General features: G+C 68.0%; 92 protein-coding genes (2 of these 92 only partly in view). 35 read left to right on the top strand and 57 right to left on the bottom strand.

Going from position 1 to position 115,343, the window contains the following annotated elements; translation table 11 throughout:
- Positions 1-2,617 carry the 3' portion of a S8 family serine peptidase gene (locus EAX62_RS17370; protein ID WP_147454024.1) on the top strand. The gene continues 524 nt to the left of window position 1, outside the view, so 2,617 of the gene's 3,141 nt are visible here — the last part of the coding sequence; its start codon lies off the left edge, out of view; it ends in the stop codon at positions 2,615-2,617.
- A 143-nt stretch (positions 2,618-2,760) separates the two neighbouring features.
- Here the strand turns inward: EAX62_RS17370 and fbaA are convergent, their stop codons facing one another.
- The 3 genes from fbaA to EAX62_RS05395 all read right to left on the bottom strand — a co-directional run bounded on the left by fbaA (position 2,761) and on the right by EAX62_RS05395 (position 5,115).
- Entirely contained in the window at positions 2,761-3,786 is a 1,026-nt protein-coding gene (gene fbaA, locus EAX62_RS05405) for a class II fructose-bisphosphate aldolase (protein WP_121900570.1), read from the bottom strand.
- Positions 3,787-3,900: 114 nt separating this feature from the next.
- Positions 3,901-4,440, bottom strand: coding sequence for a hypothetical protein (locus tag EAX62_RS05400; protein WP_121900569.1), 540 nt, complete (start codon positions 4,438-4,440; stop codon positions 3,901-3,903).
- 51 nt (positions 4,441-4,491) lie between these two features.
- Positions 4,492-5,115: a TrmH family RNA methyltransferase gene (locus EAX62_RS05395; protein WP_121900568.1), complete on the bottom strand. Its 624-nt coding sequence runs from the start codon at positions 5,113-5,115 to the stop codon at positions 4,492-4,494.
- Between the two features lie 144 nt (positions 5,116-5,259).
- Between EAX62_RS05395 and EAX62_RS05390 the strand changes: the two genes are divergently transcribed.
- Positions 5,260-5,886 carry a DedA family protein gene (locus EAX62_RS05390; RefSeq protein WP_233557851.1) on the top strand — a complete coding sequence of 209 codons (627 nt, stop codon included), beginning with the start codon at positions 5,260-5,262 and terminating at the stop codon, positions 5,884-5,886.
- Positions 5,887-5,986: 100 nt separating this feature from the next.
- Here EAX62_RS05390 and EAX62_RS05385 read toward each other — a convergent pair whose 3' ends face one another.
- The 6 genes from EAX62_RS05385 to EAX62_RS05360 form a co-directional block, all read right to left on the bottom strand.
- Positions 5,987-6,754 carry a LemA family protein gene (locus EAX62_RS05385; protein ID WP_121900566.1) on the bottom strand — a complete coding sequence of 256 codons (768 nt, stop codon included), beginning with the start codon at positions 6,752-6,754 and terminating at the stop codon, positions 5,987-5,989.
- A gap of 56 nt (positions 6,755-6,810) precedes the next feature.
- Positions 6,811-7,350 (bottom strand): orotate phosphoribosyltransferase, encoded by a 540-nt coding sequence (pyrE, locus tag EAX62_RS05380; RefSeq protein WP_121900565.1) that lies wholly within the window; start codon positions 7,348-7,350, stop codon positions 6,811-6,813.
- Positions 7,347-8,081, bottom strand: a complete 735-nt coding sequence (locus EAX62_RS05375; RefSeq protein ID WP_233557815.1) for a class E sortase — start codon at positions 8,079-8,081, stop codon at positions 7,347-7,349. Before EAX62_RS05375 ends, pyrE begins: the two co-directional genes overlap by 4 nt.
- A 62-nt stretch (positions 8,082-8,143) precedes the next feature.
- Positions 8,144-9,397: an MFS transporter gene (locus tag EAX62_RS05370; RefSeq protein WP_199711122.1), complete on the bottom strand. Its 1,254-nt coding sequence runs from the start codon at positions 9,395-9,397 to the stop codon at positions 8,144-8,146.
- Between the two features lie 144 nt (positions 9,398-9,541).
- The gene (locus tag EAX62_RS05365) at positions 9,542-10,663 is read right to left on the bottom strand and encodes a glycoside hydrolase family 76 protein (RefSeq protein ID WP_121900564.1); all 1,122 of its coding nucleotides are present in this window, start codon (positions 10,661-10,663) and stop codon (positions 9,542-9,544) included.
- Positions 10,651-11,466, bottom strand: coding sequence for a spermidine synthase (locus EAX62_RS05360; protein ID WP_147454023.1), 816 nt, complete (start codon positions 11,464-11,466; stop codon positions 10,651-10,653). The genes EAX62_RS05365 and EAX62_RS05360 overlap by 13 nt, the downstream gene beginning before the upstream one ends.
- A 73-nt stretch (positions 11,467-11,539) precedes the next feature.
- Here EAX62_RS05360 and EAX62_RS05355 point away from each other — a divergent pair, with 73 nt between their 5' ends.
- The 9 genes from EAX62_RS05355 to clpB all read left to right on the top strand — a co-directional run bounded on the left by EAX62_RS05355 (position 11,540) and on the right by clpB (position 24,399).
- A complete protein-coding gene (locus EAX62_RS05355) occupies positions 11,540-12,859 on the top strand; it encodes an MATE family efflux transporter (RefSeq protein WP_121900562.1) in 1,320 nt (439 codons plus the stop codon).
- Positions 12,860-12,884: 25 nt separating this feature from the next.
- Entirely contained in the window at positions 12,885-13,217 is a 333-nt protein-coding gene (locus tag EAX62_RS05350) for a hypothetical protein (protein WP_121900561.1), read from the top strand.
- Between the two features lie 76 nt (positions 13,218-13,293).
- Positions 13,294-14,736: a hypothetical protein gene (locus EAX62_RS05345; RefSeq protein WP_121900560.1), complete on the top strand. Its 1,443-nt coding sequence runs from the start codon at positions 13,294-13,296 to the stop codon at positions 14,734-14,736.
- A 21-nt stretch (positions 14,737-14,757) separates the two neighbouring features.
- Complete coding sequence (locus EAX62_RS05340) at positions 14,758-16,206, top strand: hypothetical protein (RefSeq protein WP_121900559.1); 1,449 nt, start codon at positions 14,758-14,760, stop codon at positions 16,204-16,206.
- A gap of 176 nt (positions 16,207-16,382) precedes the next feature.
- Positions 16,383-17,405: a 3-oxoacyl-ACP synthase III gene (locus EAX62_RS05335; protein ID WP_121900558.1), complete on the top strand. Its 1,023-nt coding sequence runs from the start codon at positions 16,383-16,385 to the stop codon at positions 17,403-17,405.
- Positions 17,399-20,017 carry an alpha/beta fold hydrolase gene (locus EAX62_RS05330; RefSeq protein ID WP_121900557.1) on the top strand — a complete coding sequence of 873 codons (2,619 nt, stop codon included), beginning with the start codon at positions 17,399-17,401 and terminating at the stop codon, positions 20,015-20,017. Before EAX62_RS05335 ends, EAX62_RS05330 begins: the two co-directional genes overlap by 7 nt.
- Positions 20,014-21,009 carry an NAD-dependent epimerase/dehydratase family protein gene (locus EAX62_RS05325; RefSeq protein WP_121900556.1) on the top strand — a complete coding sequence of 332 codons (996 nt, stop codon included), beginning with the start codon at positions 20,014-20,016 and terminating at the stop codon, positions 21,007-21,009. The genes EAX62_RS05330 and EAX62_RS05325 overlap by 4 nt, the downstream gene beginning before the upstream one ends.
- Positions 21,010-21,113: 104 nt before the next feature.
- Positions 21,114-21,776, top strand: coding sequence for a hypothetical protein (locus EAX62_RS05320; protein WP_121900555.1), 663 nt, complete (start codon positions 21,114-21,116; stop codon positions 21,774-21,776).
- A 46-nt stretch (positions 21,777-21,822) separates the two neighbouring features.
- Entirely contained in the window at positions 21,823-24,399 is a 2,577-nt protein-coding gene (gene clpB, locus EAX62_RS05315; RefSeq protein ID WP_121901032.1) for an ATP-dependent chaperone ClpB, read from the top strand.
- Positions 24,400-24,472: 73 nt separating this feature from the next.
- Here the strand turns inward: clpB and EAX62_RS05310 are convergent, their stop codons facing one another.
- The 3 genes from EAX62_RS05310 to EAX62_RS05300 all read right to left on the bottom strand — a co-directional run bounded on the left by EAX62_RS05310 (position 24,473) and on the right by EAX62_RS05300 (position 27,965).
- Positions 24,473-25,645 carry a hypothetical protein gene (locus EAX62_RS05310; RefSeq protein WP_121900554.1) on the bottom strand — a complete coding sequence of 391 codons (1,173 nt, stop codon included), beginning with the start codon at positions 25,643-25,645 and terminating at the stop codon, positions 24,473-24,475.
- Positions 25,646-25,857: 212 nt separating this feature from the next.
- Positions 25,858-26,865, bottom strand: coding sequence for a hypothetical protein (locus EAX62_RS05305; protein WP_121900553.1), 1,008 nt, complete (start codon positions 26,863-26,865; stop codon positions 25,858-25,860).
- A gap of 98 nt (positions 26,866-26,963) precedes the next feature.
- Positions 26,964-27,965 (bottom strand): hypothetical protein, encoded by a 1,002-nt coding sequence (locus EAX62_RS05300; protein ID WP_121900552.1) that lies wholly within the window; start codon positions 27,963-27,965, stop codon positions 26,964-26,966.
- A gap of 228 nt (positions 27,966-28,193) precedes the next feature.
- Between EAX62_RS05300 and EAX62_RS05295 the strand changes: the two genes are divergently transcribed.
- Together EAX62_RS05295 and EAX62_RS05290 are read left to right on the top strand one after the other, a co-directional pair.
- Positions 28,194-30,059 (top strand): phosphoenolpyruvate carboxykinase (GTP), encoded by a 1,866-nt coding sequence (locus tag EAX62_RS05295; RefSeq protein ID WP_233557814.1) that lies wholly within the window; start codon positions 28,194-28,196, stop codon positions 30,057-30,059.
- 267 nt (positions 30,060-30,326) lie between these two features.
- Complete coding sequence (locus tag EAX62_RS05290; RefSeq protein WP_121900551.1) at positions 30,327-31,235, top strand: type IV toxin-antitoxin system AbiEi family antitoxin domain-containing protein; 909 nt, start codon at positions 30,327-30,329, stop codon at positions 31,233-31,235.
- A gap of 165 nt (positions 31,236-31,400) precedes the next feature.
- On the opposite strand, the gene EAX62_RS05285 is transcribed toward EAX62_RS05290, so the two are convergent.
- The 6 genes from EAX62_RS05285 to nadE all read right to left on the bottom strand — a co-directional run bounded on the left by EAX62_RS05285 (position 31,401) and on the right by nadE (position 37,159).
- Positions 31,401-31,823 (bottom strand): heat shock protein transcriptional repressor HspR, encoded by a 423-nt coding sequence (locus tag EAX62_RS05285; RefSeq protein WP_121900550.1) that lies wholly within the window; start codon positions 31,821-31,823, stop codon positions 31,401-31,403.
- Position 31,824: 1 nt separating this feature from the next.
- Entirely contained in the window at positions 31,825-32,988 is a 1,164-nt protein-coding gene (dnaJ, locus tag EAX62_RS05280) for a molecular chaperone DnaJ (RefSeq protein ID WP_121900549.1), read from the bottom strand.
- 94 nt (positions 32,989-33,082) lie between these two features.
- The gene (locus tag EAX62_RS05275) at positions 33,083-33,649 is read right to left on the bottom strand and encodes a nucleotide exchange factor GrpE (RefSeq protein ID WP_121900548.1); all 567 of its coding nucleotides are present in this window, start codon (positions 33,647-33,649) and stop codon (positions 33,083-33,085) included.
- Positions 33,646-35,511: a molecular chaperone DnaK gene (gene dnaK, locus EAX62_RS05270; protein ID WP_121900547.1), complete on the bottom strand. Its 1,866-nt coding sequence runs from the start codon at positions 35,509-35,511 to the stop codon at positions 33,646-33,648. Before dnaK ends, EAX62_RS05275 begins: the two co-directional genes overlap by 4 nt.
- A 170-nt stretch (positions 35,512-35,681) precedes the next feature.
- The gene (locus tag EAX62_RS05265; RefSeq protein WP_121900546.1) at positions 35,682-36,287 is read right to left on the bottom strand and encodes a DUF1707 SHOCT-like domain-containing protein; all 606 of its coding nucleotides are present in this window, start codon (positions 36,285-36,287) and stop codon (positions 35,682-35,684) included.
- A gap of 47 nt (positions 36,288-36,334) precedes the next feature.
- A complete protein-coding gene (gene nadE, locus EAX62_RS05260) occupies positions 36,335-37,159 on the bottom strand; it encodes an ammonia-dependent NAD(+) synthetase (RefSeq protein ID WP_121900545.1) in 825 nt (274 codons plus the stop codon).
- Positions 37,160-37,284: 125 nt separating this feature from the next.
- Between nadE and EAX62_RS05255 the strand changes: the two genes are divergently transcribed.
- Positions 37,285-37,653 carry an MscL family protein gene (locus tag EAX62_RS05255; RefSeq protein WP_121900544.1) on the top strand — a complete coding sequence of 123 codons (369 nt, stop codon included), beginning with the start codon at positions 37,285-37,287 and terminating at the stop codon, positions 37,651-37,653.
- A 13-nt stretch (positions 37,654-37,666) separates the two neighbouring features.
- Here the strand turns inward: EAX62_RS05255 and thrC are convergent, their stop codons facing one another.
- The 4 genes from thrC to mptB all read right to left on the bottom strand — a co-directional run bounded on the left by thrC (position 37,667) and on the right by mptB (position 42,610).
- The gene (thrC, locus tag EAX62_RS05250; protein WP_121900543.1) at positions 37,667-39,109 is read right to left on the bottom strand and encodes a threonine synthase; all 1,443 of its coding nucleotides are present in this window, start codon (positions 39,107-39,109) and stop codon (positions 37,667-37,669) included.
- Between the two features lie 81 nt (positions 39,110-39,190).
- On the bottom strand, positions 39,191-40,126 hold the full coding sequence (locus EAX62_RS05245) for a hypothetical protein (protein ID WP_121900542.1): 936 nt from the start codon (positions 40,124-40,126) through the stop codon (positions 39,191-39,193).
- A complete protein-coding gene (locus EAX62_RS05240) occupies positions 40,123-41,100 on the bottom strand; it encodes an ABC transporter ATP-binding protein (protein WP_233557813.1) in 978 nt (325 codons plus the stop codon). The genes EAX62_RS05245 and EAX62_RS05240 overlap by 4 nt, the downstream gene beginning before the upstream one ends.
- 58 nt (positions 41,101-41,158) lie before the next feature.
- Entirely contained in the window at positions 41,159-42,610 is a 1,452-nt protein-coding gene (gene mptB / locus EAX62_RS05235; protein ID WP_158600554.1) for a polyprenol phosphomannose-dependent alpha 1,6 mannosyltransferase MptB, read from the bottom strand.
- 105 nt (positions 42,611-42,715) lie between these two features.
- Here mptB and EAX62_RS05230 point away from each other — a divergent pair, with 105 nt between their 5' ends.
- The 5 genes from EAX62_RS05230 to EAX62_RS05210 all read left to right on the top strand — a co-directional run bounded on the left by EAX62_RS05230 (position 42,716) and on the right by EAX62_RS05210 (position 47,168).
- Complete coding sequence (locus EAX62_RS05230; protein ID WP_121900540.1) at positions 42,716-43,093, top strand: VOC family protein; 378 nt, start codon at positions 42,716-42,718, stop codon at positions 43,091-43,093.
- The gene (locus EAX62_RS05225; protein WP_121900539.1) at positions 43,090-44,481 is read left to right on the top strand and encodes an NAD(P)/FAD-dependent oxidoreductase; all 1,392 of its coding nucleotides are present in this window, start codon (positions 43,090-43,092) and stop codon (positions 44,479-44,481) included. Before EAX62_RS05230 ends, EAX62_RS05225 begins: the two co-directional genes overlap by 4 nt.
- Before the next feature lie 3 nt (positions 44,482-44,484).
- On the top strand, positions 44,485-44,961 hold the full coding sequence (locus tag EAX62_RS05220; RefSeq protein WP_121900538.1) for a DoxX family protein: 477 nt from the start codon (positions 44,485-44,487) through the stop codon (positions 44,959-44,961).
- Between the two features lie 66 nt (positions 44,962-45,027).
- Complete coding sequence (locus EAX62_RS05215; RefSeq protein ID WP_121900537.1) at positions 45,028-45,750, top strand: response regulator transcription factor; 723 nt, start codon at positions 45,028-45,030, stop codon at positions 45,748-45,750.
- Complete coding sequence (locus EAX62_RS05210; protein ID WP_121900536.1) at positions 45,747-47,168, top strand: sensor histidine kinase; 1,422 nt, start codon at positions 45,747-45,749, stop codon at positions 47,166-47,168. Before EAX62_RS05215 ends, EAX62_RS05210 begins: the two co-directional genes overlap by 4 nt.
- 90 nt (positions 47,169-47,258) lie before the next feature.
- Here the strand turns inward: EAX62_RS05210 and EAX62_RS05205 are convergent, their stop codons facing one another.
- Positions 47,259-52,610, bottom strand: coding sequence for an endo-alpha-N-acetylgalactosaminidase family protein (locus tag EAX62_RS05205; protein WP_147454021.1), 5,352 nt, complete (start codon positions 52,608-52,610; stop codon positions 47,259-47,261).
- Positions 52,611-52,844: 234 nt separating this feature from the next.
- Between EAX62_RS05205 and deoC the strand changes: the two genes are divergently transcribed.
- The gene (deoC, locus tag EAX62_RS05200) at positions 52,845-53,513 is read left to right on the top strand and encodes a deoxyribose-phosphate aldolase (protein WP_121901029.1); all 669 of its coding nucleotides are present in this window, start codon (positions 52,845-52,847) and stop codon (positions 53,511-53,513) included.
- Between the two features lie 18 nt (positions 53,514-53,531).
- Here the strand turns inward: deoC and EAX62_RS05195 are convergent, their stop codons facing one another.
- Together EAX62_RS05195 and EAX62_RS05190 are read right to left on the bottom strand one after the other, a co-directional pair.
- Positions 53,532-55,397 (bottom strand): ABC transporter ATP-binding protein, encoded by a 1,866-nt coding sequence (locus tag EAX62_RS05195; protein ID WP_325048781.1) that lies wholly within the window; start codon positions 55,395-55,397, stop codon positions 53,532-53,534.
- Complete coding sequence (locus EAX62_RS05190) at positions 55,394-56,818, bottom strand: threonine/serine exporter family protein (protein WP_121900533.1); 1,425 nt, start codon at positions 56,816-56,818, stop codon at positions 55,394-55,396. Before EAX62_RS05190 ends, EAX62_RS05195 begins: the two co-directional genes overlap by 4 nt.
- Before the next feature lie 114 nt (positions 56,819-56,932).
- Here EAX62_RS05190 and dcd point away from each other — a divergent pair, with 114 nt between their 5' ends.
- Positions 56,933-57,508, top strand: coding sequence for a dCTP deaminase (gene dcd / locus EAX62_RS05185; protein ID WP_121900532.1), 576 nt, complete (start codon positions 56,933-56,935; stop codon positions 57,506-57,508).
- 25 nt (positions 57,509-57,533) lie between these two features.
- Here the strand turns inward: dcd and EAX62_RS05180 are convergent, their stop codons facing one another.
- The 8 genes from EAX62_RS05180 to EAX62_RS05145 form a co-directional block, all read right to left on the bottom strand.
- On the bottom strand, positions 57,534-58,832 hold the full coding sequence (locus EAX62_RS05180) for an RDD family protein (protein ID WP_147454020.1): 1,299 nt from the start codon (positions 58,830-58,832) through the stop codon (positions 57,534-57,536).
- Between the two features lie 46 nt (positions 58,833-58,878).
- Positions 58,879-61,182, bottom strand: coding sequence for a transglutaminase-like domain-containing protein (locus EAX62_RS05175; RefSeq protein ID WP_121900530.1), 2,304 nt, complete (start codon positions 61,180-61,182; stop codon positions 58,879-58,881).
- Positions 61,179-62,417, bottom strand: coding sequence for a DUF58 domain-containing protein (locus EAX62_RS05170; RefSeq protein ID WP_121900529.1), 1,239 nt, complete (start codon positions 62,415-62,417; stop codon positions 61,179-61,181). The genes EAX62_RS05175 and EAX62_RS05170 overlap by 4 nt, the downstream gene beginning before the upstream one ends.
- Positions 62,417-63,382 carry an AAA family ATPase gene (locus EAX62_RS05165; RefSeq protein WP_121900528.1) on the bottom strand — a complete coding sequence of 322 codons (966 nt, stop codon included), beginning with the start codon at positions 63,380-63,382 and terminating at the stop codon, positions 62,417-62,419. The genes EAX62_RS05170 and EAX62_RS05165 overlap by 1 nt, the downstream gene beginning before the upstream one ends.
- A 33-nt stretch (positions 63,383-63,415) precedes the next feature.
- Complete coding sequence (locus EAX62_RS05160; protein ID WP_147454019.1) at positions 63,416-69,598, bottom strand: Ig-like domain-containing protein; 6,183 nt, start codon at positions 69,596-69,598, stop codon at positions 63,416-63,418.
- Between the two features lie 7 nt (positions 69,599-69,605).
- Positions 69,606-71,177, bottom strand: a complete 1,572-nt coding sequence (locus EAX62_RS05155; RefSeq protein WP_147454018.1) for an FHA domain-containing protein — start codon at positions 71,175-71,177, stop codon at positions 69,606-69,608.
- Positions 71,178-71,261: 84 nt separating this feature from the next.
- Positions 71,262-72,389, bottom strand: coding sequence for a MalY/PatB family protein (locus EAX62_RS05150; RefSeq protein ID WP_121900525.1), 1,128 nt, complete (start codon positions 72,387-72,389; stop codon positions 71,262-71,264).
- 61 nt (positions 72,390-72,450) lie between these two features.
- A complete protein-coding gene (locus EAX62_RS05145) occupies positions 72,451-73,215 on the bottom strand; it encodes a hypothetical protein (protein WP_121900524.1) in 765 nt (254 codons plus the stop codon).
- Positions 73,216-73,425: 210 nt separating this feature from the next.
- Here EAX62_RS05145 and efeU point away from each other — a divergent pair, with 210 nt between their 5' ends.
- From efeU to EAX62_RS05125, 4 genes are read left to right on the top strand one after another with little or no spacing between them, the layout of a single operon-like run.
- Positions 73,426-74,289, top strand: coding sequence for an iron uptake transporter permease EfeU (gene efeU, locus EAX62_RS05140; protein ID WP_121900523.1), 864 nt, complete (start codon positions 73,426-73,428; stop codon positions 74,287-74,289).
- 32 nt (positions 74,290-74,321) lie between these two features.
- On the top strand, positions 74,322-75,488 hold the full coding sequence (efeO, locus tag EAX62_RS05135; RefSeq protein ID WP_121900522.1) for an iron uptake system protein EfeO: 1,167 nt from the start codon (positions 74,322-74,324) through the stop codon (positions 75,486-75,488).
- Complete coding sequence (gene efeB, locus EAX62_RS05130; protein WP_121900521.1) at positions 75,485-76,771, top strand: iron uptake transporter deferrochelatase/peroxidase subunit; 1,287 nt, start codon at positions 75,485-75,487, stop codon at positions 76,769-76,771. Before efeO ends, efeB begins: the two co-directional genes overlap by 4 nt.
- Before the next feature lie 55 nt (positions 76,772-76,826).
- Positions 76,827-77,609 carry a phosphatase PAP2 family protein gene (locus EAX62_RS05125; RefSeq protein WP_158600553.1) on the top strand — a complete coding sequence of 261 codons (783 nt, stop codon included), beginning with the start codon at positions 76,827-76,829 and terminating at the stop codon, positions 77,607-77,609.
- Here the strand turns inward: EAX62_RS05125 and EAX62_RS05120 are convergent.
- The 9 genes from EAX62_RS05120 to EAX62_RS05080 form a co-directional block, all read right to left on the bottom strand.
- Entirely contained in the window at positions 77,581-77,910 is a 330-nt protein-coding gene (locus tag EAX62_RS05120) for a hypothetical protein (RefSeq protein ID WP_121900519.1), read from the bottom strand. The two genes, EAX62_RS05125 and EAX62_RS05120, sit on opposite strands and share 29 nt — an antisense overlap.
- 47 nt (positions 77,911-77,957) lie before the next feature.
- Positions 77,958-78,464 carry a universal stress protein gene (locus tag EAX62_RS05115; RefSeq protein WP_121900518.1) on the bottom strand — a complete coding sequence of 169 codons (507 nt, stop codon included), beginning with the start codon at positions 78,462-78,464 and terminating at the stop codon, positions 77,958-77,960.
- 3 nt (positions 78,465-78,467) lie between these two features.
- Positions 78,468-79,733 (bottom strand): SLC13 family permease, encoded by a 1,266-nt coding sequence (locus tag EAX62_RS05110; RefSeq protein WP_121900517.1) that lies wholly within the window; start codon positions 79,731-79,733, stop codon positions 78,468-78,470.
- A gap of 14 nt (positions 79,734-79,747) precedes the next feature.
- The gene (locus tag EAX62_RS05105; RefSeq protein WP_147454017.1) at positions 79,748-80,155 is read right to left on the bottom strand and encodes a hypothetical protein; all 408 of its coding nucleotides are present in this window, start codon (positions 80,153-80,155) and stop codon (positions 79,748-79,750) included.
- A gap of 84 nt (positions 80,156-80,239) precedes the next feature.
- Complete coding sequence (locus EAX62_RS05100) at positions 80,240-81,040, bottom strand: hypothetical protein (RefSeq protein ID WP_121900515.1); 801 nt, start codon at positions 81,038-81,040, stop codon at positions 80,240-80,242.
- Positions 81,041-81,065: 25 nt separating this feature from the next.
- Positions 81,066-82,802 carry a bifunctional lysylphosphatidylglycerol flippase/synthetase MprF gene (locus EAX62_RS05095; protein ID WP_121900514.1) on the bottom strand — a complete coding sequence of 579 codons (1,737 nt, stop codon included), beginning with the start codon at positions 82,800-82,802 and terminating at the stop codon, positions 81,066-81,068.
- Positions 82,793-83,890 (bottom strand): alpha/beta hydrolase, encoded by a 1,098-nt coding sequence (locus EAX62_RS05090; protein WP_121900513.1) that lies wholly within the window; start codon positions 83,888-83,890, stop codon positions 82,793-82,795. The genes EAX62_RS05095 and EAX62_RS05090 overlap by 10 nt, the downstream gene beginning before the upstream one ends.
- 28 nt (positions 83,891-83,918) lie before the next feature.
- Positions 83,919-84,680 (bottom strand): decaprenylphospho-beta-D-erythro-pentofuranosid-2-ulose 2-reductase, encoded by a 762-nt coding sequence (locus EAX62_RS05085; RefSeq protein ID WP_121900512.1) that lies wholly within the window; start codon positions 84,678-84,680, stop codon positions 83,919-83,921.
- Between the two features lie 28 nt (positions 84,681-84,708).
- Entirely contained in the window at positions 84,709-86,124 is a 1,416-nt protein-coding gene (locus EAX62_RS05080) for an FAD-binding oxidoreductase (RefSeq protein WP_121900511.1), read from the bottom strand.
- A gap of 218 nt (positions 86,125-86,342) precedes the next feature.
- Here EAX62_RS05080 and EAX62_RS05075 point away from each other — a divergent pair, with 218 nt between their 5' ends.
- A complete protein-coding gene (locus EAX62_RS05075; RefSeq protein ID WP_121900510.1) occupies positions 86,343-87,767 on the top strand; it encodes a sensor histidine kinase in 1,425 nt (474 codons plus the stop codon).
- Here the strand turns inward: EAX62_RS05075 and EAX62_RS05070 are convergent.
- The 6 genes from EAX62_RS05070 to EAX62_RS05045 all read right to left on the bottom strand — a co-directional run bounded on the left by EAX62_RS05070 (position 87,737) and on the right by EAX62_RS05045 (position 92,715).
- A complete protein-coding gene (locus tag EAX62_RS05070; protein ID WP_121900509.1) occupies positions 87,737-88,417 on the bottom strand; it encodes a response regulator transcription factor in 681 nt (226 codons plus the stop codon). The genes EAX62_RS05075 and EAX62_RS05070 overlap by 31 nt on opposite strands.
- A 29-nt stretch (positions 88,418-88,446) precedes the next feature.
- Complete coding sequence (locus EAX62_RS05065) at positions 88,447-88,917, bottom strand: GtrA family protein (RefSeq protein ID WP_158600548.1); 471 nt, start codon at positions 88,915-88,917, stop codon at positions 88,447-88,449.
- A gap of 5 nt (positions 88,918-88,922) precedes the next feature.
- On the bottom strand, positions 88,923-89,849 hold the full coding sequence (locus tag EAX62_RS05060; protein ID WP_121900507.1) for a decaprenyl-phosphate phosphoribosyltransferase: 927 nt from the start codon (positions 89,847-89,849) through the stop codon (positions 88,923-88,925).
- Positions 89,850-89,876: 27 nt separating this feature from the next.
- Positions 89,877-91,055, bottom strand: a complete 1,179-nt coding sequence (locus EAX62_RS05055) for a hypothetical protein (RefSeq protein ID WP_121900506.1) — start codon at positions 91,053-91,055, stop codon at positions 89,877-89,879.
- Between the two features lie 76 nt (positions 91,056-91,131).
- On the bottom strand, positions 91,132-91,803 hold the full coding sequence (locus tag EAX62_RS05050) for an alpha/beta hydrolase (protein WP_158600546.1): 672 nt from the start codon (positions 91,801-91,803) through the stop codon (positions 91,132-91,134).
- 273 nt (positions 91,804-92,076) lie between these two features.
- Entirely contained in the window at positions 92,077-92,715 is a 639-nt protein-coding gene (locus EAX62_RS05045; RefSeq protein ID WP_199711120.1) for a DUF1345 domain-containing protein, read from the bottom strand.
- 45 nt (positions 92,716-92,760) lie between these two features.
- Between EAX62_RS05045 and EAX62_RS05040 the strand changes: the two genes are divergently transcribed.
- The gene (locus EAX62_RS05040) at positions 92,761-94,695 is read left to right on the top strand and encodes a potassium transporter Kup (RefSeq protein ID WP_121900504.1); all 1,935 of its coding nucleotides are present in this window, start codon (positions 92,761-92,763) and stop codon (positions 94,693-94,695) included.
- On the opposite strand, the gene EAX62_RS05035 is transcribed toward EAX62_RS05040, so the two are convergent.
- Genes EAX62_RS05035 through EAX62_RS17310 form a run of 4 tightly spaced genes read right to left on the bottom strand, consistent with a single transcriptional unit; the run spans position 94,667 to position 97,012 of the window.
- Entirely contained in the window at positions 94,667-95,410 is a 744-nt protein-coding gene (locus EAX62_RS05035; protein WP_121900503.1) for a hypothetical protein, read from the bottom strand. The genes EAX62_RS05040 and EAX62_RS05035 overlap by 29 nt on opposite strands.
- Positions 95,401-96,204: a hypothetical protein gene (locus EAX62_RS05030; RefSeq protein ID WP_121900502.1), complete on the bottom strand. Its 804-nt coding sequence runs from the start codon at positions 96,202-96,204 to the stop codon at positions 95,401-95,403. Before EAX62_RS05030 ends, EAX62_RS05035 begins: the two co-directional genes overlap by 10 nt.
- Before the next feature lie 53 nt (positions 96,205-96,257).
- Positions 96,258-96,854, bottom strand: a complete 597-nt coding sequence (locus EAX62_RS05025; protein WP_158600544.1) for a DoxX family protein — start codon at positions 96,852-96,854, stop codon at positions 96,258-96,260.
- 23 nt (positions 96,855-96,877) lie between these two features.
- On the bottom strand, positions 96,878-97,012 hold the full coding sequence (locus EAX62_RS17310) for a hypothetical protein (RefSeq protein ID WP_267897964.1): 135 nt from the start codon (positions 97,010-97,012) through the stop codon (positions 96,878-96,880).
- 266 nt (positions 97,013-97,278) lie between these two features.
- Between EAX62_RS17310 and ileS the strand changes: the two genes are divergently transcribed.
- Both ileS and EAX62_RS05015 read left to right on the top strand, forming a co-directional pair.
- Positions 97,279-100,416 carry an isoleucine--tRNA ligase gene (gene ileS / locus EAX62_RS05020; protein ID WP_121900500.1) on the top strand — a complete coding sequence of 1,046 codons (3,138 nt, stop codon included), beginning with the start codon at positions 97,279-97,281 and terminating at the stop codon, positions 100,414-100,416.
- A gap of 101 nt (positions 100,417-100,517) precedes the next feature.
- Positions 100,518-102,431 (top strand): heavy metal translocating P-type ATPase, encoded by a 1,914-nt coding sequence (locus tag EAX62_RS05015; protein ID WP_121900499.1) that lies wholly within the window; start codon positions 100,518-100,520, stop codon positions 102,429-102,431.
- 45 nt (positions 102,432-102,476) lie between these two features.
- Here the strand turns inward: EAX62_RS05015 and EAX62_RS05010 are convergent, their stop codons facing one another.
- The 5 genes from EAX62_RS05010 to EAX62_RS04995 are packed head-to-tail and all read right to left on the bottom strand — an operon-like array spanning position 102,477 to position 107,584.
- Entirely contained in the window at positions 102,477-103,472 is a 996-nt protein-coding gene (locus EAX62_RS05010) for a Gfo/Idh/MocA family protein (RefSeq protein WP_121900498.1), read from the bottom strand.
- A gap of 53 nt (positions 103,473-103,525) precedes the next feature.
- Positions 103,526-105,061: a phytoene desaturase family protein gene (gene crtI / locus EAX62_RS05005; protein WP_199711119.1), complete on the bottom strand. Its 1,536-nt coding sequence runs from the start codon at positions 105,059-105,061 to the stop codon at positions 103,526-103,528.
- Entirely contained in the window at positions 105,058-105,948 is an 891-nt protein-coding gene (locus tag EAX62_RS16845) for a phytoene/squalene synthase family protein (RefSeq protein WP_199711118.1), read from the bottom strand. Before EAX62_RS16845 ends, crtI begins: the two co-directional genes overlap by 4 nt.
- The gene (locus tag EAX62_RS05000) at positions 105,945-107,021 is read right to left on the bottom strand and encodes a polyprenyl synthetase family protein (protein ID WP_158600542.1); all 1,077 of its coding nucleotides are present in this window, start codon (positions 107,019-107,021) and stop codon (positions 105,945-105,947) included. Before EAX62_RS05000 ends, EAX62_RS16845 begins: the two co-directional genes overlap by 4 nt.
- Positions 107,022-107,068: 47 nt before the next feature.
- Positions 107,069-107,584, bottom strand: a complete 516-nt coding sequence (locus EAX62_RS04995) for a MarR family winged helix-turn-helix transcriptional regulator (protein ID WP_121900496.1) — start codon at positions 107,582-107,584, stop codon at positions 107,069-107,071.
- A 102-nt stretch (positions 107,585-107,686) separates the two neighbouring features.
- Between EAX62_RS04995 and EAX62_RS04990 the strand changes: the two genes are divergently transcribed.
- The 6 genes from EAX62_RS04990 to EAX62_RS04965 form a co-directional block, all read left to right on the top strand.
- The gene (locus tag EAX62_RS04990) at positions 107,687-109,909 is read left to right on the top strand and encodes an ATP-binding protein (protein ID WP_147454016.1); all 2,223 of its coding nucleotides are present in this window, start codon (positions 107,687-107,689) and stop codon (positions 109,907-109,909) included.
- Entirely contained in the window at positions 109,906-110,559 is a 654-nt protein-coding gene (locus EAX62_RS04985; RefSeq protein WP_121900494.1) for a response regulator transcription factor, read from the top strand. Before EAX62_RS04990 ends, EAX62_RS04985 begins: the two co-directional genes overlap by 4 nt.
- 294 nt (positions 110,560-110,853) lie before the next feature.
- The gene (locus EAX62_RS04980; protein ID WP_121900493.1) at positions 110,854-112,128 is read left to right on the top strand and encodes an aspartate kinase; all 1,275 of its coding nucleotides are present in this window, start codon (positions 110,854-110,856) and stop codon (positions 112,126-112,128) included.
- A 277-nt stretch (positions 112,129-112,405) separates the two neighbouring features.
- Positions 112,406-113,824 carry an N-acetylglucosamine/diacetylchitobiose ABC transporter substrate-binding protein gene (gene ngcE / locus EAX62_RS04975; protein WP_121900492.1) on the top strand — a complete coding sequence of 473 codons (1,419 nt, stop codon included), beginning with the start codon at positions 112,406-112,408 and terminating at the stop codon, positions 113,822-113,824.
- 83 nt (positions 113,825-113,907) lie between these two features.
- On the top strand, positions 113,908-114,861 hold the full coding sequence (locus EAX62_RS04970; RefSeq protein WP_121900491.1) for a carbohydrate ABC transporter permease: 954 nt from the start codon (positions 113,908-113,910) through the stop codon (positions 114,859-114,861).
- Positions 114,861-115,343 carry the 5' portion of a carbohydrate ABC transporter permease gene (locus tag EAX62_RS04965; RefSeq protein WP_121900490.1) on the top strand. 456 nt of this gene lie beyond the right edge of the window, so 483 of the gene's 939 nt are visible here — the first part of the coding sequence; it begins with the start codon at positions 114,861-114,863; its stop codon lies beyond the right edge, outside the window. Before EAX62_RS04970 ends, EAX62_RS04965 begins: the two co-directional genes overlap by 1 nt.

Below are 115,343 nucleotides of genomic sequence, written 5' to 3'. Positions count from 1 at the left end.
CGGCATCGACTACGACCACCCCGACTTCGGTGGCAGCGGCACCAACGGCACCACTGCGTTCCCGACGGCACGCGTGGCGTATGGCCACGACTTCGTCGGCGATGACTACAACGCAGACCCCACGAGCCCCAAGTACGATCCCGTCGCCAAGGAGGACACGCAGCCCGACGACTGCAACGGCCACGGCACCCACGTGGCGGGCATCGTCGGGGCAGCGCCCTCGGCCCGCGCCACCGGTGTCGCCCCCGACGTCACGCTGGGCGCCTACCGCGTCTTCGGCTGCGACGGATCCACCGACACCGCCATCATCCTCTCAGCACTGGAACTCGCCGAGAAGGACGGCATGGACGTGGTCAACATGTCGCTGGGCTACGGTTTCCAGTCCTGGCCCACCTACCCCACCTCCACAGCCTCCGATCGCCTCGTGAGCAACGGCGTGGTCGTCGTGGCGGCTGCCGGAAATGACGGTGACGCCTTCACCCAGGCTGTCGGCTCGCCCTCCACAGGTGTGTCGGTCATTTCCGTGGCGTCCTACGACAACACGACCGTCATGCTCGACGAACTCATCGTCCACGACGGTGCTGACGACGTATCCGTGGGCTACTCCCCGTCCACCGGATCGCCGAAGCCCACGTCCGTTCTGAACGGCACCCCCATCATGGGGACCACCGACCCGCTCGGCTGTGAGGCGGAGACCGCCGACATGACCGGCAAGGTGGCCATCACGTCCCGCGGAACGTGCTCGTTCGCCGCCAAGGCAGTCAATGCGCAGGAGTCCGGCGCAAAGGCCCTCATCATCTACAACAACGCGGCCGGCTTCATCAGCGCCACCGTCGAGGGTGACACCGCGATCACGATCCCGGTGGTGACGGTCACCAAGACCAACGGGGAGACCATCGTGGCGCTCCTCACCGACGACGCCGATGTCCCCACCGTGGAGTTCACGGGCCAACTGACCTCGCAGCCCAACCCCACGGGCGGCCTCATCTCGGATTTCTCGTCCTGGGGCCTCGCCGCGGACCTGACCCTCAAGCCCGACCTCGGCGCCCCCGGCGGCTCCATCTACTCCACCTTCCCGCTGGAACTGGACGGCTACGCCACCCTCTCGGGCACGTCGATGGCGTCCCCGCACGTGGCGGGCGCCGTCGCACTGATGCTGCAGGCCAACCCCGGCCTGACACCTGCCCAGGTGCTGACCCGACTGCAGAACACGGCCGAGCCGTCCCAGTTCTCCTACGCACCCACTCTCGGCGTCCTCGACGCCGCCCATCACCAGGGTGCGGGACTCATCCAGGTGGACAAGGCCATCGTCGGCACCACCACGGTGTCACCCGGCAAGATCTCCACGGGTGAATCCGCAGACGGCCCGTACACGCAGACCCTGACCATCAACAATGGTGGGGCCGCTGCAGCCACCTGGACCCTCGAGGCCGAGGACGCCGTCTCCACCTACGTGGATCCGGCAGACCCGGAGGCCACGCAGAACACCGTCGAGTTCACCATCGACGCTGCCACGGTCCAGTTCTCCGCCACGACGGTCACCGTGCCTGCCGGAGGCAGCGCAACGGTGGACGTCACCATCTCCCCCGACGATCAGTCGGTGCCAGGAACGCAGTACAGCGGGTTCGTGCACCTGAGCTCTACCGAAGGAGCCGAGACCGTCTCGGTACCATTTGCCGGCATGGCCGGTGACTACGGCGCACTGACGATCTTCCCCGACCTCGACAACGGCCTCCCTGCGCTGGTCAGGCTCACCAAGTGTGATGTCTGGGAAGGCCAGCAGTGCATCGACCCCGAGTTCGACATCGCCGACGTCGACGCGGGCGCAGTCTTCAACCTGGGCAAGGACCTCCCGACCGTGATCGCCCACGTGGCGTACCCGGCGGCCCGCGTCACGGTGGAGGTGCTGCAGGCCTCGGCCAGCGGTGCGCCCATCGAGTCCAGCAAGAGGACGGCCTACGCCGTGGACAACGTCACCCGCGATGCGGGCTACAGCCTCTGGTCGTGGGACGGTCGGCTCACGGAGAAGTCGGGCCTCATGAAGGAGGTGGCGCCGGGCAACTACGTCCTGCGCCTCACCGCTCTCGAAGCAGATGGTGACGGCGGCACGCAGTCCTGGACGTCGCCGGCATTCGGTGTGAAGAACACCCCGGTGCCGACGCCCTCCCCGACGGTGACGGTCACGGCCATCCTGCCCCCGACGCCGCTGAACGACCTGTACTCAACGCCGGGCTACCACACGGTCAACGGGCGCAAGTGGTTCACCACCTGCGAGAAGTACTCGCAGACCACGCGGTGTCGCACCAGCATCTACGCCACGACCATCGCACAGGTGAACGGCAAGTTCGTCGTGAGCAACGGCTGGGTGTTCAACAACCTGACGTACCTTCCGTCGGCCCGCAGCCTGTGGAAGAACAACCCCCTGGGCAACACGGGGAGCTGGACCGCCGCGGACGGTCGTCAATGGCGCACCGAGTGCGACACTGCAGCAACCGGTCGCAATGGCTGCCGCAGCTTCGCGAAGACCAAGGTCATCGAGGCGGTCCCCCAGGGTGCCGGCTACACCTACCGCTGGACCACCAAGTGGGTCCTGAACAACATCGTGCGCTTCAGCTGAGCTGACAGCCACAACCCCGAAGGCCCGGTCACCCATTGCGGGTGACCGGGCCTTCGGCGTGTGTGTTCGGGCCGGGCATGCAACGAGGGCGCCCCCACAGGTGGGGACGCCCTCGTCGTCGATTCTTCAGCGAGCGGTCAGGCTCACTTGCCCATCGAGGTGCCGGCGGAGCGGAGCTGCTCGCAGGCCTCGACGACGCGCTTGGCCATGCCCGCCTCGGCGGCCTTGCCCCAGGCGCGGGGGTCGTACATCTTCTTGTTGCCGACTTCGCCGTCAATCTTCAGAACACCGTCGTAGTTGCGGAGCATGTGCTCGGCCACGGGGCGGGTGAAGGCGTACTGCGCATCGGTGTCGATGTTCATCTTGATGACGCCGAAGTCCACCGCGTCGGAGATCTCCTGCGCGGTCGAACCGGAGCCGCCGTGGAAGACCAGGTCGAAGGGGTTCTCCTTGCCGTACTTCTTGCCGACGGCGTCCTGGATCTCCTTGAGCACCGCGGGCCGCAGCTTGACGGCACCCGGCTTGTACACGCCGTGGACGTTGCCGAACGTGAGGGCCGTCATGTAGCGGCCCTTCTCGCCGAGGCCGAGGACCTCGATGGTGTGCATGCCGTCCTCGACGGTGGTGTAGAGCTTCTCGTTGATTTCGGCCATGACGCCGTCCTCTTCGCCGCCGACGACGCCGACCTCAATCTCAAGGATGATGTTGGCCTTGTGGCAGCGCTCGAGGAGTTCCTCGGCGATGGTCAGGTTCTCATCCATCGCGACAGCCGAGCCGTCCCACATGTGCGACTGGAACAGCGGCAGTTCGCCCCGTGCGACACGCTCTTCCGAGATTGCCAGCAGCGGACGCACGAAGCTGTCCAGCTTGTCCTTGGGGCAGTGGTCCGTGTGCAGCGCAACGTTGATGGGGTAGTTCTTGGCCACCTCCTGCGCGAACACGGCAAACGCGACGGCGCCGGTGACCTTGTCCTTGATGGTGGGGCCGGAGAAGTACTCGGAACCACCGGTGGAGACCTGCAGGATGCCGTCGGAGCCAGCCTCCGCGAAGCCCTGGAGTGCAGCGTGGAGCGTCTGCGAAGAGCTCACATTGATGGCCGGGTAAGCAAACTTGCCTGCCTTGGCCCGGTCAAGCATCTGGTTGTAGACCTCGGGAGTTGCGACTGCCATGGTGCCTCTTTCCATGTCGAAGATTTGACACCTCAACCCTATCGCCTCGCCCCGCGGACTCGCAGCCGGGCCCGCCATGGCAAGATCCGGTGCCACACCACTGCCCCCGACTGCTCAGAACATGCGGTCCATACCGCTGACATCCACCCGCACACGTCCCAGCGACCTGGCACTGGTGGCGGAGTCGATGGCTGAGGGCGTGGCGTCGACGAAGCTCAGGGGGATGGTGGCGGCGCGTTGTCCGCCCACCTCCATGACGAGGCTCGGACCGGCCCCCAGGCTGCCCCCGGCGATGCGCAGTGCGGTGATCTCGGACCAGGTGGCGTGCACCGTCGTGGGATGTACGAATTCGATGCCACGGCCGTCGATGTAGAACGCGTCACCGTGCCCGATGGAGGCCAGGTCACGCTTGGCGCGCTGCAGCCCCACGGTGGTCAGACCCAGCCAGATGGCCGACGTCGCCACCCAGATGGCGATGAATCCGATGACAAGTTCCCTGGACCAGCCCGGGTTCAGGAACACGAGGATGCCCACCAGTACCGCCAGGGAGATCAGGGCGGAGATGATGCGCATCCGCAGGGCGGAGCGTTGACGCGCCACCCGTGCCGCGGTGGGCAGGGGCGTCAGTCCGACGGCGAAACGCTCAGGCAGCATGCGCCCATGGTATCGACAACCCTGCTCCCCGACGACGGTGAGGAGGGAGCCTCACCGGTGTTGCAGCGACCAGTGGTACATGGCGATCGCTGCGGCGGCCCCCGCGTTCATGGACCGGGTGGAGCCGTACTGGGTGATGGCGACCAGCCGCTCGCAGCCCTCCACCATGGCATCGGTCAGTCCGGGCCCCTCGGAGCCGAACACCAGGCAGCACTGCTCCGGCAGGGCGGCCGACTCCAGTGGCACCGATCCGGGAAGGTTGTCGACGCCGACGGCAGCGACCCCCCTCTCCCCCAGCCATGCGAGCAGTGCCGCTTCGTCGTCGTGGTGGTGGACGTGGAGGTAGCGGTCGGTGACCATGGCGCCACGCCGGTTCCAGCGCCGCCGCCCGACGATGTGCACCCCGGCCACGTTGAAAGCGTTGGCGGTGCGCACCATGGAACCGATGTTGAAGTCGTGCTCCCAGTTCTGAATGGCGACGTGCAGAGTGGAGCGGTGCTGGTCCAGGTGGGCGACGATGGCCTCCAGCTTCCAGTACCGGTACCGGTCGAGGACGTTGCGGCGGTCACCGTCGCGGAGCAGGTCCTCATCGAGGTGGTCGCCGCTCGGCCACGGTTCCGGATGGGGGCCCACACCCACCTGCGGCGCCGTCGGGTCAGTGTGGTGCTCGTCCATGATGCACGTGTCTACTGCACGACGATGGGGGGATCCAAACGCGACGCAGGTAATCTGGTCCACGTGACGACACTTTTCGAGCTCGCCGTCCTCGTGCCCCTGCTCCTGCCGGACTGGCTGGACCCGGAGTACCTGATCACCGCCATGGGCAACTGGGCGCTGTGGGGGTGCGCGCTCATCATCTTCGCCGAGTGCGGGTTGTTCTCCCTGCTCCCCGGCGACTCGCTGCTGTTCACCATCGGGATGTTCGTGGCGCTCGGCACCGTGTCCCTGACGGACTCCAAGGCCTCCACCCTGGTGTGGGCCTGCGTGGTCCTCACGCTCGCGGCAGTCCTGGGGAACCTGTCCGGCTACTTCCTCGGGCGATGGGTGGGTCCGCCCCTGTTCAAGCCCCGGGACGGCTTCATGGGCAAGGTGTTCAACCAGAAGTACGTGGACCAGACCCACGAGTTCTTCGACAAGTACGGCTCCCGGGCCCTGATCCTGGCGCGGTTCGTGCCCATGGTGCGTACGTTCGTGACGCTGGTGGCCGGAGTGGCCCACATGAATCTCCGCCGCTTCATGACCTACTCGGCCATCGGTGGCGTGTTGTGGGCCTCGGGCGTGACGGTGCTGGGGTTCTTCCTGGGCCAGATACCGGTTGTCCACAACAACATCGAGGTGGCGTTCATCCTCATCGTGTTCATCTCCATCCTCCCGATGGTCGCCGAGGTGCTGCTCGCTCGTCGCCGCAGGGGTGGCCAGGTTTCCCCCGCCACCATCGGTGACTGACCGATCCCGTCGACGGGCAGATCCCACCCGACGCTGAACGGCCCGGCTCCCACGTGGGAGCCGGGCCGTTCAGCTGTGAGGGCGGCGAAGCCGCCCCCCTTCAGTTGGTGTTCCAGGGCGGCTGCTGGCCACCCTGCTGCGGCGGCGGCGTGTTCTGCTGCCACTGCGGCTGCTGCTGGGGGTTCGCCGAGGGTGCGGAGTAGGGCTGGTTGAACTGGCCCGGGTTGGGCAGGGCGCTGGGGTTCTGGCTGCCCTGGCCGACGCCCGGGCGCGAGGAGATCTCGCCGAAGTTCACCGAGGGTGCCTGACGCACCATGGCGTCGTTGACCTCGAAGTAGGTGGCCTTCTCGAACTTCGCGAAACCGGCCACAATGTTGCTGGGGACGGTTTCCAGCTTGGTGTTGTAGTCGCGCACGTTGGCGTTGTAGAACCGACGGCCGGCCGCGATCCGGTCCTCCGTGTCGGTGAGCTCCCGCTGCAGTTCCAGGAAGTTCACGTTCGACTTGAGCTGCGGGTACGCCTCCACGGACACGATCAGGTTGCGGACGGCCTGGCCGAGTTCGGCCTCCACGGCGGCGCGCTGCTCGTTGGGGGCCCCGTGGGACTGGGACGCCATCGCGGCGGCGGAGTTGCGCAGCCGGGTGACCTCTTCCAGCGTGTTGCGTTCGTGGGCGGCGAACCCGCGGACGGTCTCGATGAGGTTGGGGATGAGGTCGTAGCGACGGTTCAGTTCAACATCAATCTGCCGCCAGGACTCCTGGATGAGGTTGCGGCCCTTGATGAAACCGTTGTAAACACCCACTCCCCACAGCACGGCGATGAGACCGATGACGACGACGATTCCGATGAGGACGAGCAGAACTTCCATCAAAGACTCCTTGAGGTGGTGACGAAGACCGAATCAACCGTAGCGCGAGCCCCGGCTCAGAGACCCAGATCGGTGAGACCGAGCGCGTAGCGGTACTCCAGTCCCGCCTCGGCGACCCGCTCAGCGGAGCCGGTGCCACGGTCGACGACGACGGCCACGGCCACCACCTCACCGCCCGCGTCGCGCACGGCCTCGACTGCGGTGAGGGCGGAGCCACCCGTGGTGGACGTGTCCTCCACCACCAGCACGCGGCGGCCGGCGACGTCCGCGCCCTCGATGCGGCGTTGCAGTCCGTGGGCCTTCGCGTCCTTGCGCACCACGAAAGCGTCCAGGCGTCCGCCGGCGGCGGCACGGGCATGGAGCATGGCGGTGGCCACCGGGTCGGCGCCCAGTGTCAGTCCGCCGACGGCGTCGAAGTCGAGGTCACGGGTGAGCTCGTCCATGACCCTGCCCACCAGCGGCGAGGCGGCACCGTCGAGCGTGACGCGCCGCATGTCGACGTAGTAGTCGGCCTCCCTGCCGGAGGCCAGCGTCACCTTGCCGTGGACGATGGCCAGATCCTTGACATGCTGGATCAGTTCTTGTTTGTCAGTCACTTCGTCTCCGTCGTTGCGAGCTTGCCGAACGCCACGGAGCGGTCGGGGGAATGGAAAAGGTCTTCGCAGGTGGTGAGCGTGATGAGGGCCTCGGAGGGCGTCACGTCCTCATGGCCGGGGACGGGGTCCAGGACCCATGTCTCGGTGTCCTGCACCGTCAGTTGGCCGGGTGCCGACGTCAGTTCGTAGGTCAGCACGGCGTCGCGCGTCTCGATGATGATGGTGTCCCCGACGGTGAGTTCCAGCATGCGCCGGAACGGTTCACCGTGGGTGATGCGGTGGCCCGCCAGGGCAAAGTTGCCCACCTCCCCGGGCTGGGACGTCGTCGGGTACCAGCCGACGCCCCTCGAGAGGTCGTTGACGCCGACGCCGGCGACGATGGGCCACACGTAGTCGCTGCCGAAGGCAGGAATGCGGATCAGCCACTGGGCGCTGCCCGCCAGGGGTGTCCCGTCGCCGTCGACGGGTTCATCGGTCGCGGTGGGGGCGGCGGAAGGCCCACCCCACGACTCCTTGAGCGCGGCGATCTCCTTGCCCGCCTCCTGCCTGGAGACAATGTTGGTACCGAAGTACTGCCACCCCACCCACCCCAGGCACACCAGCCCCGCGGCCAGCAGCACCACACCCAGGAACGTCAGGGGCGACACCGGGCGGCGCTTCCGCGCGGGTGCGGGTGCGGCGCCCGACGCCATCGAGTCCGCCACGTCCGTGCCCCGCCTGCCCTGTTGCATGTGCGCCATTCTCGCGTACACCGCAGTTTCCTGCACGCGGGCCCCGGCAGGGTCGCGTGACGTCACAACGCAGGCACGCGCTCCATGGTCGTATCAGCGATCGTGATGGGCGCCGACGCCTTCATTCGCATCATCATGGTGCCGGTCAACGCGATGACGAGCGCCGCAGCGGCAGCGAGGAAGAATGCCCCGGTGGCACCCTCTGCAGCCGCCAACGCACCGCCGGCCGCCGCGCCCAGCGACACACCGATGGTGATGGCGGACTGCATGGCCGTCATGGCCACACCTGTCCCGCCTGAAGGGCTGCGGCGTTCCGCAACGCTGAAGGCCGTCACCATGGTGGGGCCCACGAAGAGCCCGGCTGCGAGGAGGGTCAGCGCGGTCAGCAGCAGCGATCCCTGGGTCCAGGTGACGAGGATGAACACGGTCATGCCCAGTCCGCCCACCAGTACCCGGGTGGACAGCCGTACAGCGGCGGGGATGACGACGGCCAGCAGCGCAGTGGCGGCTGACCCCACCCCCATGAGTGCGTACACCAGCCCTGCACGGGAGGCCAGACCAAGCTCCAGCGAGCGCTCGGTGACGGCCGCCTGGACGGAGCCGAAGAAGGTGCCGATGCACACCATGACGACGATGGCGGGCACGACGGCCCACAGCACCGTGCCGATGGACGGGCGCCTGGTGACCGTGGTGTTCGCCGACGGGATGTCGATGACTGCGGGGGCCGTGATCGCGAACGGCATCCCCGCCAGCAGCACGAGCGCCGCCGCGAGCGCCAGGGGTGCGGCAGGGACGGCTGCTGAGGCTGCGATGCCAACGAAGGCCGGTCCCAGCACGAAGACGAGTTCATCGACCGTCGACTCGTAGGAGAACGCCGTGGAGACGTCGCGTGGCTGCCGGGCGGCGACGATCCAGCGCGACCGAGTGAACGAGCCGATGGGGAGGGAGGTGAGGCCCACCCACAGGCAGGCCACCCACAACAACGGGCCGTCCCAGCCGGACAGCGCAGCCACCAGGAGCATCACCAGGGCCGCGGCGTTGAGTGGCGTGAGGAGGCGAAGGACGAACCGTTGTCCACGGCGGTCCGCCCAGCGCCCGATGAGGGGGGACGCGACGGCGGTGGCGACGGAGACCACACCTGTGGCGAGTCCACCGGAGGCGACCGACCCCGTGGATGCGGTGATCGCCGTCATGGTGCCGAGCGGGATCATGGCGTAGGGCGCGCGGGCAGCGACGGCGAGCGCCATGGACCTGCCCGATGAAATCGCGAAGAGGGACTTGTAGTGCGCGAGGGCGCTGAAAGGTGACGACGGCACGAGTGTGCTTTCTGAGCGGCGTCCCGCAAGGGTCCCTCGGCCAGAGATGGCCAGCGGGAGCAGGCGGGGGCCCACGGGCGAAACACGCAGGCATGCATCACTCTACCCGCCGCTCCGCGCACTGCCGAATCGGCAGGGGCGCCGTCAGTGGTCGAGACGGGCGGCAGCCTCCATCACGATCCAGGCCTGCAGTTGCGTCGCGAGCTCCACCCGGGCGCTGGGGTTGTGGTTCCCGCGGGCGGGGCGTGCTGTCGACGTGGGGAACAGCCCTGTGGCCGCGTCCCTCCCCTCCCACAACGCATCGCTGGTCGAGCGCACCAACCCTGCGGCGATGCCCCGCACATCATCACTCAGCCCGTGATGGCGGGCGGCGAGGGCGAGGTGGCGCACCAGTATCCCCGTGAACAGCCCCCCGTCACCCGTGCCGTGCGTGATGAGCACCTGACGTGGGCCCACGCGCTGCGTCAGGTGCTCCTGCGCGGTGCGCACCAGCGATGTGGCTCGCTCCAGGTCGCCCGGCTCCCCCAGCTCCAGCAGCGCCCCCAGCGCGGGCCCCTGGTTGTAGGTGTACACCTCGACGGCCAGCGTGCCGTCGGAGCGGAGGCCGTCGATGATGAGGCCCCTGTCATCCAGCAAGTGGCGGTGGAGCCAGTCCACGACCACACGCGCCTCTGCGACGCGTCCGGACCGGGCCAGGTACAGGGCTGCGGGACCGGCCGCCGCCGCGTTGAGGAAGTCCCTCTCCTTGTTCCAGAAGACGCCGCCACCGCCGTCGACACCGGAGCGCAGTTCCCGGGTCAGGGTGCGGTGGGCTCGCCGCACGAGGACGTCGGGACGCCCCGCGCCGAGATGCCGCTGCAGGATGTCCAGCCGTTGGAGCGCCAGCGCGAGCCATCCCATGTCGTCGAAGAAGTCGTTGCGCAGGGTGCCGCGGTTCCTCAGGATGATGGTCCACAGGAGGCGACGGGCGAGGCGGGCGGAGCGCCGGGCGCCCGACGCATCACCTACGCCCACCCGGCGCAGCCCGCCGTCGACGATGGCATCCAGCAGGTGGGCCTGCCACCAGTAGTGGAACGGGGTACCTCGGGTCACCACCACCCTGCGCTGTGCCACCACATCCGGGATGGACGCGACGGTCCTGCCCATCAGGGTGCCGGGCAGGTGGAGGAAGCGTCCGACGAAGCCCCCCAGCACGAGGGATTCGGCTGTGGCGGCACGCAGGTCCGGGCCGGTGCCCGCCACGGGGTGCCCGCTCAGGAGAACCACAATTTGCTGCCTGATGGATCGGGCGAGTGCCGGGTGTCGGCGTCGGTGAAGGGTTCTGCCCCGGCGCACCACCCGTCCAGCTCGGCACCATCCAGCCAGCGGTAGCCGAAGGGCAGCCGCATGGAGTCCCTGCGAATGGCCGCGAGGTCGGGCTTGAACCTGGACCCCACGAGCAGGAGGTTCCCGAAACGCTTGCCCTTGTGGACCGGAGCCTCGGCACCGACGATCACGTGCCGCCACCGCTCACGCATGCCGGCGACAACCCTTTTGGCCCAGGGGAAGGGTGCCCTGTCCGTGACGTTGAAGACGACCATCGACTCCTCACGACCGATGCGCTGCAGATCATCCATGAACTCGCCGCTGACGAGTTCCGCCGGCACACGGGCGCCGTCGAAGGCGTCCACCACCACAGCCTCCGCATAGCCGGCGGGCATCGCCGTCACTCCCGCTCGACCATCGATGTCGCGTACCTTGATCCCGGAGCGTGCCGGCAGCGGGATCTTGCGCCGCACCTCTTCGGTGAGCTCGGCGTCCGGCTCACACACGATCTGTGCCGTTTCCGGTCGCCGCCACGCCACCCACCGGGGCATGGTCATGCCCGCGCCGCCGATGTGGATGATGCGCAGACGCCGCTCCTGTGAAGCGTTCAGCACGGTGTGCTCCAGGACGATGGCCACGTGGTTGACGTACTCGAACAACAGGACATCGGGTCGCGACGGGTCCACCCACGACTGGGACGTGTGGCCGAACTTCACGTGGAAGGCGCCAGCGACGGCGTCGTCGGGGACAAGGCGATCGGGCATGGGCACGAGCATACAAAGCGGCGCGAGACGGGCCCTAGACTGCCCGTGTCCCACAGCCGAGCCGCGGAGGAAGATGTCCGAGCAGAGCATCAACCGGCGCGTCCTCGCGCTCGCGCTCCCTGCTTTTGCTGCGCTGGTGGCCCAGCCGCTGTTCCTGCTGGCCGATACCGCCATCGTCGCCCGGCTGGGCACGGAGCCGCTGGCCGGACTCGGGGCCGGCGCGACGGTGACGTCGACGCTGACGGGGCTCATGGTCTTCCTGGCCTACGGCTCAACGGCGGTGGTGGCACGTCAGTTGGGCGCCGGTCACCGGAGGCGCGCGCTCGAGCTGGGCGCGCAGGCCATGTGGCTGGCCGTCGGTCTCGGGGTGGTACTGGGCGCACTCACGTGGCTTGCCAGCCCCTTTCTGCTGACGTGGCTGGGGACCAGCGGTGAGGTCCACGCCCAGGCGCTGTCGTATGCGAGGTGGTCGCTGCCAGGCCTGCCGGGGATGCTGTTGGTACTGGCCGCCACGGGCACGCTGCGCGGGTTGGCCGACGCCCGGACCCCCATGGTGCTGGCCATCAGCGCATCGGTACTGAACGTCGTTCTGGACATCGTCCTGGTGTTCGGCCTGCGCATGGGCATCGGGGGCTCCGGTGCGGCCACGGCCATCGCCGAGACGGCCATGGGCCTGGCGGCTGCCTGGGTGGTGCGTCAGGGTGGCGCTCGCGCGGGGGCGGACCTGGCCCCGACGCTGCACGGCATGCGCTCCAGCCTCATCGTCGGCGGTCCACTTTTCCTGCGCACCCTCACGCTGCGGGCCGCGCTGGTCCTGACCACCTGGGTGGCAGCGGGCAAGGGTGCCGCCGCGTTGGCAGCCCACCAGGTGACGTGGAACATCTGGGGTTTCCTCAACTTCGCCCTCGACGCGCTCGGCATCGCGGGGCAGACGCTCATCGGGCTGGCGCTGGGGGCGGGGGCCATCCACGAGGTCCGGGCGCTGGTGCGGCGGATGCTGGGATGGTCGCTGGGTGCCGGGGTGGTGCTGGGCGGCGGCGTGATTCTCCTGCGGGGGCCACTGGCCTCGCTGTTCTCCCCTGATGCCGAGGTCCGCGCCGGTGTCACCTCCACCCTGCTGGTCATCGGCTGCACGCTGACGATCGCCGCCTACGTCTGCCTCGCCGACGGTGTCCTCATCGGGGCCGGCGACGGCCCCTACCTGGCGCGCGTCGGCGTCGTCAACCTCGTGGTCTACGTGCCGTTGGCACTGGCCGTCTCCCACTGGGGACCCCCCGGCACCCCGGGACTGGTGTGGCTGTGGGCGGCCTTCAGCATCGGCTTCATGGGTGTACGCGCCGCCACGCTGGCCTGGCGCCAGCGTGGCGAGGCATGGCTGAGGGCCGGTGCCTGATCCCGCCCACCGCCATACTCCTTGCATGCGCCGCCCACTCCGAATCACCCTGGCCGTCCTCCTGGCGCTCACTGCACTGTTCAGCTTCCTCATGGCGCTGCCCTCAGCCGTCGTGACGTTCTCCGTCCCCTCCGGGAAGCAGGATGGGGGCACGGTGCAGAGAACACACGTCGAGGAGTGGGGCGTGGCCGCTTCCGTCGGTGCGGGCATCACCCTCCTCGTGACACTCGCATGGGTGGTTCTGGCGGCCCGGCGTCCCCGACGTCGCGCCGCGTGGCTCGCCGTGCTGGGCCTGGTGACGGCGGTCCTGGTGATCGTCGTCCTCATCGTCAACGAGTTGGGCAGCAAGACCTTCTGACGAATCATGTCCCACCCCGCATGGTGTTGTTCACTACGGGTTACGCTGCTTGGACCACTCAGCGAAAGGCACAGCGATGCGCACACTGCTCGCGGTCGGGTCGGCAGCCGCCCTGATCGCAGGACTGGGGATCGCGACCACACCTACGGCCAATGCAGCACCGCCACCGTCGTACACCATCGAGCTGCTGCCTCCAGTCGCGGGATACTGGGGTGTTGAGCCGACGGGTCTCAACGATGCGGGGGATGTGGTCGGACTGCTGAGGGCCAACGGCACGAACAATGACGCAAGTGCCTTATGGCGATCCGGTGCCCGCGCACACCCGGTGAGGATCGCCCCCACAAGCACCGCGTACGGCATCTCGGGTACGGGCGTGGTGCCAGTCATTGCAGAGTCCGCACCGGGGGCCGGCGGCTGGAAGGCCTTGCTGTGGCGCAACGGCACCAGCAGCGTCGTTGCCACCGGCGCGGGCTCGCAGGGAGGCTGGAGCACCATCTCGGAGAACAGCATCGCCCTGACCTCCGGCGGTGCGCTGTGGACCAGCCCAACGGCCGCAACCCAACTGTCCCGCACGGTCGGCTCCAGGACCTACGCCGAACTTGAGACAGCCGACATCTCCTCCAACGGCAGGTTTGTCGTGGGAAAGGCGCGGGACTCCGGCGAGTACGGCGACGCCGTGAGATGGACCGACAAGGCGATGAAGGTGCTGGGCACCCCGTACGGGACTGAGGACCACGACGTCGCGGGTGTCAACGACGCGGGCGTGGCAGTGGGTTGGGGCTCGCCGCCGAGCCCCCTCGGTTTCCCCAATGCGACTCCGGTCATCTGGGACAGCAAGGGCACGCCATCGGCGCTGCCGATGCGCAAGAGTTTCGGGAGCGTCCAGGCGCTGGCCATCAACAACAGCGGCACAGTCGTGGGCAGTGTGGACGACCTGCGGCACGCGCTGGTCTGGCAGGACGGTGCGGTGTTCGACCTGAACGACGTGGTCCGCAAGCCCGAGGGGATGACGATCGAGACCGCCATCGACATCAACGCGTCCGGCCAGATCATCGGCGTCGCCTCACCCGCTGAGGGTCCCGAGGTGGGCTACATCGCCACCCCGAAGGCGTTCGACGTCTACACCACCCCCGGCACCCACCACTACAACGGCCGCGACTGGAGAACCACCTGCGAGCCCTACTCCCGGACCACCCGCTGCCGCACAGAAATCCAGGCCACCACCATCCAGGTGATCAACGGCAGATACGTCCACGCCAAGGGCTGGGCCTTCAACAACCTCACCTACCTCCCCTCAGCACGCACCCTCTGGAAGAGCAACCCCCTGGCCCAACCCGGCAACCACACCATCAACGGCCGCCAGTGGAAAACCGAGTGCGACAACGCACACACCGGACGCAACGGCTGCCGCAGCTACATGCTCGTCTCCGTCATCACAGCCACAGCCACCACCGGCGGCGGCTACACCTACGCCGTCAGAGACGCCTGGGTCTTCAACAACATCGTCAAGTTCAATTAGGTCCCAGAAAGGTCTGGACACGTGCGCACACTCCTTGCAGTCGCATCCTCCGCTGCACTCATCGCCGGTCTCGCCATCACCACGGCACCGCTGGCCCACGCAGCACCGCCGAGCTACACCATCGAGGTACTCCCGGCGCTTCCGGGGGATGAGTACGTCCGGGCGGCGTCCATCAACGACGCCGGCGACGTGGCGGGAACCTCCAGCGACGGGGTCCGCACCGACCTCGTCGTGTGGCGCGCCACCACCCGACAATCACCACAGGTGGTGGTCAAGGGAGCGGCGGAGGTGGCGGGCATCTCCGGCAACGGGGTGGTGGCCGGGAACACGACGGCGGAGACCACCTGGTGGCGCCCGTTCATCTGGCGCAACGGCTCGCTGAGCGTCCTGCAGAACGGAGCCTCCCAGGACAACCGCTTCATCGATGTGTCGGAGACCGGCACGGTTCTCGACATGGCCGGCAGCATCTGGTCCAGCATCGAATCCAGGACCGTGCTGCCCCACACGCTGGCGGGTACAACACTCACCGGTGTCCAGACGAACGGCATCTCCGGAAGCGGGAACTTCGTCGTCGGATCAAACCACAGCGGGGCAGGACAAACCCCCCTCCGCTGGGCTGGGAAGACGTTGCAGGCGCTGGGCAAGCCGTCGGGCTCCGTCGCCAGCGAAGGCGGCTCGGTCAACGATCGTGGTGTCGCAGTGGGCACGGCGACCATGAAGAACGGCTCGGACAGGTCCGTGATCTGGGACGCCTCCGGCAAGCCATCATGGCTTCCCACGGCCCCCGGCCTTGACGTGCAGGGGCCCACGGCCATCAACAACAGTGGCCTCATCGTCGGCGCGGGTCGCGCGTCCGCAGAAACCATGGCCGGCTACGACCGTGGCGTCCTCTGGGCGGAGGGCAAGGTCCATGACCTGAATGACCTGATCACGCTGCCCAAGGGTGTCACGGTGAAGGCAGCATTCGACGTCAACAACGCCGGCCAGATCACAGGCCTCGTCAACGTCGCGGACGGCTCCTACTACGGGGTCACCCGGGGCTTCGTCGCCACCCCGAAGGCGTTCGACGTCTACACCACCCCCGGCACCCACCACTACAACGGCCGCGACTGGAAAACCACCTGCGAGCCCTACTCCCGGACCACCCGCTGCCGCACAGAAATCCAGGCCACCACCATCCAGGTGATCAACGGCAGATACGTCCACGCCAAGGGCTGGGCCTTCAACAACCTCACCTACCTCCCCTCAGCACGCACCCTCTGGAAGAGCAACCCCCTGGCCCAACCCGGCAACCACACCATCAACGGCCGCCAGTGGAAAACCGAGTGCGACAACGCACACACCGGACGCAACGGCTGCCGCAGCTACATGCTCGTCTCCGTCATCACAGCCACAGCCACCACCGGCGGCGGCTACACCTACGCCGTCAGAGACGCCTGGGTCTTCAACAACATCGTCAGGTTCAGCTGACGCAGTCCTGACCAACATTGCCGGAGATTACCGATGAGGGGCTCTTTCGCGCCGCGGAGGGGTCCCTGCGTTCCCCCCGACGGGTACTCATTCGACGCCTGAAAGGTGTTCGGCGGCTGGTACGCTCGGCAACCGCGGACACGCTGGAGATCGCTGCCCGCCGGAAGGAATCACACATGTCTGGCAACGCCACTTTTCGTCTCGCGAACACCGCCATCCTTGCAGTGACGCGCGTGGAAGCACCCGAGGTCGTCACCTCGGACTCCCTCGACGACCGCCTGGAGGGAACCTACGCCCGCATCGGCATGGCCCGCGGCGGTCTCGCCGGTCTGGCCGGGGTGGAGGAGCGTCGGTGGTGGCCCGAGGGCACCAGCTACATCACCGGCGGCGTTGAAGCAGGTCGAATGGCGCTGGAGCAGGCGGGTGTGACGCCCGACCAGGTGGGGTTGCTCATCAACGCGTCGGTGTCGCGGCCACACCTCGAGCCGTCCGTGGCCACCCAGGTGCACGACGAACTCGGCATGCCCACCAGTTGCCTGAACTTCGACATCACCAACGCCTGCCTCGGCTTCGTCAACGCCATGCAGGTGGCCGGGTCCATGATCGACGCGGGGCAGGCGGACTACGCCCTCATCGTCGCCTCCGAAGGCACGCGGGAGCCCCAGGAACGCACCCTGGACCGGCTCGTGAACGGCGAGACCACCAAGGACGAACTGAAGGAAGCGTTCGCGACGTTGACGGTGGGTTCCGGTGCCGCCGCCATGGTGCTGGGACGCGTCGACCAGCACCCTGAGGGTCACCGCATCATCGGCGGCCTGAGCCGTGCGGGGACTTCACACCACGGCCTGTGCATCGGCACCATGGAGGAGATGCACACCGACAGCCGCGCCCTCTACGTCGAGGGCATGGCGCTGGTGACGACGGCATGGGAAGAGGCGAAGTCCGAGTTCGAATGGTCCGACATGGACGCCTACATCCCGCACCAGACGTCGACGTCCCACCTGCGCGGACTCAGCAGGGCTCTGAAGCTGGACAACTCCAAGCTGGCGGTCTCGCTGGTCCACCACGGCAACACCGCCGCGGCGTCCGTCCCGTTCACCCTTGCGCAGGAGGCGCCGTCGCTGAAGAGTGGCGACCGCGTCCTGCTCATGGGCATCGGATCGGGTTTGAACACGTCGTTCACGGAAGTCGCATGGTGAGCTTCCCCGGACCGCTCCCCGGTCTGGATCCGGCGTGGTCCCGCCACGTCACGGCCACCGATGCCGACGGCGTCGAACGGCGCTGGCACGTACTGGACACCGCTGCAGACCACGCCGAGGGTGACCCGGCCTTCCTCGGCACCATGCTGTGCGTGCACGGCAACCCCACCTGGTCCTATGTGTGGCGCCGCTTCCTGTCCGCCGCCCGGCCCGGCTGGCGAGTCATCGCTGTCGACCAGCTCGGGATGGGATTCTCAGAGGACCCGCGGGGCTCCCTCGCCCATCCGCGCACCCTCGCGCAGCGTGTCGAGGACCTCAGCCGCCTCACCGATGCGTTGCAGCTGAGCGGCCCCGTCGTCGCCGTGGGTCACGACTGGGGTGGCATCATCGCCTCCGGCTGGGCGCTGCGACACCGCGACCAACTGGCCGGCCTCGTCCTCGCCAACACCTCGGTCCACCACGACTTCTCCTCCGGCCTCCCCACACCGCTACGCCCGGCGCGGGCGCTGGCCGACCTCACGTGTGTCCGCACACCCCTGTTCGTCCGGGCGGCCACGGCGTTGTCCCGGCCCCGCCTCCCGCGCGATGTGCGTGACGCCTTCGCCGCGCCCTACCGCTACCCCGCGGACCGTCGCTTCGTGGGGCAGTTCGTGGCCGACATCCCGGCCGAACCGACACACCCGTCACGGCCGGCGCTCGAGCACATCGCACGCGGCCTCACCTCGCTTGACGTGCCCGTCCTGCTGCTGCGGGGCCCGGCCGACCCGGTGTTCAGCGAGGCGCACCTGCGCGACCTGCACGCCCGGATGCCGCACGCCGACATCCACCGCTACGAGGGGGCCGGCCACCTCGTCACCGAGGACGCACCCCGCACGGCCAACGACACGTGGGCGTGGATCGCCGCGCGGGTCGAGGATGGGGAGCCGTCCTCCGGGGCGGACACCCACCGGACACCCGCGGAGCACGGCCCCGCCTGGTCCGCCCTGCTGCAAAGGGTCCGCGACACCCCGGACGACCTGGCCGTGGCGCAGGTCGCCGACGGACGACGCATGACGTTTTCTGAGCTGGAGGCCGATGTTGCCGCCGTGGCAGCCGGCCTGGCAGCAGGCGGGGTGACACCCGGCCAGCGCGTGGCACTTCTGGTCCCCCCCGGCATCGACCTCACCGTCGCCCTCTACGCCTGCTGGCGAGTCGGCGCCGTGGTCGTGGTGGCCGACGCCGGGCTCGGCCTGGCCGGCATGCGCCGCGCGCTGCGTGGAGCGGGCATCGACCACGTCATCGGCATCGCCAAAGGGCTCGCCGCAGTCGCGCTCCTGGGTGTACCGGGACGCCGCATCCTCGTCGAGGGCCACAGCTCCGCCATCGGCGCCCTGGTGCGCCGCCCCCATGGGTACGGACCCGTGCGGGTGGCCGAAACCCTAGACGACGTGCGTCGCCGCGGCGGCCACGCTCCCGCCCCGGCGCTGCCGGCGTTCGACGCCGAGGCCGCCGTCCTGTTCACCTCGGGCGCCACGGGTCCGGCCAAGGGCGTTCTCTACCGCTCCGACCAGATCCGCGCGCAAGCCGGCCACATCAAGGTGCTCTACGGGCTGACGCCCGCCGACAGCTTCGTGGCGGCGTTCGCGCCTTTCGCGCTGTACGGCCCCGCCATGGGGGTGGGTTCGGTGGTGCCGGACATGGACGTGACCGCACCCTCCACCCTGACCGCCGCTGGTCTCGCCGACGCCATCGCCGCGGCGGACGCCACCACGGTGTTCGCCTCCCCTGCGTCCCTGCGCAACGTGGTGGCCACCGCCAGCGCCCTCGACGCCGCGCAGCGGGCCAGCCTCGCCCGGGTGCGGGTGGCCATGTCGGCCGGCGCCCCCATCCCGGTGTCGCTGCTGCGCAAGGTCCAGACGGTGCTGCCGAACGCGGAACTGCACACCCCCTACGGCATGACTGAATGCCTGGCCGTCTCCGACATCGACCTCGCCGGCCTGGAGCGCGCCGGCACCGGCAACGGTGTCTGCGTCGGAACACCATTGACAGGTGTCGAGGTCAGCATCGCGCCCCTCCCGCGGGATCCCGCCGAACCCGACGGTCTTCCCACGACCGCCCCCGATGTGACCGGCGAGATCATCGTGAGGGCCGCCCATGTGAAAGACCACTACGACCAACTCTGGGCCACGCAACACGCCAGCGCCCGCGACGGCGGCTCCCACCGCACCGGCGACGTCGGCCACCTGGACCCCGAGGGTCGCCTCTGGGTGGAGGGGCGTCGGCAGCATGTCATCCACACGGCCGATGGTCCGCTGACGCCAGTCGCGCTGGAACTGGCCGTTCTGGAACTGTCCGGTGTCGCCAATGCGGCGGCTGTGGGAGTGGGTCCCGTCGGTACCCAGGCCCTCGTGGTGGTCGTCGACACCGAGGCCTCTGGTCCTGTTCTCGTCGGTGCTGACCTGACCGCGGCAGTCAGGGAGTCCGCCGCCGCCGTGACGCGTGTCCCCGTTGCCGCTGTCCTGCGGACCTCCGCGTTCCCCGTGGACGTGCGACACCAGTCGAAGGTGGACCGCGCCCGACTTGCCCACTGGGCCGAGCGCGTCCTCTCCGGTGGGAGGGTGGGCGCGCCGTGAGGGTGCTCGTCACCGGGGCCAGCGGCCTGCTGGGCGGCGACGTCGCCCGCGCACTGGCCGCCCGCGGTGACGACGTCACGGTGCTGCAACGCCGCCCCTCTGGTCTGCGCCTGCGCGAGGTCCTGGGCGACATCACCGAGCTCGACTCCCTGACACGCGCCGTCGACGGCTGCGACGCCGTGGTGCACCTGGCGGCCAAGGTCAACGTCACTGGTTCCTGGGAGGACTACCGACGCATCAACGTCGACGGCACGGAGGCGCTGCTGCAGGCATGCCTCGGCGCGGACGTGAGGCGCATGGTGTTCGTGTCCAGCCCGTCGGTGGCCCACGCGGGCCGCTCACTCGTGGGCGCCGGCTCCGGTCGCGCCGACCCTGAACGCGCTCGTGGCCACTACGCGCGCAGCAAGGCCATGGCCGAGCAGCGAGCGCTCGCCGCCGACGCGCGTGGTGAGCTCGCCGTCGTCGCCGTTCGGCCTCATATCGTGTGGGGTCCCGGCGACACGCAGCTCGTGGAGCGCATCGGCCGCCGCGCCCGGTCCGGTCGCCTGCCCGTCATCGGGTCCGGTGCCCCCCTGGTGGACACCATCTACATCGACAACGCCGTGGACGCCCTCGTGGCCGCCCTCGACCGGTGCGACGACGCACGTGGGCAGTCCCTCGTGGTGACCAACGGCGAACCCCGACCCATCGGCGAGATCCTGGCCGGGTGGGCGCGCGCCACCGGTGCCCCGGCGCCAACGCGCCACGTGCCCGCCGTCCTGGCGAGGTGGGCCGGCAGCGGCGTCGACGCGGTGACCGCTCTCCGTGAGCGCCTCGGTCACGACCTCACCAGCGATCCGCCCATCACGCGCTTCCTCGCCGAACAACTGTCCACGGCGCACTGGTTCGACCAGCGGCGGACGCGGCAGGTCCTGGGATGGGCACCACGCGTCAGCCTTGATGAGGGGTTCGCCCGGATGCGGCGTCACTACGCCCACCACCCCCTGACCTGATCTCCGCGGCTGAACCTGCCCCCGGAGCACCTCCCCGAGGGGTTCACCGGGGCCCCTTTCGCGAACCCACCGCCCGTGGCACCCGACGGCAGTACCTTGTGCCAGTGCTCGGTTCACTTCTCACACTCGCGTTCTGGGTACTGCCCGTCGCCTCGGCCCTGATGGTGGTGGCCACGCTGTCGCCCACCGACGAACCCACGGATCCCCGCCCCTACGGGGGCGCCCTTCTGCTGTGGCTGCTCGTCGCGATCCCATCGCTGCTTGAGCGACCGTTCCCGGTGATCTACGACGTCCTGCGCCGCGATGCCACCTACATCGCCAGTGGCCAGGTGTGGCGCCTGTTCACGTCCCCCCTCGTGCAGATGGGCGGTATCAGCGGGACACGGAACAACCTCTTTGCGCTGGCTGTCGTGGCCACGGCCGCGGTGGCCTACTGGGGCGTCACCCGCACATGGGTGGTGTTCTGGTTCGGCGGCGTCGCCTCCAACATTGCCGTGCTCGGGCTTCGCCCCGTGGGGGGCGGCAATTCAATGGCACACCTCGTGCTGGCGACCGCCCTGGTGTCCTCCGTACTCGTGGATTCCCGCCGGCGTCCCCTGGCTGTGGTGTTCGCCGTCGTGGTCCTGGCATTCGCGGTGGTGATGGTCATCACGCGGAACTACCACGCCGTCTCATGCGCCATAGGGCTGGCGGTGGGCCTGATCCCGTGGCTGCGGCGCCCTGCGCTCGCTTCAGAGAAGGCATACCTCGTGGAACAACGACGTTGAGTGAGGTAGACTCAACCTTGAAGATCTACTTGTGGAGGACATCGCCTTGAATACGGAGAAACTGACAACCAAGAGCCGCGACGCCGTCACGTCGGCAGTCCGGCAGGCACTGACCAACGGCAACCCCAGCGCAGAGCCGGCCCACCTGCTGCACGGCATGCTCCTCGTGCCGGACAACACCGTCGGCCCCCTGCTCGAATCGGTGGGTGCCGACCCGCACGCCATCGACGCGTCGGCCGTCGCCGCCATCGGCAAGCTCCCCTCGAGCACCGGCAGCAGCGTGACGCAGCCGACTCTTTCGGGCGCCTTCGCCAGGGTGCTGGCCTCAGCGGAGACGCTGGCGGACACGCTCGGCGACCAGTTCGTCGCCACCGAGCACCTGCTGATCGCGCTGGTCGACGTTCAGTCGGAGGCCAGCCAGGCACTGAAGGCCGCCGGGGTCGACTCCGACGTCCTGACGGCCGCGTTCAACGGCTCGCGGGGCGGCAAGCGCGTCACGTCCGCCGAGAGCGAGGGTGGCGAGTCCGCACTCGACAAGTACTCGATGGACCTCACCGAACAGGCGCGCTCCGGCAAGCTGGACCCCGTCATCGGGCGCGACGCCGAGATCCGGCGCGTGGTGCAGGTGTTGGCGCGCCGCACCAAGAACAACCCCGTCCTGATCGGCGAGCCCGGCGTCGGCAAGACAGCGGTCGTGGAAGGGCTGGCGCTGCGACTGGTGGAGGGCGACGTCCCCGACTCGCTGCGCGGCCGCCGACTGGTTTCGCTGGACCTGGCCTCCATGGTGGCGGGCGCCAAGTACCGCGGCGAGTTCGAGGAGCGCCTCAAGGCAGTCCTCAACGAGATCCGTGACGCCGACGGCCAGATCATCACCTTCATCGACGAACTGCACACCGTCGTCGGGGCCGGGGCTTCCGGCGAGGGGGCCATGGACGCCGGCAACATGCTCAAGCCCATGCTTGCTCGCGGAGAGTTGCGCATGATCGGCGCAACCACTCTGGACGAGTTCCGTGAACGGATCGAGAAGGACCCGGCTCTGGAGCGTCGCTTCCAGCAGGTGTTCGTGGGTGAGCCGTCCGTCGAGGACACGGTCGCCATCCTGCGCGGGCTGCGCGAACGCTACGAGGCGCACCACAAGGTGCGGATCACTGATTCGGCGCTGGTGGCGGCCGCGACTCTGTCGGATCGCTACATCACGTCTCGCCAACTGCCGGACAAGGCCATCGACCTGATCGACGAGTCCGCGTCCCGGCTCCGCATGGAGATCGACTCCTCCCCGGAGGAGATCGACATGCTGCGACGCGACGTCGACCGCATGACCATGCAGGCATTCGCCCTCGAGAAGGAAGATGACGATGCCTCCCGCGAGCGACTGTCGGCGCTGCGTCAGGAACTCGCGGATGCGCAGGAGTCACTGCGTGGACTGGAAACCACATGGGAGGCTGAGAAGGCAAGCCTCAACAGGGTCGGTGACATCAAGGAGCAGATCGACCAGCTCCGGATGGAGGCCGACAAGGCCCAGCGCAGCGGCGATCTGACCCGGGCGTCACAGATCCTCTACGGTGACATCCCGGCAGCCCAGCGTGAGCTCACCGAGGCCGAGGAGAAGGACAACACGCCCTCGATGGTCTCGGAGGAGGTCTCGGAGTTCGACATCGCCGAGGTCGTGGCCGCCTGGACGGGTGTTCCCGTGGGCCGCCTGCTGCAGGGTGAGGCCGAGAAGCTGCTCCAGATGGAACAGCGGATCGGTGAACGGCTCATCGGGCAGCGTCCCGCCGTCACCGCCGTGGCCGACGCGGTGCGTCGTTCACGTGCTGGCATCTCCGACCCGCACCGCCCCACCGGCTCGTTCCTGTTCCTCGGGCCCACGGGCGTGGGCAAGACGGAGCTGGCGAAGTCGCTGGCCGACTTCCTGTTCGACGACGAGACCGCGCTGGTGCGCATCGACATGAGTGAATACTCGGAGAAGCACTCCGTGGCCCGGCTCGTCGGCGCCCCTCCCGGCTACGTCGGCTACGAAGAGGGCGGTCAGCTCACCGAAGCGGTGCGCCGTCGGCCGTACTCGGTGGTGCTGCTCGACGAAGTGGAGAAGGCCCACCCGGACCTGTTCAACATCCTGCTGCAGGTGCTGGACGACGGGCGCCTCACTGATGGCCAGGGCCGGACGGTGGACTTCCGCAACACCATCCTCATCATGACCTCCAACATCGGGTCGCAGTACTTGGCAGACGCCACGCTGGACCCTGCGGGGACGAAGGACGCGGTGATGGCTCTGGTGCGCAAGGCGTTCAGGCCGGAGTTCCTGAACCGGCTCGACGACATCGTGCTGTTCGACCCCCTCACGAGGGACGAGCTCGGACGGATCGTCGAGATCCAGCTGGCGCGGCTCAACCGCCGACTCGTCTCGAGGCGGATCACCGTCGAGGTGTCGGAGGCGGCCGAGCAGTGGCTGGGCTCCACCGGCTTCGATCCCGTCTACGGCGCCCGACCGCTGCGTCGCCTCGTGCAGACCACCATCGAGGACGCCCTGGCCCGCGGCCTGCTCTCAGGCGAGATCCACGACGGCCAGACCGTACGCTTCGACGCCAAGCCTGACGGCAGCGGCATCACGCTCGTCGCCTGACATGGCAGCGGTGGGCCGACCCTTTCGGATCGGCCCACCGATTCATCGAGTCAACTCGGTCTGCCCCAGGGGATCAGTCCCCGGACCCGGGGTCCCCGTTGGGCTCCCACTTGTCGCCCGGATTGCACAGGGTGTAGATCTGATCAGTGGGGGCGGGACCGCGCACGTTGATGACGCGCATGATGATGCGGTTCACCTTGTCGGCGTCAGTGATGGCCTTGGTGGAATCCTCGTGGACCGTGAACAGGAGCTCCCTGGGGAACGGGACATCTTTGCCGTCCTGCACCACCCGCCCCACCTCGAGATCGACTCCGAACAACGGACCATCGGGGTCAGCGGAGTAGTTCCGGACCATGTCGACCTTGTAGCGGGCACCGTAGATCGCCTTCACCTGTGCAATCGTCATTCCGACGCGCGCCCCATCGACGGTGGCGCTGGAGGGCGTCTTGAGATGCACCTCGATGATGGGGCTGCTCCGGTACGTCATACCCGCATTGATCTTGACCCCCCGTTGGCTCAGGAGTTGTGTCTCGGAGAAACTACCGCAGTCATTCGCGCCCTTCACCGTACTCATGTAGCCCATGTCTTTGAGCGGAACGTATTCCGCCCCGATCTTCAGTGGGCCGAACCCCTCCCATCCCAGGGTTGCTTGGACAAGGACGTGAGGCGGAACCGAGCTGACTGCGGGCGACGCGCTGGAACTGAAGCGGGTGATGTTGTTGAAGACCCAGCCCTCGAATGGCGTGAAAATGTATCCCGTTGCCTGCCCGTGCCCTCCGATGATGGGTTCATGTCGGATCTGTTTCACCCAGATGTAGCTGCGGCAGCCTCCCCGCCCAGTGGCCGGGGTGTCACATTCGGTGCGCCACTTCCGGCCCTCAGCAGAGGTCCACTCCGCATTTTTGCCCAAATTGTTGGTGGCCCAGTTCGCCCGCGGAGAGGGCAGGTACGTGAGGTTGTTGAACACCCATCCCTCCACCCGCTGGTAGGTTCCGTTGATGAGTTGAGCAGTGAAGGCCCAGATGTCGGTGCGACATCTCACCACGTTGCTGGCGTACTTCTCGCAACTGGTGTTCCAGTACCGCCCGTTCGTGACGTGTCCACCGGGGGTGGTGTAGACGTCGGGTTCGACGGACTCGGCGTGCGCCGGCGCCACCATGATGGGGGCAGCGACCATCGCCGCTGCCAGCAGGGCGGTGCCCGCCCATCTCGTGATTCTCGACAGGGTTTTCTGTTCTCGATGCATCGACACTCCTCGTTGAGTTCGTCCGCCCACATTAAGTTACGGCCGTACTGTTTGCAGCGAACGCATGAAAGCCACGACACGGCGCCGTCGGTCTCGCTGCGGCATCACGCTCGTCACCCGACGCGGAACCGTGGGCCAGCCCGGTCGGGTAGGCCCACGGTCCAAGGTGTCAGGGAGGGGGATGGAGGACCTCCCGAAACCAGGATCAGCGCTCAGCAGTCGTACATGTAGAGGCCCAGCAAGGAGTCGATCTCCCGTGCCACCATGTACGTCATCACGTCAGTGTCCTTCAGAGGACGGTCGTTGGCGTCGAAGCTGAACACAATCTCGTTGCCAGCTTCCTGGATCACTGCCGTGGACATCGGGAACTCCTTCTTGTACCCGTACTTGGTCTCGAAGTGGAGTCGACTGCCGTAGATGGCCTTCACCTGCGCCAGCGTCATGCCCACGTGGGCGCCGTCCACCGTTTTCACGCCGGGTTTCTCGGCCTGGACCGCGTAGACCTGCTTGTTCTGCACAACAGCAATCCCGCGGGCGAAGAGATAGGAGTTGACCGTCCTGTCAGCCGTGCCGTCCCCCGCATCGCACACGCCCTCGACGAGGTACCCGAGCTTCTCGAGGTCCTTCGACGATGCCCCCACTTGCAGTGGGCCAAGTCCGGTGGGGCTGAGGCGGGACTGGTCGATGATCCACGGTGGCACGCTTGTCACCGGAGGTACCGACGAGGTGGAGAACAGCACCACGTTGTTGAACACCCACGCGTACTTGTTCTGGTAGCCGGACCCTGACGAGGCGGGCTGCACCGTCTTGATCCAGATGTAGCTGCGGCAGCCGCCCTTGCCGGTGGCGGGGGTGTCACACTCCGTCCTCCACTGACGCCCCGACTGGGTCCAGTTCGGGTTGGTGCGGCCCAGATTGTTGTTGGCCCACGACGCACGCGGCGACGGCAGGTACGACAAGTTGTTGAACGTCCAGCCCGTCCTCTTCACGTAGCGGCCATTCACGTACGTCACGGTCGTCGCATAGATCTCCGCGCGACACCGCACGATCGTCGGCGAGTACTTCTCACACGTCGTGTTCCACAAACGACCCTGCGAGATCTGACCCCCCGGCGTGTTGTAGACCGTCGGGGTGGAGTCGGCATGGGCGACAAGGACGCCGGAGGCCATCGCGACGATGGCGGCGGCGGAGGTGACAAACAACTTGCGGAAAACGTGCATCGTTCCTCCTCATTGAGTGTGCGTTCTGACTGCGGCGGGGCCGTCGGCCGGGATCGAGGTGATCCTGACCGCCGGCGTCGCCCCTTTTTTTGGCCCGTTCAGCAGCCGTCGTAGGAGAAGTTGGGACTCGTCTTGCGGGCCACCATCTTGGCGATGACGTCGGAGTCCTTGAGTTTGACGCCGTCCATGATGCCGAAGCTGAACACCAGTTCGTTGCCACCGTTCTTCACCAACGCGACGTGCACCATCCCGCCGCCCGATTGGTCGTACTTCTTGCCGAGCATCAGCTTGGCGCCGTAGATGCCCTGGAGCTCGGCCAGCGTCATACCGACCTGCGCGCCGTCGACGGTCATCACGCCTTTGGTGTTGACATTGACGTCCACCACCAGAGGGGTGTTGAGGTCCCTGAGGTCGATGCCCCGGTTCGTGAGGGCCTTGCTCTCCCCGTAGCTCTGGCACTGGTCCGGGTAGTAGAGGTAGCCCAGTGTCCTGAGGCTCTTCATGGGCGTGCCCACCTGGAGCGGGCCGAGTCCCGTGAAGTCCAGCCGTGACTGGTCAATGATCCATTTCGGGACCTTCGTCACGGGCGGGATCGACGGCGTCGAGAACAGCACCACGTTGTTGAACACCCACGCGAACTTGTTCACATACGTGTACCCCGACCCCGACTTCACCGCCTGCACCGTCTTGACCCAGATGTAGCTGCGGCAACCACCCTGGCCGGTGGCCGCAGTGTCGCACTCCGTCTTCCACTGACGCCCCGACTGGGTCCAGTTCGGGTTGGTCCGGCCCAGGTTGTTGTTCGCCCACGACGCACGCGGCGACGGCAGGTACGACAAGTTGTTGAACGTCCACCCCGTCCTCTTCACGTAACGCCCATTCACGTACGCAACGGTCGTCGCATAGATCTCCGCGCGGCACCGCACGATCGTCGGCGAGTACTTCTCACACGTCGTGTTCCACAAACGACCCTGCGAGATCTGACCCCCCGGAGTGGTGTAGACGGACGGGGCCGAGTCGGCATGTGCGACAAGGACGCCAGAAGCCATCGCGACGATGGCGGCGGCGGAGGCGGCAAACAACTTACGGAAAGCGTGCATCAGTCCTCCTCATTGAGTTCCTCCGTTCACACTAGGTTGACCGTCGCTCCATCCGCAATGGATAGACCAAACGGATGACAGCCGGACCAGCCCAGGCGTTGCACCCCGTGCACGGGTGCGACGACGTGGGCCTGGCGGCCGTTCCGGCTGGATTGCCGTGTCGGCGCGGGCCAGGCGGGGTGGGGCTATGGTGGATTGGACAACGCGTCGCACCCCGAAGGAGTGGAAGTGAACGCCACAGTCGCCCAGTCCCCTGCCGTCACCGTCACAGGCCGGATCCCGCATCACGCCGGTCTGGTGAAGTGGGTTCAGGAGGTGGCCGCCCTCACCCGTCCAGCCGCGATCCACTACTGCGACGGCTCCGACACGGAGTACGAGACCTTCGTGGATCTACTCGTGGAGTCCGGCACCGTCGTCCGCCTCAACGAGGAGATCAAGCCCAACTCGGTGTACGCACGCACCGATCCCGACGACGTCGCCCGCGTGGAGGACTCCACCTTCATCTGCTCCGTCAAAGAGAACGATGCCGGACCCACCAACAACTGGATGGACCCGGACAAGATGAAAGCCACGATGACCAAGCTGTACGACGGATGCATGCGGGGCCGCACCCTCTACGTCATCCCGTTCTGCATGGGCCACATCGACGCGGCCGAGCCGAAGTTCGGCGTCGAGATCACCGACTCCGCGTACGTGGCGATCTCGATGCGGATCATGACGCGGATGGGCGCGGAGGCGCTGGCGGCCATGGAGGCCACTGAGGCCTCGTTCGTCCCGGCACTGCACTCGGTGGGCATGCCGCTGGATGATCCCACCGACGACGTGCCGTGGCCGTGCAACGACGTGAAGTACATCGTCCACTTTCCCGAGGAGCGAATGATCTGGTCGTACGGCTCCGGCTACGGCGGCAACTCGTTGCTGGGCAAGAAGTGCTACGCCCTGCGGATCGCCTCGGTGATGGGGCGGGACGAGGGCTGGCTGGCCGAACACATGCTGATCCTGAAGCTCACATCACCCGAGGGCAGGTCCTATCACGTGTGCGCCGCGTTCCCCTCAGCCTGCGGCAAGACGAACCTCGCCATGCTGGAGCCCACTATCGAGGGCTGGTCCGTGGAGACACTCGGCGACGACATCGCCTGGCTCCGGTTCGGCGAGGACGGCAGGCTGTACGCCGTGAATCCCGAGACCGGCCTGTTCGGGGTTGCCCCCGGCACGGGCATGGACACCAACCCCAACGCCGTGGCCGCCATCGAGGGCGGCAACTCGATCTTCACCAACGTCGCCCTGACCGCGGACGGGGACGTGTGGTGGGAGGGCATGTCCAGGAGCGCACCCCCGAACCTCACCGACTGGAAGGGTCGCCCGTGGACGGCCAGGGGCGGACCGGAGGGTGGGCGGCTCGGGGAGAAGGCCGCACACCCCAACAGCAGGTTCTGCACGCCCATTGAGCAGACACCCATCCTGAGCAAGGACTACAACAACCCTGCGGGCGTCCCCGTCGACGCCATCATCTTCGGCGGACGGCGTCAGAACACCATCCCGCTGGTGGCACAGTCCCGCAGCTGGTCGCACGGGGTGTTCATGGGGGCAACGTGCAGCTCCGAGACAACGGCGGCTGCGACCGGCGCCGTCGGCGTGCTGCGACGCGACCCCATGGCCATGCTGCCGTTCATCGGCTATCACGTGGGTGACTACCTGGCCCACTGGATCGAGATGGGCAACAGCACCACCCACGACAAGCTGCCGAAGATCTTCTACGTGAACTGGTTCCGGCGCGACGCTGACGGCCGCTTCCTCTGGCCGGGCTTCAAGGAGAACTCACGGGTGCTGAAGTGGGTCGTGGAGCGCATCGAGGACCGGGTGGGCGTCATCGACACCCCCGCCGGGATGCTCCCCCAGCCCGGCGACCTGGACGTCACCGGCCTGGACATCACCGACGCCGACCTCGCCGCTGTCATCGGCTACTCCCCCACCGAGTGGGCCGACGAACTGCCCCGCATCCGCCGCTGGCTGCGGTCGCTGGGGAGCAAGGTGCCGGTGGAGATGGACGACGAGCTCTGGCTCATTGCCGAGGCCATGGCCCGCCGCCCCTGACACCCGTCCTATCACCCGACGCCCGCGCTATGCGCCGCCGCTCCTGACACCCGCCCTACCCCGACGCCCGCCCTATCCCCCGACGCCCGCCCTATGCGCCGACGCCCGCCGAATTCTGCGGGCGTCGAGGAATAAGGCGGGCCTCGTGCTTCGGCGACGACCGCCCGCGTGCCCTTTGGCCGCGCCCAGCACTCTCGGGCCCACAGTTGTCCACAGGCCGAGTTCCGGACTGTTGCCAGAAAACACTTCTCGGGCTGCAATCTCCCCATGAGCCAGACGCCGCAGAACATCACACACGACGAACTGAGACAGACGGGGCTTTCGACGTCGGACATCGACACGCGCATCCGCAGGGGGACGTTGATGCGGCTCCGACGTGGCGTCTACTCGGCGCCCGAGGCCCGCACACCCGAGGAGCAGCACCGCCACCTCATTCACGCGAGCACCACCGTCGTGACGGACAGCAACGTCGTGAGCCACGTGTCGGCTGGTGTCCTGCACGGGCTGCCCGTTCCGCGACACCAACTCGAACTGGTGACCATGACACGACTCACGTCAGGGCACGGCGAGCACAGCGAGCGGATGCGGGTGCGTCACACCGCTCTGGCCGCGGATGAGGTGACCACCCTGGAGGGGCTCAGGGTCACGACGCTGGCCCGGACAGTCTTCGACCTTGCACGCTCGCTCCCCTTCGAATGGGGCGTGATGGCCTGCGACGACGCACTGCGGCAGGGTCTCAACCCTGCCGTCCTCCACATGGCCGCACGACGACACCCAAGGCTGCGGGGTGCCCCCCGCGCGCGACGGGTCATCGCGTTCGGCAATCCGCTCAGTGAATCAGCCGCGGAGTCCCTGAGTCGAGTGCAGATCGCACGGGCCGGCCTGCCAGCCCCGGAACTCCAGTTCGAGCTGTTCGACTCTGACGGAGTCTTCGTGTCGCGGTCAGACTTCGCCTGGCCAGAGCTGCATCTCGTTGGCGAGGTCGATGGAAAAGCCAAGTACGGTTCGCTGCTGCGTCCAGGGCAGGAGCCTGCCGACGCCATCATGGCTGAGAAGCGCCGTGAGGAATCGATCCGTCAACAGGGTTTCTGGGTGGTGCGCTGGGACTGGGAAACTGCCTGGAACGAACACGAGCTCGCCTCCCTGATCCGACGGGCCATGCAGTGGCGACGATGACGTCGGACCAGCCGCTCCCATCCTGAAAGCCTGCCAGTGATCACCGACGCCCGTCCCGGATCGTCGACGCCCTCACAAACACGGCACGCCCGCCGAATTCGGCGGGCGTGCGGGAATAGGACGGGCGTGCGCGGTTAGGGCGGGCGTTGGGTGCGGGTGGTGCGCTCAGCGGGAGGTGATGGCCAGCCGGTCGCGGCTCCGGTAGCGACCGTGGTGCACGTCGCCCGTCGACTCCGCCGTGAAGATGCGGGCCGCCAGGGGGTTCGCCTGGATGCGGTGCAGGGCCTCGTTGAGCCTGTGGACCTGAAGCTGCAGGCCCTCAATGTGGGCCTCGAGCTCGATGATCCGACGGATGCCCTCCAGGTTGATGCCCTCGTCCTGGCTGAGGCGTTGCACGTGGCGCAGCTTGGCAATGTCGCGCAGGGAATACCGACGGCCACGACCGCGTGCACGCTTCGGCACCACGAGACCCAAACGGTCGTAGCCGCGCAGTGTCTGCGGGTGCATGTCGGCCAGCTGCGACGCCACCGAGACGGGAAAGACCGGTGCGTCGTAGTCGAACTGCTGGGGCAGGTTCGCCGTCGCCATGTCAGCTCCCGAACAGGGCGGTGCGGGGGTTGGACTGACCGGACTTCTCCGCGTACTCGGCCAGCGCGCTGCGAGCCGCGTCGCTGAGGTGCTCGGGCACCTCCACCTTCAGCGTCACGAGCAGGTCGCCCATGGTGCCGTCGGACTTGCGTGCGCCCTTGCCCCGCAGGCGCATGGTGCGCCCGTTCGGCGTGTTGGACGGCACCCGCAATTTCACGGTGGCGCCGCCCAGCGTCGGGACGGTGATCTCGGCACCCAGCGTGGCCTCGGCGAAAGTGACGGGCACTTCGAGCGTCAGGTTGTTGCCGGTCCTGCCGAAGAGCTTGTGGGCCAGCACATGGACCGTGACGTAGAGGTCGCCCGGTGCGCCGCCGTTCTCGCCTGCCGCGCCCTTGCCCTTGATCCGGATCCTCTGACCGTCATTGACGCCGGAGGGGATCCGCACGTTCATGGTGTTGGAGGAGCGTGCACGCCCCGAACCCTGGCAGTCGGGGCAGGGGTCCTCGACGCGCAGACCGCGGCCGAGGCAGTCGACGCACGGCTCGCTCATGGAGAACACGCCACCGGCCGTCGAGCTCTGCATGCCGGAGCCCTCACAGGTGGGGCACACCTTGGGCAGGGTGCCGGCGCGCGCCCCGGTGCCACGGCACGAGGGGCAGGGCTGGTCGGAGATGGTGCGCATCGAGACGGTGTCACCGAACACTGCCTGCTCGAAGGTGATGGTCACCTCGCCCTCGATGTCGGCGCCGCGACGCGGTCCCCGCGTCGTGGATGGGCGCCTCGCCGTCCCGCCCTGGTTGAACAGGTTGCCGAAGAGGTCGCCGAATCCGGCGCCGGAGGTGCCGGAACCTGCGTTGCGGAACAGGTCCTCGAAGCCGGCGGGCGCCCCACCCGGGCCTCCGCCGGGTGCGCCGAAACGCACGCCGCTGCCGAACAGGCTGCGCGCCTCGTCGTACTCCTTGCGCTTGTCCTTGTGGCTCAGCACCGAGTTGGCCTCCGAGGCCTCCTTGAAGCGCGCCTCGGCTGCGCTGTTGCCCGGATTCTGGTCCGGGTGGTTCTCCCGCGCGATCTTGCGGAACGCCTTGCGGATCTCGTCCGGTGTCGCCTTCTTGGAGACGCCGAGAATCTTGTAGTAGTCCTTCTCCAACCAGTCCTTGGTACTCACCCGTCGCCTCCTTCTGTTTCCACGGCCATATTCTGACAAGTTTTTCCCGGCTGCCCGCCCCGCGCTCTGGTGGCGGGGCGGACCCGGTTCGGCATCAGGCCGTCGGGTTGGCGACGCCGACGCGAGCCGGCCTGATGATGCGGTCACCCAGGGCGTAGCCCTGCTGCATGACCTGAGAGATGGTGGTGACCTCCACCTCGGTGCCCTCCATGGGGATTTCCATGAGTGCGTCGTGGCGGTTCGGGTCGAAGACTTCGCCGACGGCACCGAAGGAGGTCAGGCCATGCTTGGCCGCAACCTTCTCCAGGGCCTCCGCCACCATCTTGAAACCGCCCCCGAGATCGTCGTGTTCACGGGCCAGCGAGATGCTGTCCAGCACCGGCATCAGGTCCGCCACGACGGCCTCGACACCGGACTGCCGCGACAGCGACCGGTCCCGATCCACGCGCCTCTTGTAGTTCACGTACTCGGCCTGCAGCCTCTGCAGGTCACTCGTGCGCTCCGCCGCGAGGGCGGCCCAGTCAACGCTCGACTCGGCGAAGGCCTCGTCGACGGCGTCCCCGAGCGTGCCCTCGGGCGCATCAGCACCCGTGGGTTCACCCTCGGGCGGGGGCGGCGCCTGGCCGCCCTCACCCTCGGTGTTCTCGTCGAACTCACTCACTTGTCGTCGCCCTTTTCCTCGTCCACGATCTCCGCGTCAACGACGTCGTCGGCCTGGTCGGCGGCTTCGCCCTCGGTGGGCGCACCCTCAGAGGATGCGGCCTCGGACGACTGCTGCGCGGCCTGCGCGGCAGCGTACATTGCCTGGCCCATGGCGGCAGCCTTGGTGTTCAGGTCATCGACGGCGGTCTTGACCACGTCGTTGTCCTCACCCTTCAGTGCTTCCCTGAGCGCGTCGAGTGCCTCGACGACGGGCGCCTTGACGTCCTCGCCGATCTGCTCGGCGTTCTCGGCCAGCAGCTTCTCGGTGCGGAACACCAGCGCGTCGGCCTCGTTGCGCATCTCGACGGTCTCGCGACGCTTGCGGTCCTCTTCTGCGTGCGCCTCGGCATCCTTGACCATGCGATCGATGTCCTCGCGTCCCAGTGCGGAGCCACCCGTGACAGTCATGGACTGCTCCTTGCCGGTGGCGAGGTCCTTGGCGCCGACGTGCACGATGCCGTTGGCGTCGATGTCGAAGGTCACCTCGATCTGCGGGATGGAGCGGGGCGCCGGCAGCAGGCCGGTGAGCTCGAAGTTGCCGAGCGACTTGTTGTCGCGGGCGAAGTCACGCTCGCCCTGGTACACCTGGATCATCACGGCGGGCTGGTTGTCCTCAGCCGTCGTGAACACCTCGGAGCGCTTGGTGGGGATGGTGGTGTTGCGCTCGATGATCTTGGTCATCACGCCACCCTTGGTCTCGATGCCAAGGCTCAGCGGGGTGACGTCGAGCAGCAACACGTCCTTGACCTCGCCCTTGAGCACGCCAGCCTGCAGCGATGCACCGAGTGCGACGACCTCGTCGGGGTTGACGCCCTTGTTGGGCTCCTTGCCGCCGGTCAGTTCCTTCACGAGGTCAACCACGGCCGGCATGCGGGTGGAACCACCCACGAGCAGGATCTGGTCGATCTTGTCCACCGAGGTGCCGGCATCGGAGATGACGGAGTTGAACGGTGCGCGGCAGCGGTCGAGCAGGTCCTGCGTCATGCGCTGGAACTCGGAGCGCGTGATCTTCTCGTCGAGGTGCAGCGGGCCCTCGGAAGAAGCGGTGATGTAGGGCAGGTTGATCGAGGACTCGGACGTGGCCGACAGCTCGATCTTGGCGCGCTCGGCTGCTTCCTGCAGACGCTGGCGGGCCATCTTGTCCTTGGACAGGTCCACGCCGTGCTTGTTCTTGAACTGCTTGACGAGCCAGTCCACCACGACGGCGTCCCAGTCGTCGCCACCGAGACGGCTGTCGCCCTTGGATGCCTTGACCTCGAACACGCCGTCGGCGATGTCGAGCAGGGACACGTCGAACGTGCCGCCGCCGAGGTCGAACACGAGAACGGTCTGCTCCTGGTCGGCCTTGTCGAGGCCGTACGCCAGGGCCGCGGCCGTGGGCTCGTTGATGATGCGGTCGACGACGAGGCCGGCGATCTCGCCCGCCTCCTTGGTGGCCTGACGCTCGGCGTCGCCGAAGTAGGCGGGCACCGTGATGACGGCGTTGGTGACGGACTCACCGAGGTAGGCCTCGGCGTCGCGCTTCAGCTTCTGCAGCACGAAGGCCGAGATCTGCTGGGGGCCGTAGTTCTTGCTGTCGATCGCAATCTTCCAGTCGGTGCCCATGTGGCGCTTGACGGAGCGGATGGTGCGGTCGATGTTGGTCACGGCCTGACGCTTGGCGACCTCACCGACGAGGACTTCGCCGGACTGCGAGAACGCGACCACCGAGGGGGTGGTGCGTGCGCCTTCGGCGTTGGGGATGACGGTGGGTTCTCCACCTTCAAGGACAGCGACCACCGAGTTGGTGGTGCCGAGGTCGATGCCTACTGCACGGGCCATGTGTCTATCTCCTCAGGATGTGGTGCGCAACGCGCGCTGTGATGATCAAAGTGTTCCCTTGAGCGGGGTTGACTCAAGTTAACCACAGGGCCGCACGAGAGGCAAATAGGTTGAGCGTCCTCGGCTCAACTCAGGGTTCAATCAGGGGCAGCCCCCACCGGGGAGGAGGATCAGCGGTCTCTGGAGCCTCGTAGCTTGACGCTGTGCCCGGCCCACCACAGAAACCCCTTGAGGATCACTGTGCCGTTGGAGCCATCACCCTGGGCCTGCCTGTCGACGTCGTTGCCGGCCATGATGGCCAGCGAGTCGTCCATGACACGCACCCCCTCGGGTACGTAGATGTCGTGCCCGGCCATGATGGCGTGCAGCTCCAGCGTCACGACGACACCGGGCCCCATGGCCTGGGTGAGGTCGATGTTGTCACCGCCCCACCAGGCGAAGTTGAGGTAGTGGCGAGTGCCGGGTTCGATGACGACGTCCCTGCCGGACATGATCGAGAATGAGGTTCGCTCTGCCGGACCCGTGGCGGGCAGCGACGTGGGTCTGGGTGCGACACGGGAGGCGGACCCTGCCGCCAACTCATGGCCCTCCGGCAGATCCTCCACGAGCTCGTCGAACTGGTCGGTGTACCTGGCCTCCAGCGCCCGATCCTGGCGCTCCCCCAGCTCCTCGATACTCAATCGACCCTCGCCGTGGGCCCTCTGGAGGACTTCAAGCACCGCGTCACGATCGGCGTCGCCAGCACGCAGTCGCTTGCGGGGAACCATATCTGACATGTCTGAATCCTAGTCGGGACGGCTCGGTGGCGTCTCGTCGGTGGGCCTCAGTCGCGCCACCAGTCATCGAGGATGGTGACGGGGGTGGTGCGCTTGTGGCGTGTGCGCAGGTACTTGGTCTCGATCTCCTCCGCCACGGCGACGGGGATCTGGTGTCCTTCCAGGTACGCGTCGATGTGGGCGTAGGTGATGCCCAACTCGTCCTCGTCACTGCGCAGGGGACGGCCGTCCAGGAGGTCCGCGGTGGGCACCTTGCCCCACAGGGACTCGGGCGCACCCAGGTGCTTCAGCAGGGTGCGGATCTGCCCCTTGTCGAGCCCGAACAGCGGGAGGATGTCCGCGCCGCCGTCCCCGAACTTCGTGAAGAAGCCGGTCACGGACTCGGCGCCGTGGTCCGTGCCGATCACCAGCAGGTTGCGCTCCCCCGCCAACGCATACTGCGCCATCATCCGGGCGCGCGCCTTGACGTTGCCCTTGTTGAAGTCGGCGATGTCACGGCCCGTGGCCGACTCGAACGCCACCTCGAGTCCGTCCACAGCGGCAGCGATGTCCAACGTGAGTGGCGTGCTCGCGGCGACGAAACCCATGGCGTCCTCCGCATCGGCAGCATCCGCCTGGGAGCCGTAGGGCAGCCGCACGGCGACAAAGTCCGCCTGTCCGCCCTCGTCGGTGATCCTGTCGACGGCCATCTGCGCGAGCCGTCCCGCCAGCGTGGAATCCACCCCTCCGGAGATCCCCAGAACGAAGCCGCCGGTGCGGGTGGCACGCAGGTAGTCACACAGGAAGGTGATCCGGCGCTCCACCTCGTGGGCGGGGTCGATGGTGGGCCTGACGCCCATGTCGGCAATGATCCGGGCCTGCAGTTCTCGCATGCCCGCAGTCTAGGCGAGGCACGTTTCACTCCTGTGACAGCCCCTGGACGCTCACGCCACACTGCGACCCGTACAGGCGGAAAGAAGGTGGCGACACTGGTGGACATCTGGAATAACATTTCCCCATGACCGGATTCAAGAACTTCATTCTCAAGGGCAACCTCATTGAGCTTGCCGTCGCCTTCATCATGGCCACCGCATTCGGTGCCGTCGTGACCGCCACGGTGGCCCTCCTCATGGACGTCATCGGCAAGATCGGTGGCACGCCCGACTTCTCCAACTGGTCCCCCGGCGGCATCTCGGTGGGCGCCTGGATCACGGCGCTGATCTCGTTCCTCATCATCGCGGCCGTGGTGTACTACCTCATCGTGCTCCCCTACACCGAGGCCAAGAAGAAATTCTTCCCGGACGAGGAAGAGTCCGCAGGCACCCCAGCGGACGTCGTCCTGCTCGAGGAGATCCGCGACCTGCTGAAGAACCAGAACCGCCTCTGAGCCCCAGCCCCATCTACTCCGAGACCGCTCCCCCGGGGGCGGTCTCGATCATTTCCCGGACAGCCGTGGCACTGCAGGCGACCTCAACGACGTGGCGGGGCAGGTCCTCGATCCCGTCGAACACCGCCGGGCGTGGCACCTCGATGCCGAGCGCTTCGGTGATGGTCCCGGAGAACTTCACGGGCAGCGCCGTCTCCAGGGCCACCACGGTCCCGCACACCTGCATGCTGCGCGCCACCTGCACCGCGTCGGCCGTGTGGGGGTCGATGATCACGCCATCCTCGGAGTAGGTGCGACGGATCTGGCCCAGCCGGTCGGCGTGCGTGGAGGAGCCCGTGACGAACCCGTGCGTCTCGAGCTGGTCGCGGAAGGCGCGAAGCTCCGAGAGGTCGAAGCGGCCCTCCTCACGCAACTGCCGCCCGAAAAGGTCCGCCACACGGGCGCCATCGCGACCGACGAGGTCGGCCACGTAGCGCTCGAAGTTGGACGCCTTGGAGATGTCCATGGACGGCGACGACGTCTCGTGGGTCTCGGCGCTGCCCCGGATCCTGTAGACGCCGGTGGTGAAGAACTCGTCCAGGACGTTGTTCTCGTTGGTGGCCAGGATGAGGCGGTGGATGGGCAGCCCCATGGACTTGGCGACGTGGCCTGCCGCGATGTTGCCGAAGTTGCCGGACGGTACCGCGAAACTGAGTGGACGATCATCATCGGCGATCTGCAGCCATGCCGCGAAGTAGTAGACCACCTGGGCCATCAGCCGGGCCCAGTTGATGGAGTTCACGGCGCCGATCCGGTGCCGGGCCTTGAACCCGGCGTCGGCGTTGATCTCCTTGACGATGTCCTGGCAGTCGTCGAAAACACCGTCGACGGCAATGTTGGTGATCGACGGGTCGTCGATGGAGAACATCTGCGCCTGCTGGAACGGGGTCATGCGTCCCTGCGGAGACAGCATGAACACGCGGACGCGCGGCTTGCCCATGAGGGCGTACTCGGCCGCGGAACCAGTGTCACCGCTCGTGGCGCCCAGGATGGTGATGGTGGTGTCGCGCCGCTCCAGCTCGTACTCGAAAAGCTCCCCCAGCAACTGCATGGCCATGTCCTTGAACGCTGCGCTGGGCCCGTTGGACAGGTGAAGCAACCACAGCCCGTCGGAGAGCTGACTCACGGGGGCGACGGCGGGGTCCAGGAACTTGTGCGGTGCGTAGGCACGCTCGCAGATACCGCGCAGGTCACCGGCGGGAATGTCGTCGATGAACAGGGAGAGCACCTCGAAGGCCAGGGCCGCGTAGCCGTCGGCGCGCACCAGGGACCGCCAGCGCGCCAGGGTGTCCCCGTCGACCTGCGGGTAGTGCTCGGGCAGGTACAGGCCCCCGTCGGGGGCCAGTCCCTCCAGGAGGATGTCGCAGAACGGCCGGCCGGGCCCGCCGGAGGAGTCACGGGTGGAGACGTATCGCACGACCGCAGCCTACACACGGGGGGCACGCCCCCCGTGAACCCCCCGCACACCACACACGGAGCACGCCCTCGGTAGAAACGGTCAGCGCAGGATGTCCTGGCGACCGAACCACCAGGCGGAGGCCGCCAGCAGGATCGCTGTACCGACGACGGAATAGCCCAGCGCCCAGTCGTAGTTGATGACCTGGGCGACCCCCCAGTCGTCGACACTCCTCGCGGTGTACCCGTAGACCTCGTACTGCCCCGACAGCATCGTCAACAGGATGTTGCTGGGCAGGAAGCCCTGCAGCGCCGAGAACCCGGAGATGCTGTCGCCGAGGATCACCGAGCCCAGGAGCACCACCGCAAAGATGCCGGCGGTGATGGGCGTGGATCCAACACCGACGGCGACGGCAGCCGCCATCACGGTGATCAACAACGACAGGACCGCCACCCGCCCCAACAGCAGGGGGAGGTCGATGCCCGCGGTCATGTCATGTGCCCCCCGCAGCGACAGGAAGGTGAGGGCGCAAAACGCCAGGGCAGACCCGAGGTAGGCGGCGGTCACAGCTATGCCTCCCAGTGCGGCGGCAACAACCTTGGCAACCATGAGGGGGACGCGTCGTGGCGTGAACAGCAATTGCGTGCTGATGTTGCCGGAGGCGAACTCGGCGCCCACGAAGGAGGCCGCCAGCACTGCCACCGCCAGCAGCATGATGGTGGACCCGAACGACACCACGTATTGCGTGTACTCGCCGAAGCTGACGGGGGTGCGCACATAGGCGTCCGGGTCGCTCGCCACCTCCCACCCCTGGCACTCCGCGTTCTGCGAGACGCCCCCGCAGGACTCCTCCCAATTGGCCTTTTCCAGTTTCCAGTCCTCCCGGGCAGTCCTGATGTCCTGGGCCGTCACCGGGCTGGCACTGCCGGCATCCACGGCCGCCCCGAAGGCCGCCAGACCGGCCATGCACACCAGTAGCACGAGCAGCAGCCGGCGGCTGACGAGACGCAGCAGTTCAGCCTTCAGCAATGCGTTCACGACGCCTCCGTCCGGGGCAGGCCCTGCGTGGCCGTCAGGTGTTCTGTGGCTGTGACTTCGAGGAACACGGACTCGAGGGTGGAGCGTTCCACACTGAGGTGCTGGGGCCAGAGGTCGACGCCCCCCAGCACTCGCGCCACGGCGCCCGCCTCGATGGCACCACCCCCGGGTCCCGTCACGTGCAGACGCCCGCCGGAGAGAACCACGGCGTAGCCTGCCTGCCGCAACGCCTCGTGGGCCAGGCTGTGGTCAGCCACCTCCACGACGACGCGCGAGCGGTCACCCGACAGCAGGGTCGCCAGGTCCCCCTCCATGAGGGTCCGTCCGCGCCCGATGATGGACACGGAGTCGGCCACCTGTTCCACCTCACCCAGGAGGTGGCTGGAGATCAGTACGGTGCGGCCCGCGTTGGCGATGTCGCGGATGGTGGTGCGAATCTCCTGGATCCCTGAGGGGTCCAGACCGTTGGTGGGTTCGTCGAAGATCAGGACCTGCGGCTCCTTCAGGAGCGTGGCTGCGATCGCGAGGCGCTGCTTCATACCCAGCGAGCACTGCCGGAACCGTGTGTCGGCGCGGCCGCCGAGTCCCACTTCCAGCAGCACCTCCGTGACGCGTCGGCGGTTGACGCCGATGGACATGGCCAGGATCTCCAGGTTGCGACGCAGGGTCATGGAGGGCGCGAACTTCGGCGACTCGACGATGGCACCCACGTACGAAATCACCTGGTCCAGGCGCTCCGGGACCGGCACCCCGCAGAGTTCCATGACGCCCTCATCCGCCCGGACGAGCCCCAGCAGCATCCTCAGGGTGGTGGTCTTGCCGGACCCGTTGGGCCCCAGCAGGGCATGCACGCCCCCGATGGGCACGTTGAGGTCCAACCCGGCCACGGCAACGGTCCTGCCGAAACGTTTGCTCAGTCCGGACGTGCGGATGGCCCACGTCGACGGTGTTTCACTCCAGAACTGGGTGGTCATGGTGACCACGCTAGGGCTCTGGAGGCGACGCCGCGTCGCACCACGGCCCACGGCCGTCTCAGACCAGGGTCTCGTCCCGCTGCAGGACGGCGACGTCGTCGCGCCGCAAGCGGCGCCACAGCAGCCAGGCCGGCAGGGCGAGCACGCCCATCGACATGTAGGGCGCCATCACGTCCTGCAACGGTGCCAGCAGGACACACAGCACCGTGACCAGCAGGAACAAGTGTTGCAGGCGCAGTCCCGGGCGGGCCAGCGCCACGAAGGGCAGCACCCACGTCATGTACCAGGGCTGCAGAGCGGGGCCCAGCACGGCAAAGGCCAGCAGCACACCGCACGCGAGCAGCCATGGTTGCCCCACGGAGGAAGGCGGCCGGGGCCCGAGCCGCCAGGCCAGCCACGCGACACCCGCCACCACCAGCAGGCTCGTGAAGGTCGTGAGGATCGAGATGATCTGATGATTGGGCAGCAACTCGTGGAACCGGGCGAAGGACGCCACCCAGGAGATGGGGGCGTTGCTGGTGGCCTGCAGGGGACTGCCGGCCGTGGGGTTGCGCCACCCGAGACCCAGACCCGTGACGAAGGAGACGAGAGCAAACATCCCGACGGCGGCCGCTCCGCCCGCCGCCGCCCGCGCCGCGAGGCCCCACCAGGTGCGCGACCTGGCTGACAGCGTGGGGTGCGCCGCCGCCCACGCCAGCGCCACGACCCCAACCCCGGCGACGGCGGCCGACTGTTTGATGGACATCGCCAGGCCGATGAACAGCCCTCCCACGACCACGCCCCGCCATCCTCGCAAACCGGTGCGGTGCGCCGCCAGGAACGCCACCGCCAGCAGCGCCACCATGACGGCGTCGTTGTGGATGCCGCCCACCCACTGCACCAGCAGCACGGGGTTCAGAAGGCCCGCCCACACCACCACGTCCCGGCGAACGCCCGCCAGGTCCGCCAACTTGGGCAGGCACCACGCCAGAACAGCGATGGCGAGCAGGTTGGGCAGCCGCATTCCAATGGCGCTGAGGTACAGGTTCTGCTCGAAGAGTCGGGAGATGACGCCGAAGATTTCAAGTGACAGCGGCGGATACACCGATGTGGTCCTGAACCAGTGGATGCCGACCAGGAGTCCGGCCTGCCCGGCGTCGCCGGATGCCACCGTGTAGGGGTCGAGGCCGTGCGACATGAGCCAGCCCTGCGCCGCGTAGGAGTACGCATCCCGGCTGTGCAGCGGCGGGCTGACGAGCAGGATCAGGGACCACAGCGCGAGCACCAGTCGCGGTCTGCGCCATGTGGGACCCATCCGCCACCACGCGTACAGCAGCAGTGCATGGCCCGGCAGGGTGACCAGCACCCGCCAGGGCCGGGGTCCCACCTCCAGCAGCCCCGTCCTGTCAATGGTCACGGCTGCCACCACGAGGAAGAGCCCGACGGCGCCCAGCAACGGCCACGTCCACTGCCACAGGGGGCGGACGTCCCGGGCCTCGGCGTCGGGCCGGGCGGGCGGTGGAGCAGGCACAGGGGAACCTCGTGGGGTGGGGCGGCGCCGCCAGCATACTTCTCCAACAGCGAACCGGTCGCCGTACAGGTCCGGCGGGACGGCCCCGGCACTAGTCTGGGGAGTATGAGAATCGCCATGGTCAGCATCCACGTGACCGAGCCTGCCCATGCGTACAGGTTCTACACGGAGGTGCTCGGGTTCGAGACCAGTCTGGCGCTTCCCGAGTCGGATGTGTTCGTGGTGAACGCACCCGGCCAGGACCTGGGCCTGCTGCTGGAACCCAGCGACAGCGCGCTCGGCGAGGAATACCGCAGCGGCTTGCGCGCCGCTGGCATTCCCGTGCTGGTCATGAGCACTGACACACTGTTCTCCGACATCGAACGCCTTCGCGCCGAAGGGGTTCATTTCGTGGGCGACGTGTTCCGCGACGCCTCGGGCGAGGCCATCAACTTCAGCGATTCAGTCGGCAATCTCATCCAACTCCACCAGGGGGCGTTATGACCAAGCGGCACCACGTCGTCATCATCGGCTCGGGCTTCGGCGGGCTGTTCAGCACCAAGGCCCTCAAGCACGCCGACGTCGACATCACTCTCATCGCACGGACAACGCACCACCTGTTCCAGCCCCTGCTCTACCAGGTGGCCACAGGCGTGCTGTCGGAGGGCGAGATCGCACCCGCCACCCGCGAGATCCTGCGTCACCAGAAGAACGCACAGGTGCTGCTGGGCCTCGTGGACGACATCGACCTGGCCGAGAAGGTGGTCAAGTGGCGCTTCCATGACGAGTACCAGGAGACCTCCTACGATTCGCTCATCGTCGCCACGGGCGCCGGTCAGTCCTACTTCGGCAACGACCAGTTCGCCCGGTACGCGCCCGGCATGAAGACCATCGACGATGCCCTGGAGCTGCGCGCCCGCATCTTCAACGCCTTCGAAGTGGCGGAGTTCACCACCGACGAGGCGGAGCGCCGCAAGCTCATGACCTTCGTGGTGGTGGGCGCCGGACCCACGGGCGTGGAGGTGGCCGGCCAGATCCGCGAACTCGCAGCCGCCACGCTGCGCCGCGACTTCCGCTCCATCGACCCCGCCACGGCCCGCGTCATCCTGGTGGACGGCGCCGACCAGGTACTCCCCCCGTTCGGGCCCAAGCTCGGCCGGGCCACCCAGAAGAAGTTGGAGGAGCTGGGCGTCGAGGTGAAGCTCAAGTCGTTGGTCACCAACGTCGACGAGGGCGGCATCGAGATGAAACACGAGGACGGCACCACCGAACGCATCGAGTGCTTCTGCAAGGTGTGGGCTGCCGGCGTCAAGGGCAGCGACCTGGGCCAGACGCTGGCCGAGCAGTCCGGCGTCGAACTGGACCGCGCGGGACGCGTCAAGGTGCTGCCCAACCTGACCCTGCCCGGGCACCCCGAGGTGTTCGTGATCGGCGACCTCATGTCGTTCCCGGACGTGCCGGGCATGGCCCAGGGCGCCATCCAGTCCGGCAGGTACGTCGCGAAGACCATTGAGGCCCGCGTGGAGGGCAAGGACGAACCGGGCCACTTCACGTACTTCGACAAGGGGTCCATGGCCACCATCGCCAAGTACTCGGGTGTCGTGAAGATCGGTCCCATCAGGATGACCGGCTTCATCGCCTGGCTGGCCTGGCTGTTCCTGCACCTGCTCTACATCGCCGGCTTCAAGCAGCGCGTGAGCACCCTCATCAGCTGGACGCTGAGCTTCATCACCAACGGCCGATCACAGCGTGTGGTGACGAACCAGCAACTGGTGGGCCGCCTGGCCATCGAGGAGCTCGGCGCCCACAGCTCCGGGCGCCTCATCCGCGGCACCGTCCCGGCGGCACCGCGGTCCAACCAGACCGACAACCCCAACACGCTCAAGGAGTAGTCAATGCGTTCCTTCCTCCGGGTGGTGCGCGACGTTGCGCTCCTTCTGTCCCGCATCCTCATGGGTGTGGTCCTGCTCGCGCACGGCTGGCACAGGTGGCAGGTGATGGGAATCGCCAAGGAGGTGTCCCTCCTGGACGGTGCCGGAATCGGCAACGCCACGACCATCGTGTGGATCGTCGTCGGGTTCGAGATCGTGGGTGGCATCCTGCTCGTCTTCGGGCTCGCCACACCGCTGGTGGGTCTGGGGATCGTGGTCCTGAACCTCGCCACCATCGTCCTGCTGCGCTCCGAGGAGTTCTATGCCCACGAGCAGGGTTGGGAGTACAACGCCGTGCAGGCTGCCGTCGGACTCCTCCTCCTTGCGCACGGCTCGGGACGAGCAGGCCTCGACAACCTCTTCCTGCGACCCCAGCACGACGGCGACGAACTCATCGTCGACGAAAGCGACGCAGACCGCATCCACCCCCAGGCCTTCTGACCCCTTCACAGGAAACGCACAGCACATTCATGGCTTTTCGCCACAGGATGGTGCCACAGTGGTCGCATGGCCTCCACCGCTGACACCCTCCAACGGCTCGATGGCACCCCCATCCGGGTACTCACCGTCGACGACGAGCCGAGCCTCATCGAACTCCTGTCCCTTGCCATGCGCTACGAGGGCTGGGAGGTGCACACCGCCCGCTCCGGCACAGAGGCGGTGCGCGTCGCCAGGCAGAGCCAGCCCGACGCCATCGTCCTGGACATGATGCTGCCGGACTTCGACGGACTCGAGGTGATGCGGCGGGTCCGCGCGTTCCAGCCGGAGGTGCCCGTGATCTTCCTCACCGCCAAGGACGGTGTGAGCGATCGCATCAGCGGGCTCACCGCCGGCGGGGACGACTACGTCACCAAACCCTTCAGCCTGGAGGAGGTCATCGCCCGGCTCCGCGGGCTGCTGCGCCGCTCCGGCGCCACCGCCCCCACGCCGTCGACGCAACTGGTCGTCGGCGACCTGGTGCTCGACGAGGACTCCCATGAGGTGTTCCGCAGCGGCACACCCATCAACCTCACGGCCACCGAGTTCGAACTGCTGCGCTACCTGATGCGCAACCCCAAGCGTGTCCTCAGCAAGGCCCAGATCCTCGACAGGGTGTGGAACTACGATTTCGGCGGCCAGGCCAACGTGGTGGAGCTCTACATCTCCTACTTGCGCAAGAAGATCGACGCGGGGCGCGACCCCATGATTCACACCATGCGGGGCGTCGGTTACGTCCTGCGGCCGGCATGACCAGATCCCTCACCCTGTCCGCACAACTCCGGCACCGGGTGACTCTGATCGTGGCGGTGCTGGCCATCATCCTCTCAGCCAGTACGCTGCTGGCGGCCCGCACCATGACGTACAACCAGGTGGACTCCCAGTTGGAGGCCGCGTTCACGCGGCAGGGGCGCCCCGGCTCCCCCGGCGACATGGCACCCGGCATCAACGTCCCGGGGATGGCACAGGGCACCATCATCGTCGCCCTCATGCAAAACGGCGAGAAGCGCGGCACAACCGTCGGTGATGGCAGCTTCCGCAGGGTCGCGACAGATGCTGGCGACGCGCTGCTGGCTGTCCCGGCCGACGGGGAGAAGCACACGATCAGCGTCCCCGGCCTGGGCGAGTACCGGGCAGAGGCCAGGGTGGACGAGAACCGCATCGTCGTGGCCCTCCCCCTGGCCGAGCAGAACAGGACCCTCCTGGGACTGACGGTGCTGACGGTGTCGCTGGGGATGTTGGCAGTGGTGGTGGCGGCCGCGGCCACCGCCGCCCTGGTGAGCCGCGCCACGCGCCCGCTGCGCGCGCTCGGCCGCACAGCCCATGAGGTGTCCAACCTGCGCCTGGATGAGGGCGACGTGCAGGTGCCTGCCCCCGTCGATGCCGAGGGGCTGCCCCCGGACCACGAGGTGGCGCAACTCGCCACCGCTTTCAATCACATGCTGATGAACGTGCAGGGCGCGCTGGCTGTGCGTCAGGCCTCGGAGATCAAGCTCCGCCGGTTCGTCGCCGACGCCTCCCACGAACTCCGCAACCCACTGGCGGCCATCCAGGGCTACGCGGAGCTGGCGGAGCGCCCCGAAGCATCCGCGGACGACGTGGCCCACGCCCTGAAGCGCATTCATTCCGAATCCCTGCGCATGACCACGCTGGTCAGCGACCTCCTGCTGCTCGCACGGCTCGACGCCGAGCCGCCCGTGGAGTTGCGGCCCGTGGATATTGTGGAGACGGTGCTGAACGCTGTCAGCGACGCACAGGTGGCCGGCCCCGGGCACGTGTGGCGCATGAACCTGCCGGACGAGGGCTTCGACGTGATGGCCAACCCCGGCCAACTCCACCAGGTGGTGGTGAACCTGCTGTCGAACGCCCGCAACCACACCCCGGAGGGCACCACCGTGACCACGACCGTCGCCATGCGCCAGGGCCGGGCATGCCTGGAGGTGCGCGACGACGGCCCGGGCGTCCCCGCCGACGTCCTGCCTCGCGTGTTCGAACGCTTCACCCGCGCCGACGTGGCGCGCACCCATTCCGACAGCCGCTCCACCGGCCTCGGTCTGGCCATTGTGCACGCGGTGGTGCGCAGCTTCGGGGGCGCCACACAGGTGGAGTCGCGGCCGGGCAACACCTGCTTCACGGTCTGGCTGCGTCCCGCGCCGTCGCAGATCAAGTAGCCGCGACGGCATCCAGGACTCGAAAGGTCGAAAGACGCGAAGCGGGGCCGGTCCCCGAAGGAACCGGCCCCGCCCCACCCAGTGATGGGACTACGTGAACAACACGATGTTGTTGAAGACCCACTTGTTGACGAGCGTGTAGCTGTAGCCACCACCCGCCTTCGGCGAAGACTCCACCACACCACTCACGTACAGGTAACTACGGCAACCGTTGCGGCCCGTCGTGGCCGTGTCGCACTCGGTGTACCACTGGCGACCATCCGAGGCCGTCCAGTTGTTCGTGCGGCCCAGCGGGTTGCTGGTCCACGACGAACGCGGCGACGGCAAGTACGTCAGGTTGTTGTGGAACCAGCCCGTCTTCGAGACGAACCTGCCACCCTCGTGCGTGACCTGCGTGGACCAGATGGAGGTCCAGCACCGGAACGTCACCGAGTACGGCTCACACCTGGTGAACCATTGACGGCCATTGACCGTGTGGTAACCCGGCGTGGTGTAGACGTCCTCGGGCTTGAAGGTCGGCTTCACGCTCGGCGTGAGCGTGGGCTTCACGCTCGGCTTCACCGTCGGGGTGACCGTGGGCTTCACCGTCGGGGTGACCGTGGGCTTCACCGTCGGGGTGACCGTGGGCTTCACCGTCGGGGTGACGGTGGGCTCCGGCGACGGATCGACGGCCTTCTTGACCGTCACGGAGACCGCGATGGCCTCCACGTCGGCGCCGGGCTGGGAAACGCTCATGGTGAGCGTGCCATCTGCGGCGTCGGCCGGCACCGTGACGGTGGCCGTGCCGTTGCCGTCGGCGTCGATGTCAGCAGTGGCGACAAGTTCGTCACCAATCCGGACCTCGACGTCGCCGCCATCCGTCTTCGGGGCGAAGCCCGTCAGCGCAACCGTGACCACCTCGCCCGGCTCCACTACAGCGGGTGTTGCCGAGACCTTGGGATCCAGGGCCGGCGGCTCCTCGTTGCCACACGTGACACGGGCGGCAGCCCAGTCAGCGTGGTCGTTGCCGTTGCCGTCGCCACCATCGCCAGCACGCAACGACAGCGACGTGACACCCGTGATGTCAACGTTGAACACGTAGGTTGCGCCGTTGCCCTTCAGCACCGGCGACTGCGCGAGCAGCGTGTTGTTGTCACCGTGGACAGCGAACGAAACGGAGCCCCTGGTCGCCTGGACGTCGTCGACGCCCACGGTGGCCTGGAACACTGTGCATTCTGCCTTCAGGTCGAAATCGATCTTGGAGATGGCGTGTGCACCGATGCCCTTGGGGTAGGTCTCACCGCGGAGCTTGAGTGGGCCTCCGCCGCTGGACTTGTCCCACTGCAGCGTCCCGTATCCCACGGTGGCGCTTGTCACACGCTCCTGCATGTCGGAGAGATAGATCTCACCACCGGGCAGGGGCGCAATGACACGGACGAACGCCTGACCGGTCACTGTGGAGACCTTGCCAGCCACAGTCGCCGTTCCGGTGAACCCGATCGTCGAATCCTCTGCATTCGTCGGGTTCGTGACGGTCCAGGTCTGCACCGACGACTCACCGAAGGCCAGCGTGCTCTTGCCAGCCGTGGCCACCTTGGAGGTCCAGCCCGCCGGGAGGTCCAACGCATGGGTCACGTTCGTGATCCCGTCGTTGTATCCGGTGACGGTGGTGGTGACCGTGAAGTCATCCCCTGCCGAGACGGCCGCAGGTGCCTCCATCCCACCGGCGATGCATGCACCGGAGTCGGCTGCACCGATGTCCTGGACACGCATGTTGTCGATGGTCATGTTGTGCTGGGTGTTGGGACCCTGCAGTTTGTCGATGGCGATGAACGGCACGCCACACTCCGATGCGTTGAACTCCTTGCTCCAGCGAGTCGTGGTCCGCTTCTCACCGAGCACGTCGGAGACGGTACTCACAGCAGTGGAACCGCTGGCGTTGAGAACATCGTGGCCCAACCGGACACGGTACTGATCCGCAAAAGTGGTCTGGTAGTCGAAGCTGACCAGGTACTTGCGACCCGCTTCGAAGTTGATGGCACCCGGCGCGGTCTTCAGGATCTCACCGGTGTTCTCGTTGTTGGCCATCAGCGACCACGTGCCGTCCAGGACGTTGTCGTTGAGCTTGCCGCCCTCGACCACCTTGTCGTCGAGGCTGACACCCCACCAGCCCTTCTGGGAGTACGGGGCGTGCTTCTCTGCCAACTGCGTGCGAGCGTCGCCGCCGCGGTTGGTGTAGCCGGTCACGAACGGGTAGTAGCCGACGTCGACGTTCTCGAAGTCCTGGAAGTAGATGGTGCCAGCGGGGGCGTCCGCGTCAGCGGGTGCCTTCCACTTCACGACCCGCAGGTCCTCGACCCATACCTTGGCATCCCCGTCGCCAGCGCGCACCGTCAGGGTTACGGGCGCTCCGGTGGAGGTGAAGGTCACACGCACCCTCTGGTAGTTGGTGGCGCGCTTCTCATCCGATGCGGTCGCGTTCTCCACCGTGGAGGCAGTGATCGTGTTGCTGGCCTTGCCGTCGGCGAAGGTGGAGTATCCCGCCTTCGTGACGCCCGAGGCCTCGACGGTGACCGGGCGGGTCTTGCCGCGGTCAACCATGATCCAGGCCCAGGCACTGTAGGTGCCCGCGGACAGGTTCAGCTCCTGGCTGATCGACGCCGGACCCGCACCCATCTCGACCTCGGAGTTGGCGCGTGCCGACTTCACGATCTTGACGTCGCCGGTCTTCTGGTAGGCGTCGAGGGTTCCGGAGAAGAAGCTGGGGTCGTTGATGTGACTGCCCTGGCCCCAGTTCGGGGCTTTGGCTGCCGGGACCTTGGAGGTCGGGTACAGCACGTAGGCGACACCGACCTCAGCGCCGGGAATGGTGATCTTCCCGTTCACCGGAATGATGTCGGAGATCTTCACGCGACCGGTGTCGGTCAGCTTGAACAGTTCCAGGGTGCCCTGGCCCTTCCACGAGTTCGTCAGCGTCCATTCGGAGGCCGCGGTCGTGGTGTTGTAGTGGTACAGGCGGTCCTCACCGCCATCCTTCCAGGGCAGCAGGTAGGACCCACCCTGGTAGACGGTGGCACCGTCGTAGACGAACGAGCGATCCGTCGGGACGACGGTGCCCGGGATGCTGGCAACCGTGGAGCTCGCGACCGTGCCGTTCTTGAAGGTGATCTGCGTGGGCTCCCACTTGACGATGTCCGACTGCTGCAGGAACTTCACGGGCAGGTTCCTCGCCCAGATGTTCTTGATGAAGCTGTTGTAGTCGACCTTGCCGGACCAGCCCTCGAAGTCCACCACGTTGGAGTTGGAGAGGATGGGGTGCGGGTTCCACGTGTCACGCCTCGAGTTCTCGACGAACCGGATGACGTTGGACTGGATGCCCTTGTTCGTCTGGCCGCCGTACGGCTCGTCCTGCGACCAGTGCGACCAGATGTTGTGCTCGGGGAACTTGTTGGACCACTCGGAACCGATGACCCAGCCCTGCTCCTCCAGTGCGTCGGAGAGCCGCTCGCCCTCCCAACCGGAGGGGTAGTACACGTCCATGTAGAGCCAGTCGAGGTTGGCCGGACGCTCGTCCCAGAAGTCCTGGAACCGCTGCAGCACGTTCTTCGTGGCCAGGTCCTTGGGACCGTTGATGTAGTACGACTGGTTCATCCAGCCCCACGCCTTCTGGGGCGGCATGCGCAGCAGGTCCTCGGAGAAGGCCTTGGCCTCGGAGTAGGACTCCGTCGCGTTGACGTGCACGCCGTAGTGCGTGTTGTAGTTGACACCCTCATCCGCCAGGATCTTGAGTTCTGCAAGACCTCCGGCACGCTCGTTGTAGTGACCCGCGTAGTCCGGGTGGGCGGAGTCGTGGCCCTCGGCCTCGTAGCCCTTGAGCAGTGCCTTCTGACCCAGGTTGTCGGTGGCCAGCGAGATCCGCTTGGTGTCGTCCAGCGTCCGTAGGAAGGGGTGAGTGGCCTGCGACACGATATTGAACGGGATCCGGGAGATGACGTCGTTCTTGACGTCTCCCATGCCGTTGCTGGGCGCGACGATGTCGCGGGCGGCGATGCCGGCGTCCTGCCAGTCGACCTGCCCATCATCATTCGCGTCGCCGGTGATCTTCACCGTCAGGTAGGGATCGGCGTCGCGGCCCAGCGAGCCCTCGTAGGTCTCGACTGCTTCACCGAGCCAGGTCCAGGTACCGGCCCAGACACTGCCGAGCTTCGTGGAGCCGTCGGCGACGATCTGGCGCTGCCAACGGTTGTTGCTTCCCTGCACCCGAGCGGCGGCCGCAGCGGTGGCGGTGTTGTCGTCGGTGGAGTTGCTGTCGAACGCGGCGGCCAGCGTGGAGTTGTTGGCCATCACCATCCATGAGCCCTGAACGCCGCCAGCGCTCGTGGCAGCGACGTTCTCGAAGCGGTCACCATTGACGGTGCGGTCCACGTTCAGCATGCCGGCGGTCAGCTGCGATGCGGAGTCGGCGGATCCCACGGTCACGAGGTTGTGATTGGGGATGCGGAGCCGGTTCACATCGTTGTTGGGATCCACGAGGTTCGTGAATGTCAGCGTGAAGGCGCCATCCGCCACGGAGGCGACGGCGTCCATGGAGACGCCCGGGAGGCCCGGGAACGTCAGCGAGTACGTGGCCGACTTGCCGTCGGCGGCCCTGACGGGAGCGGTGACCGTGACGGCCTGCTGCACCTCGTTGATGAGGACCGACGTCAGCGCGTTGCCCAGGCGTCCGGCCATCTGCTGGGTGCCGAGGCGGTAGTCCACCACCTGCGGGAAACCGGGGTGGAGACGGACCTTGAGGTCACCGTCAACGAGTTCGACGGCGCCGGCGGGCACCACGACGACGACCCCGGTGGGCGGATCGGTCGGATCGACCGGATCAACGTCACCGGTGGCGGTATCAGCGTTGAAATCAGCCAGTGTTGCCGTTGCCTGAACGGAGCCGTCACCTCCCCAGCTGGACTTGTAGACGACTCGCACGCAGTTGGCCATCACGGGCGCATCCAGCGCGATCACGCGTTCCGCGGTGCGATCGGTGAAGGGCAGGGCTCCGGACTTCGCCACGGTGTAGCCGGCATCGACCGTGCAATCACCCGATGCAGTCCTGAGTTCGTACTCATTGATGAGGCCGGAGCCGCTGTTCTGGCGCGGGAGAAGGCGCACCCGACCCAGCCTCACGGGCGCGTCCGCCACCTTGAAGGTGAGCACGTGCGGCGCCGGAACCAACGAAGAGTACTGGCTGTGCCAGTAGGTGGCATTGTTGCCGTCGAGGATGGCGGCGCTGGGGCCGCTGGGCGCCGGTTCGCCGGTCAGCTGCTGGGAGCTGGCGCTGACGAGACTCAGCTGCGACTGCGGGATGGGGGTGTACTCCAGGGCCTGCGCGACGAGGGTGCTCAGCGATACACCCCCGATCATGAGTGCGGAGGCGGCAGCGACGGACGCTGCTCGTCTGATTCTGATTCTGGACAAAGGGAGATCCTTCCAGTTCGTCCGGCTCGCCTGCGAACCGGGACATCTACGTCAGTCCGAAGAATAGGATGAACAGGGCCACAGGTGAGACGTCTGATGTCACAACGGACGTTCACAGTGATCGAATGGGTCCATCACGACTCCGCGGAGTCTTCGGCAACGGGCACCGCTGAGCACGGCGCTCGGTACGATGCGGACACCCATCACAAGCACACCTACAGAATCAGGGATGACATGGAAATCTCACGCGAAGCGCTGGCCAGGATGGTGGACCACACACTCCTGAAGACCGATGCCACACAGGCTCAGGTGTCGCAGTTGGTGGCCGAGGCCAAGGAGTTGGGGGTGTACTCGGTGTGCATCTCGCCGTCGATGCTTCCCCTCGCCGACGATCTTGGTCACCTGAAGCTGGCCACCGTGTGCGGGTTTCCCTCGGGCAACCACACCCCGGTCGCGAAGGCAGCTGAGGCCGCAGAATCCTGCATGCTGGGCGCCGACGAGATCGACATGGTCATCAACATTGGACTGCTCAAGGCAGGCCAGCCGGAGAAGGTGCGCGAGGAGATCGAGGCCGTGCGCGCCGTCACGAGCGGGCTCCTGAAGGTCATCATCGAGGCCGCCGCCCTCACCGACGACGAGATCGTCGCCGCCTGCCAGGCCGCGGAGACCGCAGGCGCCGACTACGTCAAGACCTCCACGGGGTTCCACCCTGCGGGCGGAGCCAGCGCCGCCGCGGTGCGCCTCATGGCCGAGACAGTGGGCGGACGGCTGGGTGTCAAGGCCTCCGGGGCCATCCGCGACTGGGACACGGCACAGGCAATGGTCGCCGCGGGCGCCACCCGCCTCGGACTCTCAGGCACGCGCAGCGTCCTTGAAGGTGGCGTGGCCGACGGAGGCTACTGACGCATCTGCGCAGCGACATCACTGCATGAACTGGCGCGAGTGCAGGGAGGAGTAGCGGCCTCCTGCCGCCATCAGTTCGTCATGGGTTCCGCGTTCCACGATGCGGCCGCCGTCGACCACGAGGATCTGGTCGGCATCGCGCACCGTGGACAGGCGGTGGGCGATGACGATGGCAGTGCGGCCGGCGCGTGCCACGTCGAGGGCCTCCTGCACGAGGTGCTCCGACGTCGAGTCAAGGTGGGCCGTGGCCTCGTCCAGCACGATGACGGGTGGCGCCTTCAGCAGGAGCCGGGCGATGGCGAAGCGCTGACGCTCGCCGCCGCTGAGCCGGTAGCCGCGCTCGCCCACGACCGTCTCGAGGCCGTCGGGCAGCCGGTGCACGAGGTCCGCCACCAGGGCCTGCTTCAACACGGACCACAGCTCGTCGTCGGTGGCGTCAGGCTTGGCGTAGCGCAGGTTGGCCCCGATGGTGTCGTGGAACAGGTGGGCGTCCTGTGTGACGTAGCCCACGGAGCCGCGCAGGCTGTCCAGCCGCAGCCCGCGCACGTCGGTTCCGGCCACCTCCACGGCGCCGGAGTCGACGTCATACAGCCGGGCAATGAGGTTGGTGATGCTGGTCTTGCCGCCCCCGGAGGCTCCCACGAGTGCCACCGTCTGGCCGGGTGAGGCCTCGAAGGACACACCGCGCAGCACCGGTTGGCCAGCCGATTCCCGCTGCGCCGCCGCGGGTTCCAGTGATGCCAGGGACGCGGAGTGGGAGTCGGGATAGGTGAACCACACGTCCTTGAATCGCACCGTGACGGGCCCCGAGACCTGCACTGCGTCCGCGCGGTCGGTGATGGGATGGGGCAGGTCGAGCACCTCGAACACCCGCTCGAAGCTCACGAGCGCCGTCATGACATCAACCCGGAGGTTGGTGACCTGCATGAGCGGTCCGTAGAGCCGGGCCAACAGCGCCACGAGCGCTGTGAGGGTGCCCAGCGTCAGCTGCTCGCGGGCGGCAGCCACGCCGCCGAAGCCGTAGAACATGGCTGTGGCCAGCGACGCCACGAGCATCATGGCCGTCATGAACACCCGGGAGGTCATGGCAATCTTCACGCCGGAATCCGCGACGTCACCGGCCTGTGCCGCGAACCGCTTGTCCTCGGTGTCAAGGTTCCCGAACAGCTGTACCAGCAGTGCACCGGAGACGGAGAAGCGCTCCGTCATGGTGGCGGTCATCTCCGCCTGCTGCTGCAGGCGGTCCTTCGTGAGGCCTGCCAGCCTCGTCCCGACGGCTCGAGCGGGGATCATGAACAGCGGCAGCAGCACCAGCGCTGCCAGGGTCAGTTGCCAGGAGAGCGCCAGCATGGACGCCACCACCAGCACCAGCGTGGACACGTTGCTGACGGCCGAACTCAGCGTCGACGTGAACGCCTGCTGGGCACCCGCCACGTCGTTCTGCAGCCGCGACACCAGCTTGCCGGTGTTCGAGCGGGAGAAGAACGCCACGGACATGCGCTGCACGTGGTTGAAGAGCTGTGTGCGGAGGTGGAGGATGAGGCCCTCCCCGATCCGGGCGGAGCACCACCGCTCGAGAACGCCGAGCGCAGCGCCCAGCACCGCCATCCCGGCGACCGCCAGCGACAGCGTGACGATGAGGGGGACGTCGCCGCCGAGGACGCCGTCGTCGATGATGCGCTGGAACAGCAGGGCCGGTGCCACGCCGAGGGCGCTGCCCAGCACCACGGTGACGAGGAAGACCGCAATGAGGCCCTTGAACGGCGCCCCGTAGCCGAGCACGCGGCGCACGATGCCCTTGCTGAGGGTGTAGTTCTTGATGGTGGGGTCGGCGGCCAGCCCGCCCATGACGCGTGAACCGGCGTATCCGGGGCCGCGCATCATCGGGCCAACTCGGTGCTGATGGTGCTGCGGCGGCTGCGGCGCAGTGTCCGCTGCTCCGCCATCCGGAACAGCCGTGCCGTGGGCAGGCCGACGGGCCGCGCGATCTGGGCGCCGAAGGTGGAGCCCGCCGCGAGTCCCAGGGCCACCATGACGGCGTTGCCGAGGCTGATCTGCGCCTGGACGCTGATGGGTTCGTCGATGGTGAGGATGAGTTCGTACAGTCCCCTGTAGAGCGCCGCGCCTGGCATGAGGGCCACGACCCCAGCGGTGACGAGCGCGACGAGCGGGATACGGAACCGTCCCACGATGAACTGCGACATGAAGCCGACGACGATGGCGCCGAGCGCCGCGGCCGCAGGCCAGTTCCCGACGTAGGGCAGGCTCCACTGGTAGACGGCAAAGCCGGCCGCCGCGAGGATGGCCACGAACGGCAGGGCTCGCAGGCCCAGCTGGAAACCGAACGCCAACCCCACGGCAATGAGGATGGCCCACACGATCTGCAGTGCTGAGGGGCTTGCGTAACCAGCGGTGGGTGCGATGTAGCCCTGGACACCCAACTTCAGACCCACCCACAGCGTGATGGCCACGCCCACGATGATGCCGGCGGTTTGCAGGATGGCGTCGAAGGTGCGGGCGCCGGCGGTGATGAGATTGCCGTCCATGGCATCACGGGCCGCGGCGACGACACCCACACCGGCCAGCGCCGTGACGATGCCGGCCGCCACGATGAGCGACGGCGACACCATCGCGAACACTCCGGAGGAGCCGGAGCGCACGTGCATGATCCAGACGGCCATGGCCGTCGGCACTGCGGCTCCGAGCGCCTGGATGAAGAACACGGACAGCTGGGTGCGTGTCAGCGTCAGCTGCACGAGGAACATCAGCGAGTTCGCCAGCGCTGCCAGCAGCATCTCGCCGGGCCTGCCACCGAGGATGGCCGCCACCCCGACCCCCGTGAGCGCCTGCCCCAACGTGATGACCCAGACCCGGTACGGGCGGGCGTTGCTGCGCAGCCCGTCCAGCCTGTCCCGGGCTGCATCCAGCCCGAGACGCCCCGTGCCGATGTCGTCGATGAGCCGCAGCAGTTGCGTGAGTTGGGTGTAGTTGGTGTTGCGCTGGCGCACGCCACGGAAGCCGGTGATCGGTTCGGCCTTGCCGCGTCGGTGGTAGCTGATGGTCACCGACGTGAACGTGACGTCGACGTCTGCCGTCAACCCGTACGCGGCCGTGATGGTGAGGGCGAAGGAGATGGCGTCCGAGGTGACGGCTCCCGTCTGGACCGCCATTTCAGCTGCCCGCAGCGCCAGGTCCACCACGGCCGCCGCGTACCGCGGGTCGACGTCCGAGGCGGGTGCCGATGTCGTTGCGCGCACGGGCTCCCGGAACAGGTGATCCACCATGCCGTGCAGTTTCGCCATCATCAGAGTTGGCCTCCCTCACCACCAAAACTAGTCGACGGCCACGACCTTCCGTCAACCGGAGACAGCGCTCAGCGGCTGGGGCGCCGCCCGGCGGCAGACGATAGGCTCGGGCCCATGCTTCTGAGCGACCGTGACATCCTGCACGAGGTCCACGACGGCGGGATCCTGCTGGACCCCTGGGACCCGGGAATGGTGCAGCCCGCCAGCGTGGACGTGCGGCTGGACAAGTTTTTCCGGGTGTTCGAGAACCACCGCTACCCGCACATCGACCCGTCCGCGGAGCAGCCGGAGCTGACGCGCCCCGTCGAGCCGCCTCCCGGGGAGCCCTTCGTGCTGCACCCCGGGGAGTTCGCGCTGGCCTCCACCTACGAGCAGGTGACGCTCGGTACCGGCGTGGCCGCCCGACTCGAGGGCAAGTCGTCACTGGGTCGGCTGGGTCTGCTGACCCATTCCACGGCCGGCTTCATCGATCCCGGTTTCAGCGGGCACGTCACGCTGGAGCTGTCGAACATGGCGACGCTGCCCATCATGTTGTGGCCAGGCATGAAGATCGGTCAGCTGTGCTTCTTCCGTCTGAGCTCGCCGGCGGAGCATCCCTACGGGTCCGCGAAGTACGGTTCCCGCTACCAGGGGCAGCGTGGTCCAACGGCGTCACGTTCACACCTGAGCTTCCACCTCACCGAGGTCTGACCCACACGGCTGGGCTGTGCCGGGGTCAGTCCTGCGCGGGTCTGCGCAGGATGGTGAACCACCGGTTCCCGTAGGACACCTGCTGGCCCTCGCGCACCCTGATCTGCGTCCCGGTGGGGCACGGGTCAAGGCCGCCGGCCTGTGTGACGAGCGCCGTACCGTTGGTGGACCCGCGATCCACGACGAACACGCCCCGGGCGTCCGTGCCCACCAGGACGTGGGTGCGGGAGATCATCCGGCCGTCACCGCCCGCGGGCACCAGGTGGACGTCGCCGTCGGAGGCGGACTTCTGCGGGTTGCGCCCCAGCAGCACCGTGACCACCAACTCCACCTCCCGGCCGTCGTCGAGGCGGGCGTACCATCCCTGTGCCCCGGGACGGGCGCCGCCGGTGACAACGGGCGCGGCGATGCGGGTGCCGTCTTCGTCCTCGTCGGTGCCACCGAAGTCACGGGGACGCACCCTCGGGGTGGGCTTGGCCGGTTCAATGATCGACGTGGGGGTGGGCAGGGGGATCCAGCCCTGGTTCACGGGCCGTGACGGCGGCAGGGTGGGTGGCAGTTCACCGGGTGATGTCCCCTCGGCAGGGCGTCCGAACAAGACGTGTCCCTCGCCGGAACGGGCCCCGGGGGCGGGCCCCGTGGAGATGATGGGCTGGGTCTCCAGCCGTGGCATCCACGCCGGTGCGGGGTGGGCACCGGAAGGTGTCGGCGTCTCGTCCCGACCGGCACCCAGATCGGTGCGTCCCACCTGAGGCGAGAAGGAACTGGACAGGTGCGGCGGCAGCCCCACCGTGTTGGGCGTCTGCGTCTTGCGGCCCGCCCCTCCCGTGCGCCCGGACTCCACCTTGGGCTGCACCACGATGGCGCCGGCGGCCATGTCGTGCCAGCCCTGGCGTCGTTCGTGGATCACCAGGAAAACCAACAGGGCGATACCGCCCACCACGGAGGCGATGAGCGCCGCGAACACCAGTTGGCGCAGGAAGAACCGCCACCAGCCGATGGGCTGCCCGTCCCCCATGCCGACGAGTCGCACCCCCATGACCCGCGCACCCAGACCCGCGCCGCGGGTGCCGTACGCCCACCACTGGTACAGGCCGTAGGCCCCGGTGAGGACGACGACCGCGATGGAGGTGACCAGGACGACCGCAGGCGACGGTGTGCCCTGCAGTGCCATGACGGCGGCTGCGCCCGCACCCACCAGCACGGGTGGTGCGGCGTCGATGACGGCGGCCAGGACGCGTCGTCCCAGCCCTGCCACTGCCACCCCGCGTGGGATGAACCGACTCACACCCATCACACCAGTCCCCTGTCGCTGATCGTCCAAGGACCTGAGCGTACCGATTCATCCCCGCACATACGGGTCAGGTGTGTCACCGGGGCCTCCTGAGTGACTTGGTGGACAGCTTGGCCAACAACCAGCGCGGCCAGCTCACGGAGCGTCGCAGCCCACGGTCGACATCCCGGGCCTGCAGCCAGTAGCTGTCGACGGCGTCGGCGGACGGCTGCTCGGGCGCGAAGACCAACCGGTCGGCCTGCCGGGAGATCATCTCCGGATCCGCCTGGGGGTGGATGCGCGGGAAGTCGTCGAGGAGCTGCTCCGCCTGCTCCGTCCGGGTGGCGGCCGGCGACGGGGAGCGTCCGAGGTCGCGGGCCCTGTCCACGAGCTCCGCCCAGGCACCTGCCACCCGGTTGCCCGGTTCCGCGTGGTGCCGACGGCGTGACCTGCGTCGCGCCTTGAGCCCCAGGACCAGGGCCAACGGCACGACGATGGTGAGCAGCGGGATGCCACCCAGCGCCAGCCACACGCCGATGCGTGCCCAGTCGATGTCGACGCGTTGCTCCGGCGGCTCGCCCGGATCGATGGGCAGGTCGTCCTCCAGCGGTGGCTTCTCCGGCTGTTGCGCGGGCGGTGGGGGGTTCTCGATCTGCGGCTGGGGTGTGGGCGGCCTCGGCGCCAGTTCCTCCGGCAGCACCCTGTCTGGAGACGGTGTGGGGTCGAACATCACCCAGCCCAGCCCGTCGAGTTCCACCTCCGCCCAGGCTCCGACGTCGGAGCCTGTGATGAGGGCGTCGCCACCCGAGCGGTAGCCGTAGACCACCCGGGCCGGGATCCCCAACTCCCTGGCCATCAGGACCATGGCGGTGGCGTACTGCTCGCCGTCGCCCACCATGACGTCGGTGTTGGCAAGAAGGGTGACCAGTCGGGCGCCCGTGTGACCGGGGAGTGATGTGGCTTCTTCGGGTTGCTGTCCGTGGCTGAACCATCCAGCCCTCAGTGCAGTCTCCAGCGCGAGGGCCTGGGCGCCCGCCGTGTTCTGGGCGTCCCCCCACTGGTGGGCCCGGTTGCGCACGATGTCCGGCACACCCTCGTCCGTGGGCATCCTCCGGCTCCCGGCCAAAGCCGCCCTGATGTCCTCGTCCGAGGGCCTCTGGCGGGTGCGGGTGCCAAGGACGTAGGAGTCCCCCTCCTGGAGCGTCGCCAGCGTGACCCCAGTGCCGGAGCCGCGGTTGTAGAAGAAGTTCTCGGAGAGGGCCACGGCGCGGTCACTGTCGAAGGTGATGGAGGTGGTGCGTCCCACCGTCGGCACCCACACGCCGCTGTGCTCGCCCAGGACGGTGATGCGCACCTCACCGTCTGTGCCTTCGGTGTCGTCGTCGATCCACTGCCCCACCCGTGTGAAGGTGGACCCCTGGAGGGTGGTGTCGTCGGTGGTGGCCACGTTGAAGCTGATGCCGTCGTAGCGGTCCAGCGTCGCCACCCGGATGACTGCGCCGTCGGCGACCCCCGTGGCCTCCAGCAGCACGGTGTCAGCGTCCCGCGAGATGTTGGCGCGAAACGCCTGCAGCGGCGAGGTGAACTCCTCGATGTCGATGGGGGGCTCCACCGCCTGGCGGGCGGTGGTGCGGGGCACGGTGGGCGACAGCAGGGGCACGGCCGCCACCACGAGGCCGGCAGCCACGAGCAGGGAGGCAGCGCCCAGCGCTGCGCGCAGGATTCTGGGGCGGCCCTCCCGTCCCACCAGGGAGGCCCGCAGGTGGGCGCGACGATGGCTGGTCCACAGCAGCACGACGACGAAGAACGCCACGCCCGCCGCGACAGGCAGGAACGCCACGGATGATCCCAGGGCGATGGCGGCGAACCAGCCGAGTGCCGCCGGCACCCAGGCGAGCATGGGACGCCGTGTACGCAGGCTGATGAGGGCACCCAACAGCCCCGCCGCCAGTGCGACGACGCCCGGTACCGCCAGGAGGTTGGCGGTCTCGCCGATGGGAGGGTCGAGCGTCAGCATGTCCCGCCACGCCGTGACGGGGCCGGTCAACAGACCCCACAGGCTGCGGCCCGTGGGGATGAACCCGGCGACGCCGGCGGACGGCATCACCAGCGGCGTCCCCAGCAGGAACCAGGACAGGGCGCTGGCAGCCAGCACCTGGATGGCCCGCCACCCCCGCAGCGTGGCCAGCAGGCCGACCCCCATACCGAGGGCACCTGCCCCCAGCACCGTGACGAACAGCCAGCCCGTGCCGTAGGTGGGAAGAAATGCGCACGCGACCAGGACCAGCAGGGCCAACAGCGCCACCGCATCCACGGCCGCCCATCGCCAGCGGACCCGCGGCCCCAGCCCGGCCCACCCCGTGTCCGTCGCCGTGACAGCCCTGCGTGCTGGGGCGCTCACTCCATGGCCCTTCGCATGGCCCGCGGCAACTCCTCCAGTGCACCCACCTGCACCACGCTCACGTTTCCGGCAGTGCGCACCCGCAACTCGGCACCCTCTTCGACCCTGACCCCGATGACGCGTGTGTCGATGTCGAACAGGGATCCTGCGCGACGGACCTGCGTCATGGATGCCACCGATCCGGTGATGAACACCGCCACCGACGCCGACGGTTCCGCGGCCCTCGTGGCGTGCACGAGGTCCACCACACCGCCGCCGATGCCCCGCCCCACGGTGCAGAGCGCGTCCAACGCCTTCGAAGGTGTGAGTGCTGTGAGCGTCTCGTGGGAAGTGCGAAGCGCCAACGGGCTCTCCCCCATGAGGGTCTGCACCGCCACGGAGGCGGCGCAGGAGACGCCGATCTCGAACTCATCGGCATCCAGCCAGGCCAGGCGGCCCGTGTCCAGCGCCACCACCACGTGTGACATCCGGGACTCCTCGAACTGCCGCACCATGAGCGCGCCGGTGCGTGCCGTCGAGCGCCAGTGGACGTGGCGTCGGTCGTCGCCGGGGGCGTAGGGCCGCAGGGCGTGGAAGTTCATGTCCGCCGACGACAGGTGGGGGCTGGCGTGGCCCTCCAGGTCATGCACGAAACCGCTCTGGCGGCCCGGCAGTCGCACGGTCCTCGGGTGGACGAAGAGTTCCGCCATACCGGTCCACCTGGTCTGGCGGCCGGTCAGCGCGAACGGGTCGCCTGCCACCGACTCCGCGGGCCCGATGCGCACGAGGCCCCGCTGCTCGGTGGGAACACGGAAGCGTTGCCTGATGAACATGCCAGCTCCCAGCGGGGGCACGGAGAAGCTGGCAACGTCGTCGGCTATGGGCAGGTCCAGGCGCGAGCCCAGGTGGCGTCGCTGCGCCGTATTGCGCACGGCCAGTTCCCCACCGGTGGGTGTGCCGACCACCACGGACCGTTCCGCCATCTCGAGGCGCACCTCGAAGCGGGGTTTGCCGATGGTGAACAGCAGGCCCACGGCCACACTCAGCACGGCCAGCGCGCCCGCCACCTTGAACTCCACCCAGCCGAGCGCCAATCCCCCCACCAGCACCATCAGCCCCAGCAGCAGGCACACCCACCCCGCCGCCCTGATGCCCGTCCTCTGGTTGACGGCAGCACCGAAGGACCGCACACGCTGCAGCGAGGGCGGTTCGACGGGTTCTGGCGCTTCCCAACGAGAGGCGGCGGCGGACGACATCAGGCGGTCTGGCGCTCCGTCGGCGGGGCCACGGAGCCCAGCGTGGCAGCGGCGATGTCGACGGCCTGCACCCCGTTGAACTCCGCCTCCGGGTCCAGGATGAGGCGGTGGGCCAGGCAGGGGATGGCCAGCATCTTCACGTCGTCGGGCACCACGAAGTGGCGGCCCTGGGAGGCGGCCCACACCCGGGTGGTGCGCACCAGCGCGAGCGCGCCGCGCACCGATGCCCCCAGTCGCACGTCGGTGGCGGTGCGGGTGGCCTCGACGAGCCGGGCAATGTAGTCGAAGATCGACGCCTCGATGTGCACCGACGCTGCCAGCTGCGCCATTTCCGCCACCTGCGCCGTCGTGATGATGGCGGGCAGCGGGCTCGAGCGTGGCCGGGAGCCACCGGTGGCGAGGATCCGCAGCGTGGCCTCGTGATTCGGGTAGCCGAGCGTGGTCTTCATGAGGAACCGGTCGAGCTGCGCCTCGGGCAGACGGTAGGTGCCGGCCTGCTCAATGGGGTTCTGGGTGGCGATCACCATGAACGGGTTGCCCACCTCGTAGGAGATGGCGTCCACGGTGACGCGGCTCTCCTCCATCACTTCCAACAGCGCGGACTGGGTTTTCGGGGATGCACGGTTGATCTCGTCGGCCAGCACGATCGACGCGAAGATCGGTCCCTGGTGGAACTCGAACTCTGCCGTCTTCTGGTCGTAGATCGTGACCCCCGTGACGTCGGAGGGCAGCAGGTCCGGGGTGAACTGGATACGGCTGTTGGTGCCCTGGACGGTCTGCGCCATGGCACGGGCCAGGGTGGTCTTGCCGGTTCCGGGGTAGTCCTCCAGCAGAAGGTGGCCCTCGGCGAGCATGCACGTCCACGCGAGCCGCACAGCCTCGGTCTTGCCCAGGATGCTGCGTTCGACGGACGCGACGAGACTGCCGAACGTCTCGCCGAACCAGCGTGCTTGTTCAGGGTTCACTTGTTCCTGCTTCCGGATTCGTGGAGTGTCACTTCAGCCCCAGAGTTGTAGTGTCGCGCTGCGATTGTTGCCGAAGGTGCACGCCACGTCGACCCGGGACGGCAGCGGCAGTCCCTCGGCCGCGGGGAACACCTCGGCGATGGCCATCGATGTCCCCCCACCCTGGCTGAAGGTTTTGTCGACGTTGACCCCGGTAGCGCGGCACGTGGCGCTGCGCACATGGTTCAACTGGACGTTCAACGCTCCCGAGGTGGAGTTCCAGGTACCCGTGAACGGGGCGCTCAGCGTGAAGGCGCTGCTCGTCGTGGAATCCCCCATGCCCTGGTGGCCCATCGTGATCTTCACGGCGGCCGGCCCGGTCATCAGCGTGCCGCTGGAGACGACGAAGTCGTTGCTGCGTGTGGTGCCGGACGGGCTGCACCGCACGCCATCGCCGCCGCACGAGAACCAGTAGCCGAGGAGGTCCCAGCCCCCGGACGCGACGAGGGTGGCGGGCTTCTCCATACGGACGTAGACCTGCGCGGCACCACCGCTGAAGCCCTGGAACGCGAAGCTGGACTCGTCGAGGGTCGACCATGCTGGCGCGTCGGAGCGTGGCATCAGCCCGGTCCGGGTCTGCGACCCCGACGCCCGATCCCCATCGATGACGACGCGGACCGCAACGTCGTAGACCTGCCCGTTGGTGAGGCCCGTTGCCCTGCCCGCGGACGGGTAGGGACGCCACTCGCCGCCGTTGAGCGTGTACTGGATCCTGGGGTTGGCAGCCACGCGGCCCTCGAAGTTGGTCTTGACACCCATCTGGATGGTGCCGTTGGAGGCGGCAGCCGAGAAGGACTCGATCTTGGGGAGTTCCCACGCCGTCTGCCACTGGGCGGTCGCGGCGGCGGCACCCTTGCCAGCCTTGTTGGTGGCCTCCACCGTGAATTTGTACGGCTTCTGCCCCAGTCCCTCCACGAGGACGCTCTGCGTCGCGGCGCCGGTGGCAGCGACGGTCCTGGCCAGCTGTGTCTGCGGCCCCTGCTCCGTCACGGGGGTGACGATGAAGTCCTTGACGCGGTCACCGTTGGGGTCGACCCCTGCGGAGGCCCAGGCCACGTCGAATGCCCCGCCCAGTGGGTTCTCCGTGGCGGTGGCGTTGATGGTGGGCGACGCCCCCGGGGGCCCTGCGGGCCAGTCCACATTCGACATCTCGGAGAACGGTGACAGCCCCGCGTTGTTGCCGGCCAGGACCTTGAACCGGTACGGCGTGCCGTTCGTCAGGCCTGTCCACGTGTAGGAGGTGCTCCCGGGCGGCAGGTTCTCCTTGAGGCCGATCTGCTGGCCGCCCTCGCCGAGGAGAGCCACCGTGTACTGGGTGAGCGCGCTGCCCGGATTGGTGGGGTCCGCCCACGTCGGCCGCTGCCACGCCACGGTCATCTGCCGATCGCCGAACGTGTTGGACGGGGCGGGCGGGGCGTTGGGCTTCACGTCGGGGGTGTAGGCGGCGGACAGGAGGGAGGGCTCGGAGATCCCTGCCTCGTTCTTCTCCTTCACCGTGAACCGGTACGGGAACCCGTTGGGCAGGCCCGTCACGGTGCAGGTGGTGCTCCGGCACTCGGCGCTGCGCACCTCCTGGCCGCTGGCGGAGATGGCGGTTGCAATGCGGCCATCGATCTCGTAGCCGTTGGAGGAGCCGGGCGTGTAGGTGAACGTGACGGTGCCGTTGCCGGCCACGCCGTCACGTGGGACGCCCGGGCGGCTGGGGCGGTCCTTGACCGTGATCCGGATCGTGCCGTCGACCTGTCGCTTCGGGTCCTCGGTGGCGTCCATGACGCTGTAGCGTGCCGTCAGGGTGCCCACGAATCCCTCAGATGGAATGATCTTCACCACGTCGCCGTCGACGCGGATGGCGCCCGAGCCGGTGACGATGACGGGGCGGTCGGTCAGCGTCAGCTGGGGCTTGTTCACCAGGTTCGACTTGTCGTTGGTCAGGACCGGAACCGAGATCTCAACGCCTGCCCGTGCCTCCCGAACATCCGTGACGGTGGTGGCCAGCGGGCGGGTGGAGGAGACCACTTCGAGGCGGATCTCGAACGGTGTCTTCCCCTCGTTGGCGTCGACCACCTCTGCCCTGAGAATGCGAACGGTTCCCGGCTTGGCGTTGATGGGCGCACGCGCGACCAGCTTGCTGCCGTCCCCGGACTCCTGGTACTCGATCGACGTGTCGCCGCTGACGTGCGCAAAGTTGCGGAAGAAGAACGCGTCACCGTCGCCGTCGCGGAACAGGGGCATGAGGTCCAGTCGCACATCGTCCTCACCGGGCCCGACGCGCAGCGTCGGCATGCCCTCCCCGATCAGTTCCGGTGAGGTGCGTGCCACCTCCAAATCCTTGTCGTCCTTGCCGTCGGGCCGGTTCGGTGCCGGCAGCACCTTCACCGGGATCGAGATGTAGGCCTCGCTGGGTGTGTCGTTCTCGGTGGTCACGTCGCCCACCGCGAACACCACGGATGCAGGGCCTTCGTAGTCGAGGTCGGGGGTGTACTGGACGCGCTCCCCACCCACGGGCTGCACCCGGCCATGGGTTGCCGTGATGCTGTCCGCCCCCGTCAGACGGACCGTGCGACTGTCGGTTCCGTTGACGTAGGCGTTGATGTCGATGTCGAGTTTCTGGTCGGCCCTGACCTCCAACGAGAGGCCGGGGTCCTTGAGCACAGGAACCGAATCGTTGCGTCCCGGAACCAGGATGAGCCCGGTGGCCGTGAGCCCGTCGGTGTCCACGAGGGTGTAGCGGATCTGCTGCATCTGGTCTGTGACCGGGACGGTGACCTTGCGTTTGTCCTTCGTGGCCGAGGCGGAGGACTCCTCGGGGACACCGTAGTCAGGCACCTCCACGCGCAGGTCCTCCTGGCGTCCGTCCGGATCGAAGTCGTTGGCGGTGACGTCCACGTCCACCCATTCCTCGCCGGCGACGGCGGACACCGGCACCACGTCGTCGCGCGCCTCGGGTGGCAGCAGCGGCGCGTCCTTGTCCACGACGATGCGCAGGTCCCCGGACCCCTGTTCACCGCGCGCATCCTCGATCCAGTAGGTACCGACGTGGGTGCCCTCCTCCTCGGGGGCCACGAACGAAATCTCACGGTTCTCGATGATCTCGACGTCGACGATGCCGTCGATTTTCACGGGGTTGAGCGCCACGTAGGTGATGGCGTCGCCGTCGATGTCCACGTCGTTGCGCAGGGCCGGGATCTGGACGTGGCGCCCGGGCCGGACCTCGATGTCATCGGCGATGCCCGTGGGGGGTGTGTTGTCGGGACCCGCCGGAGCCACGCCCACCCGGATCTCGCCGACGCCGACAACGCCGGACGCGTCAATCACCTGGTAGGAGAACACGTCGGTGCCCTTCGACTCCGGGTACGCCTCGTAGGTGAGCCAGCCGTCACCGACAGCAAGCACGCGGCCCAGCTGGGGGCCGGACCCGAGGCCGATGAGGCGGACGGCGTCACCGTTGGGGTCGATCCCGTCAGTGGGGATGATGAGGCGCGACGTGGTGTTGGCCAGCACCCGCTCCTCCACGGCACGTGGCTGTGGCGGCAGGTTCTGCGCGTCCTCGGACACGACGGCCACCACGACCTCCGCGGAGGTGATGCGGCCCTCGCTGTCGCTGACCTGGTAGGTCAGCCGGATGCTGCCGCTCTGGGTGCTGGCGGGTACCGACACCCGGATCCGGTCGCCATGGATCCAGGCCCTGTTCCCCGGATTGTCGACGATCTCGTCGAGCGTCAGCGGCAACCCCACGGGCGAGGTGTCGTTCGCGAGCACGTCGATTGACTGGGTGGTGCCGGCGCGGATACGTGCGTTGTCCCTCGTGGCCTGCGGCTGGGGTGAACCGCTGCTGGAGGTGGGGAGGACGACGATGGTGCCGAGCACCGAGAACTTGCCGTCACTCAGCCTGTAGGTGAGGGTGACGGGACCATCCGGCGCGTGGATGGTCTCGATGGTGACGAGGTGGCGTCGCTGCAGCGTCACGCGCAGGCCTGGGTGCTGTGACACGGACTGCACCACGAGCACATCACCGTCCTCGTCGGTGTCGTTCAGGACGGGGTCGATCATGACCGACCCACCGGGCGGCAGGAGCGCCACGTCAAGGGCCGCCACCGGTGGGTGATTCGTGGCCTCCTTGCGGACGTCGATCCGCACGAGCCCCATGGCCACGGGGCCGTTGGACACCTTGTAGGTGACGTAGTGGATGCCCGCCTTCTTGGGCGTGAAACTGAACAACTGCTCCTGGTAGTTGGGCACGATGGCGCAATCACACTCGGCCGGCTTCTCCTCGAGAACCTCCGTGAGGGACAGGTTCTCGCCCACATCATTGGCGAGCGGTGAGACCGTGATGGTGGTGCCCAGTGCCATGGTCTCGAAGTCGCCGTAGGCGATGGGAGGCACGACGTCGTCGGTGACCACCACCACCATTTCGCCGTCGGACTCGACGAACCCGTCGGACACCGTGATCTTCACCTTCTTGGTGCCCGTGGAGATCCCGACGTCCCGGAACGTGACCTCGCCGTCGGGGGTGAAGCTGATCTCATCGCTCGCGTCCCTCGGCAGCTTCGCGTCCACGAGGATGAGGCTGTCGCCGTCCGGGTCGCGCCAGTCCATGAGGACACGCTTGGTGATCTTCTTGCCGAGCCCGATGGTGGCGGGTTGCGCACGGGCCTGTTTGAACGGGGCGCCGTTGTCCACGTCGGCGTCAGGGGACACGATGCGCAGTGTGACGTCAGCCGTGGCCTTGCCGCGGCGACCGTCGTCGATGGAGTAGCTGAAAGTCAGGGTGCCGGTGGTCTCGGAGTCGACCGTGACCTGCAGGCCGGTGCCGCCCCGGACCGGCTGCAACGTGGCGCCGTCCGGTTGCGAGAGTGCGGTGATGGTCAACACATCACCGTCAGGATCCGAGTCGTTGTCGAGGACCGTGAGGATGGTGGAGCGTCCCGCCCGGGCAGCCAGGTCGTCGTCCTTGGCGATGGGGACCTGGTTGGCCTTTTCGCGATCCGGCGGAATCACCGTCTCCGTTTCCGACAGTTCGTCCTCCTCGACGTCCTCCGGCGGGATGACGTTGTCCCAGGTGAGGCGGGTCATGCCCTTGTCCACCATCCACACGGTGCCGTCGACCAGGTCGTTCAGCACCACCGTGGAGCGGTTCACCTGGAACGCGAGGGCTCGATCATCTCCGGTGGGGACCTGCGGGATTTCTTCGACCCGGGGTTCCTCGCCGCGGCAGAGCCGCACGAACTCTTCTCCGAAGACTGAGTAGACACACCCGCCCACCTCGATGGGCCGGATGGGAGCGGCATCCAGGTTGCCGGTGAGCGACCGCGGGCCGTCGACGGTCAGTGCAATGAGTCCGGCCCGGGTGGCGTACACCGCCCGTGCACCGTCCTGGCCGCCCAGCGCATCGGCGGCGGGTGGCAGGAGCTGCGCATCAGTGACCCCGGAGACCTCGAACGCCTTGTCCATCCCTTCCACCCAGATGCGCCCGCTCGCACGGTCGAGCACCACGGCCTTGTCGCCGACGGCGCTGATCTCGATCTCCAACTGGTTGGGATCCAGCGTGAACGGCAGCGGGGTGTCAACGGGGCCGTCGGCACCTGGGCGCACCAGGACGGAGCGCTGGACGTCGAGCCCGATGACGTCGCCAGCGGACGTCACGGTGGCGTTGCCGAACTCCCCCACCTCCAGTTGGGCCTTCTGCTCCTGGAAATTGATGTCGAGGACGCTCTGGGGGTCCCCGAACCAGGCCTTGCCGTTGTCCGGGTTCAACACCAGCAGGGTGCCGCCGCCCATGTGCACCGTGGCGTCGCCGGGAAGTTGCTTGGGTGACGTGAGCCTGTTGCGTGCCGGTTCATACTCACCCAGCGTCGAGGAGGCGGTGCCGTGGACCAGGACGAGGTTTCCGTCCTGCAGGATCTCGAAGTCGGAGTCCCCCACGGTGGTCTGTGCGGCGAACTCGTCGATCTGGGCGTTCAGGACACCGAGGCGTCCGTCGTCGCGTTTGGCCACGTGCACCGTGCCCTCGTCGAGGCGGACGTCCGCCTGCACGAGTCCGGGGCTGAGGAACGCCAGTACACCCAGAGCAAGGACCACGGTCCCCACCACGATCGCCTGCCACGACCGCATGAGGAACCGGCGGAGCCTCCGTACGGTGCGGGACGGCGTTGTACCACCGGAGCTCTCGTCTGGCATGTGTCCCTCAGCCACGCGGCGGTTCGATGCGCAGCGAGACGCCGTCGCCGAGATCGAGGACCGTGCCCAGGTCCACCTGGACGGCCTCACCGTTGGCCAGGACGAAGGGCTGCTCCCCCACCGGGATGACGGTGGTGCCGTTCGTGGAATTGAGGTCGGTGACGATGACACTCCAGTCGCGGGGTGTGACGATCAGGTGACTGCGGGATATGTCGCTGCTGGGGCTGGGGACCCGCATGAGCTGGGCGCCGCGGGGAGCCTTGGCGGCATCGGGCGAGCGACCGACGAGCACCGCCACCTGCAGGTTGGCGAACTCCCCCTGGTTGCTGTGGACACCCGCCAGCGTCGGGCGGTTGATGAGTCGCGGGTTCGACGAGTCGACAGGGGCGGAGCAGAGCCGACAGCTGCGGCTGCCCGGTGCATTGGCGTGGCCCCGTCCGCAGGGGACGGCCAGCACCTGCTGTTCCTCGGGCGCCTCGGCGGCCGCAGGCTTGTGCGTGGCGGCCAGGCCCGTGGAGAAGATGGTGCCGCCCTCGTCGTCGTCGCCCACCTGGAAGTTACCGGGTACAACCACGGGTGCCGCGCTGGGGAGCGACGCCGGGGGCGGGATGGGTACGCCGGCGATGGGTGCGGGTGACGGGGAGGGCATGCCATCCGCGTCGAAGCGGAAGGACCCGAGGCGCTCGGGCTCCGGCTCCGGCTCGGGCTCCGGCTCCGGCTCAGGCTCCGGCTCGAGCTCGGGCTCCGGCTCCGGCTCGGGCTCAGGCTCCGGCTCAGGCTCAGGCTCGGGCTCAGGCTCGGGCTCGGGCTCGGGCTCAGCCTCGGGCTCGGGCTCCGGCTCGGGCTTCGGCTCCGGCTCCGGCTCCGGCTCCGGTTCCGGCTCCGGTTCCGGCTCAGGTGCGGGCTCGGGCTTCGGCTCGGGTGCCGGCTCCGGCTCCGGCGCGGGTTCAGCCTCGGCGCCACGTTCCTCATCCGGAGCAGGCTCGACGTAGGGTTCCATCTCGGTCTCGTCACCCAGGCCGATCACCTCGGCGCCCATGTCCTCGGGGTCGTCAGCCAATGACTGCACCGTCGGCAGGAGTGTTGCTGCCCCATCCCCGTGGAACCGGATGCGGGACGCAGGATCAGTTGTCAGGTGGATCACCGACGCAGAGACGGCACCCACGAGCAGAGGGAGCTCCACGGAGGCCTCCCGTGCGGAGGTGTCCATGTCCACGCGGACGTGGCGGTTGGAACCCAACGGCTGTTCCGACCATGTGAGTGCATCGGCGCCGGAGACGACCACCTCGTCGGTCTCGTCGTCCACCACCGTGATGCCTCCGCGGGCCATGCCGTGCAGCCCGGAGGAGTCCCAGAAGAACGCGGCGAAGTCCGGCATCCCGTCGAGTCCGTACTCGGCGAACAGGCTCAGCAGCGAGTCCGTGGACCGCGCCGCAACAATGTCCTCCCACAACCTGTTCACGAGCTGCGACATCCGGGCGGGGGCGGGGAGCATTACCACCAGTGCTGTGGGGCCGGACAGGACCAGCCAGTCCCCCGGCGTGTAGGTCACGCGCCAGGCGGCCATCGGATGCGTCATGCTGTCGTCCCTCTCCCCGTAAACCACGAGCCTGTCGAGAATCGCATACTCACAGGCCTCTGGCTAGAGCGTACGTGGGAATCCCTACAAGCTCACAGCCATCCGTCGGACACCCTCGGTGATGAGCTCCCGGGAGGTGCCCAGGTTGACGCGGACGTGCTGCGTTGCTGACGGGTCATAGTCGGTGCCGAAGCCCATGCGCACCCGTCCCACCTCGTGGAAACGCCGCGCGGGGGACTCAAGCCCCAGCGGCGAGCAGTCCAGCCACGCAAGGTACGTCCCCTCGGACGGCGTGTAGGACAGGGCCGGTACCTGACGGGCCAACTCGGCGGCGAAGTGCACCTTGTTCTGCTGGATCTCCAGTGTGAGTTCCTGCAGCCAGTCGCGGGCATCATTCAGCGCGACGGCGTGGGACATGACGCCCAGGTGGCTCACCGACTCGTGCACGTGCCCCGGCAGTGCGCGCAGCGTCTCGCGGACCTCCGACCCGGCGATCAGCAGGCCCGCCTTCAGTCCCGCAAGGTTCCACGACTTCGACGCGGACGTCACCACGAACGACCGCTGCGCACCCGGCAGGGTCACGAAGGGCACGTGCGCCGACCCGACCAGCGGCGCGTGGATCTCGTCGGAGATGACCGTGACCCGATGCGTGGCCGCCATCCGGGCGACGGCGGCGAGTTCGTCACGGGTGTGGATGGTGCCGTGCGGGTTGTGCGGGGAGCACAGCAGGTATGCCGTCGGCTTGGGTCCGCGGGCCCCGGAGAACGCCTCCTCCAGCCCTTCGAGGTCCAGGCGGCCGTCGTCGCGCATCGGCACCTGCAGCAGTGGACGCGCCGTGGAGTCGCAGATGAGCCGGAACGGCGGGTAGATGGCCGGGTTGATGACCACTGCATCGCCCGGCTCCGTGGTGGCCAGGAGCAGTTCCCGCATCCCCGACATCACGTCGCCCGCCAGGCACATGTCCGCGGCCGGGTCGGGGGCCCAACCCCACATCCACTCGGCGAACGATGCGAACGCCTCCTGGTACACGGGCAGCTCGGGATAACCGGTGTCGCCGTCGGCGATGGCGCGTTGCAGTCGCGCCGCCACGGGCGCTGCCAGTTTGACGTCCATCTCGGCCACGAACATGGGCAGCACGTCCGGCTCGAACCGGCGCCACTTGATGCTGGTGCGGCGGCGCAGGTCATCCAGGGACACGTCGAAGAGGGCCATGCCCCCATCCTGCCGGATCCGGTACCGCGTTGACACACTCAGGGAGCGGACCCGCCCGGCGTCAGCGCGATCGTCGCGAGCGGTAGGCCTGCTGCGCCGCAATATCTGCCATGCGACGCTGTTGCTCCTCCACGGACACGCCGGGGCCGGAGTCGTCCACCTGCGGATCCGTGGCGCCCACCTCGCGCAGCAGGTGGGACGGGAGGAGGTCGACGAAGTCCGTCATGAGCCTCAGCAGGCCGTCGGCCATCGTCGGAGCGGGGTCGCCGGAGACGGACACGAACAGGACGTCGCCACAGAACCAGAGGTGCTTGAACGGGATCATCGGACCCATGAGGTATTCCATGGCGCGCGGGTGCAGCACGTCATGGGCAAACCGCGCGCTGGGCGACGTGACATTCCAGGTCTCGTTGAACTGCTGGTTCTCGAACTGGAGGTCCTTGTCGCGTCCGAAAAGAAGGTCGCCCTCGTGGATGAGCTCCATCGGTGGGAACGCGGCACCCGGGAAGCGGATCCCGGCGAGCAGCAGTGGGTAGGTGTGGCTGGTCTTGCCGCTCGAAACGGTGTAGCGGTATCGGAAACCGAACACGGGCACCCCGTCGAACGTCCCCCAGAATCCACGGTCGGCCCGCCGTAGCGAACCCCTGCCGAAGGGGCCTCCCGTGAAGGCCCCCACCACCTGCGGCCACGTGGGCGCGTAACCCCACTCGCGTGCCGCAGCCCACCGTTGCCACACGTCGTTGCGCTCACGGTCCTTGCGCGAGGCGCTCACCGCCACCACGACGCTGACGGCGATCATGACGGGCAGGAAGAAAAAGAATGGCATGGGCTGTTGTCAGCGCCTTCCGGGATAGACAACGGTGAAAAATTTACCTCTGACGAGCGTAACGGGCCCGGTGAGCACTGCCTTGCCCTCCACCGTGGCCCACGCGGCGCGAGCCGCCACATCGTGGACGGCGACGTCGCCCATTTGCGCGAGGCATTAATCCACGCTCTACTTATTAGGCAAGGCATACCTAATCTATTTGGAGGTGACATGTTCGCGAACTACCTGATCGGCCTGCGTGAGGGGCTGGAAGCCAGCCTCATGGTGGTGATCCTCATCGCCTATCTCGTGCGCAGTGGTCGCCGTCACCTCCTCCCACGCATCTGGGCGGGCGTCGCCGCGGCCGTTGTCGTGTCGCTCACATTCGGAGCCCTGCTGACCTGGGGTCCACGCCGCTTGACGTTCCAGGCGCAGGAAGCCATCGGCGGCACCCTGTCGATCGTCGCCGTCGCGTTCGTGACGTGGATGGTGTTCTGGATGGCCAGCCACGCCCGGGGACTCTCGGGCGAACTGCGTGGCCGGATCGACGTCGCCGCCGAGGCAGGGCGCTTCAGCCTCGTGCTCGTCGCCTTTCTCGCCGTCGGACGGGAAGGACTGGAGACGGCACTGTTCCTGTGGGCTGCCACGCAGGCGGCTGCCGGGACGACCGGCTCCACCAGCGCCCCCCTGCTCGGCGCACTGCTGGGGATCCTCACCGCGGTGGTCATGGGGATCGCGTTCTACACGGGCGCCCTGCGCATCAACCTGTCGAAGTTCTTCACCTGGACCGGCATCATCCTGATCGTCGTGGCCGGTGGCGTACTCGCCTACGGCATCCACGACCTGCAGGAGGCGGCCATCCTGCCCGGACTGGGCAACCTCGCGTTCGACGTCAGCGCCACCATCCCACCCACCTCCTGGTACGGCACCCTCCTGAAGGGCGTGTTCAACTTCTCACCGGCCACCACGTGGCTCGAAGCAATCGCCTGGACCGCCTACGTCGGCACCACTTTGTTCTTCTTCCTCCGACACCTCCACCGGCCCACGTCGGCCACCGCCCGCAACACCGTCGTACCCGCCCCCGTCGCGGCCTGACGCCACTGCCACATCGCGCAAGGACTTTTCCTGTGAAGACACCCCTGTTTGCCGTCACTCTCTCCGCCCTGGCCCTGACGCTCAGCGCCTGCGGCCTCACCGAACCCAACGCCCCTGCCGCCTCCGGTGGCGACGGGCAGATCTCGGTCTCCTCCACCAGCGAGGCCTGTGACCTGTCCGTCACCGAGGTGGGTTCCGGCAACCTCGCGTTCCGGGTGAAGAACGAGGGCACCGAGGTGACCGAGTTCTACCTCTACGCCGAGGACGGGCTGCGCATCGTCGGCGAGATCGAGAACATCGGCCCCGGCCTCACCCGTGACCTCGTGGTGCGTGCCACCGCCGGTGACTACGTGACGGCCTGCAAGCCAGGAATGGTGGGCCAGGGCATCCGCAACGCCTTCACCGTGACGGAATCCGGCGAGGACCTCGGGATCACGGGTGTCGACGCGGCCGACATCGAGGCCGCCGAGACCCAGTACGCCGCTTATGTGCGCGACCAGTCGCAGGAACTGGTGGATGCCACCGGCGACTTCCTGAAGGCCTGGACCAGCGGCGACGACGACCTGGCCCGCCGCCTCTACCCCACGGCTCGCCAGCACTGGGAGCGCATCGAGACCGTGGCGGAGTCCTTCGGCGACCTCGACCCCAAGATGGACCTCCGCGAGGCCGACCTTGAACCCGGTCAGGAGTGGACGGGCTGGCACCGCATCGAGAAGGACCTGTGGCCGCCGGCCACCGGCTACGTACCGCTCACCGCAGCCGAGCGTCAGCCGTTTGCGGATGACCTCATGGCCAACACCGAGGTGCTGCAGGAACGCGTCCAGACGGAGACCTACACCGTCAGCGACATCGGCAACGGCGCCAAAGGGCTTCTCGACGAGGTGGCCGCCGGGAAGATCACCGGGGAGGAGGACATCTGGTCGCACACCGACCTGTACGACTTCCAGGCCAACGTCGACGGCGCCCGCGTCGCCTACGAGGGCATCAAGCCTCTCCTCGACGTCAAGGATGCGGCACTGTCCACGGACATCGGCGAACGCTTCGACGCGCTGCAGGAACTCCTGGACGGGCATCGCACCGCTGAGGGAGGCTTCGTCTTCTACGACACCGTCGAGCAGCCGCAGCGAAAGCTCCTCTCCGACGCCGTCAACGCTCTCGGCGAACCGCTGTCGAAGATGACGGGCGCGATCATCCTGTGACCCCCACTCCGCAGGACAGCACCCAGCCGGCGCACAGCACAGTGTCGCGTCGGCGACTCTTCGGGGTCGCCGGCGCCGGGGCTCTGGCTGGCGTGTCCGGCGTGGCGGGCTGGGGCATCGCGAGTGCCCGGGACGACCAGCCGGCCGGGGGTCCGTTGGCGTACGCATTCCACGGGGAGCACCAGGCCGGCATCGTCACGCCGGCGCAGGACCGGCTGCACTTCGCGGCCTTCGATGTCACCTCGGACTCCCGGGAGTCACTCATCGAACTTCTGGAGGCCTGGACCGTGGCGGCCGTGGCGATGACCGCCGGGGAGCTTGTCGGCGGCGGGGCCCCGCAGCCCTACGACGCACCGCCGCAGGACACGGGTGAGGCCCAGGACCTGGACCCCGCCGGGCTCACCATCACGTTCGGCTTCGGACCCACCCTGTTCGAGAAGGACGGGGTCGACCGTTTCGGTCTGCGGGACAGGCAGCCCGAGGAACTCCGCAGGCTCCCCCACTTCCCGGCCGACAACCTTGACGAAGTCCGCAGCGACGGCGACCTGTGCATTCAGGCCTGCGCCAACGACCCCCAGGTGGCGGTGCACGCCATCCGGAACCTGTCGCGGATCGGGTTCGGGACCGTGTCCATGCGCTGGGCACAGCTGGGCTTCGGCAGGACCTCCTCGACCAGCACCACGCAGGCGACGCCCCGGAACCTCTTCGGTTTCAAGGACGGAACCGCCAACCTGCACGCCGAGGAGCCCGAGGAACTCTCGGACCACGTGTGGGTGCAGCCCGGCGACGACCCGGCGGCCGACTGGCTTGCCGGCGGGTCCTACCTGGTGGCGCGCCGCATCAGCATGCGGATCGAGACGTGGGACCGCACGAGCCTGCGCGAGCAGGAGTCGCTCATCGGGCGGGACAGGGTGGAGGGTGCCCCCCTCTCAGGCGGCACGGAGTTCACCGAGCCGGACTTCGCGCTGCAGGGTCGGAGCGGCCCCATCATGCCCATGGACTCCCATGTCCGGCTGGCGCATCCCGCCCAGAACAACAACACCAAGCTGCTGCGTCGGGGTTACAACTTCACCGACGGCGCCGATGCTCTGGGGCGCCTGGACGCCGGCCTGTTCTTCATCGCCTTCGTGAGGGAGCCGTTGACGCGCTACGTTCCCATGCAGACCGTCTTGTCCCGCGACGATGCGCTCATGGAGTATCTGGAGCACACCGGCTCCGGCCTGTGGGCCGTCCCGCCCGGCATCGCGCAGGGCCACTACGTCGGCCAGGCCCTGTTCACCTGAACGCACGCCACCCACTCAGCGTCCCCACAGCATCCCGACGATATTCCTTTGTCCCATGGACGCACGTGCCCACATCGACCTCCCGCCCCTTCCCGCCCAGAGGATCCACCGCCCTCCGGCATGGTGGTGGGGTGCGCCCCTGGCCGCACTCATGGCGGGCATCATCGGGGTGGGGATACTGCTGGACGGGGTCGTGGAGCATGGTGACCTGTCGCTCTACGACCCGTCGGTCACCTCAGCGTTCATCGCGGATCGGTCCGCTGGCCTGACAACACTGGCGGGCGCTCTGACGCTCCTGGGCAGCGTGACGGTGCTGCTCCCCCTCACGGTCGTCGCCCTCGCAGTGCTGGCGTTGCGCCGTCGATGGCGTCAGGCCGTACTTCTGGCTGCCGGGATGTCGATGGCCGTGGTCCTCACCGTGGTCGTGAAGCACCTCGTGGAACGTCCCAGACCGGGCGCGATCGACCTGTTGGGGCCGGTGGACACCGGCTTCGCGTTCCCCTCCGGTCACACGCTGAACGCGACGGTCTTCTACGGAATCGTGGCCGGCCTGCTGGTGGTGTCACTTCGTGGCTTCTGGCCCCGGGCGGGCGTCATCCTCGCATGGCTTGCCCTGGTCTTCGGAGTGGGCGCCAGCCGGGTGTACCTCGGCTACCACTGGATGACGGACGTGCTGGCCGGGTGGTCACTGGGCGCGGCAGTACTTGCGGCGGTGGCACTGATGGCTGTGGTGTGGAGCCGCCGGAAAACGGCCCTCCACGAGGGTGCGATACCCGGGGCACCCGTCCAGGTGCCTGACCGGGCTGTCGTCAGAGTGCAGCCTCGAGGTGTGCAATGAACTGGTTGGCCGTCTTGGTGTTTTTCCGCCCGTCGAGCAGCGCTGAGGGGGACCCCGCCACGTTGTCGTAGTCCACGACCAGCTGCGTCCCGGTGCCAGCTGGGCGCAGCGTGAGTGCCAGCGCAGTCCCCCAGTTGAGGGCTGTCCGTCGGGAGTTGATCTCGTAGCGGGACCCGTCGGGACTGACGGTGCCCAGGTGGTGCTGCTGCTCGGCAGCAACCGTGGCGATGGCGGTTCGGACAACGTCGATGTCGGCGGGCAGGTTCTTCTCAACACGGCCGTTGGACGCAAAAATTCCCATGGGGGGAGGCTATCTCGACGTGCGGTCACCCCGTGTGTCCCCGCACGTCAGCTGGGCCGTTGCGGTGGATGCGCTGGCGGGGGCGGGATGGAACTGAGGTGGGGCGCCGGCTCCGGCCACACCAGCAGGGTGGTGCACGGGGCGTGGTCCAGGACAAAACGCGTGGCCGGTGCGAGGCTGCGCGGACCGAGGCGCCGCCTGTCACCGTCCCTGGCGAGGATGAGAAGGTCCTTGCCGGCCGCCTCCGCCACCACCTCCCGCTCCACCCTGCCCCGTCGCTGCAGCAGCGACACCGGAGCACCCACACGACCCGCCGCGCGCTCGAGCAACTCCCGGCCCAGTTGCTCGGCCAGGTCCGTCTCGGGCACGACGCGATCACGGCTCCTCCTTCGTGGTGCGCCCAGAAGCCCCGACCCGGCGCCGCGCGCCAATTCTCTGGGAGCCGGTTCCGCCACATGGAGGAATGTCACCGCGGAACCGGGTGGAACGTGCAGCGCGACGGCCTCCACGCATGCCTGCCACGTTCCCTCGGCGATCCAGACCAGGACGTCCATGCCTCATTCTCCCAGCATCAGGGCGGAAATCCAGAGCAAACTGGTCCCGACCACCAGAGCGGCCGGCACACTCCAGGCGCCCAGCCTGCTGAACTCACCCACGCTGACCCCGGTGTCGTGCTCCCGCAGGACCCGTCGCCACAGCAGCGTCGCCAGCGACCCGACATAGGTGAGGTTCGGCCCCACGTTCACGCCGATGAGCACGGCCAGGCACGCGACGGGCCCTCCGGCGGCCAGAGCCAGGGGCGTGAGGAGGAGGACGGCGGGGAGGTTGTTCAGCAGGTTCGCGACCACCGCGGCCAGGGTCGCGATCCCCAGCAGGGCCGGCAGCGAGGTACCCGTCGGCACGATCCTGGCCAGTTGGGCACCGAGGCCGGAGTCGGTCACCCCCAACACCAGGACCCCCAGTGCGAGGACGAAGAGGCAGAACGGCAGGTTGGCCGCAGCCAGCAGCGACGCAGCAGTCGTTTGGCGTCGCGCAAGGGCGCGCACACCCACGATGAGGGCGCCAGCGGCCGCCGCCCAGGCGGGCGGCACCCCCAGGAGGGCTGCCAGGACGAAGCCGGCCAGCGTCGCACACACGAACGCCGTGGTGACGGCCGACACACGCTGAGGGTCTGAACCCCGAGGAAGTGGCCGGTCGCCACCCAGGGACAGCTCGGAGGCGAAGAACCGGCGGAAGACGAGGTATTCCACCGCCACGATGCCCACCCACGGCAACGCCATCAGTGCGGTGAAGCGAGCGAAGCTCAGCCCGCTGGCGGTCAGGGCCAGCAGGTTCGTGAGGTTGGAAATGGGCATCAGCACCGACGCGGAGTTCGCGAGGTGCGTGGTGGCGTAGACGTAGGGTTTTGGCCTCATCCCCGCCCGTGTGGCGGTGGCGAGAACCACCGGCGTGAGCAGGACCACCGTGGCGTCCAGGCTGAGCACGGCCGTGACCACCGACGCGACGCCAAACAGGAGCACCAGCAACCTCTGCGGACTGCCCCCCGCGCCACGCGCCATCAGGGCTCCCGCCGCAGCGAACAGTCCCTCCGCGTGGCACAGGTGTGACAGCACCAGCACGGCCGCCAGGAACGCCACAACGGGGAGCAGCGTGCTGATCTCGGAGAATGCCCTGCCCGGCTCCACGACACCCAGGGCGACGACAACCCCCGCAGCGGGAACAGCCAGGACCGCCTCTGGCAGGTTCCAGGGCCTGGCCACGGCAAACCCCAGGACCCCGAGCAGCAGAACCATCGCAAGGATCGTCCCCATCGGCTGCGTCATGGCAGCATCATGCCTCAGCGCCGGTTGGCCACCGCCACGTATCCCACGAGCGGACTGACCGTGATGGTCACGGGGCGCCTGAAGCTGACCACCATGCCGTGCACCGTCAGCCGGGGCACCAGATCGAGGGCACCCACCACGATCCGCAGCACCGCGTGGAGGGCGGACAGAACAGCCACGACGATGGCCGGGACGAGCACCGTGTTCAGGAACGACAGTTCGTCAGCGCCCATGCCAGCGATGCCGGAATCGGGCATGAGCATCCGGGTGAACGTGTACGCAAGGACCACACAGATCACCAGACTCAGGAGACCCCGGATGATCCGGGATGCCGGGGACGTGCCCGACCACGGCCGGAGCGAACGCCGACGACCCGCGCCCACGTCGAGACCTCGTTGACACCGCTCACGCGGCTCACCCACTTCCAGTTCGGACCACAGGATTGCGGGTCACCATAACCGAGATTCCGGGGCGACAGGCCGACCGTGCCGGACCTCTGGCAACCGTCAGTGGGCCTCGCGCAGGGCAGGCGAGGCGGACAGGCGCAGGGTGGCCAGGATGGCGGCGACGATGGCCACCACCGTGGGGACGGCCCAACCGGGCCGCACCGTGTCCCCCAGCACCAGTACCCCCACCAGCGATGGCACGACGATCTCCATCACCCACAACCAGGCCGAGGCCTCGTTGACGGCCTCGTCGCGCGTCTCGAGAGCACGTGCGAACATCACGGCACCCACGGCTGCGAACGCGGCTATCAACCACACCAGTGGCTCCGCGAGGAGCACGCCGATGGGCGCACCATGCACGGCCCGGGCGGCCACGGCTGCGCCGGAGTACCCCAGACCGGCCAGCACCGCGCACGGGGCTGTCCTGGGGTGGCGGTGGGCGACCACGGCACCCACCGCCACGACGACCAGCCCAACAGCCATGGCCGCGTCGAAGCCCGAGGGTGTGGGTCCGGGAGCCCCCGTCTCTGCGGCGGCCACCACCACCCCGCAGGCCAGACACACCACGATCACGGCAGTCCACACGCTGCGGCCGGGACGCAGCCGCAACACCACGGCCCCCAAGGTGACGGTGACGGCCAGCGACGAGGCCAGGATCGTCTGGACCACCAGCAGCGGCAGGTGTCGCATGGCCACCACCGACAGTCCCCACCCCGCAACGTCCAGCGCTATGCCCGCCAGGTACAGCGGATGGCGCAGGATGGACATGCCGACGGCGCGTCGGGCAGCGACTGCCTGGAGGATGGCGGCCACGCCCATGAACAATGAGGCCACCACGGCTGCGGCGAGGGAGATTCCCATCAGCTGGGGCTCCACAACCCTGCGGTCATGTGTGGCGCCCCCTGGTGGGCACGTCAATGAGGCCCTCGGCCCGGGCAACCGCCAGCCCCTCGGCCAGCAGTTGGTCTCCGCTTCCCCGCATGATGTAGCGGGGAACCCAGGCGGGGTCGTACTTCTCGTTGAATCTTCCCAGCGACTCCAGTTGGGAGTGTCGGGCAACGACGTCCAGGACCCGCCGCTTGACCTGCCCCGCGAACCCTTCCCCGGGCGTGGTCATGGTGTCGCGCATCACGGCAAAGTTCAGACCGAGTCCACGGGACCCCTGCTCAGCGATGTGTTCGATCGTCCTGACGATCAGGAAATCAGTGAGTCCGTTGGGGACGTCCTCGGCCGTGTCCCTGCGCATGACGTCCAGGGACCAGCCCGGAAGGTCTGCGGCAGGCACCCACTGAATGAAACCCAGCACACGGTCCGTGGCGTCGAGGGCCATCACTAGCAGCAGCCCCGTGTCGGCGGGGTCGAAGAGACGGGAGAGTGTCATGGAGAATCCGCGCTCCGCCTCACCCCGTCTGGATTTTTCTGCGATGGCCCGGACCTTGTCGCGCACCTCCGGCGTCGCGGTGGAGGGATCGATGAACTCGGCACGCACCCCGGCCCGCTCCACCCGGTTCACCGCCTGCCGCAGGCCTTTCACGGCGCGCCCCGTCAGTGTGAACGACGTGACGTCCACGATGGCCTCGTCCCCGAGATAGGTGCTGCGCAGGCCGGAGTCCTCGTACACCTGCAGCCATTCGACGGCGGAGGCCACCACCACCACGGCCCACCCACGGCGGGCGGCGAACTCCATGAAATCGGCCCACGCCTGGTATCGCTCGCCCCTCGGACCGACGGGGTCGGGCGCCACGAGGCAGATGCCGGCGCGCACGGCATAGGCCACAACACAATTCCCCGTGAAGAACCACTCCTTGTCATCCCTCAGCGCGAAGTAGTCCATGGTTCCGCCGCCGTCCCGGGAGACGATCGCCCGGGCGCGCTCTCGGTCCACGACGTGCTGCTCGGGGGTCCGCGCCAGCGCCCAGCGTGGTGACAGTGCCAACCACAACACGGCCACTGTCGCCGCGATCCCCACGGCCGTGAGCAGTGGCGTGGCCGCCGGTCCCATTCCCAGCAGGGGTAGCCCGGTCCCACCACCGAGCCGTTCAGCTGACGCCTGCAGCGTCTCACCGACGTGGGGGTGGTGGCGCCGACCCAGCGTCATCACCAACAGCGTCGACACGCTCACCGCCAGGGCGAAGGCCACGGCGGCGGTGACCAGAGCCCGCCGCAACTGTCCCTGGGTGGGCCACACCGTGAACGCGTGCCGGCTCAGCGCGAGCCACACCACAAGGGCGGCACTGATGACGCCCTCCTCCACGTCAAGGCCCTTCAGGAGGTTGAGCCCGACGGCGACCACGAGCAGCCCCATGGCGGCGGTCCATGCGATCCGGGAGCCGTGGAGCAGTCCCCGCGCGGTCAGGGCGAGGGCGCATCCCACGAACACCGTGGTGGCGGCTGCCGTGTGCAGCGTGGGGAAGGGCAGTATTTCCAGCAGAAGCTCCAGGCGGGCGCGCAACGGTGCCGACAGCGCCGAGGCCAGGTTGACCACGGCCAGAAGCAACACCAGTGCGGACGCCCACCGACGTGTCCGGCGGTTGCGCCTCACCCGCGTCAACTGTGCGGTGGCGGCCATCCCCGCGGCGCCGGATTGCTGGAGTGTCGCCGCCTCATCGTCGATCAGCGCCATCCCAGGCCCGCAGCAACGTCGTCCAACCCGTAGGGCATCCCGACCCTCGCCATCTGCCAGGTGTGCCCCTGGCCGGCTTCCACCTGGAAAGTGGGGTCCTGGCCCCGAGCCCTCAGCGCGGTCACCAGCGCCTCAACACGGTTCGGGTCGGAGAGCTGCCCGACGTCGAGGAAGATGGGAACCTTTCGCGGGAACTCCATGCGTGCAATGTAGTGCGTGGGTGACACCCGTTCGAAGTCCGCGAGGTGGTAGCCCATGGTGGTGGCGGCTCCCAGACCCGGATCACCGTAGGCCTCCAGGGCAACGATGCCACCCCACACGTCAAGATGACGCAGCCCCTGGTCCAGTGCGCAGTACCCACCTGATGACATGCCACCCAGTATCCGGTGCTGCGCATCGGCCTGGGTCCGGAACGACGTGTCCACCCACGGGACCAACTCGTCATACAACCACGATTCAATCTGGGGACCGCCATTGCGCGAATTGAGGCACTCCCTGTCGTGGACGCCGCCCCCATTGACGTCAGGCGACACCACGATCACCTTCGGAATCACGTGTGCGCGAATCATGGCGTCCACCACCTGGTCCGCCCGTCCGACAGTGAACCAGTTCGTCGACGTGCCCGGATCGCCGTGGATGAGGTAAACAACCGGGTACCGGACGCCACCGGCCGGATCGTACCCGGGGGGCGTGTACACCCATACCGACGACTCCGGCATGCCCAGTGTGGAGGACGCCGGCAGCAGGTGTTCTTTCACGTGCGCACCATCCGCTGTCCTGTAGGAGACCGGCAACCCGAGCCCCGATTCGACCTCTCGCTGCAACGCGCTGAGGTCAGGGACAATCGAGTACCAGGAATTCACGCCCAGGGCCGCCGCGACCGCCCAGGCGAGCATGGCGAGGGCCACCTCCGGCACCCGACGCCACGGGGCCCCGTGGTGCAGCAACCACCTGCGCACCACCACGGCGGTCAGGATGAGGGCCACGACAACCGCAACCGCCGGCACCCACCACTGGGTCAACGGCGACTGGCCCGCCGCAGCATCCAGAACGGGCCTGGGCAGTTCCAGCGGAGTCAGTGCTCGCATCTGTCAACGCTACCCTCCGTGGTGACGCTCACAGTGGGAGCTTGCGGAGAATGGGCGCGGGGATGTGCTGCAGCACGAGCATGACCCATGCGAATGCTGGTGGCGCCCAGACCACCGTCCTTGACCTGCGGACCCCGTCGTGCACGAGTTGCGCAACCTGACGTGGGTCAACTGTCAGCGGGGGTTCCTTCAGTCCGGCCGACATTCGCGTGCGGACCTGCCCGGGACGCACGACGAGAACGTGGACACCGGAGGGCGAGAGAGCCTCCCCCAGGTTTCGGTAGAACGCATCGAACCCCGCCTTGGTGGCCCCGTAGACGAAGTTCGAGCGGCGCACCCTCTGGCCCGCCACGGAGCTCATCGCGATGATCTGGCCATGGCCCTGCGCCTTCATCCGCTGCCCGAGCAGGACGCCGACGCTCACACCCCCCGTGAAGTTCACCTGGCATGCGGCGACGGCCCGCGCCTGGTCCTGCCACAGTTCCTCCTGGTCACCGAGCAGGCCGAACGCGACGATGGCCAGGTCGACGTCACCCTCGCACCAGGCGTCATCGAGGACGGCATCATGGGTGGCGGTGGCGGTCGCATCGAAGTCGATGACACGCACGTCCCCGGCCCCGGCGCAGCGCAACCGGGCAACGGCGTCCTGTGCCTCCCGGTTTCCCGGTCGGCACGCCAGCACCACGGCAGCCGGGACACCGCGCAGGTATTCCTCGACGATGGCCAGACCGATCTCGGAGGTGCCGCCCAGCAGGAGGATGCGTTGCGGGTCACCCACGGCGTTGATCATTGCAGGACTCCTTCTGATCCTGGCCGTGTCAGACAAGCTCGAGACGGCGCGCCATGTCCGAGACGAACACACCGTGAGGGTCGATGGCGCGCCGGGTGGCGAGCCACTCGTCGATGCGCGGGTACATGGCATGGAAGGTCGCTGCGTCGGTGCGCGAATCCTTGGCTGTGTACAGGCGCCCACCGAACTCGAGGACCCGCGCATCCATGCGGGTGAGGAAATCGCCCAACCCGGCCCTGATCGGGAAGTCGACGCTGACGTTCCAGCCGGCCACGGGGTAGGACAACGGTGCCCGGTTGCCGGGTCGAAACAGCTTGAGAACGTTGAGGAACGAATGGTGCCCGGAGCGCTGGATGTCGCCGAGCATGAGCGTGAACTCCTCCATCGCCTTCGGAGGCACCACGAACTGGTACTGCAGCAGGCCTGCGCTGCCGTAGGCACGGTTCCACTCGGCGAACATGTCGAGGGGGTGGTAAAAGCCGGTGAGGCTCTGGATCATCGTCCTGTGGGCGCGACCCCTGGCGTACCAGGCAGCGCCGAGTACACCGAAAGTGAGCTTGTTGGCGAGGCCGTTGGGGAAGACGTCCGGCACCGTCAACAGCGTCAGTCCCGAAAAGTGCAGGGGGTCCGCTGCGAGACCTGGGGCGTACTCCTGCAGTTCCGCCAACGTGGCGAGGTTCCCGCGCGAGATCGTCGCCCGCCCCAGTGTGGGCGGTGCCGAGATGGCATCGAACCAGGCGGAGCTGTAGTCGTAGCCACTCTCGGAACCATCCAGATGGGCGGCGATCGTCTCCTCCAGATTCCTCGTCTGCACCACGTCAGCCAGGAAGTATGCGGTTTCCACCCGGACCATGCGCAGGGTGACGCGCAGGATGATCCCCGTGAGTCCTATACCGCCGACGGTGGCCCAGAAGAGTGTCGCTGCGGGGTCATCGGGGCTGCCCGACGGCGTGAGCATCAGGACGCGGCCGTCGGCAACCAACAGGTCGAGGGCCAGCACGTGGTCCCCGAAGCTGCCCGCACTGTGGTGGTTCTTGCCGTGGACGTCGCACCCGACGGCGCCCCCGAGGGTGACCTGTCGCGTTCCGGGGAGAACAGGAACCCACAATCCGTGCGGGAGCGCCACCTTCATGAGAGCGTCCAGGCTCACACCTGCGTCGGCAACCACCGTCGCGGTCACGGGGTCGATCGAGTGGATGGTGTGCAGCGCAGACATGTCGAACACAAGGCCGCCGGCATTCTGCGCAACGTCGCCGTAGGAGCGGCCGAGACCTCGCGCGATGACGCCACGGCCACCGTGCGCACGCTCCTTGGTGGCGCGGAGAACCTCGCGCCTCATCACGTCGACATCAGGGGTGCTGATCACCGTCGCCGCCGACGGCGCGGTTCTCCCCCATCCGGTGAGGAGGCGTGGCGCCCCCCGGTGCTCCAGCGTCTGCGCCATGGTGCTCCTCCTGTGGTTGTCCCGGTCTCCACACTGTGACCGCAGCACCCTGAGAGGGCGCTGAGTGGACCATGCCGCGGTTGCCGCCCGACGTCCACGCGTGCGCGTCCACTCAGCGGCCCCACAGCCATGACCCCCCACGATGGTGTTTGCAGTACCCGTCACCACCCCAGGGCGCACACTGGGGACATCAGGCACCCGTATGAGGAGGACTCAGCATGGAGCGGAGGCGATTCCGCTGGTTCCCCCGGGGCATCCGGCTGCGCACCACCGTGGCGGCGACTGTCGTTGTGGCCCTCGCGCTGCTGGGGGCATCGGTGGCCCTCGTTGCGCTGCAGCGTCAGCAACTCATCAGCGGGTTGACCGATGTCGCCCGGCAGCAGGGCGACACCATCGTCGGCGAGATCGAGGAGGGTGGCATTGATGAGGTGGACGTCGGCGCCGTGAAGGCTGCCGTGGGAGATTCAGCGCTGCTCCAGATCCTCACCCCTGATGGGACGGTTCGGACGGCCAGTGATGACGACTACCTTGTCCACCCCATCACCACGTCGACGCCACCGGCCGGGGACACCGTCGTCTACACCGTTGACGCCCTGCCCGGTGGCGCGGAGCCGTTCGTCATCGTGGTCTCCGGCGTAGCCAGCCCAGGGGGTGTGGTGCGCGTCGTCACGGCGCAGTCCCTGGAATCCGTGGAACGCTCCACGACGGTACTCGTGACTCTGTTGAGCATCGGCATCCCGTTGGTCCTGGTGGTGGTTGCCGCCACTTCCTCCATGGTGGTGGGGTGGGCTCTGGCGCCGGTGGAGGCGATCCGGCGTCACGTGGCAGGGGTGTCGACGGCGGACAAGGACGCGCGGGTGCCGGTTCCCACCAGCGGTGACGAGATCGCACGCCTGGCGGAAACCATGAACTCCATGCTCGCCCGGTTGCAGGCCTCCGCCGAGGCCCAGCACCGGTTCGTGGCGGATGCCTCCCATGAGCTGCGCACCCCTTTGGCCACCATCCGCACCACCACGGAACTGGCCACCCTCCATCCTGAGGCCATGGACCGCGACCGTGCCGCCGGCCTGGTCCTGGCCGAGACCCATCGCCTTGAGCGCCTGGTCTCCGACCTGCTGCTCCTGGCACGCTCAGACGAGCACGGCCTCATCATGAACGTCGAGGACGTGGACCTCGATGACATCGTCACCGGTGAGATCGCCCGGATCCGTGCGCAAGGGGCCCTCACGGTGGAGGTGGATGTTGTGTCCGTCCGGGTCACGGGCGACGCGCAACACCTCCTGCGTGCGGTGCGCAACCTCATGGACAACGCCGTGCGGTTCGCCAGCACCACCGTTGAGGTGCGGCTCGGCACCATGAATGGCGTGGCCGTGCTCGACATCAGCGACGACGGGCCGGGTATTGCAGGGTCCGAGCGCGAACGGGTGTTCGAACGGTTCGTCCGCCTCGACGACAGCCGTGAACGGGGCACAGGCGGCACCGGTCTGGGGCTGGCCATCACCCGGGAGATCGCGCGGGCACACGGCGGCGACGTCCAGGTGTTCACCTCCGAGCGTGGAGGCGCCCACCTGCGACTGTCCCTCCCCCTCCCCCTCCCCGCCGGGGCCGCGGCTCATCCGCCCCCGTCGGCCGCCAGACGGTAGCCCATGCCCCGGATCGTCTCGATCGCCTGACGCCCGAAGGGAACGTCGATCTTGCGGCGGAGGTAGCCGATGTAGACCTCCACCACGTTGGGGTCACCCTCGTAATAGGGGTCCCACACCGACTCCAGGATCTCGGTCTTGGTGACCACGTCACCACGGTGCTGCATGAGGTGCTCCAACAACCCGAACTCCCGCGGAGTGAGGGAGACGGGGGTGGTGCCCCGGCGCACTGAGCGACGGGCGGGGTCGAGTTGCAGGTCCCCTGCGGTGAGGATCGCCGGACGGGCAGGGGCACCCCGGCGGATCAACGCCCGGAGCCGCGCCACGAGCACGATGAACGAGAAGGGCTTGGTCAGGTAGTCATCGGCACCCAACTCGAGCGCATCGGCCAGGTCGTACTCCCCGTCCTTGGCGGTGAGCATGAGGATGGGGGTCCACACTTCCCGCTGCCGCAGCTGCTCGACGACTTTGTAGCCGTTGAGTTTGGGCAGCATGATGTCCAGAACAATCACCGAGTAGGTGTTCTCGGTGGCAGCCCACAGCCCGTCCTCGCCGTTGGTCTCGACCTCGACGGCGAAGCCCTCGGCCGTCAGCCCTCGCCGGACCGACTCGGCCAGGTGGGGTTCGTCCTCCACGACCAGCACGCGCATCGACGGCATCCTTCCCCTGCGGCACAGTGTCACTTCGCCTGTGGGTCCCATTGTGGTCCCAAGCTCCCACGGATCGGGGACATCGCTGGGAGGTCGCGGGCGCTCCCGGGGAAGACCAGGCGCCGGAAGCCCCAGAACCGGAGCAGAGTCGCCAGCCCCATGCCCATCACGTTGGCCGACACGTTGTCAGCGAGTGCACCCGTCCACCCCATCACGTCGTGGGAGAGCCAGAGGCAGCCCAGCTGCACCCCGGCCGCCGCAACGCTGACGGCGACGAAAACAACGACGGGGTGACGGCCGGTCGGCCGGTGGCCGGGCCAGGTGTAGTGGCGGCTCCCCAGGTAGGCCACCGCGATGGCGGCGATGCCGGAGATCACCTTGGCCGCGAGGTGCCCCGTCGACGCTGACAACAGGTTGAAGAGTGCGACATCGACGAGGTAGGCGGCCCCGCCCGTCACGGCGAACCGCCCCACTTCCCCCAGACCCGGACGTCGGTGCATCACCATCAGGCCAGATAGATGGCGCTGCCGACGGCCGCCGCCCAGAGGACCCCTGCCACCAGCAGGAAACGGTCGCCGAGCAGGTTCTCGGGCGCCTCCCCTGCACCCAGGGACACCAACAGGCTGTAGCGCAGCATCACGGCCAGGAACGGCACCACGGAGACCGCCAGCAGCGGCATCGAGACGTCACTGCCGATGTACTGGAGCGCCCACGTGGCATACGACAGGACCGTCCCGGCCAGCGCGAGTGTCAGGACCTGCTGCAGCCACGCCGTCGGGTACCCCTGCACCGTGGAGCGAGCCACCCCCGTACTCAGGAAGCGCTCGTGTTCGGCGGAGCGTTTCGCGGTGACGATGAAGAGCGACCCGAACAGCGCCACGAGCAGGAACCAGCTGGAGAGCACCGTCCCGGTGGCCACGGCACCCGCCACCGCACGCAGCACGAAGCCGGCCGCCACCACCAGGATGTCCACGATCGGCTGGTGCTTCAGCCAGCGACTGTAGGCCGTCGTCGTGACCAGGTAGGTCCCCAGCACCGCCACCAGCGGCCACCCCTGGGGAACCGCCACCGCCAGCGCGAACACTGCGAGGAGGGCACCGACGACGTAGGCCATCAACGGGGAGATCTCCCCGGCGGCCACCGGCCGCAACGCCTTGGCGGGATTGGCCCGATCGGCGTCGACGTCGCGCGCGTCATTGACGAAGTAGGTGGAAGCCGAAGCGAGCACGAAGGCGACCATCGCCGTCATCACCGGGACAACCACCGAAGGCGAGATCAGGATCCCGGCCGCGGCCGGTGCAGCCACCACCAACACATTCTTGATCCACTGTCTGGGTCGTGCGGTGCGCAGCAGGGCAGCAGCCCATCGCATCGGTGGCGCTCCGGTCGGGATCACCGCTCTCGAACCGGGGGTGAGTGTGACAGTGGACATCTCAGCTCCTCAGAGGGTTCCGTCTGGTCATTTCAGGGTCAGGTAGAAGAAGTCGCGCTGGTCGGCGGCCACGTAGCGGGTGGGCGAGGCCGACATGTTGGGCAGTAGGTTGCTCGCAGTCGCGTGCCCGCCTGACGGGTGGGTCCAGACCGCGAGGTTCACCATCCTTGAATGAATGTCGAGCTCCATGCCCTGCCGGACGCCGGCATCACTCATGGCCGTGGCCAATGACTGCAGGGTGAGGTTGTTGCCCGCCACGTAGACAAGGTTCCCTGCAGCGTCGGTTCCCAGCCCGGATCGCCACGTGTACTGCAGTTGGTTTCTGGGGCTGCCCCACACTCCCCCACCGTTGACGTCGAGACCGTGGACCGGGGTGCCGCCCTCGACGATGAGGTGCAGGTTCTGCCGCACCGCGACAACGTCCCTGGTCATGGAGATGTCCCGGCCCCATTGGCCGATCGTGACGTGGCCCCGTGCATCGATGACCACCGAGGCGAGCCCATCCCTCAGTGCGGGGCTCTGGCGCCCCCCCAGGTAGAAGCCACCATCCATGTCGCCGAACTTCCAGCCCGAGTTGAACGTGGCGACGATCGAACCCATGTCTGCTGCGGGGATGCGGGCGGCACCGCCCCACCCATGGGGCTGACTGGTGCCGGCCACCAGGTGCGCCGCGGTCGCCCCGGCGGGGACCCACACGGCGCCCGCCACGACGCTGGCATGGGAGGGGTCGGGGCGCAGGAAGGTGCTGTAGAGCACCGGCACGCCCGCTCTCCCCATCACGTCGACACTCCAGAGCCCCTCCCCCTCAAGGGGTGCGGCGCCCGCCAACGGGGCGATGGAGGGGGGCGCAGGCACGCGCGGCGCCACCGTCGGGTTCCCCTGCTGAACGCGCGGCGGCCCGGGGAGCGTGGCCGTCAGAGGTGTGGCGTTCGATGGGGCGTGCCGGGTGTACCACCAGTTCTCGATGGCGTCGACCATGCCGGCGCCGCCGTTGTCGCGGACCCATCCCACCGAACGCTCGGACCAGGATGCGTACCCCGGAGCGGTGAGCGCCTGGGTGTAGGAGATTCCCGGGGCGATCAGCAGGAGCGCCACCACCAGCGCCACGATCCGCAGCCGCCGGACCCGGCGACGCGGTGGGGCGTTGTGCTGCATGTCCCCGGGGGGGATGGGGATAGGAGTGATGGTCTGGTCGGGGATGGTCATGTCAGGTCTCCTGGGATGCACATTCGTGGATGTCTGTCCCCACTGTCCGCCGGTGGGGGTGTGAGGACGCTGAGCGTCACCGGGAGGCACGGAAGGACTGGTCGTAGAAGTGGAGGTACTCCGCGAGGTGAGCGGTCCAGTAGCTGTCAACGTGCGTGCCCTCCGGCACCTCCAGGTGCACGTCGCCGCCGAGGCCACGCAATTCCTTCTCCAGTGAGATGGAGCCGTCGCGCAGGGAGTCGCCCGCGCCGACATCCAGCCACACCCGCAGGCCACCGGCCGTGAGATGCGCGGCCAGTGCGGCCGGATCCCTGACTGCGGGGCTGTGCCCGCCCACTGCGGTGAACAGCGTCGGCGCCCCAGCGGCGATTGTGAGGGCCAGCCCACCGCCCAGCGAGATGCCGCCGATCGCCCGGCCGCTGCGGGTCGCGATGCTCCGGTAGGAAGCGTCGACGCGGGGGATCAGTTCACTAGTCAGGAACGTGGCGAATGTTTCCCCGCCGCGACCGGTTCCGAAGGTGGGCCCACCGTCGGGCATGACGAGGATCATCGGGGCAACCTTCCCGTGCCCGATGGCGTCGTCGGCCGCACCCACGATGCCCACCTCCAGCCAGTAGGCGTCATCGTGTCCGGAGCCGTGCAGCAGATACACCACCGGGTATCTGGAGCCCGGGGCGGCGGCGTAGCAGGGCGGGAGATAGACCTGGAAATCGCCGAGTGCCCCCTGACTGGACTGGTCAAACGTCACGTGTTCCACGACCCCGGGCGCCGTGCAGCCGGGGGTGGCGCTGGCTGCCCCAGTGGCAGAAGGGGCGGCGGAAGGCGGGGGCGACGCAACAACCGGTGGGGGTGGTGGGGACGACGCATCTGTCACGCTCCCCGGCGTGCTGGCGCACGAAGCCGTCATCAGTAGCGCCACCATGGATACCGCAGCGATGGCGCCGCGGGCGCTCCGGACTCTTCTCATCGCATCAGGGTGGTCCTGCGCGGCTGTGGCGACGCTGAGTGGCAGCGCACCCGGCTACTGCGGCGAAGCGCCTCCGGCCAGTTGCACCACCAGGTTGATGGTGATGGCGATCACCACGACCCCCAGCAGGTACGACAGCAGGGCGTGCCGCAGCGCCGCGGCCCGCACCTGCGGTGTCGTCAACTGGGTGTCGGAGACCTGGAACGTCATGCCGAGGGTGAACGCGAGGTAGGCGAAATCCCCATAGGCCGGTTCGTCCGTGCCCTCGAAATCGACACCCTTGCCGCCGGCATCGTAGAAGAGGTGGGCGTAGCGCACGGTGTAGAGGGTGTGCACCAGAACCCAGGACAAACCGATGGCCACCACTCCCACGAGCGCCTGGGACAGTCCGCTGCCGCTGCCCGCCCCTGCGACGAGGTAGGCCACCCCCACGAGGCTGGCCAGGACCGCGACGAGGAGACTCACGTGGGCCCACCTGCGAGGGGGATCCTCCTTCGTGGCGTGGGAGCGGGTGGAGGGACCGTCCATGGGCGCCAGCAGGAACCCCGTCCAGGTGATGAAGATCCCGCTCGCCGCGATCCATCCCACCAGCGGGGCGAAGGAGGGCAACCCGACGGCCAAGCACGCAACCGCTGCCACGACCCCGCCGGCCACGCCGGCCAGCAGGCGCCAGCCCGCACTCGATTGCTTCACGCACCGACGGTACTCGCATCCAGCGCCTACCCTTGTGGGATCGACATGGGCGGGGGGACCGGCACCGCATCGCCCGGTGCGTCGCAGCACCGGACCGGGCGACGCAGCATCGCGGCCATCGCCGCCCTGGGCGTGGTGTTCGGGGACATCGGCACCAGCCCTCTGTATGCCTTCCGTGCGGCCCTGGACCCCACGGCCAATCCGGCCGTGGAACGCTCCGCGGTACCCGTCCTCGGCCTCGCATCGCTCATCGTGTGGGCCATCGTGCTGGTCGTCCTCATCCAGTACGTGGCCTTCATCATGCGCGCGGACAACGACGGCGAGGGCGGGGTCATGGCGCTGGTGTCCCTCATCGTGAAGGGCCGCCGCCACGGCCGTGGCCGCCGGGCCCTGGTGGTCCTCGGGGTCCTGGGTGCATCGCTGTTCCTGGGGGACAGCCTCATCACGCCCGCCATCTCGGTCCTGTCAGCGGTCGAGGGGCTGGAGCAGGTGGATCCGGCGCTGGTGCCGTGGGTGGTCCCGCTCTCGCTGGTGATCGTGGTGTCGCTCTTCGCCTTGCAGCGGCTGGGGACGACGATCGTCGCAGGCCTGTTCGGCCCCGTGATGCTTCTGTGGTTCGGCACCATAGGGGTGCTGGGGGTGGTGTCCATCGCTGCCCACCCCGCCGTGCTGGGGGCCCTGTCCCCCACGTACGCCGTCCGATTTTTCGCCCAGGATCCGTTCACCGCCTTCGTGGCCCTGGGCGCGGTGGTCCTGGCCGTGACGGGGGCGGAGGCGCTGTACGCCGACCTGGGCCACTTCGGGGCAGCCCCCATCCGCAGTGCCTGGCTCGTCATCGTCTTCCCCGCCCTGGTGGCCAACTACCTCGGGCAGGCCTCCCTCGTGCTGCGCTCCCCCGCCGCCGGTGGCAATCCGTTCTACGGCATGCTTCCCGCCGGGTGGGTGTTGCCGATGGTGGCGCTGGCGACCCTGGCAACGATCATCGCCTCGCAGGCAGTCATCTCCGGCACCTTCTCCCTGGTGCGCCAGGCCATCCGGCTGGAATACCTGCCACGGCTGAACATCCAGCACACCTCCGACCAGGACCTCGGCCGGGTCTACCTGCCCATGGTGAACGCGGCCCTCGCCGTGGGCGTCGTCATCCTCATCGTCGCGTTCGAGAGCTCCACGGGCCTGGCGGGCGCCTACGGCATCGCCGTCACGGGAACCATGTCCATCACGGCGATGCTGTTCCTTTTCCATGCGTGGAGCCGGGGTGGTCCACGCAACCGCCTCGTCGCGGCGGCCATGGCCGTGCTGCTGCTGGTGGACCTGAGTTTCCTGTCCGCCAACCTGCTCAAGATCCCCTCCGGTGGCTGGGTGCCGCTGGTGGTGGCCGCGTGCGTGTTCGCGGTGATGGCCAACTGGCACAGCGGTCGACGGCGAATCAGGGAGTCGATGACGGCGCGGCCCGTGACCCTCGGGTCGTTCTTCGATCACATCTCCCGGGCGCAGCCGCCGGTGCAGCGCGTGCCCGGGGTGGCCCTCTTCGTGACCCGCGCGGAGGAGTCGACGCCGTGGGCGATGCGCGCCATGGCGGAGCAGTTGCTGGCGCTCCCCCGCGACGTGGTGGTGATCACGGTCGCGGTCCTCGAGGTGCCCCACGTGGGGCCGGAGGACAGGGGCGAACTGGTGGTGCACGCCACAGGCGGCGGCCCCGTGTCCGTGCTCCAGCTCCGATTCGGATTCAATGACCACCAGGCACTGCCCCTCACCATCCAGCGGCTCCTGACGCCCATCCTGAGCACGTCAGAACTGCAGCGCGCCTCCTACGTCGTGTCCACATTCACCTTCGAGGTGGACGAGGGTGCGACGCGGCAGCGGCAGTGGCGCCAGCAGCTCTACATCTGGACGTCGAAGTGGGGAGTGGACCCGATCAGGTACCACGACCTCCCGCCCAACAGGACCATCCTCATGGGGCACTCGATGCAGCTGCCGTGAACGCCAGCCCCCCGCCCGGGCCGGAGTCGGCGATCGGCAGCGGATGCCGGCAGCCCACCTCACGGAGCACGAAGCCGGGCACGAGCGCGACCGTCCGGGTCAGGAGGCGGAGATGGTCGTCCACCTGCTCCGGGGTCAGGATGCCGGGGGTGGTGATCAGGATCGTGTCACGCTCGAAGCACACGGAGGATGAACGCGGCAGCAGCGCGGAGGTCAGCCACTGCATCATGCGGGGGTGGACCACGTCGTGTGTGAAGCGGGGAACCGCGCCCGTGACGTGCCAGGAACGGTTGAACTCGGTGTCCTCGAACTGGACGTCGCGCTCCGTCTTCGACGTCTGCGGAGTGACAGTCAGCCCCGGGAATCGGGCCCCGGGCACTCGCAGCATGCTGACGTGGCGGTGGGTCGTCTCCCTCTCCGGGCCACATCCCGAGGTGTGCTCGTGGCTGAACCCTGCCACCGGCACGCCGTCGAACATGCCCTCGTAGCCGAACAGGGCACGCCGGGTGCCACCACGTCCGAACACCTTGCTGGAGAAGGCTGTGCCCATCCCCTCCCACCGGTCGCGCATCGTCCAGCCGCGGGACCCCGCCCAAGCGCCCCACAAGCGACTCAGCCGACGTAGACGGCGCCGCTCCTTCGCCCATCTCCATGGCGTGGTGACGAAGTAGGCGATGTAGACGACGGCGTAGAGGGCGGGTTCAATCAATTCCATACGGGCCCTTTCTCGTGGGCAGAGTCATCATCACTGGATCGGCTTCGCCACGGCAACGCGTTGTCCGTGGCCCGGCGCGCGCGTCGAGTGTGCTGGCCGTACAGCGACGAGACCGCCCCCTCCCCCAGTTCCTCCGTGGAGAAATGGGGCACCAGCGCGGCCAGCTGCGCCAGCAGTTCCAGCGCCTGGTCGGTCCGCTCCGGCGTGCCACCGCGTCCGACCAGAACGATGGCGTCGCCGTCGAACCAGAGAGCATCGACCCACCGCGGCGCCTGCAGCAGCAACTCGAGCACACGTGGATGCAGCAGGTCGTGCGCCAGCCGCTGCGACGGGCACGCCACCTCCCAGCGACGCGAGAATCCGTGGTGCTCGACGTCCAGCACCGGGGCATGCGCCATCAGGGGCCGCATCACGAGCGTGCGCCACCGGCGGTACACCACCAGCGTCGGGAAATTGACACCCTCGATCCTCACGGCGCGCACGTCGCGACGGTGACTCGTGCTGGACTGCCCACCACCGGTTTCCCAGGTGCAGCAGGCACCGAACACGCTCGCCCCCGCCACCTCGCCCCGGAACCCGGCCCAGGCCCTGGAGATGCCCGGGACCTGACGTTGCAGGGCAGACGCCAGGGTGTGCCACTCGGGGTGGAAGCTGAACGCCCGCGCGCGGGCCCAAGCCTGCATCGACCGCACCGTGGAGTACTCCCCCTCGAAGTGTCGGACAGCGGCGCCCACTGCAGCGACGGCCGCCACGACGGGTACGGCCAGGGCAGCGGCAATGAAGACCGGAAACAAGGGGGAATCCTCCCGAAGAACTCAGGTCATCCTAGGGTGCCGGGCGGGTTGCCTCACACCTCCGCGATGGTGGTGTGGCGTCCCTCGACGCGACCGCTCCAGGGCACGCCCACCAACGGCAGCACCCAGTAATCCAGACCGAAGTACCCGGCCACCCTCCAGGCCGCGATGAGTGCCCCCGCCGTCAGGGCGAAGAAGGGGTTGACGCCAGCGTTGCCCGCGAACAGGAAGCTGACGTTCAACAGCAGCCCCACCAGCGCCGCGATCCCGGTGAACAACCCCAGGATGAGCAGCACGCCGACGATCACCTCCATGAAGGGGATGACCGGCCCGATCCACTTGTACCCGTCGTCCGCGACGAAACTCAGCCACGCCTTGTTCCATCCGAACGTGCCCTCGACCACCCCCGGATGGGCGCCCGTCATGTTGCCCCGTGCCCCCTTGGCGAACCCCTGGACGGCGACGCCACTCTTCCAGGGACCGTAGTCCTGGAACTTCTCGACACCCGAGACCAGCCATTGCCACCCCAGCAGCACACGCACCACCAGCCAGAGGGTCCCGGCGATCCAGTTCCGGTCGGAGAACAGGGCGCGGGCCCAGGGCCACGTCTCCACCAGCGGCAACGGAGCGGGCCTCACAGTGTGCTTCATCGACGACATGTCACAACGTCCTCTCACTCAATCCCATCCGTGGGCGGCGAATTACCACCCATGCCGGGCACCGGCTCGAGGTTCTTGGCGTCGATGCTCTTGTACATCAATTGTGCATCCGCCACGTGTGGGGAAATAAGCGGATCGTAGATAAACACTGCGTCGTGTTTTTTGGTGGCCGCAGACGAGTGACGCATAATTGAGCCGACCGCAAGGCATTGATGGGGCCATCACCCCGGAGCTGCCGGAAGAACAGCCTGTGGAGGGCCCAGTAGAACCGGCCGCGTCAGCAAATCAAGAGGGTGCTCAGGCTTCATGATCCGTCTGGGTGTCCAAGGAGGGTGGTACCGCGGGCCACACGGCTCGTCCCTTCGCTTTCATGCAGTGTCGAGAATGTCTCAGAATGAAGCGAAGAGGAACCCTGATGAGCGTATACAAGCCGGTCCCGGCCAGTGTCGACTTCCCCGCCCTGGAGGCGGAGGTCCTGGCCCTGTGGGATGAACGGCGTACCTTCGACGCGTCCCTGGAGGCCACCGCCGGCGGCGAGACGTGGACGTTCTACGAGGGCCCGCCCACCGCCAATGGCAAGCCGGGCACACACCACATCGAGGCGCGCGTCTTCAAGGACCTGTTCCCCCGCTTCAAGACCATGCAGGGCAGACGCGTCGACCGCAAGGCCGGCTGGGACTGCCATGGCCTGCCCGTGGAGCTGGCCGTCGAGAAGGAACTCGGCTTCTCCGGTAAGCCCGACATCGAGGCGTTCGGCGTCGAGGCGTTCAACGCCCGGTGCCGCGAGTCGGTGCTGCGCCACGTCGACGACTTCGAGGCCCTCACGCACCGCATGGGCTACTGGGTGAACATGGACGAGGCCTACGTCACCATGACGCCGGAGTACGTCCAGTCAGTGTGGTGGGCGTTGAAGGAGATCTTCACTGCAGGACTGCTGCAGGAGGACTACCGGGTGGCGCCGTACTGCCCCCGCTGTGGCACGACCCTGTCGGATCACGAACTGGCGCAGGGATACGAGGACGTCACCGACCCGTCGGTCTACGTCCGCTTCCCGTTGACCAGCGGCCCGCTGGCGGGCGAGGTGGACATGCTGGTGTGGACCACGACCCCGTGGACGCTGGTGTCCAACACAGCCGTGGCGGTGCACCCCGAGGTGGACTATGTCGTGGCCACGCACCCGGACCAGCGTTCGCTGATGGTGGCCGAGCCGCTGTTTGACAAGGTGCTGGGTGAGGAATGGAGCAGGGGAACCAGCTTCACGGGCGCCGAAATGGAGCGCTGGACCTACCAGCGGCCCTTCGACCTCGTCGATTTCCCCACCAGTGACACCCCCGCCCACATCGTGGTGCTGGCCGAGTACGTCACCGTCGAGGACGGCTCCGGCCTGGTCCACCAGGCGCCGGCCTTCGGCGAGGACGACATGCGCGTCTGCCGCGCCTACGGCCTCCCCTTCGTGAACCCCATCCGCCCCGACGGCACCTTCGAGGCCGACATCCCGCTCGTGGGCGGGCAGTTCTTCAAGACGGCCGACGCCACTCTGGTGGCCGACCTGCAGGAACGTGGCCTCATGTTCCGCGTCGCGGACTATCTCCACTCCTACCCGCACTGCTGGCGCTGCCACACCGCGCTGCTCTACTACGCGCAGCCGTCCTGGTACATCCGCACCACGCACATCAAGGACAAGCTGCTGGCGCAGAACGAGGCCACCAGCTGGCACCCGGAATCCATCAAGCACGGCCGCTTCGGCGACTGGCTGGAGAACAACGTCGACTGGGCCCTGTCCCGGTCACGCTACTGGGGCACACCGCTGCCCATCTGGCGCAACATCGACGACGAGACCGACCTGATCTGCATCGGCTCACTGGCCGAGCTGGGCGAGCTGTCCGGCCGCGACCTCTCCGCGCTGGATCCCCACCGCCCCTTCATCGACGACATCGTCATCAAGCGTGACGGCAGGACCTACCACCGGGTGCCCGAGGTCATCGACGCCTGGTTCGACTCCGGCGCCATGCCCTTCGCGCAGTGGGGCTACCCCCACGTCGAGGGCTCCGTCGAGAAGTTTCAGGGCCATTACCCCGCCGACTTCATCTCCGAGGCCATCGACCAGACGCGCGGCTGGTTCTACTCCCTCATGGCCATCGGCACGCTCGTATTCGGGCAGTCCAGCTACAAGGAGGTGGTGTGCCTCGGCCACATCCTGGCTGAGGACGGCCGCAAGATGAGCAAGCATCTCGGCAACATCCTCGAGCCACTGCCCCTCATGGACCGCCACGGTGCCGACGCGGTCCGCTGGTTCATGGCCTGCTCCGGTTCGCCGTGGGCGGGGCGACGCGTGGGCGACGCCACCATCGGCGAAACCGTCCGCAAGGTGCTGCTGACGTACTGGAACACGGTGGCGTTCCAGTCGCTGTACGCCCGCGCCGGCAACTGGTCACCCACCGGCACCGCGCCCCGGATCGAGGACCGCCTCGTCCCCGACCAGTGGCTGGCCTCCGAGACCGCAACGCTGGTCCTCGACGTCACCGAGGCACTGGAGGCGTTCGACACCCAGCGCGCCGGTGCCCTGCTGGCGTCCTTCGTGGACGACCTGTCCAACTGGTACGTCCGCCGCGCCCGCCGCCGCTTCTGGAACGCCGAGCCGTCCTCCCTGTGGACGCTGCACGAGACCCTCCACACCCTCACCCGGCTGCTGGCCCCGATCATGCCGTTCGTCACGGAGCGCGTGTGGCAGGACATGTTCGCCGCCACTGACCCCGAGGGTCCGTCCTCGGTGCACCTGGCCGACTGGCCCGTCGCCGACGAGTCCGTCATCAACTCCGACCTGTCGGCCGCCATGCACGTCACCCGTCGGCTCGTCCAACTGGGCCGGGCCGCGCGGTCCGAATCCAGGATCAAGGTGCGCCAGCCGTTGAGCCGCATGCTGGTGCCGTCCGCGGCGCTGGCCGTACTCACCCCCGAACTGGTGGACGAGGTGCGCGGAGAACTCAACGTGAATCAGCTGGAGTCGTTCGGTTCCGCCGGTGACCTCGTGGAGTACTCCGCCAAGGGCAACTTCCGCGCCCTGGGTCGACGGTTCGGGAAGCAGACCCCGCAGGTGGCCGCGGCCATCGCCGCCACCGACGCGGGCCGGTTGGCCGCCGAGCTGACGGCCGACGGTGCAACATCCGTGGAGTTCGAGGGCGAGACGCTCGCGCTGGATCAGGACGACGTGCTCATCACGGAGCGGCCCCGCGAGGGCTGGTCAGTGGTGAACGAGCAGGGCGAGACCGTGGCCCTGGACCTGGAACTGACACCGGAGCTGCTGCGCGCCGGCCTGGCGCGCGAGGTCATCCGCTTCGTGCAGGAGACGCGCAAGAAGTCCGGGCTCGATGTCAGCGACCGCATCCGCCTGCGGTTGGCCGCCGACGGGGAACTGGCCGCCGCCATTGATGAGCACGCCACGCTGATCGCCGACGAGGTGCTCGCCGTGGACCTGCAGCGCAGCGCCACCCTGACCGACCCCGGTGACACCGACCCGGACCTCGGTCTGACGGTGTCCCTGCAGAAGGCCTGAGTCCCCGCGCCGCCGACCGGACCCGTCGCGGACCCGGATCTGGCGGTGTGGGGAGCCTAACCTTGCTGGTATCCCCGGGAGGTTGAGGGTAGAACAGGGGCATGGAACGCCTTGTGAAGTCTGCCCGGCGCTACCCCGTCGTGCTCGCCACGCTGGGGGTCGCCGCTCTGGTCATCGTCCTGCTCGCGCTCGGTCAGGGCCAGGCAGCGCAGTGGCTCGCCAGCGCATTCGCCCTGGGTGTCGCCGCGTGGACCACCGTCGGCATGGTGCGCGACGTGCTGCGCGGCCACTGGGGCATCGACATCCTTGCCGTGACGGCCATCGTGTCCACGGTGGCGGTGGGCGAATACCTGGCCAGCCTCGTGATCGTCCTCATGCTCTCGGGCGGCGAGGCGCTGGAGGACTACGCCGCTGGCCGGGCGCGCCGCGAACTGACATCCCTCCTGTCGCGCTCCCCCCAGACCGGCCACCGCTACACCACCAGCACCGCTGAAGTGACCGACGTCCCCGTCAGCGAGATCAGGATCGGGGACACCCTGCTCGTGCGCCCCGCCGAGGTGGTGCCCGTCGACGGCACCCTCACATCTGTGGACGCTGCCCTCGACGAGTCCGCGCTGACCGGCGAGAGCATGCCCGTGCAGGTCACCACCGGGGACCGCCTGCTGAGCGGCTCCGTGAACGGCGGCCGGGCCCTCACGATGCGTGTCACCGCCCGGGTGGAGGACAGCCAGTACCAGCGCATCGTCGCCCTCGTCGAGGAGGCCAGCCAGAGCAGGGCCCCCCTGGTGCGGCTCGCCGACCGGTACGCCGTGCCCTTCACCATCGCCTCGCTCGTGCTGGCGGGACTGGCCTGGTTCTTCTCCGGAGACCCGGTCAGGTTCGCCGAGGTCCTCGTGGTGGCCACTCCGTGTCCCCTGCTCATCGCCGCCCCCGTGGCGTTCATGGGCGGCATGAGCCGCGCCGCACGAGCCGGCATCATCGTCAAGGGTGGTGGCACCCTGGAGAAGCTGTCCCGCGTGAAGACCGTCGTGTTCGACAAGACGGGCACCCTCACCTACGGCCAGCCGTCCCTGGAGGCGGTGCACCCCGAGAACGGGTGGAGCGCCGATGACGTGCTGGCGGCTGCGGCCTCCGCCGAGCAGTACTCCACGCACGTTCTCGCGGACTCCGTGCGACTCGCCGCCGCGCACCGCGGGCTGGACACCTGCGAGGCGAGCACCGCCTCGGAGCACGCCACCAACGGTGTGGTCGCGGAACTGCCCGTGGGCACCGTGGTGGTGGGCAAGCGGAGCTTCGTGGCCCAGTTCGTCGACGACGTACCCACCATCACGGTGACCAGCGGCCACCTGGCCATCTGGGTGGCCATCAACGGGACCTTCGCGGGAACCCTCATGATGAGCGACCGCCTCCGCGACGACGCCCCCGCCACGGTGGCAGCGTTCCGTTCCATGGGCGCCGACGAGGTGATGATGGTCACCGGGGACCTGCAGGCGACCGCCGACAGCATCGCGGCCGCGGCCGGGCTCACCCGCGTGCACGCGGAGGCGATGCCACAGGACAAGGTGGCGGTCCTACGCACGCTGGAGCGGCCCGTCGTGATGATCGGTGACGGCGTCAACGACGCCCCCGCCCTCGCGGCCGCCGACGTGGGTATCGCCATGGGCGCCCGCGGCTCAACGGCCGCCAGCGAAACCGCCGACGTGGTCATCATGGCCGACGCCCTGTCGCGCACCGCCGACGCCATGGCCATCAGCCAGCGCACCATAAAGGTGGCGCTGGAGAGCATCTGGCTGGGCATCGCGCTGAGCGCAGGTCTCATGCTGGTGGCCGCGTTCGGCTTCCTGCCGGCCATCGTCGGCGCCGCCACCCAGGAGGTCGTGGACCTCGCGGCCATCCTCAACGCGCTCCGGGCGCTGTCGGCCGGGCGCGGGGCGCGAAGCCTCATGCCCATCGACGCACAGGGTCGCGGTGTCCGGGCTCCGGCGCTGTCGGACTCCACGGCTGAGGCCAGCTGAAGAACACCTGATCCGTGAACGCCAGCCTCATCACGGGGGTTCAGGTCAGCGGATGTTGAGGTCGGCTTCCCTGTGATGGATGCCGAGCTGGGACAGGCAGTCCTCCATCACCCGCATCACCTCCAGGGTGTCCGACAGGGGCATCGTCATGGACTGGGTGTCGCCGGCCAGCAGACGTTCGCTGACCTCGTTGATCTCGTGGGCGTAGCCGCGGCCCGTCATGTTGGCCTCGATGATGCGCGGCAAGACCCCGGTGCGGTGCACGGACAAGGTGGTGGGGTGGTGGAACCGGGGCTCCACCTCGATCCATCCCTTGGTGCCGTAGATGGACATGCGCGCGGGACCGTGACCGTCGAAGCCGCAGGCCAGGGTGGCCAGCCCACCGCTGGCGTAGCCGATGCTCATGGAGGCGGCGGCGTCGGTGCCGTTGGGCGCAAGCCGCCCGACGCACTCGATTCTCTGAGCCTCCCCGAGGAATGACTGGGCGAAGGAGATGACGTAGACACCGAGGTCGAGGATGGCGCCGCCAGCGGTTTCGTGGGAGAAGAGACGGTGGTTCGGGTCGTACTCCCGGTAGGCGCACAGGTCGCCCTGCACGCCCAGAACCTCCCCGATGCGACCCCAGGCCACCACCTCACGGGCTGCTGCGATCGCCGGCAGGAACCGTGTCCACATGGCCTCCATGCAGAAGACGCCCTTGGCGCGTGCGGCCTCCACCACCTCCACGGCCCCGGCATGGGTGGCGGTGAACGCCTTCTCCACCAGCACTGCCTTGCCGCGCTCGATGGCGGCCAGGGCGATGTCGCGGTGGTGGGGGTGCGGGGTGGCGATGTAGACCACGTCGATGTCGGGATCATCCAGCAACCCCATGTAGCTGCCGTAGGACTTGGGCACGCGGTGCTTGCGCGCCAACGCCTCGGCCTTCCCGAGTTTTCGGGACGCGATGGCCGTCAGCTCGGAGTTGCGGACCAGTTGGAAGTCGCCGGCCATGGTGTCGGCGATCCAGCCTGCCCCGATGATTCCCCAACGAATCGTCTGCATGCAGGCAAGGCTATCGTCGATGGGCCCGCCCGGTCGGGAATGCGTCGGCTCGCCTACCGCGGCTGCAGAGGCGTGGTCATGGGGCCGCCGGAGGTGTCGCCGCGCAGGGACTTGATGACATTCTCGGCGCTGATGAGGCACATGGGCAGGCCCACGCCGGGCGCGGTGTAGCCGCCCGCGTAGTACAGGCCCTCCACCGTGCGGGACTTCACCCGTCCGCGGAAGAACGCGCTCTGCCGCAGCGTGTGCGCCGGGCCGAGCGCCGTGCCCTGCCAGGCGTGGTGGATGTCGACGAACTCGTAGGGGCCGACGCGGTGGTCCACCACGATGTGCTCCGCCAGGTCCGGGATGCCGGCCCAGTCCGCGATCTGCGCGATGACCGAATCGCCGAAGGCTTTCATCCGGCCGGAGTCGGCCGGGCCCAGGGTGGGGTCGGCGGGGATGGGAACCAGCACGAACAGGTTCTCGGACCCCTCCGGCGCCACGTCGGGGTCAGTGACCGACGGCGCGCACACGTAGGCGGAGGCGGGGACGGGGAGCTGGGGGTGATCGCCGAAGATGTCGCCGAAGTTGGTGTCCCAGTCGCGGGTGAACAGCAGGTTGTGGTGCAGCAGACCGGGCAGGCGACGATCAACCCCCAGCATCATGAGCAGCGCACCCATGCCCGGGTCGCGTTTGTCCCACTTCCTGGCGGGCATGGACGAGTCAGCGGCATCGAGGAGACGGGTCTCCAGGTGGTGCTGATCACATGCACCCACGACGATGTCGGCGGGCAGCGTTCGGCCGTCGGCCAGCTCCACGCCGGTGGCGCGGCCTCCGGTGGTCGCCACCCTGGTCACCTCCGTACCGGTGAGGATCTCCACGCCCGCGGCACGTGCGAGGCGTTCGATGGCGTCGATGACGGTGTGCATTCCGCCCATGGGGTAGGCGACGCCGTCGAGGAGGTCGAGCCGGCTCATGATGTGGTACAGGCTGGGGGCACGGTCCGGTGCGGTGGCCAGGAACACGGCGGGGTACCCGAGGATCTGGCGCAGGCGGTGGTCCGTGAAGGAGCGCGCCACGTGGTCGGCCAGGGACCGTGTGAGCAACGGCACCAGCGTGCGGACCTGCTTGATGAGGACGGGGTCCAGGAAGGCCCGCGGGTCGGAGAACGTGGTGTAGAGGAACCGCTGCGTGGCGGTGTCGTAGAAGTCGCGGGCGCCATCGAGGTATTTCTCGAGTGCCGGACCGGAGCCGGGCTCCAGTGACTCGAACAGCGCGGTGGCCTCCGCCAGGCCCGGGCGCACGTCCACGGGCTCGTCGTCGCCCTGGAAGAACACGCGGTAGCCGGGGTCCAGGGGTGTCAGGTCCAGCTCCGCGGCGGCGGTGGTGCCGCACAGCTCGAAGAAATGCTCGAACGCCTCGGGCATCAGGTACCAGGACGGGCCGGTGTCGAACGTGAAGCCGGAGTCGCGGAGGATGCCGGCGCGCCCCCCCAGCTCGTCGTGGCGCTCCACGACGGTGGTGGCGTACCCGTCCCTGGCCAGGAGGGCTGCCGTCGCCAGGCCGGCGATGCCCCCGCCGATCACCACTGCTGACTGTGCCGTCATGAGCGCCTCCCCCATCTGTGTCGGGCCATTGCTCGCGCAGCGATGGCCACCTTGGTCGTGTCGGGCACCCGGATGCGGCTGGAGCGCACCACGTCGGCACCGGTGTTGCGGATGCGGCGGTTCAGTGCCGCGAACAGGTCGTGGGCCACCTGCACGGCCGGGCGCACACCCCTGGGCAGCAGCGGGATGGCCTCGGCGGCGGCCGCCAGGTCGTCATCGATGTCGCGCACGAGTCGTTGCTTGGTGGGCTCATCCAGGCGGGCCGGGTCCACACCCGGGAAGTAGGCGCGCTCCAGGGCGTCGGCGTCGGCATCGAGGTCGCGCAAAAAGTTGACCTTCTGGAACGCGGCACCCAGCCGGCGCGCGCCCGTCACCAACTGCTCGCGATGCGCCACCGGCAGGCCGGCATCGCCGAAGAAGGCGTGCAGGCACATGAGACCCACCACCTCGGCGGAGCCGTACACATACTCGGTGAAGGATGCATCGTCGTGGACGCTGCGGGTCAGGTCAGTGCGCATGGACGTGAAGAACGGGGTGACGACGTCGCCGGGGATGCCGGTGCGGCGCGCCACGTCCGCGAAGGCGTGCACCACCATGTTCTCGCTGAAGCCCTCCTCGGTGGCGCGCGCCACGTCGGCCTCCAGGGCATCGAGGCGGGCCCCGGCCCGATCCAGGTCGAGACCTGCACCCTCGGCGGCGCCGTCGACCACTTCGTCGGCCACCCGCACGAGGGCGTAGACGCTGGAGATGTCGCGTCGAACAGTGGGTGGAAGCAGCCGGGTGGCCATGGCGAAGGAGGTCGAGTAGCCACGGATCACGCCGGCCGCGCAGGCGTGGGCGCAGCGCGTGTACCGCTCGGCGCTCGCCAGCGCTGAGGCAGTTGTCACCGTGCCCGTCCCAGCATGGAGTCCAGCAGCTGCACCAGCTCGGCGCGCAGCGACGACGGCACCCCGGCCCTCTCCAGGGAGATGAAGGCATTCTCCAGGAGGTCATCGGCCTTGCCCATGGCCAGTTCTCTGGCACCCGATGCGAGCAGCTCATGCCTCAGCTGGGCCACGCCGTGGACGTTCAGGGGGCCTGAGCGCAGCGCATCGATCCGTGGCCAGTTCGGCGTGGTGCGGGCGGCGGCGATGACAGCGGTCTCCCGGTGGTTCTCGAGGTCGGACGCGATCTCGCGTCCCAGCACCGTGTCGTGCGCGAACGCGCCCAGGACGTCGTCGACCACCTGGTACGCCTCCCCCATGTCGCGGGCGGCGGCACGCAGCGCCTCCACATGGGTGGCGGGGGCACCCGCCAACAGAGCGCCCACCAGCAACGGTGTCTCGAATGAGTACACCGACGTCTTCAGGTGTGCGGCCGCGCGGATGTCCCCCTCGCTGGGTTGTGTCCCGGGCCAGGACTGCACCACGTCCAGGTACTCCCCGACGGCGGAGGCGACGAGCGCCTCGTCCACGAGGTCACACACCCGCTCGCGCACGGCCTCCGGGGCCTGCTGCGCCAGCCGGAAGACGGTCGCCAGGGCGAGGTCACCGGCGATCAGCGCGATCCCCTTGGCGTCGGTGCGGCCCGCGGCGTGGTCCACACGCTGACCGGAGCGTTGTGCATGCAGCGCGGCGAATTCTCCCGCCACGTTGGGGCGGCCGCGACGGGTGAGGTCATCGTCGATGACGTCGTCGTGCACCACCAGACAGGTGTGCAGCAGTTCCAGCGCCACGGAGACGCGGGAGGCGTCAGGGCCGAGGACACCCCCGTAGGCCTCCACGACTGCGCCCAGCAGGCGCGGGCGGATGAGTTTTCCCCCGAGGGCGGCACGGGAGAGCGCCTCCCCCATGGCGGCGGCGTCGGGGTGCATGCGGCGGATGCGCCCCGTCAGGTGCGTCAGGACGTCGGAAAGTTCCCTCTCCACACCCAGTAGCCACCCTCGCAGCAGTGCAGGGCTGGTGTCGGCAAGCGTCCCCATGCCGCCATTGAACACCATGGACCTTTCGACTGTCGAAGCACCCCCGCTCAGGCGGAGGGCACAACATCCCTGAGATCGGCCGCATCAGGCACCGACGAGTTCTCCAGCTGCTCCCGCGCCTGGCGGGCGGCGTCGGTCAGTTCGTGGATGGTGGCGACGAACCGCTCCAACTCGTCGGCGGGGTACTTCTGCAGGCGCTCCATGATGGAGTCGGAGAGCACGACGAACATGTCACGCCCAATGCGGCGCGCCCTGTCAGTGGCGAGCAGCGCAACAGTGCGGCCATCCGTGGTCATCCGCTCGCGACGGATGAGCCCGTGGACCACGAGCCGGTCCACCAACGCCGTGGTGGCGGCGGGCGACAGGACCAGCCGTCGCCGCAATGCCCCCGGCGTCATGATCTCCCCATGGTCCGCCGCCTCGACCACTGCACTCAGGGCGTGCACGTCGTTGTGGCCCAGGCCAGCGAGCCGGCGGGTCACCTCCATGTAGCGCTCCGCCTCGACGGTGAACGATTGCAGGGCGTGCAGCGGTCCGCCGCGTGTTTCCCTGCGAGTATCCATTGCCCCATCCTAGGGCGAACCGCCAAAGGAGCCGCGTGGCTGACCACGGGCATTGACGCGGTACCCCTCCCACGCGCCGGTTCGGCATGCTATCAATCTCCCATGGGAAGACCCAGCCCGACGGCCCGAGTGGGCGCCTCACAGCAGGCCAGTCCGGCGGCCATGGGCCGCCAACTGGTGGGCTACGGCGTGGCCCTCCTGTCGGTGCTGGGCATCGTGGTGGCCGGTGGCGACGTCATGAATCCCCTCTACCCCCCGCTCATGCGGCTCGGGGTCGGCCTGTGCCTCGCGGCGCAGGCCCTCATTGTGGTGGAGTGCCTCCGCCCGTCACGGCTGGCGTGGGTGATCACGGCTGCCGCCACCCTCGGAATCGTCTTCATCACCGTCGGTCTCCTGATGGCCCCCCCGTTCCCGGGCCTGGAGTGGCGGACCAACATCTGGCTGGGCCCCGTCTTCCAGTTCCTGATCCTCCTGCATCCGCGGCCGCGCAGGTGGCCATGGCTGGCCGCCCTGTCGCTGGGGTGCTGGGCGACGGTGACGGTGGTGCACCACCTCGACTGGCGCATCCAGGTGCTGGACCTGGTCTTCACCATCACCCCGATCCTGACATTCGCCATCGGCCTGGCCTGCCTCACGAACCTGCTGCTGGAACTGCGCCTCAGCCAGATGCGCCGGATCCATGGCGAACAGGAGACCCGCCGGGCGGAGATGCTGGAGGCTGAGCGCCGGGCACGCATACGCCTCGCCCACGACTCCCTCCTGCACACGCTGCAGCACATCTTCAGGGACTGGGCCCGCCCCACCCCCGCCGAGGCGAGAGAACTGGCCGCGGGCGCTGTGGCGGACCTGCGCGCAAGCTCCCAGAGCCTCGACAGGCACGGCTGGGTGTCGCTGCGTGCCGAGCTGCAGCCAGCCCTGACCCAGGAGGGGTGCGTCGTCGAATTCTCCGGCCGGGATGTCCAGGTGCCGGCGCACGTCGGGGAGGCCGTCGTGGGTGCTGCCCGGGAAGCCATCCGCAACGTGGTCAAGCATGCCCGCGGGCATGCCATGGTCACGGTCGCCAGGTTCGGCTCCGGCTGCCGTGTCACAGTCGCCGACGACGGCCCCGGCTTCGACCCGCATGCACCCCCAGGGGGACGCCTCGGCGTCACGGAGGGCATCCTGCGCCGTATGGAGGAGGCAGGGGGCCACGCCGAGATCACGTCGGGCCAGTTCGGCAGCACCGTCAAGCTGGAGTGGATGACGGAGCCGTTCGGCCGGCCGGAACCGTTCGGCCCCATGGCCCGCACCATGATCAGCTGGCTGCCACTGCCCGTACTCGCCGCCAGCCTCATCCATGTCCTGGTGTTCGATGTGGGGCCGAGCGCGCTCGGCGTGACCCTCATCTGGCTGCTGACCGCCGCCGTCTCAGCCCTCGGGATGCGCCAGCTGCGCAGAGCGGGCCTCAAGTCCTGGCAGCCGGTGGCCCTGACGGTGCTGGCCATCGTCCTGGTGGCCGCCAACTACGCATGGATACCCCGTGAGGGCACCAACGGCTACGACGTGTGGACGCCGTCGCTGGCGGGGGCCCTCATGGTCCTGGCGCTCCCCGGCCGGCGCCTCCGGGAGGCTGTGGCGCTCGCGGCCACCGTCATCGTGTCCACCGTGGCGTCGTGCGTCATCTTCCTGGGGTGGCAGACCGTGGTGGGCTCCCAGCTCGGCTCCATCATGGCCGTCGTCATGTACGTCCTGGCGCCCCTTGCGCTGGCTACGGGTGCCTCGATCCTGGCCACCCACGCCGCACGCACCGAGGAATTGCACGCCGCCCAGCGCCTGAGCACCGATCTCGCAGCTGAACGGGATGCCACGCGCCTTGAATGGGTGAACAGCATGCGCAGACTCGCTGAGCCCTTCCTCCTGGACGTGGCAAGCGGCGCGGTGGTCTCCACGGACGAGACGGCTGTGAAGCGGGCCCGGCTACTGGAGGCGCGGATGCGTGACGAACTGGCGATGTGGCCCAACGGCTCCGGTATCACCGACCGGGCACACGCACTCCGGGAGCACGGCTGGGACTGCACGCTCGACGTCCGGGGTGTCGGGCCCGCGGAGCGACGCAACCTCCTCACCGTCATGTCCCAGTTGCCGGAGCCCATGCCGGGCCAGCGTGTGCACCTCACCCACCGACAGGGCCGCGCAGTGGCAACCGTCACCGACCCGTCCTTCAGCATGGAACAGTGGCACCAACTCGCCGACGACGTCGACGCCGTGAACGACGAGGACTTCACCCAATTGCGCACACCCGCTGCATCCGTCGCGTCCCTTGTGGAAGGAAGCACCCAGACATGACCGCCCCCCGCCCCATCAGCGTGGCCGTCCTGGACGACCAGGAGTTCATCTGCCGTGCGCTCTCCGCCATCGCGGACATGTCGCAGGGCCGGATCACGATCTCCCGCACCACCTCGGAGCGGTCGGAGTTCTTCTCCCATGTCCGGGCGGAGGCGCCGGACGTGTGCATCGTCGACCTCATGATGGACGGCCGGATCTCGGGCCACGAGGTGATCGGCGAGCTCGCTGCGGCGTCGGTGCGATGCCTGGCCTTCACGGCCGACCACCGGCGGCTGCCCATCCGGTTGGCGATGCAGGCGGGGGCGCGCGGGTTGGTCCTGAAGTCCGATCCCGCGGAAACGCTCATCAACGCCATCGTGGCCGTCCATGAGGAGGGGTGGGCCCCCTCCAGCGCCGCCGCCGGCGCCCTCCTGGACTACAGCACCAGCGTGCCGTCGCTGTCCCCCCACGAACTGAAGTGCCTGCGCCTCGCGGCAGAGGGGATCCCCGTCAAGGCCATCGGACGTCAGTTCGAGCCGCCCATCTCGCTCAGTTCCGTCAAGACCTACCTGGCTCGGGCCTACGAGAAGTACTCCGATGTGGGCCGCCCCGTGCACAACACCACCGAGGCCGTGGTCAGTACCGTCCATGACGGCTGGTTCGACCTGTAACCCTCCGCGTCGCCACGTCGGCCAAACGGCTGACGAGACAGGGGTTTGCGCGGCAGGTGAGAATAGGAGTGGATTCGCGGCGGGAAGCTCGGTGACGAGATTCTTCCCGACTCGCGGACATCCACCTCAGGCACGGATCGAGGTGTACCGGTTGGGGGACCGGCGCACCTCGATTCGTCCGTCGTGGCCCCGATGACGCCGCGCTGACATTGCGACCACGGACGCATCCCTCGTGAACCCGATGCCATCCACGCACTAGGCTGACCCTCTGAAACCCAAGGGTGAGGAGAGTCGATGGGACGCATCGTCCAGAAGTACGGCGGATCGTCGGTGGCCGACGCCGAGTCCATCAAACGTGTGGCGCGCCGGATCGCGCGATCCCGGGCCGACGGCAACGACGTGATCATCGTCATCTCAGCCATGGGTGACACCACCGACGAACTCATGGACCTGGCGCTGCAGGTCTCCCCGCAGCCCAAATCCCGCGAGCTCGACATGCTGCTCACCACCGGCGAACGACAGAGCGCCGCCCTGCTGGCCATGGCCCTCTCGGACCTCGGCGTGGACGCCGTCTCCTACACGGGATCCCAGGCCGGCGTCATCACGACACCCACACACGGCAACGCCCGCATCATCGACATCACTCCCGGCCGCGTCGAGGCGGCGCTGCAGCAGGGCAACGTGGCCATCGTCGCCGGATTTCAGGGCGTCTCACAGACCACCAAGGACGTCACCACGCTGGGACGCGGCGCATCCGACACCACCGCGGTGGCGCTGGCTGCCGCATTGGGCGCGGACTACTGCGAGATCTACACCGACGTCGACGGCGTCTACACGGCAGACCCCCGCATCGTGCCCAGCGCCCGACGCATCACACAGGTGGGCTACGAGGACATGATGGAGCTCGCCGCCTGCGGCGCGAAGATTCTTCATCTCCGGTGCGTGGAGTACGCGCGTCGCGAGAACGTGGCGGTCCACGTTCGCTCATCGTTCACCGACAAGCCGGGCACCTGGGTCAGGGCCCACGAGGACATCTCGAAGGACTCCACCATGGAAGAAGCCATCATCACCGGTGTCACCCACGACAGGGGGGAGGCCAAGATCACCATCGTCGGCGTCCCCGACCAGGTGGGTGAGGCTGCCGCCATCTTCACGGCCGTGGCAGAAAAGGACATCAATATCGACATGATCGTGCAGAACGTGTCGCGCCTCTCCGACGTCAGCACCGACATCTCCTTCACCCTGCCCATGAGCGACGGCGCCAAGGCCATCCGGGCGCTGGAGGAGATCAAGGACCGTGTGGGGTTCCGCGAGGTGCTCTACGACGACCAGGTGGGCAAGGTGTCCGCCGTGGGGGTGGGCATGCGCTCCCACCCGGGCGTCACCGCCACATTCTTCGCCGCCCTGGCGAAGGAGGGGGTCAACCTGCAGATGATCTCCACGTCCGAGATTCGCATCTCCGTGGTCGTGGGGGTCGACGACGTGGACCGCGCCGTCAGGGCCGCGCACACCGCCTTCGGGCTCGACGCCACCCAGGAAGCTGTGGTCTACGCCGGCACCGGCCGCTGACACTGCGACTTCCGCGCACTCCCCGCCCAAACGCTCAGGCGTTTCGGCGGGGAGCGCGTCGTTTCGTGCACTGACCGATCGCTTCCCGCGCGGAGGAAATGACCACTCAGACTGCGCGGCTGGTAACGATTGGGTCTACATTGACGCCCAGCATTGTGGTCACGGGTGCGAATGACCATATATTGACGGTCATCCCCGTGGACTGTGGCGTCCATATAGGGTCCTGATCGACACCTGCTGGCGAGGCCAGTGAGGCAATGAAAACAAAGGAGATTTCATGACCTACTCCCTGCACCGCAGAGGGTTCCTGAAGGGTGCGCTGGCAGCTGGCGCACTCATCCCCCTGGCAGCATGCGCCGGTGGCGGCGACGACCCGAAGGCGACACCGGCAGGTAGCGAACCCGCTGGCGGCGAAACCACCACGCAGGCTGACCCGAACAACCCGTTCGGCCTGAAGGTCCCCTCCGACGTGGACGCGGCCATCTTCAACGGCGGCTACGGCATCGCCTACGCAGAGTTCGCCGGCGCCATGGTGGAGAAGCAGCACGACGGCGTCAAGGTCAAGGTCTCCAAGATTCAGGATGCAACCACCGAGCTGCAGCCCCGCTTCGCCGGTGGCGACCCGCCGGACGTCATCGACAACGCCGGCAAGGGCAAGATCGGTCTCGCTGCCATCCTCGACCAGCTCGAGGACCTCAACGACGTCATCGACTCCAACAACTACGAGGGCGATCCCATCCGCGACACCCTGTACGCAGGCGTCCTGGAGCCCGGCACCATCGACGACAAGCTCGCCGTCATCAACTACGTGCTGACCGTCTTCGGTCTGTGGTACTCCGCCTCCCTGTTCGAGGAGAACGGCTGGGAGCCGCCCAAGACGTGGGACGACGCCATCGCTCTCGGCGCCAAGGCCAAGGAAAAGGGCAAGTACCTCTTCCTGTGGGGCAACGAGGCGTCCGACTACTACATGGAGCTGGCCATCACCTCGGCCATCAAGGAGGGTGGCGACGAAGTGCGCCTGGCCCTGGACAACCTGGAAGAGGGTTGCTGGAGCAAGCCCGCACTCCAGGCCGTGTTCGGCAAGATGGAGGAGATCGTCAAGGCTGGCTACGTCAAGCCCGGCGGCGGCGGCACCCAGTTCACCGCAGCCCAGGCCGCATGGTCCCAGGCCCAGGAGGCCCTGCTGTACCCCTCCGGCGCCTGGATCGAGAACGAGATGAAGAGCCAGACGAAGGAGGACTTCAAGATGACGGGCACCCCGGTGCCCACCGTCACAGCCTCCCCGTCGAAGCCGTTCGAGGCCATCCACTCCGCGGCGGACGAGCCCTACATTGTCCCCAGCCAGGGCAAGAACGTGGCCGGCGGCAAGGAGTTCATGCGCGCCATGCTGTCGAAGGAGGCGGCCACGAACTTCGCCAAGGAGATCCTGTCCCCCACCATCGTCAAGGACACCGTGCCGGAGGACGGCTTCGGCTCCACGGCCCTGGTCTCGCAGATCGGCATGCTGGGCGCTGCGGGCGACAACGTGTTCACCTGGAAGTTCAACGCCTTCTACGGCATGGGCAACGACACGGTCGTGCTCTGGAACTCCTTCCTCGACGGGAAGCTCTCCACGGCCGAGCTGACCAGCAAGCTGCAGGAAGTCACCGACGCCATCCGCAATGACGACGCCATCGAGAAGTTCAAGGCTTCCTGACCTTCGACTTCCAGTCGAGAAGTGGGCGGCGGGGGTGATTCCCTCGCCGCCCCACCCCTCCGCCCACGACCCCAGGAGGCCCGATGCAGCGACGCAAGCGGCACCTATCGTTCGACAAGATCAGCTTCATGGTGGTCTTCCTCGGACTCCCACTGCTCATCTACTTAGTCCTCGTCATCTACCCGTTCCTGCAGGCGGTCCACCTGTCGCTGACGAACTGGCGGGGTTTCGGCCCCATCTCCGAGGCCGACTACGTCTGGCTCGACAACTACGTCTACCTGTTCACCAGCAGCAAGTTCATGCTGGCGCTGGGCCACAACGCCATGCTGGCCGTGTTCCTCCCCCTCATCACGATCATCCTGGCGCTGACACTGGCGATCGTCATCACGGTGGGTGGCCACAGCCACGGCACCATCCGTGGCATCAGGGGCGCAAGCTTCTACCGGATCGTGTCGTTCTTCCCCTACGTCATCCCCGGCATCATCATCGGCCTCATGTGGCGTCTGCTGCTGGACCCGGGCATGGGTCTCGTCAACGGTCTGCTCACCACCATTGGCCTGGACCAGTTCAAGGACTTCGCCTGGCTCGGCAAGGAGGAGACCGCCATGCCCGTGTCGATGCTCGTCATCGTCTGGGGTTTCGTGGGCTTCTACATGCTGCTGTTCATCGCGGCCATCAAGTCGATCCCCTCGGAGATCTACGAGGCGGTTCGCATCGACGGCGCCGGACGCTGGACGACGGCGGTGCGGGTCACCATCCCGCTCATCCGTGACAACATCCAGACCGCCTACATCTACATGGGCATCATCGCGCTCGACGCCTTCATCTACATGGTGGCGTTGAACCCCACAGGTGGCCCCAACTACTCCACCCTGGTGATGAGCCAGGAGTTGTTCAACACCGCCTTCGGCGGCCAGAACATGTGGGGCCGTGGATCGGCCATGGGTGTGGTGCTCGCCCTCGTGACGCTGGCCTTCTCAGGCCTGGTGTTCCTCGTCAACCGCCTGACCGGTGGAAAGGATGCGGTGAGTTACTGATGAGCACGAACACACTCTCCGAGAACAACCGCAAGGTCACGGTGAGCAGGAGCGACAAGACGTTCGCCGGCGTGTCCCACGTCCTGCTGGTCATCTGGTCGCTGCTGGTGGTGGGCCCGCTGCTGTGGACCCTCATGACGTCGTTCAAGACCACCCGTGAGATCACTGCATCCTCCACGGCATTGCCCAGTGCGCTGCTGACCGACCCGGAGACGGGCTCGTTCAGCCTGTCCTACCTGTTCACCAACTACATCAGCGCGTGGACCTCCGACAACTTCGGACGGTACTTCTTCAACACCTTCATCGTCGTCACCTCAGCGATGCTGCTGGTGATGCTGCTGGGGGCTATGTGCGCCTACGTGTTGGCCCGCTACCAGTTCAAGGGCAGCCAGCTCATCTACTACCTGATGCTGGCCGGCCTGACGTTCCCCATCTTCCTGGCGATCGTTCCGCTGTACCAGGTGCTGAAGTCGCTGCCATTG

The sequence above is a fragment of the Tessaracoccus antarcticus genome (assembly GCF_003688855.1).
Lineage (GTDB): Bacteria > Actinomycetota > Actinomycetes > Propionibacteriales > Propionibacteriaceae > Arachnia > Arachnia antarctica.
This window is presented reverse-complemented; position numbering and strand designations above follow the sequence as displayed.

Excerpts from the sequence above, each read along its gene's own strand:
- EAX62_RS05000 (WP_158600542.1), bottom strand. The coding sequence starts at position 107,021 with ATGGGGACGCTTGCCGACACCAGCCCTGCACTGCTGCGAGGGTGGCTA.
- dnaK (WP_121900547.1), bottom strand. The coding sequence starts at position 35,511 with ATGGCCCGTGCAGTAGGCATCGACCTCGGCACCACCAACTCGGTGGTC.
- EAX62_RS05220 (WP_121900538.1), top strand. The coding sequence starts at position 44,485 with ATGCGTTCCTTCCTCCGGGTGGTGCGCGACGTTGCGCTCCTTCTGTCC.
- EAX62_RS05155 (WP_147454018.1), bottom strand. The coding sequence starts at position 71,177 with ATGACGCATCCGATGGCCGCCTGGCGCGTGACCTACACGCCGGGGGAC.
- EAX62_RS05075 (WP_121900510.1), top strand. The coding sequence starts at position 86,343 with ATGGAGCGGAGGCGATTCCGCTGGTTCCCCCGGGGCATCCGGCTGCGC.
- EAX62_RS05390 (WP_233557851.1), top strand. The coding sequence starts at position 5,260 with ATGGGCAACTGGGCGCTGTGGGGGTGCGCGCTCATCATCTTCGCCGAG.
- EAX62_RS05070 (WP_121900509.1), bottom strand. The coding sequence starts at position 88,417 with ATGCGCGTGCTGGTCGTGGAGGACGAACCCCACCTGGCCGAGTCGGTC.
- EAX62_RS05025 (WP_158600544.1), bottom strand. The coding sequence starts at position 96,854 with ATGAAGCACACTGTGAGGCCCGCTCCGTTGCCGCTGGTGGAGACGTGG.
- EAX62_RS05055 (WP_121900506.1), bottom strand. The coding sequence starts at position 91,055 with ATGACCATCCCCGACCAGACCATCACTCCTATCCCCATCCCCCCCGGG.
- EAX62_RS05115 (WP_121900518.1), bottom strand. The coding sequence starts at position 78,464 with ATGGACGTCCTGGTCTGGATCGCCGAGGGAACGTGGCAGGCATGCGTG.
- EAX62_RS05385 (WP_121900566.1), bottom strand. The coding sequence starts at position 6,754 with ATGGAAGTTCTGCTCGTCCTCATCGGAATCGTCGTCGTCATCGGTCTC.
- EAX62_RS05035 (WP_121900503.1), bottom strand. The coding sequence starts at position 95,410 with ATGGAATTGATTGAACCCGCCCTCTACGCCGTCGTCTACATCGCCTAC.
- EAX62_RS05080 (WP_121900511.1), bottom strand. The coding sequence starts at position 86,124 with ATGGCGCAGACGCTGGAGCACCGGGGGGCGCCACGCCTCCTCACCGGA.
- EAX62_RS05240 (WP_233557813.1), bottom strand. The coding sequence starts at position 41,100 with ATGACCACCCAGTTCTGGAGTGAAACACCGTCGACGTGGGCCATCCGC.
- EAX62_RS05125 (WP_158600553.1), top strand. The coding sequence starts at position 76,827 with ATGGACGCACGTGCCCACATCGACCTCCCGCCCCTTCCCGCCCAGAGG.
- deoC (WP_121901029.1), top strand. The coding sequence starts at position 52,845 with ATGGAAATCTCACGCGAAGCGCTGGCCAGGATGGTGGACCACACACTC.
- EAX62_RS05330 (WP_121900557.1), top strand. The coding sequence starts at position 17,399 with ATGGTGAGCTTCCCCGGACCGCTCCCCGGTCTGGATCCGGCGTGGTCC.
- EAX62_RS05300 (WP_121900552.1), bottom strand. The coding sequence starts at position 27,965 with ATGCACGCTTTCCGTAAGTTGTTTGCCGCCTCCGCCGCCGCCATCGTC.
- EAX62_RS05360 (WP_147454023.1), bottom strand. The coding sequence starts at position 11,466 with ATGCCCGATCGCCTTGTCCCCGACGACGCCGTCGCTGGCGCCTTCCAC.
- crtI (WP_199711119.1), bottom strand. The coding sequence starts at position 105,061 with ATGACGGCACAGTCAGCAGTGGTGATCGGCGGGGGCATCGCCGGCCTG.
- EAX62_RS05335 (WP_121900558.1), top strand. The coding sequence starts at position 16,383 with ATGTCTGGCAACGCCACTTTTCGTCTCGCGAACACCGCCATCCTTGCA.
- EAX62_RS05145 (WP_121900524.1), bottom strand. The coding sequence starts at position 73,215 with ATGCCATTCTTTTTCTTCCTGCCCGTCATGATCGCCGTCAGCGTCGTG.
- EAX62_RS05095 (WP_121900514.1), bottom strand. The coding sequence starts at position 82,802 with ATGGCGCTGATCGACGATGAGGCGGCGACACTCCAGCAATCCGGCGCC.
- EAX62_RS05215 (WP_121900537.1), top strand. The coding sequence starts at position 45,028 with ATGGCCTCCACCGCTGACACCCTCCAACGGCTCGATGGCACCCCCATC.
- EAX62_RS05355 (WP_121900562.1), top strand. The coding sequence starts at position 11,540 with ATGTCCGAGCAGAGCATCAACCGGCGCGTCCTCGCGCTCGCGCTCCCT.
- EAX62_RS05400 (WP_121900569.1), bottom strand. The coding sequence starts at position 4,440 with ATGCTGCCTGAGCGTTTCGCCGTCGGACTGACGCCCCTGCCCACCGCG.
- EAX62_RS05255 (WP_121900544.1), top strand. The coding sequence starts at position 37,285 with ATGACCGGATTCAAGAACTTCATTCTCAAGGGCAACCTCATTGAGCTT.
- EAX62_RS05040 (WP_121900504.1), top strand. The coding sequence starts at position 92,761 with ATGGGCGGGGGGACCGGCACCGCATCGCCCGGTGCGTCGCAGCACCGG.
- EAX62_RS05230 (WP_121900540.1), top strand. The coding sequence starts at position 42,716 with ATGAGAATCGCCATGGTCAGCATCCACGTGACCGAGCCTGCCCATGCG.
- EAX62_RS05150 (WP_121900525.1), bottom strand. The coding sequence starts at position 72,389 with ATGGCCCTCTTCGACGTGTCCCTGGATGACCTGCGCCGCCGCACCAGC.
- EAX62_RS05350 (WP_121900561.1), top strand. The coding sequence starts at position 12,885 with ATGCGCCGCCCACTCCGAATCACCCTGGCCGTCCTCCTGGCGCTCACT.
- EAX62_RS04970 (WP_121900491.1), top strand. The coding sequence starts at position 113,908 with ATGCAGCGACGCAAGCGGCACCTATCGTTCGACAAGATCAGCTTCATG.
- EAX62_RS05100 (WP_121900515.1), bottom strand. The coding sequence starts at position 81,040 with ATGGGAATCTCCCTCGCCGCAGCCGTGGTGGCCTCATTGTTCATGGGC.
- EAX62_RS05225 (WP_121900539.1), top strand. The coding sequence starts at position 43,090 with ATGACCAAGCGGCACCACGTCGTCATCATCGGCTCGGGCTTCGGCGGG.
- EAX62_RS04985 (WP_121900494.1), top strand. The coding sequence starts at position 109,906 with ATGACCGCCCCCCGCCCCATCAGCGTGGCCGTCCTGGACGACCAGGAG.
- EAX62_RS04995 (WP_121900496.1), bottom strand. The coding sequence starts at position 107,584 with ATGGATACTCGCAGGGAAACACGCGGCGGACCGCTGCACGCCCTGCAA.
- EAX62_RS05290 (WP_121900551.1), top strand. The coding sequence starts at position 30,327 with ATGAGCCAGACGCCGCAGAACATCACACACGACGAACTGAGACAGACG.
- ileS (WP_121900500.1), top strand. The coding sequence starts at position 97,279 with ATGAGCGTATACAAGCCGGTCCCGGCCAGTGTCGACTTCCCCGCCCTG.
- EAX62_RS05120 (WP_121900519.1), bottom strand. The coding sequence starts at position 77,910 with ATGGGAATTTTTGCGTCCAACGGCCGTGTTGAGAAGAACCTGCCCGCC.
- EAX62_RS04990 (WP_147454016.1), top strand. The coding sequence starts at position 107,687 with ATGGGAAGACCCAGCCCGACGGCCCGAGTGGGCGCCTCACAGCAGGCC.
- EAX62_RS05345 (WP_121900560.1), top strand. The coding sequence starts at position 13,294 with ATGCGCACACTGCTCGCGGTCGGGTCGGCAGCCGCCCTGATCGCAGGA.
- EAX62_RS05190 (WP_121900533.1), bottom strand. The coding sequence starts at position 56,818 with ATGATGGCGAAACTGCACGGCATGGTGGATCACCTGTTCCGGGAGCCC.
- EAX62_RS05170 (WP_121900529.1), bottom strand. The coding sequence starts at position 62,417 with ATGTCGTCCGCCGCCGCCTCTCGTTGGGAAGCGCCAGAACCCGTCGAA.
- EAX62_RS04980 (WP_121900493.1), top strand. The coding sequence starts at position 110,854 with ATGGGACGCATCGTCCAGAAGTACGGCGGATCGTCGGTGGCCGACGCC.
- EAX62_RS05395 (WP_121900568.1), bottom strand. The coding sequence starts at position 5,115 with ATGGACGAGCACCACACTGACCCGACGGCGCCGCAGGTGGGTGTGGGC.
- EAX62_RS05090 (WP_121900513.1), bottom strand. The coding sequence starts at position 83,890 with ATGCGAGCACTGACTCCGCTGGAACTGCCCAGGCCCGTTCTGGATGCT.
- EAX62_RS05310 (WP_121900554.1), bottom strand. The coding sequence starts at position 25,645 with ATGCATCGAGAACAGAAAACCCTGTCGAGAATCACGAGATGGGCGGGC.
- dcd (WP_121900532.1), top strand. The coding sequence starts at position 56,933 with ATGCTTCTGAGCGACCGTGACATCCTGCACGAGGTCCACGACGGCGGG.
- EAX62_RS05110 (WP_121900517.1), bottom strand. The coding sequence starts at position 79,733 with ATGACGCAGCCGATGGGGACGATCCTTGCGATGGTTCTGCTGCTCGGG.
- EAX62_RS05065 (WP_158600548.1), bottom strand. The coding sequence starts at position 88,917 with ATGCACCGACGTCCGGGTCTGGGGGAAGTGGGGCGGTTCGCCGTGACG.
- EAX62_RS05160 (WP_147454019.1), bottom strand. The coding sequence starts at position 69,598 with ATGCCAGACGAGAGCTCCGGTGGTACAACGCCGTCCCGCACCGTACGG.
- EAX62_RS05285 (WP_121900550.1), bottom strand. The coding sequence starts at position 31,823 with ATGGCGACGGCGAACCTGCCCCAGCAGTTCGACTACGACGCACCGGTC.
- EAX62_RS05010 (WP_121900498.1), bottom strand. The coding sequence starts at position 103,472 with ATGCAGACGATTCGTTGGGGAATCATCGGGGCAGGCTGGATCGCCGAC.
- EAX62_RS05060 (WP_121900507.1), bottom strand. The coding sequence starts at position 89,849 with ATGTCCACTGTCACACTCACCCCCGGTTCGAGAGCGGTGATCCCGACC.
- nadE (WP_121900545.1), bottom strand. The coding sequence starts at position 37,159 with ATGCGAGAACTGCAGGCCCGGATCATTGCCGACATGGGCGTCAGGCCC.
- EAX62_RS05195 (WP_325048781.1), bottom strand. The coding sequence starts at position 55,397 with ATGATGCGCGGCCCCGGATACGCCGGTTCACGCGTCATGGGCGGGCTG.
- EAX62_RS05265 (WP_121900546.1), bottom strand. The coding sequence starts at position 36,287 with ATGTCAGATATGGTTCCCCGCAAGCGACTGCGTGCTGGCGACGCCGAT.
- EAX62_RS05305 (WP_121900553.1), bottom strand. The coding sequence starts at position 26,865 with ATGCACGTTTTCCGCAAGTTGTTTGTCACCTCCGCCGCCGCCATCGTC.
- fbaA (WP_121900570.1), bottom strand. The coding sequence starts at position 3,786 with ATGGCAGTCGCAACTCCCGAGGTCTACAACCAGATGCTTGACCGGGCC.
- EAX62_RS05015 (WP_121900499.1), top strand. The coding sequence starts at position 100,518 with ATGGAACGCCTTGTGAAGTCTGCCCGGCGCTACCCCGTCGTGCTCGCC.
- ngcE (WP_121900492.1), top strand. The coding sequence starts at position 112,406 with ATGACCTACTCCCTGCACCGCAGAGGGTTCCTGAAGGGTGCGCTGGCA.
- EAX62_RS05085 (WP_121900512.1), bottom strand. The coding sequence starts at position 84,680 with ATGATCAACGCCGTGGGTGACCCGCAACGCATCCTCCTGCTGGGCGGC.
- EAX62_RS05210 (WP_121900536.1), top strand. The coding sequence starts at position 45,747 with ATGACCAGATCCCTCACCCTGTCCGCACAACTCCGGCACCGGGTGACT.
- EAX62_RS05375 (WP_233557815.1), bottom strand. The coding sequence starts at position 8,081 with ATGCAACAGGGCAGGCGGGGCACGGACGTGGCGGACTCGATGGCGTCG.
- efeU (WP_121900523.1), top strand. The coding sequence starts at position 73,426 with ATGTTCGCGAACTACCTGATCGGCCTGCGTGAGGGGCTGGAAGCCAGC.